Annotated in this window: 95 protein-coding genes and 1 riboswitch; of the genes, 49 read left to right on the top strand and 46 right to left on the bottom strand. The window is 59.7% G+C overall.

From position 1 onward, the window contains the following. Window positions 1-223 precede the first annotated feature (223 nt). From ACP7EE_RS20555 to ACP7EE_RS20520, 8 genes are all read left to right on the top strand, one after another. Entirely contained in the window at window positions 224-2,164 is a 1,941-nt protein-coding gene (locus ACP7EE_RS20555) for a putative nucleotidyltransferase substrate binding domain-containing protein (protein WP_426236293.1), read from the top strand. Continuing rightward, window positions 2,161-2,868 (top strand): 3'-5' exonuclease, encoded by a 708-nt coding sequence (locus ACP7EE_RS20550; protein ID WP_426236291.1) that lies wholly within the window; start codon window positions 2,161-2,163, stop codon window positions 2,866-2,868. Before ACP7EE_RS20555 ends, ACP7EE_RS20550 begins: the two co-directional genes overlap by 4 nt. Before the next feature lie 309 nt (window positions 2,869-3,177). Continuing rightward, window positions 3,178-3,696, top strand: a complete 519-nt coding sequence (locus ACP7EE_RS20545) for an RNA polymerase sigma factor (RefSeq protein WP_426236299.1) — start codon at window positions 3,178-3,180, stop codon at window positions 3,694-3,696. Then, entirely contained in the window at window positions 3,693-4,667 is a 975-nt protein-coding gene (locus tag ACP7EE_RS20540) for a FecR domain-containing protein (protein ID WP_426236289.1), read from the top strand. The genes ACP7EE_RS20545 and ACP7EE_RS20540 overlap by 4 nt, the downstream gene beginning before the upstream one ends. 265 nt (window positions 4,668-4,932) lie before the next feature. Further along, window positions 4,933-7,359 carry a TonB-dependent siderophore receptor gene (locus ACP7EE_RS20535; protein ID WP_426236287.1) on the top strand — a complete coding sequence of 809 codons (2,427 nt, stop codon included), beginning with the start codon at window positions 4,933-4,935 and terminating at the stop codon, window positions 7,357-7,359. A gap of 74 nt (window positions 7,360-7,433) precedes the next feature. Continuing rightward, the gene (locus tag ACP7EE_RS20530; protein ID WP_426236285.1) at window positions 7,434-8,564 is read left to right on the top strand and encodes a PepSY-associated TM helix domain-containing protein; all 1,131 of its coding nucleotides are present in this window, start codon (window positions 7,434-7,436) and stop codon (window positions 8,562-8,564) included. Beyond that, window positions 8,561-8,740 carry a hypothetical protein gene (locus ACP7EE_RS20525; protein WP_426236283.1) on the top strand — a complete coding sequence of 60 codons (180 nt, stop codon included), beginning with the start codon at window positions 8,561-8,563 and terminating at the stop codon, window positions 8,738-8,740. Before ACP7EE_RS20530 ends, ACP7EE_RS20525 begins: the two co-directional genes overlap by 4 nt. 209 nt (window positions 8,741-8,949) lie before the next feature. Then, window positions 8,950-9,579: a glutathione S-transferase gene (locus ACP7EE_RS20520; RefSeq protein ID WP_426236281.1), complete on the top strand. Its 630-nt coding sequence runs from the start codon at window positions 8,950-8,952 to the stop codon at window positions 9,577-9,579. 172 nt (window positions 9,580-9,751) lie between these two features. On the opposite strand, the gene creD is transcribed toward ACP7EE_RS20520, so the two are convergent. After that, window positions 9,752-11,119, bottom strand: a complete 1,368-nt coding sequence (gene creD / locus ACP7EE_RS20515) for a cell envelope integrity protein CreD (RefSeq protein WP_426236279.1) — start codon at window positions 11,117-11,119, stop codon at window positions 9,752-9,754. A gap of 166 nt (window positions 11,120-11,285) precedes the next feature. Here creD and ACP7EE_RS20510 point away from each other — a divergent pair, with 166 nt between their 5' ends. Beyond that, window positions 11,286-12,296, top strand: a complete 1,011-nt coding sequence (locus ACP7EE_RS20510) for an acyltransferase family protein (RefSeq protein WP_426236277.1) — start codon at window positions 11,286-11,288, stop codon at window positions 12,294-12,296. 6 nt (window positions 12,297-12,302) lie between these two features. Here ACP7EE_RS20510 and creC read toward each other — a convergent pair whose 3' ends face one another. The 3 genes from creC to ACP7EE_RS20495 form a co-directional block, all read right to left on the bottom strand. After that, on the bottom strand, window positions 12,303-13,721 hold the full coding sequence (gene creC / locus ACP7EE_RS20505) for a two-component system sensor histidine kinase CreC (RefSeq protein WP_426236275.1): 1,419 nt from the start codon (window positions 13,719-13,721) through the stop codon (window positions 12,303-12,305). After that, window positions 13,721-14,401: a two-component system response regulator CreB gene (gene creB / locus ACP7EE_RS20500; RefSeq protein WP_426236273.1), complete on the bottom strand. Its 681-nt coding sequence runs from the start codon at window positions 14,399-14,401 to the stop codon at window positions 13,721-13,723. The genes creC and creB overlap by 1 nt, the downstream gene beginning before the upstream one ends. A 67-nt stretch (window positions 14,402-14,468) precedes the next feature. Further along, a complete protein-coding gene (locus ACP7EE_RS20495; protein ID WP_426205681.1) occupies window positions 14,469-14,975 on the bottom strand; it encodes an ATP-dependent zinc protease in 507 nt (168 codons plus the stop codon). Between the two features lie 324 nt (window positions 14,976-15,299). Here ACP7EE_RS20495 and ACP7EE_RS20490 point away from each other — a divergent pair, with 324 nt between their 5' ends. Beyond that, window positions 15,300-16,187 (top strand): acyltransferase, encoded by an 888-nt coding sequence (locus ACP7EE_RS20490; protein WP_426236271.1) that lies wholly within the window; start codon window positions 15,300-15,302, stop codon window positions 16,185-16,187. A gap of 1 nt (window position 16,188) precedes the next feature. Here the strand turns inward: ACP7EE_RS20490 and ACP7EE_RS20485 are convergent, their stop codons facing one another. Continuing rightward, a complete protein-coding gene (locus tag ACP7EE_RS20485; protein ID WP_426236269.1) occupies window positions 16,189-16,746 on the bottom strand; it encodes a DUF2780 domain-containing protein in 558 nt (185 codons plus the stop codon). Between the two features lie 260 nt (window positions 16,747-17,006). On the opposite strand from ACP7EE_RS20485, the gene ACP7EE_RS20480 reads away from it, so the two are divergent. Continuing rightward, window positions 17,007-17,318 (top strand): hypothetical protein, encoded by a 312-nt coding sequence (locus ACP7EE_RS20480; RefSeq protein WP_426236267.1) that lies wholly within the window; start codon window positions 17,007-17,009, stop codon window positions 17,316-17,318. A gap of 56 nt (window positions 17,319-17,374) precedes the next feature. Here ACP7EE_RS20480 and fdhA read toward each other — a convergent pair whose 3' ends face one another. The 8 genes from fdhA to ACP7EE_RS20440 form a co-directional block, all read right to left on the bottom strand. Further along, the gene (gene fdhA / locus ACP7EE_RS20475) at window positions 17,375-18,574 is read right to left on the bottom strand and encodes a formaldehyde dehydrogenase, glutathione-independent (RefSeq protein ID WP_102685723.1); all 1,200 of its coding nucleotides are present in this window, start codon (window positions 18,572-18,574) and stop codon (window positions 17,375-17,377) included. 199 nt (window positions 18,575-18,773) lie between these two features. After that, window positions 18,774-19,631 (bottom strand): formyltetrahydrofolate deformylase, encoded by an 858-nt coding sequence (purU, locus tag ACP7EE_RS20470; RefSeq protein ID WP_420647266.1) that lies wholly within the window; start codon window positions 19,629-19,631, stop codon window positions 18,774-18,776. A 224-nt stretch (window positions 19,632-19,855) separates the two neighbouring features. After that, entirely contained in the window at window positions 19,856-20,488 is a 633-nt protein-coding gene (locus ACP7EE_RS20465) for a sarcosine oxidase subunit gamma (RefSeq protein ID WP_426205686.1), read from the bottom strand. Window positions 20,489-20,570: 82 nt separating this feature from the next. Beyond that, window positions 20,571-23,588, bottom strand: coding sequence for a sarcosine oxidase subunit alpha (locus ACP7EE_RS20460; RefSeq protein ID WP_426205687.1), 3,018 nt, complete (start codon window positions 23,586-23,588; stop codon window positions 20,571-20,573). Next, window positions 23,585-23,914: a sarcosine oxidase subunit delta gene (locus ACP7EE_RS20455; protein ID WP_420647269.1), complete on the bottom strand. Its 330-nt coding sequence runs from the start codon at window positions 23,912-23,914 to the stop codon at window positions 23,585-23,587. The genes ACP7EE_RS20460 and ACP7EE_RS20455 overlap by 4 nt, the downstream gene beginning before the upstream one ends. A gap of 29 nt (window positions 23,915-23,943) precedes the next feature. Continuing rightward, window positions 23,944-25,194 (bottom strand): sarcosine oxidase subunit beta, encoded by a 1,251-nt coding sequence (locus ACP7EE_RS20450; protein WP_047303829.1) that lies wholly within the window; start codon window positions 25,192-25,194, stop codon window positions 23,944-23,946. A gap of 20 nt (window positions 25,195-25,214) precedes the next feature. Beyond that, window positions 25,215-26,468: a serine hydroxymethyltransferase gene (glyA, locus tag ACP7EE_RS20445; RefSeq protein WP_420647270.1), complete on the bottom strand. Its 1,254-nt coding sequence runs from the start codon at window positions 26,466-26,468 to the stop codon at window positions 25,215-25,217. Window positions 26,469-26,735: 267 nt separating this feature from the next. Beyond that, window positions 26,736-27,443, bottom strand: a complete 708-nt coding sequence (locus ACP7EE_RS20440) for a TraX family protein (protein ID WP_426236265.1) — start codon at window positions 27,441-27,443, stop codon at window positions 26,736-26,738. Window positions 27,444-27,571: 128 nt separating this feature from the next. Here ACP7EE_RS20440 and ACP7EE_RS20435 point away from each other — a divergent pair, with 128 nt between their 5' ends. Continuing rightward, complete coding sequence (locus tag ACP7EE_RS20435) at window positions 27,572-28,612, top strand: low specificity L-threonine aldolase (protein ID WP_420647272.1); 1,041 nt, start codon at window positions 27,572-27,574, stop codon at window positions 28,610-28,612. Between the two features lie 251 nt (window positions 28,613-28,863). Next, window positions 28,864-29,688, top strand: coding sequence for an SDR family oxidoreductase (locus ACP7EE_RS20430; RefSeq protein ID WP_426236263.1), 825 nt, complete (start codon window positions 28,864-28,866; stop codon window positions 29,686-29,688). Between the two features lie 187 nt (window positions 29,689-29,875). Here the strand turns inward: ACP7EE_RS20430 and gbcB are convergent, their stop codons facing one another. Next, window positions 29,876-30,976: a glycine-betaine demethylase subunit GbcB gene (gene gbcB, locus ACP7EE_RS20425; protein WP_426205690.1), complete on the bottom strand. Its 1,101-nt coding sequence runs from the start codon at window positions 30,974-30,976 to the stop codon at window positions 29,876-29,878. 283 nt (window positions 30,977-31,259) lie between these two features. Between gbcB and gbcA the strand changes: the two genes are divergently transcribed. Beyond that, entirely contained in the window at window positions 31,260-32,552 is a 1,293-nt protein-coding gene (gbcA, locus tag ACP7EE_RS20420; RefSeq protein ID WP_426205691.1) for a glycine-betaine demethylase subunit GbcA, read from the top strand. A 66-nt stretch (window positions 32,553-32,618) separates the two neighbouring features. On the opposite strand, the gene ACP7EE_RS20415 is transcribed toward gbcA, so the two are convergent. From ACP7EE_RS20415 to ACP7EE_RS20370, 10 genes are all read right to left on the bottom strand, one after another. Next, window positions 32,619-34,274: a hypothetical protein gene (locus tag ACP7EE_RS20415; protein WP_426205692.1), complete on the bottom strand. Its 1,656-nt coding sequence runs from the start codon at window positions 34,272-34,274 to the stop codon at window positions 32,619-32,621. Between the two features lie 159 nt (window positions 34,275-34,433). Continuing rightward, complete coding sequence (locus tag ACP7EE_RS20410; RefSeq protein ID WP_426236261.1) at window positions 34,434-35,678, bottom strand: metallophosphoesterase family protein; 1,245 nt, start codon at window positions 35,676-35,678, stop codon at window positions 34,434-34,436. A 25-nt stretch (window positions 35,679-35,703) separates the two neighbouring features. After that, on the bottom strand, window positions 35,704-37,572 hold the full coding sequence (locus ACP7EE_RS20405; RefSeq protein ID WP_426236259.1) for a hypothetical protein: 1,869 nt from the start codon (window positions 37,570-37,572) through the stop codon (window positions 35,704-35,706). A gap of 151 nt (window positions 37,573-37,723) precedes the next feature. Then, window positions 37,724-41,176, bottom strand: a complete 3,453-nt coding sequence (locus ACP7EE_RS20400) for a GMC family oxidoreductase N-terminal domain-containing protein (protein WP_426236257.1) — start codon at window positions 41,174-41,176, stop codon at window positions 37,724-37,726. 1,042 nt (window positions 41,177-42,218) lie between these two features. Continuing rightward, complete coding sequence (locus ACP7EE_RS20395) at window positions 42,219-42,989, bottom strand: electron transfer flavoprotein subunit beta (RefSeq protein WP_426236255.1); 771 nt, start codon at window positions 42,987-42,989, stop codon at window positions 42,219-42,221. 9 nt (window positions 42,990-42,998) lie between these two features. Further along, complete coding sequence (locus ACP7EE_RS20390) at window positions 42,999-44,219, bottom strand: electron transfer flavoprotein subunit alpha/FixB family protein (RefSeq protein ID WP_426236253.1); 1,221 nt, start codon at window positions 44,217-44,219, stop codon at window positions 42,999-43,001. After that, the gene (gene dgcB, locus ACP7EE_RS20385; RefSeq protein ID WP_426236251.1) at window positions 44,219-46,168 is read right to left on the bottom strand and encodes a dimethylglycine demethylation protein DgcB; all 1,950 of its coding nucleotides are present in this window, start codon (window positions 46,166-46,168) and stop codon (window positions 44,219-44,221) included. The genes ACP7EE_RS20390 and dgcB overlap by 1 nt, the downstream gene beginning before the upstream one ends. Window positions 46,169-46,376: 208 nt before the next feature. Continuing rightward, a complete protein-coding gene (gene dgcA, locus ACP7EE_RS20380) occupies window positions 46,377-48,437 on the bottom strand; it encodes a dimethylglycine demethylation protein DgcA (RefSeq protein ID WP_426236249.1) in 2,061 nt (686 codons plus the stop codon). A 15-nt stretch (window positions 48,438-48,452) separates the two neighbouring features. Next, entirely contained in the window at window positions 48,453-48,983 is a 531-nt protein-coding gene (locus ACP7EE_RS20375; protein ID WP_003194877.1) for a DUF5943 domain-containing protein, read from the bottom strand. A 105-nt stretch (window positions 48,984-49,088) separates the two neighbouring features. Continuing rightward, window positions 49,089-50,066 (bottom strand): dipeptidase, encoded by a 978-nt coding sequence (locus ACP7EE_RS20370; RefSeq protein WP_426236247.1) that lies wholly within the window; start codon window positions 50,064-50,066, stop codon window positions 49,089-49,091. 234 nt (window positions 50,067-50,300) lie between these two features. Here ACP7EE_RS20370 and ACP7EE_RS20365 point away from each other — a divergent pair, with 234 nt between their 5' ends. Next, the gene (locus ACP7EE_RS20365; RefSeq protein WP_426236245.1) at window positions 50,301-50,702 is read left to right on the top strand and encodes a lysozyme inhibitor LprI family protein; all 402 of its coding nucleotides are present in this window, start codon (window positions 50,301-50,303) and stop codon (window positions 50,700-50,702) included. Window positions 50,703-50,749: 47 nt separating this feature from the next. Continuing rightward, window positions 50,750-51,166, top strand: coding sequence for a DUF3010 family protein (locus ACP7EE_RS20360; protein WP_426205701.1), 417 nt, complete (start codon window positions 50,750-50,752; stop codon window positions 51,164-51,166). A gap of 139 nt (window positions 51,167-51,305) precedes the next feature. Here the strand turns inward: ACP7EE_RS20360 and ACP7EE_RS20355 are convergent, their stop codons facing one another. Beyond that, window positions 51,306-52,250, bottom strand: coding sequence for a GlxA family transcriptional regulator (locus tag ACP7EE_RS20355; RefSeq protein WP_426236243.1), 945 nt, complete (start codon window positions 52,248-52,250; stop codon window positions 51,306-51,308). 206 nt (window positions 52,251-52,456) lie between these two features. Between ACP7EE_RS20355 and ACP7EE_RS20350 the strand changes: the two genes are divergently transcribed. From ACP7EE_RS20350 to ACP7EE_RS20330, 5 genes are all read left to right on the top strand, one after another. Further along, the gene (locus ACP7EE_RS20350; protein ID WP_420647286.1) at window positions 52,457-53,401 is read left to right on the top strand and encodes a choline ABC transporter substrate-binding protein; all 945 of its coding nucleotides are present in this window, start codon (window positions 52,457-52,459) and stop codon (window positions 53,399-53,401) included. A gap of 132 nt (window positions 53,402-53,533) precedes the next feature. Next, window positions 53,534-54,421, top strand: a complete 888-nt coding sequence (locus ACP7EE_RS20345; protein WP_426236241.1) for a 3-keto-5-aminohexanoate cleavage protein — start codon at window positions 53,534-53,536, stop codon at window positions 54,419-54,421. Window positions 54,422-54,591: 170 nt separating this feature from the next. Next, window positions 54,592-55,557: an L-carnitine dehydrogenase gene (locus tag ACP7EE_RS20340; RefSeq protein WP_426236239.1), complete on the top strand. Its 966-nt coding sequence runs from the start codon at window positions 54,592-54,594 to the stop codon at window positions 55,555-55,557. A gap of 115 nt (window positions 55,558-55,672) precedes the next feature. Further along, entirely contained in the window at window positions 55,673-56,149 is a 477-nt protein-coding gene (locus ACP7EE_RS20335; protein WP_426236237.1) for a thioesterase family protein, read from the top strand. A 257-nt stretch (window positions 56,150-56,406) separates the two neighbouring features. Then, window positions 56,407-56,670 carry a hypothetical protein gene (locus ACP7EE_RS20330; protein ID WP_426205706.1) on the top strand — a complete coding sequence of 88 codons (264 nt, stop codon included), beginning with the start codon at window positions 56,407-56,409 and terminating at the stop codon, window positions 56,668-56,670. A gap of 129 nt (window positions 56,671-56,799) precedes the next feature. Here ACP7EE_RS20330 and ACP7EE_RS20325 read toward each other — a convergent pair whose 3' ends face one another. Together ACP7EE_RS20325 and ACP7EE_RS20320 are read right to left on the bottom strand one after the other, a co-directional pair. Continuing rightward, window positions 56,800-57,903, bottom strand: coding sequence for a GlxA family transcriptional regulator (locus ACP7EE_RS20325; RefSeq protein WP_420647291.1), 1,104 nt, complete (start codon window positions 57,901-57,903; stop codon window positions 56,800-56,802). A gap of 540 nt (window positions 57,904-58,443) precedes the next feature. Continuing rightward, window positions 58,444-59,820 carry an L-serine ammonia-lyase gene (locus tag ACP7EE_RS20320; protein ID WP_426236234.1) on the bottom strand — a complete coding sequence of 459 codons (1,377 nt, stop codon included), beginning with the start codon at window positions 59,818-59,820 and terminating at the stop codon, window positions 58,444-58,446. Window positions 59,821-60,253: 433 nt separating this feature from the next. On the opposite strand from ACP7EE_RS20320, the gene ACP7EE_RS20315 reads away from it, so the two are divergent. From ACP7EE_RS20315 to choV, 3 genes are all read left to right on the top strand, one after another. Further along, window positions 60,254-61,201, top strand: coding sequence for a choline ABC transporter substrate-binding protein (locus ACP7EE_RS20315; protein WP_420647293.1), 948 nt, complete (start codon window positions 60,254-60,256; stop codon window positions 61,199-61,201). A 76-nt stretch (window positions 61,202-61,277) separates the two neighbouring features. Next, window positions 61,278-62,123 (top strand): choline ABC transporter permease subunit, encoded by an 846-nt coding sequence (gene choW, locus ACP7EE_RS20310; RefSeq protein ID WP_426236232.1) that lies wholly within the window; start codon window positions 61,278-61,280, stop codon window positions 62,121-62,123. Further along, window positions 62,120-63,298, top strand: coding sequence for a choline ABC transporter ATP-binding protein (gene choV / locus ACP7EE_RS20305; protein WP_426205709.1), 1,179 nt, complete (start codon window positions 62,120-62,122; stop codon window positions 63,296-63,298). Before choW ends, choV begins: the two co-directional genes overlap by 4 nt. A 209-nt stretch (window positions 63,299-63,507) precedes the next feature. Here choV and ACP7EE_RS20300 read toward each other — a convergent pair whose 3' ends face one another. Then, window positions 63,508-65,448, bottom strand: a complete 1,941-nt coding sequence (locus tag ACP7EE_RS20300) for a BCCT family transporter (RefSeq protein WP_426236297.1) — start codon at window positions 65,446-65,448, stop codon at window positions 63,508-63,510. 379 nt (window positions 65,449-65,827) lie between these two features. On the opposite strand from ACP7EE_RS20300, the gene betI reads away from it, so the two are divergent. The 9 genes from betI (at window position 65,828) to yccS (ending at window position 79,821) form a co-directional block, all read left to right on the top strand. After that, on the top strand, window positions 65,828-66,421 hold the full coding sequence (betI, locus tag ACP7EE_RS20295) for a transcriptional regulator BetI (protein ID WP_420647296.1): 594 nt from the start codon (window positions 65,828-65,830) through the stop codon (window positions 66,419-66,421). A 110-nt stretch (window positions 66,422-66,531) separates the two neighbouring features. After that, entirely contained in the window at window positions 66,532-68,004 is a 1,473-nt protein-coding gene (gene betB, locus ACP7EE_RS20290; protein WP_426236230.1) for a betaine-aldehyde dehydrogenase, read from the top strand. A gap of 180 nt (window positions 68,005-68,184) precedes the next feature. Beyond that, window positions 68,185-69,888 (top strand): choline dehydrogenase, encoded by a 1,704-nt coding sequence (betA, locus tag ACP7EE_RS20285; protein ID WP_426236228.1) that lies wholly within the window; start codon window positions 68,185-68,187, stop codon window positions 69,886-69,888. Between the two features lie 336 nt (window positions 69,889-70,224). Further along, window positions 70,225-71,667, top strand: coding sequence for a TldD/PmbA family protein (locus ACP7EE_RS20280; protein WP_426236226.1), 1,443 nt, complete (start codon window positions 70,225-70,227; stop codon window positions 71,665-71,667). Further along, the gene (locus ACP7EE_RS20275) at window positions 71,667-73,004 is read left to right on the top strand and encodes a TldD/PmbA family protein (protein WP_426236224.1); all 1,338 of its coding nucleotides are present in this window, start codon (window positions 71,667-71,669) and stop codon (window positions 73,002-73,004) included. Before ACP7EE_RS20280 ends, ACP7EE_RS20275 begins: the two co-directional genes overlap by 1 nt. 140 nt (window positions 73,005-73,144) lie before the next feature. After that, window positions 73,145-74,572, top strand: coding sequence for a multidrug transporter subunit MdtD (gene mdtD, locus ACP7EE_RS20270; protein ID WP_426205205.1), 1,428 nt, complete (start codon window positions 73,145-73,147; stop codon window positions 74,570-74,572). 57 nt (window positions 74,573-74,629) lie between these two features. Continuing rightward, window positions 74,630-76,015, top strand: a complete 1,386-nt coding sequence (dbpA, locus tag ACP7EE_RS20265) for an ATP-dependent RNA helicase DbpA (RefSeq protein ID WP_426236222.1) — start codon at window positions 74,630-74,632, stop codon at window positions 76,013-76,015. 180 nt (window positions 76,016-76,195) lie between these two features. Next, window positions 76,196-77,374, top strand: coding sequence for an NAD(P)/FAD-dependent oxidoreductase (locus tag ACP7EE_RS20260; protein ID WP_426236295.1), 1,179 nt, complete (start codon window positions 76,196-76,198; stop codon window positions 77,372-77,374). A 263-nt stretch (window positions 77,375-77,637) separates the two neighbouring features. Continuing rightward, the gene (yccS, locus tag ACP7EE_RS20255) at window positions 77,638-79,821 is read left to right on the top strand and encodes a YccS family putative transporter (RefSeq protein ID WP_426236220.1); all 2,184 of its coding nucleotides are present in this window, start codon (window positions 77,638-77,640) and stop codon (window positions 79,819-79,821) included. A 117-nt stretch (window positions 79,822-79,938) separates the two neighbouring features. Here yccS and ACP7EE_RS20250 read toward each other — a convergent pair whose 3' ends face one another. Then, entirely contained in the window at window positions 79,939-80,676 is a 738-nt protein-coding gene (locus tag ACP7EE_RS20250) for a substrate-binding periplasmic protein (protein WP_426236218.1), read from the bottom strand. 258 nt (window positions 80,677-80,934) lie between these two features. Here ACP7EE_RS20250 and ACP7EE_RS20245 point away from each other — a divergent pair, with 258 nt between their 5' ends. Further along, window positions 80,935-81,387: a GNAT family N-acetyltransferase gene (locus ACP7EE_RS20245; protein WP_420647306.1), complete on the top strand. Its 453-nt coding sequence runs from the start codon at window positions 80,935-80,937 to the stop codon at window positions 81,385-81,387. A 208-nt stretch (window positions 81,388-81,595) separates the two neighbouring features. Here the strand turns inward: ACP7EE_RS20245 and ACP7EE_RS20240 are convergent, their stop codons facing one another. From ACP7EE_RS20240 to ACP7EE_RS20230, 3 genes are read right to left on the bottom strand one after another with little or no spacing between them, the layout of a single operon-like run. After that, a complete protein-coding gene (locus ACP7EE_RS20240) occupies window positions 81,596-81,892 on the bottom strand; it encodes a winged helix-turn-helix domain-containing protein (protein WP_420647307.1) in 297 nt (98 codons plus the stop codon). A gap of 20 nt (window positions 81,893-81,912) precedes the next feature. Further along, complete coding sequence (locus ACP7EE_RS20235) at window positions 81,913-82,404, bottom strand: M48 family metallopeptidase (protein ID WP_426236215.1); 492 nt, start codon at window positions 82,402-82,404, stop codon at window positions 81,913-81,915. Window positions 82,405-82,450: 46 nt separating this feature from the next. After that, the gene (locus ACP7EE_RS20230) at window positions 82,451-84,574 is read right to left on the bottom strand and encodes a putative bifunctional diguanylate cyclase/phosphodiesterase (protein WP_426236213.1); all 2,124 of its coding nucleotides are present in this window, start codon (window positions 84,572-84,574) and stop codon (window positions 82,451-82,453) included. A 323-nt stretch (window positions 84,575-84,897) separates the two neighbouring features. Between ACP7EE_RS20230 and ACP7EE_RS20225 the strand changes: the two genes are divergently transcribed. Further along, window positions 84,898-85,566 (top strand): polysaccharide lyase family 7 protein, encoded by a 669-nt coding sequence (locus tag ACP7EE_RS20225; RefSeq protein ID WP_420647310.1) that lies wholly within the window; start codon window positions 84,898-84,900, stop codon window positions 85,564-85,566. A gap of 273 nt (window positions 85,567-85,839) precedes the next feature. On the opposite strand, the gene ACP7EE_RS20220 is transcribed toward ACP7EE_RS20225, so the two are convergent. Beyond that, window positions 85,840-86,073 carry a hypothetical protein gene (locus ACP7EE_RS20220; protein ID WP_426236211.1) on the bottom strand — a complete coding sequence of 78 codons (234 nt, stop codon included), beginning with the start codon at window positions 86,071-86,073 and terminating at the stop codon, window positions 85,840-85,842. A gap of 994 nt (window positions 86,074-87,067) precedes the next feature. On the opposite strand from ACP7EE_RS20220, the gene ACP7EE_RS20215 reads away from it, so the two are divergent. The 3 genes from ACP7EE_RS20215 (at window position 87,068) to ACP7EE_RS20205 (ending at window position 88,943) form a co-directional block, all read left to right on the top strand. Then, window positions 87,068-87,307 (top strand): hypothetical protein, encoded by a 240-nt coding sequence (locus ACP7EE_RS20215; protein WP_426236209.1) that lies wholly within the window; start codon window positions 87,068-87,070, stop codon window positions 87,305-87,307. 467 nt (window positions 87,308-87,774) lie between these two features. After that, window positions 87,775-88,134, top strand: a complete 360-nt coding sequence (locus tag ACP7EE_RS20210; RefSeq protein ID WP_426236207.1) for a DUF6124 family protein — start codon at window positions 87,775-87,777, stop codon at window positions 88,132-88,134. A 272-nt stretch (window positions 88,135-88,406) separates the two neighbouring features. Further along, complete coding sequence (locus ACP7EE_RS20205) at window positions 88,407-88,943, top strand: hypothetical protein (RefSeq protein WP_426236205.1); 537 nt, start codon at window positions 88,407-88,409, stop codon at window positions 88,941-88,943. 99 nt (window positions 88,944-89,042) lie between these two features. Here ACP7EE_RS20205 and fba read toward each other — a convergent pair whose 3' ends face one another. The 6 genes from fba to tkt all read right to left on the bottom strand — a co-directional run bounded on the left by fba (window position 89,043) and on the right by tkt (window position 95,439). Then, window positions 89,043-90,107, bottom strand: a complete 1,065-nt coding sequence (gene fba / locus ACP7EE_RS20200) for a class II fructose-bisphosphate aldolase (RefSeq protein ID WP_027617054.1) — start codon at window positions 90,105-90,107, stop codon at window positions 89,043-89,045. 262 nt (window positions 90,108-90,369) lie between these two features. Further along, on the bottom strand, window positions 90,370-90,702 hold the full coding sequence (locus ACP7EE_RS20195) for an MliC family protein (protein ID WP_426236202.1): 333 nt from the start codon (window positions 90,700-90,702) through the stop codon (window positions 90,370-90,372). Window positions 90,703-90,758: 56 nt separating this feature from the next. Further along, the gene (locus ACP7EE_RS20190; RefSeq protein WP_426236200.1) at window positions 90,759-90,980 is read right to left on the bottom strand and encodes a hypothetical protein; all 222 of its coding nucleotides are present in this window, start codon (window positions 90,978-90,980) and stop codon (window positions 90,759-90,761) included. Between the two features lie 34 nt (window positions 90,981-91,014). After that, entirely contained in the window at window positions 91,015-92,178 is a 1,164-nt protein-coding gene (locus ACP7EE_RS20185) for a phosphoglycerate kinase (RefSeq protein WP_426236198.1), read from the bottom strand. A gap of 27 nt (window positions 92,179-92,205) precedes the next feature. Continuing rightward, the gene (epd, locus tag ACP7EE_RS20180; RefSeq protein WP_420647318.1) at window positions 92,206-93,264 is read right to left on the bottom strand and encodes an erythrose-4-phosphate dehydrogenase; all 1,059 of its coding nucleotides are present in this window, start codon (window positions 93,262-93,264) and stop codon (window positions 92,206-92,208) included. Between the two features lie 177 nt (window positions 93,265-93,441). After that, the gene (tkt, locus tag ACP7EE_RS20175; RefSeq protein ID WP_426236195.1) at window positions 93,442-95,439 is read right to left on the bottom strand and encodes a transketolase; all 1,998 of its coding nucleotides are present in this window, start codon (window positions 95,437-95,439) and stop codon (window positions 93,442-93,444) included. A 271-nt stretch (window positions 95,440-95,710) separates the two neighbouring features. Here tkt and ACP7EE_RS20170 point away from each other — a divergent pair, with 271 nt between their 5' ends. The 4 genes from ACP7EE_RS20170 (at window position 95,711) to ACP7EE_RS20155 (ending at window position 100,286) form a co-directional block, all read left to right on the top strand. Next, a complete protein-coding gene (locus tag ACP7EE_RS20170) occupies window positions 95,711-96,706 on the top strand; it encodes an ArsR/SmtB family transcription factor (protein ID WP_426236193.1) in 996 nt (331 codons plus the stop codon). Between the two features lie 18 nt (window positions 96,707-96,724). Beyond that, window positions 96,725-97,915 carry a methionine adenosyltransferase gene (metK, locus tag ACP7EE_RS20165; RefSeq protein WP_426236191.1) on the top strand — a complete coding sequence of 397 codons (1,191 nt, stop codon included), beginning with the start codon at window positions 96,725-96,727 and terminating at the stop codon, window positions 97,913-97,915. Between the two features lie 198 nt (window positions 97,916-98,113). Beyond that, window positions 98,114-99,793, top strand: a complete 1,680-nt coding sequence (ligB, locus tag ACP7EE_RS20160; protein WP_426236189.1) for an NAD-dependent DNA ligase LigB — start codon at window positions 98,114-98,116, stop codon at window positions 99,791-99,793. A gap of 97 nt (window positions 99,794-99,890) precedes the next feature. Continuing rightward, entirely contained in the window at window positions 99,891-100,286 is a 396-nt protein-coding gene (locus ACP7EE_RS20155; RefSeq protein WP_426205224.1) for a DUF1090 domain-containing protein, read from the top strand. 129 nt (window positions 100,287-100,415) lie between these two features. Here ACP7EE_RS20155 and ACP7EE_RS20150 read toward each other — a convergent pair whose 3' ends face one another. Beyond that, window positions 100,416-100,865, bottom strand: coding sequence for a c-type cytochrome (locus tag ACP7EE_RS20150; protein ID WP_426236187.1), 450 nt, complete (start codon window positions 100,863-100,865; stop codon window positions 100,416-100,418). Window positions 100,866-100,992: 127 nt separating this feature from the next. On the opposite strand from ACP7EE_RS20150, the gene mltA reads away from it, so the two are divergent. Continuing rightward, window positions 100,993-102,165 (top strand): murein transglycosylase A, encoded by a 1,173-nt coding sequence (gene mltA, locus ACP7EE_RS20145; RefSeq protein ID WP_426236185.1) that lies wholly within the window; start codon window positions 100,993-100,995, stop codon window positions 102,163-102,165. 94 nt (window positions 102,166-102,259) lie between these two features. Here mltA and ACP7EE_RS20140 read toward each other — a convergent pair whose 3' ends face one another. Then, window positions 102,260-102,643 (bottom strand): MAPEG family protein, encoded by a 384-nt coding sequence (locus tag ACP7EE_RS20140; protein WP_426236183.1) that lies wholly within the window; start codon window positions 102,641-102,643, stop codon window positions 102,260-102,262. Window positions 102,644-102,678: 35 nt separating this feature from the next. Further along, window positions 102,679-103,512: an EamA family transporter gene (locus tag ACP7EE_RS20135; RefSeq protein ID WP_426236181.1), complete on the bottom strand. Its 834-nt coding sequence runs from the start codon at window positions 103,510-103,512 to the stop codon at window positions 102,679-102,681. Between the two features lie 228 nt (window positions 103,513-103,740). Between ACP7EE_RS20135 and ACP7EE_RS20130 the strand changes: the two genes are divergently transcribed. Further along, window positions 103,741-104,910 carry an MFS transporter gene (locus tag ACP7EE_RS20130; protein WP_426236179.1) on the top strand — a complete coding sequence of 390 codons (1,170 nt, stop codon included), beginning with the start codon at window positions 103,741-103,743 and terminating at the stop codon, window positions 104,908-104,910. Window positions 104,911-105,014: 104 nt separating this feature from the next. After that, entirely contained in the window at window positions 105,015-106,280 is a 1,266-nt protein-coding gene (locus ACP7EE_RS20125; protein ID WP_426236177.1) for a cation:proton antiporter, read from the top strand. On the opposite strand, the gene ACP7EE_RS20120 is transcribed toward ACP7EE_RS20125, so the two are convergent. Both ACP7EE_RS20120 and ACP7EE_RS20115 read right to left on the bottom strand, forming a co-directional pair. Beyond that, window positions 106,281-107,183: a formate/nitrite transporter family protein gene (locus ACP7EE_RS20120; RefSeq protein WP_426236175.1), complete on the bottom strand. Its 903-nt coding sequence runs from the start codon at window positions 107,181-107,183 to the stop codon at window positions 106,281-106,283. It abuts the gene before it with no gap. A 191-nt stretch (window positions 107,184-107,374) separates the two neighbouring features. Next, a complete protein-coding gene (locus ACP7EE_RS20115) occupies window positions 107,375-107,782 on the bottom strand; it encodes an acyl-CoA thioesterase (RefSeq protein ID WP_007913723.1) in 408 nt (135 codons plus the stop codon). A gap of 198 nt (window positions 107,783-107,980) precedes the next feature. Next, window positions 107,981-108,080, top strand: a riboswitch (S-adenosyl-L-homocysteine riboswitch). A gap of 23 nt (window positions 108,081-108,103) precedes the next feature. Between ACP7EE_RS20115 and ahcY the strand changes: the two genes are divergently transcribed. From ahcY to ACP7EE_RS20095, 4 genes are all read left to right on the top strand, one after another. Then, window positions 108,104-109,513 carry an adenosylhomocysteinase gene (gene ahcY, locus ACP7EE_RS20110; RefSeq protein WP_426236173.1) on the top strand — a complete coding sequence of 470 codons (1,410 nt, stop codon included), beginning with the start codon at window positions 108,104-108,106 and terminating at the stop codon, window positions 109,511-109,513. A gap of 190 nt (window positions 109,514-109,703) precedes the next feature. After that, window positions 109,704-110,549, top strand: coding sequence for a methylenetetrahydrofolate reductase [NAD(P)H] (gene metF / locus ACP7EE_RS20105; RefSeq protein ID WP_426205232.1), 846 nt, complete (start codon window positions 109,704-109,706; stop codon window positions 110,547-110,549). Window positions 110,550-110,709: 160 nt separating this feature from the next. Continuing rightward, entirely contained in the window at window positions 110,710-111,522 is an 813-nt protein-coding gene (locus ACP7EE_RS20100; protein WP_426205233.1) for a substrate-binding periplasmic protein, read from the top strand. A gap of 221 nt (window positions 111,523-111,743) precedes the next feature. After that, window positions 111,744-113,621 carry a DEAD/DEAH box helicase gene (locus ACP7EE_RS20095; RefSeq protein ID WP_426236171.1) on the top strand — a complete coding sequence of 626 codons (1,878 nt, stop codon included), beginning with the start codon at window positions 111,744-111,746 and terminating at the stop codon, window positions 113,619-113,621. Between the two features lie 248 nt (window positions 113,622-113,869). Here ACP7EE_RS20095 and ACP7EE_RS20090 read toward each other — a convergent pair whose 3' ends face one another. Continuing rightward, window positions 113,870-114,448: a YceI family protein gene (locus ACP7EE_RS20090; protein WP_426236169.1), complete on the bottom strand. Its 579-nt coding sequence runs from the start codon at window positions 114,446-114,448 to the stop codon at window positions 113,870-113,872. A 32-nt stretch (window positions 114,449-114,480) separates the two neighbouring features. Next, on the bottom strand, window positions 114,481-115,032 hold the full coding sequence (locus ACP7EE_RS20085; RefSeq protein WP_420647335.1) for a cytochrome b: 552 nt from the start codon (window positions 115,030-115,032) through the stop codon (window positions 114,481-114,483). Window positions 115,033-115,343: the final 311 nt, after the last annotated feature.

The raw sequence follows: 115,343 nt of genomic DNA, 5'->3' as shown, positions 1-115,343 counted from the left end.
AGCACAGTGGTCAGACATCGCTAAGCAGAGCTTCAATGTGCACTTCGTCGGATAATTTTCCAAGGGGCTGAACTGGAGAATTTCCGACTGCGCGCGTAGGGCATCTCCGAAAACTACCCGGCGGTACCCCCTACCTAGACTTACGTCCAATGGGCACCCCGCTCGATGGGGCCGACCATGGCTGCAACGATCGGACAACAATAATTCGAAAAAGACTGCGGTAATGGTTATGAGTAAAGCGGACGCCTTCACCCAGGCAGGGAAAACCGCGGTGTTGCAGAACATTCAGGGCACTTTGCAATTCCTTCAGCGCTTCCCGCCGTTCAATCAGATGGAACATGCCCACCTCGCCTATCTGGTGGAGCGATGCCAGATGCGTTTCTACGGCCAGGGCGAGAGCATCATCAAACCCGCCGACGGCCCGGTCGAGCACTTCTATATCGTCAAACAGGGCCGGGTGGTCGGTGAACGTCCGCATACCGCCAAGGGCGGAAACGAAACCACTTTCGAGATCACCACCGGCGAATGCTTTCCGCTCGCTGCGTTGCTTGGCGAACGTGCGACTCGGACTGAGCATCTGGCCGGTGAAGACACGTTCTGCCTGCAATTGAACAAACTGGCGTTCATCAAACTGTTCGCGCTGTCCAACAGCTTCCGCGACTTCGCCTTGCGCGGGGTCAGCAGCCTGCTCGATCAGGTTAATCAGCAAGTGCAGCAGAAAGCCGTGGAAACCCTCGGCACTCAATACTCGCTGAACACCCGTCTCGGCGAATTGGCCATGCGTCATCCCGTGACGTGCAGCCCGGATACGCCACTGCGTGAAGCAGTGAAGCTGATGCACGAGCAGCAGGTCGGCAGCATTGTCGCAGTGGATGAGAATAAAGCGCCGCTGGGGATATTCACTCTGCGCGATTTGCGGCATGTGGTGGCTGAAGGCGTTGGCGATTTCAACCAGCCGATTGAACGCCACATGACCCATGCGCCGTTCTACCTGACACCGGATCACAGCGCGTTCGATGCGGCGATTGCCATGACCGAACGGCACATCGCGCATGTGTGCCTGGTCAAGGATCAACGCCTGTGCGGGGTGGTCTCCGAGCGGGATCTGTTCTCGCTGCAACGGATTGACCTGGTGCATCTGGCGCGGACCATTCGCAGTGCGCAACGGGTTGAACAATTGGTGGCCCTGCGCGGTGAGATCGGCCAACTGGTCGAGCGCATGCTCGCTCACGGCGCGTCTTCGACCCAGATCACCCATATCATCACCCTGCTCAACGACCACACCGTGTGCCGCGTGATCGAACTGACCCTCGCGGAAAAAGGCGACCCCGGCGTGGCATTCAGTTGGCTGTGTTTCGGCAGCGAAGGCCGGCGCGAGCAGACGCTGCACACCGATCAGGATAACGGCATTTTGTTTGAAGCACGCGATGCGGCGCATGCCGCAGAGATTCGCGGCAAGCTGCTGCCAATCGCGCAGCAGATCAACCAGAGCCTGGCGCTGTGCGGCTTTACTCTGTGCAAGGGCAACGTCATGGCTGGCAATCCCGAGCTGTGTCTGTCGCGCGCGGAATGGGCGCGGCGTTTCGCGGCGTTTATCCGCGAGGCGACCCCGGAGAACCTGCTGGCCTCGAGCATCTATTTCGACCTGCGCGTGGTCTGGGGTGACGAGCAAGGCTGCGCGCAACTGCGCCGGGGCATTCTCGATCAGGTCGGCGACAACCGCCTGTTCCAACGGATGATGGCCGACAATGCTCTGCGCAATCGCCCGCCGGTGGGGCGTTTCCGCGAATTCGTGCTGACGCGCAAAAACGGCGACAAAGCCACCATGGACTTGAAGACCCAAGGCCTGACCCCGTTTGTCGACGGCGCACGCTTGCTGGCATTGGCCAATGGCATCGACGCCAACAACACCCTCGAACGCTTCCGCCAACTGGTGGATAAACAGGTCATCGAAAAACTCGACGGCGCGGCGTATGAAGAGGCTTACCACTTCATCCAGCAGACGCGCATGCAGCAACATCAATTGCAGACCCGGGAGAATCTGCCGTATTCAAATCGAGTCGATCCCGACAGCCTCAACCATCTCGACCGACGCATCCTGCGTGAATCCCTGCGTCAGGCCCAACGCCTGCAGAGCAGCCTGAGCCTGCGGTATCAGCTATGAGCCTGTTTTCCTGGCTGCGCCCGGCCAGCCCGACAGTGCCGCACGACTTGCAGCAACGTCTGGCGCAGTTGCCGGCGAACAGCGGCTTGAGCGAATGCAGTTTGCGCGAACAGCGCTGGGTGGTGCTCGATCTGGAAACCACCGGGCTGAATTTGAACAAGGATCGCGTGCTTTCGATTGGCGCGGTGGTGATCGAGGACGGCGCGATTGATTTCAGTCAGCAGTTTGAACGGACTTTGCAATGTCATGAGTTGAAGCTCAGCCCGAGCGTGTTGATCCACGGGTTGGGACCGAATGCGATTGCCGCCGGCAGTGAGCCGGGCGAGGCGCTGGTCGAGTTGCTGGAGTTTATTGGCGACAGCCCGGTGCTGGCGTTTCATGCACCGTTTGATCAGCACATGCTTGGGCGCGCACTGAAGGAACATCTGGGGCACAAATTGCAGCAGGTTTTTCTGGATGTGGCGGATATTGCCCCACTGGTTTGTCCGCAGGCGCAGATTCGTGAGGCAGGGCTGGATGAGTGGATTGAGTGGTTCAGGCTGGAGGTGTTCGAGCGGCATAACGCGAGTGCGGATGCGCTGGCGACGGCGGAGTTGGCTTTGATTCTGTTTAATCGGGCTCGGCAGCAGCAGATTTTCAGTCCGCTGGCGTTGCAGCAGCGGTTGAGTCAGTGGAAGCGTCGGCGTGAGGCGCCTTCGTTCTAGGTCAAAAGAAACCCTCACCCCAGCCCTCCCGAAACGTCGGACCGCCCAGAGGTAGAGGGAGCCGATTGGGGGATGCTTCAGAAATACGTCGACCTGAACGTTCTGCAGCGAATCCATAATCGACTCGGTCGTTCAGGTCGATGTATAGCGCAAGACACTTCGGTCGGCCCCCTCTCCCTCCGGGAGAGGGCTGGGGTGAGGGTCCGCCTTCGGGCACCACCCGACCAGTGGCCAATTGCTAACCATTCCCACCTCTGCCAGAATCGCGAACAATTCTCGTTGGTTAACATTTCCCAATCGGTGCGTCTGGTGTCGTCAGTCCCAAGCCCCCACAGTGAGCTCGTCGGTGCGCTTTATCGCGACCATCGCGGCTGGCTGCTGGGCTGGTTGCGGCGCAACGTGGCGTGCCCGCAACGTGCCGAAGACCTGAGCCAAGACACCTTCGTGCGCCTGCTCGGCCGCGATCAACTGCTCACTCCGCGCGAACCACGGGCCTTTCTGGTGGCGATCGCCAAAGGTCTGCTGTTCGATTACTTCCGCCGCGCCGCGCTGGAGCAGGCGTATCTGACCGAACTGATGCTGATCCCCGAAGGCGAGCAGCCGTCGGTGGAGCAACAGCAACTGATCCTCGAGGACCTCAAAGCCATCGACCGCATGCTCGGCAAACTGTCGACCAAGGCGCGTGCCGCTTTCCTTTATAACCGTCTCGACGGCCTGAACCATGCCGAGATCGCCGATAAGCTCGGCGTGTCAGTACCGCGCGTGCGCCAGTATCTGGCGCAAGGCATTCGTCAGTGCTACATCGCCCTGTACGGAGAGCCGACGTGACCCCGGCCAGCTCCAGACCAGTGCCGGCGCATGTGCTGGACGCAGCGATTGCCTGGCAGTTAACCCTCGATTCGAGCAGTCCGCTAGAGCGCGAGGAGTTTGCCAAGTGGCACGCGGCGCATGAAGAACATGCCCGCGCCTGGCGTCAGTTGGGCATGCTCGATCAACGTTTCAGCGTGGCCAACGGCCCGGCGCGCAGTGCATTGCTGCAATCGCGCGAAGGTATTCGGCGGCGGGTGCGGGCAATTGGCAGCGGTGTCGCCAGCGTGGTCGCGGTGATCGGTCTGGCGTTGTTTACCGGAGATCGTTATCTGCCGCTGGATTACTGGCTCGCCGACCAGCGCACCGCCACCGGCGAACAGCGCACCGTGCACCTGGCCGATGGCACTGTGCTCAACCTCAATACTCACAGCGCGGTCGATGTGCGCTTCGACGCCAGGCAGCGGTTGATCGTATTGCAGGACGGCGAAATCCTCGTCGAAACCGGGCATGGCGATGCGCGGCCGTTCATTGTGCAGACCGCCGAAGGCAGCATGCGCGCGCTGGGTACGCGGTTTCTGGTCAAACGCGAAGACGCCGGCACGCGCCTGAGCGTTTTGAAATCAGCAGTGGCCGCGCATCCGCAAGCCAATCCGCACGAGCAAATCCTGCGCGAAGGCCAGCAAGTGCTGATCCGCAACAACGGCCTGGAGTCGGTCATCGCACTCAATCCCGGCGCGGACGCGTGGACCCGCGGCATGCTGGTGGTGGACAACGCGCGGTTGGAGGATCTGGTGCACGAACTCAGTCGCTACCGGCGCGGGCATCTGGGAATCGACCCGGAAGTGGCCGACCTGCGCATCACCGGCAGCTTCCCGCTGCACGACACCGACAAAGCCTTGAGCGCCCTGCTCCCGACTCTGCCGGTGCAGATCGAACAGCACACGCCGTGGTGGGTGACCGTGGCCAAGGCCGATTCCAAACCTGAGTAATTGGCTGCCTGAGCTACCGCTATCGCTGGCAAGCCAGCTCCCACAAGGTTCTGCGATAAACATTAATTCTGTGAACAGCACTGAAACTGTGGGAGCTGGCTTGCCAGCGATGAGGCCGCCAGCTGTCCATAAAAACCAGGGTTGCCACAAGAACCAGCAGCCCCATTTCAAGTTAATAGAAATAATTTTCATCCAGCCCTATCACTTTTTGATTCTCGTTCGGCACACAGGCAATTGAGAAATATTTCCATTCAGGAGCCGCCGTATGTCCCGTTCGCTAGACACCTTGTTGCGCCCCAGTTTGTTGGCGGTCGCCATTGCCTTCAGCACCCCGCTGGTCAGCAGCCAACTGATCGCCGCTGAACAGGCGTCGAGCGTGCGCGCCTACAACCTGCCGGCGGCTCCGCTGTCGACCACGTTGAACCAGATCGCCAGTCAGGGCGGGCTCGCGCTGTCGCTGAACCCGGCGCTGGCCGCCGGCAAGACTTCGGCGGCGGTCAACGGCCAATACGATGCGGCCGGCGCCCTGCGCGCTGCTCTGCGTGGCACGGGTCTGCAACTGGAACAAAGCAGTGCCGGGACTTACACCCTGGTCGCCGTGCCGGACGGCGTGATGGCGCTGCCGGAAACCTCGGTGATCGGCGTAGAAAACATTGAAACCGCGTGGAGTCCGGTCGAAGGCTACACCGCGACGCGCACTGCCGCCGGCAGCAAGACTGACACCGCGCTGGTCGAAGCACCGCGTTCGATTTCGGTCGCCACCCGCCAGCAAATGGAAGACCGTGGCGTGCACAGCCTCGATGACGCCGTGCGCTACATGCCGGGCATCACCGCCAGCAGCTACGGCAGCGATGCTCGCGCCGACTGGCTGCGCGTGCGTGGCTTCGAACCGACCCAGTTTCTCGACGGTCTGCCGCTGCCCAAAGGCGTGTACGCCAACCCGAAACAGGAAACCTGGAACCTCGACCGCCTCGCCCTGCTGCGTGGCCCGGCCTCGTCGGTGTACGGCCAGACCCCGCCGGGCGGCTTGCTGGACATGGTCAGCCGCCGTCCAAGTGATGTGCAGAGCAGTGAAATCCAGCTGCAATACGGCAGCGACAACCACCGCCAGATCAACTTCGCCAGCACCGGCAAGATCGACGACGCCGGGCAGTTTCTCTACGGTATCAGCGGCGTAGTGCGTGACAGCGGCACTCAGGTCGACCACGTCGACAACAAGCGCTACAACATCGCGCCGAGCCTGACCTGGAACATCGACGAAGACACCAAATTCACCCTGCTCAGCCAGTTCACCCGCGACGATACCGGCATAACCAGCCAGTTCCTGCCGGTGCAGGGCACCAAGATCGACATGCCGTTCGGCAAGGTCTCTCACCACAAAAACCTCGGCGACCCGGATTGGGAATACTACGACCGCACTTATTACGCGCTGGGCTATGCGTTCGAACATCGTTTGAATGACACCTGGCAGTTCAAGCAGAACCTGCGTTACACCAAGTCCGATCTGTCGTTCCAGTCGCTGACGCCAGGTTCCTATCCGTTCACCCAGGTGGATGACCAAGGCAACGTCGGTCGCACCAGCACCAGCGTCGACGAAGACATCAGCCAGTTCGCGGTGGATAACCACTTCCAGGCCGATTTCGCCACTGGCGATATCCGTCACACCTTGCTGCTGGGGCTGGACCACCAGCGCAGCAACACCAACTACACCTCGATCTTCGGCGACGGCCTGACCACCAACGTAGTCAACCCGATCTACGGCCAGCCAATCGTGCGGCCGGCGCGCTCGACCGCGTTCTACGATTACAACCAGAAGACCTTCCAGACTGGCCTGTATGTGCAGGACCAGATGGCTCTCGACCAATGGCGTCTGACCCTCGGCGGGCGGGAAGACTGGGTGCACACCAGCACTCAATTCATCAACAAGGGCGATGCAACCAACACCCAGCGCGACAAGGCCTTCAGCGGCAACGCGGCGCTCAGCTACGTGTTCGACTCAGGTTTCGTGCCGTACCTGTCGTACGCCGAGTCGTTCCAGCCAACCACCGGCGCTGACGCCACTTCCACAGGCTCGCTCAAGCCAACCGAAGGCAAGCAGTGGGAATTGGGCATCAAGTACCAGCCACCTGGCAGCAAAACATTGCTGAGCGCTGCGGTGTATGACCTGACCCAGAAAAACGTCTCGGTCAGTAACTTCGTCAACGGCGTGTCGATCACCAGCCAGACCGGCGAAGTCAAAGTCAAAGGCCTCGAACTGGAAGCGGTATCCGACGTCACCGATAACCTGAAGATCATTGCCGCCTACACCCTGGCCAAGTCCGAAGTGCAGAAAGGCACCGACAAGGGCAATCGCCTGCAACTGATGCCCAATCAACAAGCCTCGCTGTGGGCCGATTACACCTGGCATAACGGCGTGCTCGACGGCTTCGGCATCGGTGCTGGCGCGCGTTATACCGGCAACACCTACGGCGACAAGGCCAACACCTGGCTGGGCAAGGCTGACGCTTACACCGTGTTCGACGCCGCCGTGCATTACGACCTCGGCCGTCTGGACAACAGCCTCAAAGGCGCGTCACTGGCACTCAATGCCACCAACCTGCTGGACAAGGAATACATTTCCACCTGCGACAGCTTCTACTGCTACTACGGCGACACGCGCAGTGTCGTCGCCAGCGCCACCTACAAGTGGTAAGCGCGTGAGTTGAAACAGGCCCTGTAACCTGGCCGTCCTCCGTGGACGGCTTTGGTGTTTTTGAAGGTCATGAAATGAAAAGTAAAACAATCCGTCGCTGGTCGTTCATCCACACCTGGACCAGCCTGATCTGCACCGTGTTTTTGCTGATGCTGGCATTGACCGGTCTGCCGCTGATCTTCCATCACGAGATCGAGCATCTGCTCGGCGATGCACCCGAACTGCGCGAGATGCCGGCCGATACGCCGCATCTGAATCTGGCGCAACTGGTCGAGGCAGCGGAAAAATATCGCCCTGGCGACGTCGTGCAGTATTTCGGCTTCGAAGACGATGAGCCGAACGCCGTCCTGACGATCATGGCGAAAACCGCCGGCACCGAACCGAACTCCTCGCACACGTTCATGCTCGACGCGCGTACCGGTGAAGCGCTGGAAATGCCTTCGGCCAATGGCGGGCTGATGCTTTTCATCCTGCGTCTGCACGTGGACATGTTCGCCGGGCTGCCGGGCAAGTTGTTGCTGGCGTTCATGGGTTTGCTGTTTGTGATCGCGATTGTGTCGGGGACAGTGTTGTACCTGCCGTTCATGCGCCGCTTGAAGTTCGCCACCGTGCGTCAGGACAAATCCACCCGTCTGCGCTGGCTCGACCTGCATAACCTGATTGGTGTCGTGACGTTGACTTGGGCATTGGTGGTTGGCGTCACAGGGGTGATTAGCGCCTGCGCCGATTTGTTGATCGCTGCATGGCGCAACGATGCGTTGAATACCTTGATTGCGCCCTACCGCGATGTACCGCCATTGACTCATCTGGCGCCGGCCACTCGTGTGTTGGAAATCGCCAGCGAAGTCGCACCCGGCATGAAGCCGGACTTTATCGCTTTCCCCGGCACACGCTTTTCCAGCGAGCACCATTACTCGGTGTTCATGAAGGGCGGCACGCATCTGACCTCGCACTTGCTGACGCCGGTGCTGATCGACGCCAGCACGCTCAAGGTCACCGCGGTGGCGGAGCGGCCGTGGTACATGGACGCCATGGGCATGTCGCAGCCGCTACATTTCGGTGACTATGGCGGCATGCCGATGAAAATCCTCTGGGCCACGCTGGATGTGTTGACCATCATCGTTTTGGGTAGCGGCGTGTATTTGTGGGTGGTGCGGCGCAAAGCGGCCAAGCCTGCTTTGGAAACGGCGGAGGCTCGTGCATGAAGCCGCGTCAGTCGAGTTTCTGGAAGGTGTTCAGCACGCCGCTGGTGATTGCGCTGCTGAGTGCGGCGGGGTTGTTTGCGGCGCTGTTGGGGGACGGGCTCTGGGATGGGTTGAGCTGGATTGGACTCGGCGTCCCGACAGCCATCGCGTTGCGCGGTTTGTTGCAGCGGCGCTGAGATTTGTATTGTCTGGATGGGCCTCATCGCGGGCAAGCCACGCTCCCACAGGTACCGGGTTGTGCACAAAGATGCTGGCCGACTCGATCCCTGTGGGAGCGTGGCTTGCCCGCGATGGCGATCTCAAAGTCATCATCAAATCCCTCGCCAGCCATGCAGCTTCTGACTAGGCTAAGCCCCAGCACTTTGATGACTGCCGAGGAATGCCGATGTCCGCCCCCAGCATGACCCTGTTTCACAACACTCTCTCGCCATTCGTGCGCAAAGTCGTGGTGATGTTGCACGAGACCGGCCAGCAGGATCGCGTTGCCCTGCAAGACTGCATGCTCAGCCCGGTCAGCCCGGATGCGGCGCTGAATCAGGACAATCCGCTGGGCAAGATCCCGGCCCTGCGCCTGGCCGACGGCAATGTCATCCATGACAGCCGGGTCATCCTCGATTACCTCGACCACCAGCATGTCGGCAATCCGCTGATTCCGCGCGAAGGCTCGGCGCGCTGGCGGCGCCTGACTCTGGCGTCGATGGCCGACGGGATCATGGACGCCTCGGTGCTGGTGCGTTATGAACAAGTCCTGCGCGCCCCGGAAAAGCACTGGGACGAATGGCTGGAAGCCCAGCGCGAGAAGATCCGCCGCGCCCTCGCCCTGCTTGAGCACGATGCGATTGCCGAACTGACCAGCCATTTCGATGTGGCGGCAATCAGCGTTGCCTGTGCGCTGGGTTACCTCGATCTGCGCTTTCCGGATTTGGGCTGGCGCGAGGCCAACCCGAATCTGGCCAACTGGTTCTTTGAAGTGAGCCAGCGGCCTTCCATGATTGCGACAATGCCCAAGGTCTAGGTCGGCTGTTCGGGCCTCATCGCTGGCAAGCCAGCTCCCACATTGGAACGCGTCTCCCTGTGGGAGCCAGCCTGCTGGCGATGGCACCAACTCGGTTGCGCTGGTAACACCGAAAACATCAGCGTCACCAACACCTCAATCTCCCGCCGATCCTCGCGCAATCCAACCCGGCTCATTGCACCGCTCCAATATCAAACTCCAATTGCTCAGCCGGTTTCTGTCCGATCCCGTACCAGTCGAGTTTGCGCGTCAGCACCATGAACACACCCAGCAACCCGAACAGCAGCAGCGAGCCCATCAACAGCGCGTAATCCTCGGCACTCAACAAGCCGTAGAGCAGACCATACAACGCCGCCAGCCCCGCGGAAAAACTCAAGCCGTGGCGCACGCTATGCAGCACGTGGCAGACATAAAACCCGATCAACAACACACAACCGCTGGCCGACAACAAATACGCCGGGCCGAAACCGATGTGCTCCGACAGCGACAATAGCAACAGATAGAAGAACGCCAGCGCAACGCCCACCAGCGCATATTGCACCGGGTGCACCGCGAGGCTTTTCAGCACCTCAAAGAGGAAGAAACCGGCGAACGTCAGGACGATGAACAGCAACGCATATTTGATCGCCCGGTCGCTCTTCAGATACTGATCCACCGGATCGATGAAGCTCACACCAAAGCTACGGCCATTGAATGCATCACAGTCTCCCGCCACGCAGCGGTTCATCGCTTCTTGCAGGTTGGTGGAGAAGAACGAGGTCTGCCAGTTGGCGCTGAAACCCTGATCGGTAATCTCACGCTTGGCCGGGAGGAAGTTGCCGACAAAACTTGGGTGCGGCCAATTGGCTTCAAGGTTCACGCTGCTGGTCTTGCCCACCGGCAGCACCTGCAATGTGCCGGTCCCTTGCAGGCGCAGATCAAAACCGAACGGCAGTTGCGTAGCTTTGCTGGTGTCCAGCGCCGGCAACATTACCCGCACACCTTCGCCGAGCCAGGCCACCTGAGTACCCGGCACGAAGTCCAGGCGCTGACTATCCACTTCGAGTTTCAGGGCGTTTTCGATCCCGCGAATGTCGCTGATGCTGACCGCGAGAAACGGCGCGTCGAACCGGTAATCGGCAAAATCTTCCTTGATGCCCAATTGCGCCGGCAGCGAGAAATGCCCGTTGATGCGGGTGTCGGCGTGGAACAGCCGCGCCTCATAAATACCCCGAGCACGCAGTTCAGTCTGTACCTTGCCGTCGAGTTCAAAGCGCTCCGGCAGGAAGTACAATCGCCCGCGTTCTTCGCCGATTTCCTGATAACGCTCGTCGCTTTTCTCTTTGGTTTTCCAGGTACGCACCACTTTGCGATACGGCACCACCATCACCGGCCCGCTGAGTTGCTGGCTGTAGCTGGAGCTGCGGGCAATGTCTTCAAGCACGCCGTCGCGCAGTTGCTGGCGATCATCGATCACGCCGTCGATCATCAGCAACGGCACCAGCAACAGCAGGATCAGCAGGGCAATTGCCCCGAGTTTTATTGTCAGATTTCGGTTCATCAGAACGCTCCCTGGTTGGAATGAGGCGAGTCTGCGAGCGCTGTATGGATTTGTTATGGAGGTTGTGTGGGCTTTGCGTGGAAATACCTGTAAAAGGCTTTCCCAGTGGCGATAGAGCAATCCGCCATCACTCTCAAGGACAGAATTGGAACCAGGGACTATCCGCTTGCGAAACAACTCATTCGACTTGATCAGGCATGTGGCCGCGCTGATGGTGCTGGTCAGCCATCACTTCGTGCTCTCGGGCTTCGAAGAGCCGGGCATTGCCGGCTACAACTCCTTGGGTGGCATCGCCGTCATCGCCTTCTTCTCGATTTCCGGCCTGCTGATCACACGCAGCTTCCTCAATGCCAGCAGCTTCACCGACTATCTGAGCAAACGCGTTGCACGGATATTCCCAGCGTTGATTGCCTGCGCCTTCATCATGACCTTCGTCGCCGGTGGACTGTTCGCAGAGGGTTACCTGACGTACTCCGCCGCGCTGGTCGACTTCCTGCGTATATCGGTATTCGGGCGAGCGGACATTGCGCAGATCACCAGCGACTTCATCTTCAGCGAATCCTTCAACGGCAGTCTCTGGACGCTGAAAATCGAGTTCGCGTTTTACTTGCTGTTGGCTGGCGCAATCGGTATTTACCGACGAGCGCTGATGCCCGGCGCATTGCTTGCGCTGTTTTGTATGGCAACCTTTGTATTGGGCAACGGTGTAACCCATCCACTCGCGCCGAAACTGGCGGTGTATGGCTGCGCGGGCATCGCGTTTTTCGCCGGATCGCTACTGGCTTTCCATAAGCAATATCTTGGCTCTGCGCGCCGGCTGCTGCTGATGCTGGCGGGATCTGTTGGCTTGATCGTGGCGGTGATGGGAACTCCGTTGGCGGCGGTGATGGTCACGCTGGGAATCTGCCTGGCCACATTGAGCCTCGGTCTGCTGTACGTCGATCACACCATCCGCGGCCGCTTCGATATCTCCTACGGCATTTACCTGTACGCATTTCCGGTGCAGCAACTGGTGATCAACAAGACCGCGCTGGCATTCTGGCCGTCGATGATCGCGTCGGCGCTGATCGTGATTGTGCTGGCCACTGCCTCTTGGCGCTGGGTCGAACGCCCGGCATTGCAATGGGCGCATCGCAAAAGGCAACGCGGAACCGAGGTGGCGACGGCGGCGGATTGAGGCGCATCAGGGCAAGCGCAAAGTGACTTGCACACCGCCCTGCACGTTTTCGATCCGCAGCGCTCCGCCATGCAACTTGACCACTTCTTCGACGAAGTTAAGCCCAAGGCCGGTGCTTTTACGCCCACTGTCGGGACGCGGCAGCGAGTAGAAGCGCTCGCTCAGACGCGGCAATGCGTACTCAGGAATCGCCGCCGCTGCATTGAACAAGCGAAACTCGACCTGTTCCCCAACCCGCTCGGCGCTGAAGCGCATCAAGCCCTGTGGCGGGGTGAAATCCAGCGCATTGTCCAGCAGATTGCCCAAGGCCTGCCGCAGCAGAAAAGGTTCGCCGATCAGCAGCAGATCACCTGCAATCTCGTGTTCGACGCGTAGCTGCTTGCCAGCAATCCGCGCCATCTGCGCCTGCAACAGCTCATCAACCAGAACGCCCAACGGCACCGCGACCCGTTCTTCCAGACCCTGACGCTGCTCGACATGCGCCAGATCCAGCAGCCGTTCGATCAATAGCTGCATCCGCACACTTTCGCTGTCGATGTTGCCGACAAAGCGCTGGCGCTGAGCGAGCGGCATTTCACTGTGCAACAGCTCTGCCGCACCGCGAATCGCCGCCAGCGGACTTTTCAACTCGTGGGTCAGCGTGTGCACGTAGCGCTCGACGTAAGCCTTGCCTTCGAGCTGCGTGCGCATCTGCTCAACCGCTGTCGCGAGCTGCTCCAGTTCCCCGCCGCGATAGTGCGGCACCTCGACCCGGCGACCCTCGCTGACGGCTTGGGCGTAACCGGTCAACCGGTGCAGCGCCCGGCTCAGCCACCATGAAAGCAACGCGCCGAACAACAAACCGAGGCCGATCAGCCCGGCGCCATACGCCAGCAAACGCCGTTCGGTGCGATCAACGTAGGGCTGCAGCGAGCTGTTGGGTTTGGCCACCGTCACCACGCCGATGATCTGGCCGTTGTCACGAATCGGCGCGCCGACGTGCATCACCGAGGAATTCGGGTCGTCGGGATCGCTGCGACTGGAACGTGCGCCGTACTCGCCACGCAAAGTCAGGTAGACGTCGTTCCACTTTGAATAATCCTGACCGACCGCAACGCCACTGGAATCCAGCACCACGCGGCCCTTGGCGTCGGTGACGTAGATGCGGTGATTGACCTGATTTTTCGGCAAGCCCCAGATCGTCGCCTGTGGCTGGCGCTCGCCATACGCGCGCAGTAACTGCGGCCAGCGGTTCTCGCTGAGGGTGCCGGCCTTGAAATCGTCACGCAGGATTTCCGCCATCAGGTTGGCGGTATCGACCAGGGTTTCTTCGGTGGACTGACGCACGCCGGGGCGGATTTCTTCCATCACCGTGTTGAGCACAAAGTAGCCGGTCAGGCCGATGAACAGCACGTACACGAGGAAGATCCGCAGCCCGAGCGACATCAGCTGTGCCCCGGACTGTAGCTGTAGCCGAGGCCGCGATGGGTCTGGATCGGCTCGGCTTCGGCGCGCACCAGCCGCAGCTTGGCGCGCAGGCTTTTGATGTGGCTGTCGATGCTGCGCTCGTAGCCGGCATCCGCCGCCACGCCCAAGGCATCGAGTAATTGTTCGCGGCTGAACACTCGTTCGGGTTGTTCGAGCAGGCATTGCAGCAGACGGAATTCATGCCGGGTCAGGGTCAATACCTGCCCGCGATAGCTGATTTGCACCCGCTCGGAGTCGATGCGAAACAGCGCTGATGACGTTTCGGCCAGCGCTCGCGGCGCCATGCGTTTGAGAATCGCGCGAACCCGCGCCGCAACTTCGCGAGGGCTGAACGGTTTGACCACATAGTCGTCAGCGCCGATCTCCAGACCGACCACGCGGTCGATCTCGGCATCCCGCGCGCTGAGAAACAGCACCGGCACTTCGCTGAAGCGCCGCAGCTGTTTGCAGGTTTCGAAACCGCTGATATCCGGCAGGCCGATGTCGAGGATGATCAGGTCGGCCGGGGTCTGGCGCTGATGCTCCAGCGCCGCCGCGCCGAGGCTCACCCACGTCGTGGTAAAGCCCTCGCCCTGCAAGGCAAAAATCAGCGTGTCGGCAATCGCCGCTTCGTCTTCGACAATCAGGATATGCGGCATGGCGTCCGAGCCCGTGGTTAAGTGCGCGAACGGTGCCCCAAGCCTGACGTTACGTCAATGAGACCACTTAGCAATCCGGTTTGTCGGCGGTATAACGGCGTGCCGGATTGACTGCGGCATCAAACTCACGCAAGGCCTTGGCACCGATCAACAATGGATAGTTGAAGTGGCTGCGGTCGGTCAGATTGACCTCAACCGTACGCTTGACGTTGCCCAGGCACAGCTCCAGATCGACCACCGGACGCTTGGCAGGATCGGCGCTGTCGCGCTCTTCATCGTCCTCGTCGGAGCGGCTCTTGATCTTGCTGATCCGCGCGACTTTGTGTTCGTAGACCTTGTTGCTCGCATCCTTGGTGGCCAGGCGGAACCGCACCCAGTCTTCGCCATCGCGGGTGAAGGTCTCGATATCCTTGGCCGACAGCGAGGCGGTCAGTGCGCCGGTGTCCATTTTCGCCTTGAGCACTTCACCGCCGATTTCCGGCAGGGCGATGTATTCGTAACGACCGTACAACGTCGGCTCGGCGGCCATGACCGGCAGGGTCACCAGGGCAAGCAGTGCAAAGAGGGATTTCACGTAAGGGGCTTCCTGAGAGAGTGGGCTCGGCGCCGAATTCTAGACCGCGAAAAAACACGATAGTTGGTTCACAGCTAACCTTTGTGGCGAGGGAGCTTGCTCCCGCTCGGCGACGCAGTCGTCGTAAAACCTGAATTCGCGTTGCACAGTTGTAGATGGATCAGGGGCCGCTGCGCAGCCCAGCGGGAGCAAGCTCCCTCGCCACAGGTGAATGGCGTTCCGCCAAGAATAGCTGTGCAAAGGTGAAACATTCGTCAGCGCCGATTTGGCCTGTCGCCTGAAGCTGCTTATCATGGCGCGCCATCCGATTTCAAAGAGTTGCTTATGCGCCGCCTGCTCACCGGCTGTGTTGTCACCTTTTTACTGCTGCTCAACACCCTGATCCTGATCGGGCCGTTGCTGGTATTCGCCCTGCTCAAACTGCTCGCCCCCGGCCGCTGGCGTGATTACGCCTCCGGCGCGGTGATGTGGATTGCCGAGACCTGGGCAGAAATCGACAAGCTGATTTTCCGCCTGTGCATCCCGACCCAATGGGACATTCGCGGCGGCGACGATCTGCGTAGTGACACCTCGTATCTGGTGATCAGCAACCATCAGTCGTGGGTCGACATCCCGGCGCTGATCCAGACCCTCAACCGGCGCACGCCGTTCTTCAAGTTCTTCCTCAAGAAAGAACTGATCTGGGTGCCGTTTCTCGGGCTGGCGTGGTGGGCGCTGGATTACCCGTTCATGAAGCGCTACAGCAAAGCGTTTCTGGCGAAACACCCGCAGCTGGCCGGCAAGGATCTGCAGATCACCAAAGCCGCTTGCGAGCTGTTCAAGCGCCAACCAGTGACGGTGGTGAATTATCTGGAAGGCACACGCTACACCGCAGCGAAAAGCGCTCAGCAACAATCACCGTTCAAGTATTTGCTCAAGCCCAAGGCCGGCGGCGTGGCATTTGTGCTGGCGGCGCTGGGCGAACAGCTGGACGCGGTTCTCGACGTGACCGTGGTCTATCCAAAGCAGCAAATTCCCGGATTCTGGGACTTGATCAGCGGCGGCGTGCCACGGGTGATCATCGACATCCAGACCCGCGAGCTGGATCCGGCGCTGTGGCAGGGCGATTACGAAAATGATCCGCAGTTTCGCGTTCAGGTCCAGAACTGGGTCAACCAGCTCTGGACACTCAAGGATCAGCGCATCGCCGAGCTACACGGCGAGCGCCTCTGAATCAACTGCCAGTGCCGGTGCCCCAGATGCTGCCGAGGCTTTGCAGCAACGAGCCGCCAACGCCCTGCTGACCGAGGTATTGCAGGATCACCGGGGCAAACTGGCCGATCATCCCGCTGTCCATGCCCAGCGCGCTGAAGGCACTGTTCAGGTCATTGGTGTCCTTGACGTTGCCCAAGGCGTTCTCCAGCCCGGCGGATTTGCCCGACGAACCGAGCAACCCGCTCAGCGCCGCAAGATTACCGCCGCCGCCCGACAGCTTGTCGATGCCCGGCACTTCTTTGGCGAGTTGCGAATAGTCGGTGCTGCTGAGCTGGTTCTTCGCCAGCCCCAACATGGCACTGGTGCCACCCACCGCTTGCTGCGGCGTAACGTCCAGCGCACTCAGCGCGCTCAACAGACCCGCAGTTTCCGACGTTGGCGCTGCGGCAGCCGCCTTGTCACCACCCTGCATGCCCGATACCGCACCGGCCACATCGTTCAGGCTGAAACCGGCGAACACCGGGCCGGCGGCGAGAGTCAGAAGCGATGCCAGGGCAAAACCGCGTGAAATCTTCATTCAGACATCCTCTTGTGACGTAAGGACCGCCCACTCAGCGATCAAACTGCCGATTGGACCGGGTATTCATCGGCATGTTCCATCCTGGGCGGTGCACTTCCTCGCGCAAGATCGTTCGCGATCCCACCTTTAGTTCGATTACTTCTGATGTAAATGGCAACTATTTCGAAAAGGACTAAAAGACTGTCATTTATGACAGTAGGAAATGTTGGCGCGACTACGGATGATTTGAGTTCAACTTACGTAACGGAGTACATACGATGATGCTGAAACTTCTCACCGGTGCCCTGGTTTGCCTGACCATGATGAGTACTGCGTACGCAGAGACCTGCCCGGAGGTATCTGTCACCACTTCAAGTGGCGCCCATGACGCCACATTTACAGCTGCTCGCATCAAAGACGGGACCACTGCGAAAGCCAAATTGGTCTGCCAGTATGATGCTGAAGGCAGCACTGGCCTTACTACCGTTTACGAACCCGAAGCTCCGATAGAAGGCGAGGGACCCGCTTGGAAAAAGGGTGATTGTGCAGTCACCGACGGTGATGCCAAAAAGTGCTCATACACACGTTGAATTTGAGCGAAAAAAAAAGAGCAACCTGACCGGTTGCTCTTTTTCATGGACGCAACTTACGCCGCACTAAACAACTTGTGCGGATCAATCACAAACTTCTTCGGCACGCCCGCATCGAACTCGCCATAGCCTTCCGGCGCCTGGTCGAGGCTGATGACCTGTACGCCCACCACTTCGGCAATGTTGATCCGGTCCCACATGATTGCCTGCATCAACTGGCGGTTGTACTTCATCACCGGCGTCTGCCCGGTGTGGAAGCTGTGGGATTTGGCCCAGCCGAGACCGAAGCGAATGCTCAGGCTGCCCATTTTCGCCGCGGCATCCACGGCGCCCGGATCTTCGGTCACGTACAGGCCCGGGATACCGATCTTGCCGGCGACACGCACCACGCCCATCAGCGAGTTGAGTACGGTGGCCGGCGCTTCGGATTTCACGCCATCGTGACCATGGCCACGCGCTTCGAAGCCAACACAGTCCACCGCGCAATCGACCTCAGGCTCGCCCAGCAACGCAGCGATCTGTTCATGCAGCGGAGTGTCTTTGGACAGGTCGACAATTTCGAAACCTTGAGCCTTGGCATGTGCCAGGCGGATGGTGTTGACGTCACCGACGATCACCACCGCAGCGCCAAGCAGTCGCGCGGAAGCTGCGGCGGCGAGACCGACCGGGCCGGCACCGGCGATATAGACGGTGCTGCCCGGACCAACGCCAGCAGTCACTGCGCCGTGGTAACCGGTAGGCAGAATGTCGGAAAGGCAGGTCAGGTCGCGGATTTTCTCCATGGCCTTGTCGCGATCCGGCAGCTTCAGCAGGTTGAAGTCGGCGTACGGCACCAGCACGTATTCGGCCTGGCCACCGGTCCAGTCGCCCATGTCGACGTAGCCATAAGCACCGCCGGCACGGGCCGGGTTGACGGTCAGGCAGACGCCGGTGTGTTGCTCTTTGCAGGAGCGGCAGCGCCCGCAAGCCACGTTAAATGGCACGGACACCAGATCACCGATTTTCAGGTTCTCGACGTCGGAGCCTTTTTCGATCACTTCGCCGGTAATTTCATGGCCCAGCACCAGACCGGTCTGCGCCGTCGTGCGGCCGCGCACCATGTGCTGGTCGGAGCCACAGATATTGGTTGAAACCACACGCAGGATGACGCCGTGCTCGATCTTCCTGCCGCGCGGATCCTGCATTTTCGGATAGTCGATTTTCTGTACTTCGACCTTGCCCGCGCCGAGATACACCACACCACGATTGCCAGACATGCTTTCACCTCGCTGTTGTTTTTATGGAACCGCGTCGCCCAGGCAGGCAGCGCGTTAAGTGCTCGGGTACAGATGCTGTTTATGTGTTGCTTGTGAGGGCCTCATCGCTGGCAAGCCAGCTCCCACAGAGATTTGTGTCGTTCACAAATTTCGAATCCCCCCCAAGTACTGTGGGAGCTGGCTTGCCAGCGATGGCGGCCTAAAGAACGACAGTGCGATTGGCGTTGAGAAACACTCTTCGTTCGATGTGATACCCAACCGCACGCGCCAAAGTCAGGCCTTCAATATCACGGCCCTTGGCAATCAAATCCTCGGGATAGTGACTGTGATCCACCGCCTCCACGCCTTGGGCAATGATCGGCCCTTCATCGAGGTCGTTGTTGATGTAATGCGCGGTGGCGCCGACCAGTTTCACGCCCTTGTTGTAGGCCTGGTGATATGGCTTGGCGCCCTTGAAACCCGGAAGCAGCGAGTGATGAATATTGATCGCCTTGCCGTCGAGCTTGCGGCACAGCTCCGGCGACAGCACCTGCATGTAGCGGGCGAGGATCACCAGCTCGGCGCCGGACTCTTCGATCACCTGCCAGACCTTGCGCTCCTGCGCGGGTTTGTCGTTCGGATCGAGCGGGAAATGGTGATACGGAATCTGGTGCCAGTCAGCCAGCGGCTTCAGGTCCGGGTGATTGGACACCACCGCTGCCACGTCCATCGACAACTGACCGATGCGCTGGCGGTAGAGCAAGTCGTTGAGACAGTGATCGGCCTTGGACACCATGATCACCACTTTCGGCCGGTAGTTCGGCGCGGTCAGCTCGAAGATCATGCCGAACGCCTGGCCGCGCTCGGCGAGGCCGGCGCGGAAGGATTGTTCGTCGAAACCATCAGGCTGACGGAACTCCACGCGGATGAAGAAACGCCCCGAGAGGCGGTCATCGAACGAGTGGTGCTCGGTGACGTAGCAACCCTGCTCGAACAGAAAACGCGTTACCGCGTCCACGGTGCCGAGGACGCTGGGGCAGTCGGCGGTCAGAATCCATGTGTCTGGGGCGCGGCTCATGGTGCGATGACTCCTGTTCTTTGTGCGGGGTGTCAGGTTTTTCCCTCACCCTAGCCCTCTCCCAGAGGGAGAGGGGACTGACCGAGGTGTTCTGTCGAGTTACGCCGACGTGAGATACCGAGTCGAACTCAGGCCCGGAAACCAGCCGAGATCAGCTCCCTTCCCCCTCGCCCCCTTGGGGGCGGTCCGACGTTTCGGGAGGGTTGGGGTGAGGGGGAAAAATCTCAAGCCTGAACACTAAGCCCAAATTCAGCCGAAGCATCCTGCAACCACAACCACCAGTAATCCGAGAAACTGCGGCGAATCAGCAATTCCCAAGTGTCTTCAGCCGTGTGGCGAATCATCAACTGCGACTTGGCGAACACCGTTCCGACAGCCTTTCCGACCGGAAAACTGTTTGGATGCACGTCATAACTGGTGGATTTCATCAGCACCTGACGCACGTTCGGCCCGCTCAGTTCGAGCAGTTGCTGGCCGCCGCTGACGTTGACGATTGCGATGTGCAGATCACCCAGCGCTTCACGCAGTTTCTGTTCAGCGGCGAATTCCTCACCGCTCGGCACGATCAGCAGCCACTCATCCGGGCCCATCCATTGCAGACTGCTTTCACCTTTGACGATCACGCTCAGCGCGCCGGGCAATTCGATGCCCAACGCCTTGTGCACGCCGGCAGCAAATGCAGCGTCATGACCATCACCACGGATGGTCAGATGGCCGAGCAGTTTCTTCTCACGCACGGTCACGCCAGCGGTCTTGCGGCCCTTGCCGACCAGGCTGGCGAGGTCGGCGTGATGCAGCGACGACTCGGCCTTGGCCCCGGTGGACGGGCGTTGTTGGTAAACGTTGGCTGTGGTCATAAAACACCTTCCTGAATTCTGTTGGTTCCTGTGGGAGCTAGCCTGCTAGCGATTGGCAGCCCACCCACAGGACTCGAGGCCATCAAATATTCTGCCGATCACCTTTCGGATCGAAGAACACCGAAGAAACGATTTCCGCCTCGATAACGCTGCCATCCGCCAACGGTGCGAACACCCGCTCGCCGATGCGCTTCAGACCACCCTTGACCACGCCCATGGCAAACGAATAACCGAGGGAGTTGTGCGCGTAGCTGGAGGTCACGTGGCCGACCATGGTCATCGGGATCGCCTGCTTGGTGTTGAACACCAACTGCGCACCTTCCGGCAGCCACTTGGTCGGATCGATCGGCTTCAGGCCCACCAACTGCTTGCGCTGCTCACGCACACAATCTTCGCGATTCATGCCGCGCTGGCCGATCCACGAGAACGGTTTGGTACGACCGACGCACCAACCCATGTTCAGGTCGTCCGGGGTCATCGAGCCGTCGGTGTCCTGGCCGACGATGATGAAACCCTTCTCGGCCCGCAGCACGTGCATGGTCTCGGTGCCGTATGGCGTCAGGTTGTACTGCTTGCCGGCTTCGACGATTTTCTCCAGCACGCCCATGGCGTAGTCGGCCTGCACGTTGACTTCGTACGACAGCTCACCGGTAAACGAGATGCGGAACACCCGCGCCGGCACGCCACCGACCAGACCTTCTTTCCAGGTCATGAACGGGAATGCTTCGTTGCTCAGATCAATGTCGGTGACGGCGCTGAGAAGCTTGCGGCTGTTCGGCCCGGACAGGGTCATGGTCGCCCAGTGGTCGGTAACGGAGGTGAAGTACACCTTCATGTCCGGCCATTCGGTCTGGTGGTACAGCTCCAGCCATTGCAGCACGCGCGCTGCGCCGCCAGTGGTGGTGGTCATCACGAAGTGGTTGTCGGCCAGACACGCCGTCACACCGTCGTCGAAGACCATGCCGTCTTCTTTGCACATCAAACCGTAGCGCGCCTTGCCCACATCGAGCTTGGTCCAGGCGTTGGTGTAGACGCGGTTGAGAAACTCGCGAGCGTCCGGGCCTTGAATATCGATCTTGCCCAGGGTCGAAGCGTCGAGCAGGCCAACACTGTCGCGCACGGCCTGGCATTCGCGTTTGACGGCGGCATGCAGATCTTCACCGTTTTTCGGGAAGTACCACGGACGTTTCCACTGGCCGACGTCTTCGAACTCGGCGCCGTTTTTCAGGTGCCATTGATGCAGCGCGGTGTAGCGCACCGGCTCGAAAATGTGCCCGCAATGCCGGCCAGCGATCGCGCCGAAAGTCACCGGCGTGTAGTTCGGACGGAACATCGTGGTGCCCATCTGCGGGATGGTTACGTTCAGCGAACGGGCGGCGATGGCCAGACCGTTGACGTTGCCAAGCTTGCCCTGATCGGTGCCGAAGCCCAGCGCGGTGTAGCGTTTGACGTGCTCGACCGACTCGAAACCTTCGCGGGTCGCCAGTTCGATGCCAGCGGCCGTGACGTCGTTCTGCAGATCGACGAATTGCTTCGGTCCGCGTGTCGTGCCTTTTTCATGCGGCACCTGGAACAGTGCCAGCGTCGGTTCTTCGTGACGGCTCAACGCTTTAGGCAAGGTGCCCTCGACGACGCTGAAGCCGGCTTCGCTGGCCGCGCGAGCGCCGCCTTCAAAACCATCGGCCAGCGAATCGCCGAGGCCGTAAACGCCGTTGATGCCACCGACACACACGCGTTTCTGCGGTGCTTCGCCCGGTACAAAACCGAGGATGTCTTCGCGCCAGGTCGGCTTGCCGCCCAAGTGCGAAGCCAGGTGAACTATCGGGCTGTAACCGCCAGAGCTGGCGACCAGATCGCAGTCGAGCCATTCACCGGGGCTGGTGACTTTGTGTGCTTTGACATCAATCGCCGCGATGCGCGCAGCGGTGACACGTTTGGTGCCACGGGCCTCGATCACAGCGCTGCCGGTGAGAATGCGAATGCCTTTGGCGCGTGCTTCTTCCACCAGTGCACCACGCGGATTGCTGCGGGCATCGGCAATCGCCACCACTTGCAGGCTGGCGTCGAGCCAATCCAGAGCGACGCGGTAGGCGTGGTCGTTGTTGGTGCTCAAGACAAGCTTTTTGCCCGGTGCCACGCCGTAGCGGCGCACGTAAGTCGAGACTGCGCCGGCGAGCATGTTGCCCGGCACGTCGTTGTTGCCGTAGACCAGCGGACGCTCGCAAGCACCGGTCGCGAGAACCACGCGCTTGGCGCGAACCCGGTGGATGCGCTGCCGCACCTGGCCGATTGGCGCACGGTCACCGAGGTGATCGGTGAGACGCTCGTGAATGGTCAGGAAGTTGTGGTCGTGGTAACCGTTGACCGTGGCGCGCGGCAACAGCAGCACGTCCGGGGTGTCCTTCAATTCGGCGATGACGCTGGCGACCCATTCCACCGCAGGCTTGCCGTCGAGGCTTTCGCGGGAATCAAGCAGGCTGCCGCCGAACTCTTCCTGCTCATCGGCGAGGATCACGCGAGCACCGCTGCGCGCAGCCGCCAGAGCAGCCGCCAGACCCGCCGGGCCACCGCCTACGATCAGCACGTCGCAGTGCTGGTTCATGTAGTCGTAGGTGTCCGGATCGTTCTCGGTCGGCGAACGGCCTAAACCTGCGGCCTTGCGGATGTACTTCTCGTAAGTCATCCAGAACGATTGCGGGTACATGAAGGTTTTGTAGTAGAAACCCGGCGGCATCAGCTTGCCGCCGACCTTGCCGAGAATGCCCATCATGTCGTTATTGACGCTCGGCCAGCCGTTGGTGCTGGTGGCGACCAAACCTTGATACAGCGCCTGTTGCGTGGCGCGCACGTTGGGAATCTGCGTGGCTTCGGTGGCGCCGATCTGCAGCACCGCGTTCGGCTCTTCGGCACCGGCGGCGAAGATCCCGCGTGGACGCGAATACTTGAAGCTGCGGCCAATAATGTCGACGCCGTTGGCCAACAATGCAGCGGCCAGCGAATCGCCTTCGAAGCCTTTGTAGGTCTGGCCGTTGAAGGTAAAGCTCAGCACTTTATTGCGGTCGATCCGTCCACCGTTGGACAGGCGATTGGTCTGGCTCATACCTTCTCTCCCAGCGCCGTCGTGGCTGTTTTCGCAGCGTCAGCCTTGTCGGTGAATTGCGGCTTGCTGCCGATCTTGTAGGTTTCGAGAATCTCGTAGGTCACGGTGTCGCGGGTGACGTTGAAATACTGACGGCAACCGGCGACGTGGTCCCACAGCTCGTGGTGCAGACCGCGCGGGTTATCGCGGAAAAACATGTAGTCGCCCCACTCTTCATCAGAGCAGGCGTTCGGATCCAGTGGACGCGGAATGTGCGCCTGGCCGGATGCATGGAATTCCTCTTCGGAGCGCAGTTCGCCGCAGTGAGGACAGAAGATATGCAACATGGGGTTTCTCCTCTTTATCAGGTCGACGGTTAGTGGGCGACGGCCGCAGCGCCGTGTTCGTCGATCAACGCACCGTTGTGGAAACGGTCGATGGAGAAAGGTGCGGCCAACGGGTGCATTTCACCCTTGGCCAGGCTTGCGGCAAATACGTTGCCCGAGCCGGGAGTAGCCTTGAAGCCACCGGTGCCCCAACCGCAATTGAAGAACATGTTCGGTACCGGGGTCTTGGAGATGATCGGGCAGGCGTCCGGGGTGGTGTCGACGATGCCTCCCCACTGGCGGTTCATGCGCACCCGCGACAGCACCGGGAACATCTCGACGATTGCCTGAATCGTGTGTTCGATCACCGGGTACGAACCACGCTGGCCATAGCCGTTGTAGCCGTCGATACCGGCGCCGATCACCAGGTCGCCCTTGTCCGACTGGCTGATGTAACCGTGCACGGCGTTGGACATGATCACGCTGTCGATAATCGGTTTGATCGGCTCGGACACCAGCGCTTGCAGCGGGTGGGATTCGATCGGCAGACGGAAACCGGCGAGTTTGGCCATGTGTCCGGAGTTACCCGCCGTCACTACGCCGACGCGCTTGGCGCCGATGAAGCCCTTGTTGGTTTCCACACCGATGCACACACCGTTTTCCTTGCGGAAACCGATCACTTCGGTCTGCTGGATCAAGTCCACACCCAAGGCGTCGGCGGCACGCGCGAAGCCCCAGGCCACGGCATCGTGACGAGCCACGCCGCCGCGCCGCTGTACGGTCGCACCGAGTACCGGGTAGCGAGTGTTTTTCGAGCAGTCGAGGTACGGAATTTCGTTGGCCACTTGCTCAGTGTTGAGCAGTTCGCCATCGACACCGTTGAGGCGGTTGGCGCTGACCCGACGCTCGGAATCACGAATGTCCTGCAAGGTGTGGCACAGGTTATAGACGCCACGCTGGGAGAACATCACGTTGTAGTTCAGGTCCTGCGACAGGCCTTCCCAGAGTTTCATCGCGTGTTCGTACAGATGCGCCGACTCGTCCCACAGATAGTTGGAGCGCACGATGGTGGTATTGCGCGCGGTGTTACCGCCGCCCAACCAGCCTTTCTCGACCACCGCCACGTTGGTGATGCCGTGTTCTTTCGCCAGGTAGTAAGCCGTGGCGAGACCGTGCCCGCCGCCGCCGACGATGACCACGTCGTAGACCTTTTTCGGGGTCGGCGTGCGCCACATTTTCTGCCAGTTCTCGTGATGGCTGAGCGAATGTTTGAAGAGGCCGAAGCCTGAATAGCGTTGCATAGTCATGTACTCCAGAACGCTCAGCGATAAACCGGGAAGTCAGCGCACAGGGCCGAAACCTGCTGGGCAACATTCGCTTCGACGTCGGCATCACCGAGGTTGTCGAGGATGTCGCAGATCCAGCCGGCCAGCGTCACGCACTGGGTCACCTTGAAGCCACGCGTGGTCACCGCCGGGGTGCCGATACGCAGGCCGGAGGTCACGAACGGCGACTGCGGATCGTTCGGTACGGCGTTCTTGTTCACGGTGATGTGCGCACGACCGAGGGCGGCATCGGCGTCTTTGCCGGTCAGGCCCTGACGGATCAGGCTGACCAGGAACAGGTGGTTATCGGTGCCGCCGGACACTACATCGTAGCCACGTTTGATAAACACGCTCGCCATCGCCTGAGCGTTGTCGATCACTTGTTGCTGATACGCCTTGAAGCCCGGCTCCAGCGCTTCCTTGAAGCACACGGCTTTACCGGCGATCACATGCATCAGCGGACCGCCCTGGGCGCCGGGGAACACGGCGGAGTTGAGTTTCTTTTCAATCTCTTCGTTGGACTTGGCCAGGATCAAACCACCACGCGGGCCGCGCAGGGTTTTGTGCGTAGTGGTAGTAACCACGTCGGCGTACGGCAGCGGATTCGGATACAGACCCGCGGCGACCAGACCGGCGACATGGGCCATGTCGACGAACAGCAGCGCCCCGACCTTGTCAGCGATCTGGCGGAAGCGCGGGAAATCCAGAGTCTTGGAATAAGCCGAGAAACCGGCGACGATCATTTTCGGCTGGCACTCGACGGCGAGACGCTCGACTTCGTCGTAATCGATCAGCCCGGTTTTGGTGTCGATGCCGTACTGCACGGCGTTGTAGAGCTTGCCCGAGGACGACACTTTGGCGCCGTGGGTCAGGTGACCGCCGTGAGCCAGGCTCATGCCCAGAATGGTGTCGCCCGGCTGGATCAGCGCCAGGTACACGGCACTGTTGGCGGAAGAACCGGAGTGCGGCTGGACGTTGGCGTAATCGGCGCCGAACAGTTGCTTGGCGCGTTCGATGGCCAGCGCTTCAACCTTGTCGACGTGCTCGCAGCCGCCGTAGTAGCGCTTGCCCGGATAGCCTTCGGCGTATTTGTTGGTCAGGCCGCTGCCTTGCGCTTGCATCACGCGTTTGCTGGTGTAGTTCTCCGACGCGATCAGCTCGATGTGGTCTTCCTGACGTTGCTCCTCGGCATTCATCGCCGCCAGCAGTGCATCGTCGTAACCCTGGATCTGGTCTTGCTTGCTGAACATCGCGTCTCTCCCGGCGGCGGCGGTGCGCCATTCGTATCAGTGAGGCCCTCGCCTTGCGGCAGTGCCCTTTGATGCGATGGTATGACCGGCGCCGGGAGTTCAAATGCCTACGGACGCCACGCAAAGGTGCGTTTACGACATGGCGCGAAATGGCTGAGCGCCCACACTCCCCAAATCCACAAAGATCCCCTGTAGGAGCTGCCGCAGGCTGCGATCTTTTGATCTTGCTTTTTAACATCCAGATCAAAAGATCCCCTGCGGCAGCTCCTACAGGGTTGAGCGCACGGCCAGGAGGATCAGGAAATGCGCGGGATACAGCGCGTACGCCCAGCGGCGCATGGCTGGCGGGCGCACGGATGTGGCATGTCGCAACAGGAACATTCCGAGCAGTGGCGCGAACAGACAAGTGGCCAAGCCGATAATGGCAACGACATTGCCGAATCGCGCCGATTCGAACAGCACCTGCCATTGATTTGCCGCCAGACAGATCGCACCCGGCAGCAGGCTGAAATACCAGGGTTTGCGAATCACCAGCAGCATCGCCAACGGCAACAACACCCCGAAAAACCCGAACATCAGTCGCTCCGGGAACAGCGCCGCCAACAGCAATGCGCCCACCGCCAGCAGGCGTGCTACCAGCGACGGATCCTGCCAACCGCGCGCCACGAGCAAGCCCAGCGCCAGCGTCGGCATGACGTTCAACGTGTCGGGATCAGGAATGTACAACCGGTAAGGAATCTCGCTGAGCGCACTGAACACCAGTAACCAGCCCAGATACCGCCATTCAGTTTTCCGCGCGCCGGCCCGGGCCAGATTCGCCGCCATCGCCAGACAAAACCACGGGAACGCCAGACGTCCCGGCACAAACAGCCAATCGGCGCTGATCCCGACATATCGCAGGTGATCGAGCAGCATGCTCAACAGCGCCAGCCACTTGAGCAGATCGAGCGCGCCGTCGCGTTGGCTCAGGTGCATAATCGCCTCGCGTCCCTGTAATGTTCTGTCAGCGACATCCCGTGTGCTCCCCGGATGATCTTCGGTAAAGTGCGCACCATCATTGACCAAACGAAGCGCCACAAGCGCCTCGATCACGGAAGCCGGCCATGACCGACAAGAGCCAACAATTCGCCAGCGACAACTATTCGGGTATCTGCCCGGAAGCCTGGGCCGCCATGGAACAGGCCAACCACGGCCACCAACGCGCTTATGGCGACGATGAATGGACCGCACGCGCCTCGGATGATTTCCGCAAACTGTTCGATACCGACTGCGAAGTGTTCTTCGCCTTCAACGGCACCGCCGCCAACTCGCTGGCCCTGTCGTCGCTGTGCCAGAGTTACCACAGCGTGATCTGCTCGGAAACCGCCCACGTCGAAACCGACGAATGCGGCGCGCCGGAATTCTTCTCCAACGGCTCCAAACTGCTGATCGCCGGCACTGAAAACGGCAAGATCACCCCGGCCTCGATCCGCGAAGTCGCGCTCAAGCGCCAGGACATTCACTACCCGAAACCGCGCGTGGTGACCCTGACCCAGGCCACCGAAGTCGGCAGCGTCTACACCCCTGAAGAAATCCGCGCCATCAGCGCCACCTGCAAAGAGCTGGGCCTGAACCTGCACATGGACGGCGCACGCTTCTCCAACGCCTGCGCCTTCCTCGGCTGCTCGCCTGCCGATCTGACGTGGAAGGCCGGTGTCGACGTGCTGTGCTTCGGCGGCACGAAAAACGGCATGGCGGTCGGTGAGGCGATTCTGTTCTTCAACCATAAACTGGCGGAAGACTTCGATTACCGCTGCAAACAGGCCGGGCAACTGGCGTCGAAGATGCGCTTTCTGTCGGCACCGTGGGTTGGCATCCTCGAAAACGACGCCTGGCTCAAATACGCGCGCCACGCCAACCACTGCGCGCAATTGCTGGCCGAACTGGTCAGCGACATTCCGGGCGTCGAACTGATGTTCCCGGTACAGGCCAACGGCGTGTTCCTGCAACTCTCGGAACCGGCCATCGCCGCCCTGACCGCACGCGGCTGGCGCTTCTACACCTTCATCGGCAAGGGCGGCGCGCGCTTCATGTGCTCGTGGGACACCGAAGAAGAACGCGTACGCGAACTGGCGCGTGATATCCGCGAAGTCATGTCCGCCTAACGCTGATCCCCTGTGGCGAGGGGATTTATCCCCGTTCGGCGGCGAAGCCGTCGTAAAACCAGAGAACGCGGTATTTCCTGACAAAACCGCGTTCTCTGGATTTGGGGCCGCTTCGCAGCCCAACGGGGATAAATCCCCTCGCCACAAAATCCCCTCGCCACAAAAACACAGCCATTCCTGCCGCGTCAGCCTCTTGGTCTACATTGTCTGTCGAGCCCTCCGCTCACAGAACAATAAGCAGGAGCATCGGCATGTCGCTAAAAGGCAAAACCCTGTTCATCACCGGCGCCAGCCGTGGCATCGGCCGTGAGATTGCGCTGCGTGCCGCCAGGGACGGCGCGAATATCGTGATAGCGGCCAAAAGTGCCGAGCCGCACCCCAAGTTGCCCGGCACCATTCACAGCGTGGCTGCAGAAGTCGAAGTCGCTGGCGGCAAAGCCCTGGCGCTGCAACTCGATGTACGCGATGAAGACGCAGTGCGAAAGGCGCTGGCGCAAGCCAATGAACATTTCGGCGCGATCGATGCACTGGTGAACAATGCCGGGGCGATCAAACTGACGGGTGTGCAGCACATCGAACTCAAGCGCTTCGACCTGATGCACCAGATCAACACCCGCGCGGTGTTGCTGTGCAGTCAAGCCGCCCTGCCCTATTTGAAGAAATCCGCCGGGCACATTCTCAACCTGTCGCCACCGCTAAATCTGGCGAGCAAATGGTTTGCGCAGTACAGCCCTTACACGGTCACCAAGTACGGCATGAGCATGCTCACGCTGGGGATGAGTGAGGAATTTGCCAATTACGGGATCAGCGTCAATTCGCTGTGGCCGCAGACGATGATTGCCACGGCGGCGATCGAATTTCAGTTGGGGAATAGAGAGTCGTTCAAACACGCGCGCACGCCGCAGATTATGGCGGATGCGGCTTATGTGGTTTTGAATAGCACCGGGCGTGGGATTACCGGGCGGTTGTTGATTGATGAAGAAATCCTGCGGGAAGACGGTGCGACCGAGTTCGATCATTACCGCTTTGAACGGGAAAGCGAGGCGGCACTAATGCCGGATCTGTTCATCGACTGAAAAAACCCCTCACCCTAACCCTCTCCCAGAGGGAGAGGGAACTGACCGAGGTGTTTATTTGAGGTACCCCGACGTGAAATACCGAGTCGAACTCAGGATCTGAAAAGCATACAGATCGGCTCCCTCTCCCTCGGGAGAGGGCTGGGGTGAGGGGTGAGCCTGGCGCAGGAGTTAGCCTCACCTCCGGTCAGAAATCGATCCGCACATCCCCTTTAGGCACACTGCAGCAAGAAAGAATGTACCCCTCAGCCTCATCATCCTCAGTAATCCCGCCGTTATGCTCCATCTCCACCTCGCCCCCAAGCTTGAGCACCTTGCACGTCCCGCAAATCCCCATCCCGCAAGCCTTGGGAATCATTAACCCAACTTTCGCAGCCGCCGCATGCACCGTCTCACCCGGTGCCACCCGAATGCTCTTGTCTGAAGAGGTGAACTCGACCAAGTGCAGATCCGCCGTCGGTACTTCGGGTGCGTCAGCAGCCTGCTCCGCCTGCTCCACCGCATCGGCACGCGCCTCTGGCGGTGTCGCGCCGAAGGATTCCTCGTGATAACGCTTCATGTCATAGCCGGCGTTTTCCAGCAGACGCTTGACCGCTGTCATGTAAGGCGTCGGCCCGCAGCAGAACACTTCACGCTCAAGGAAGTCCGGCACCATCAGTTCGAGCATCTTGTGATTCAGATAACCGCGATAACCAGCCCAAGGCTCGCCCAGACCGTGCTTCTCGCAGATCAGGTGCAGGCTGAAGTTGTCGATCCGCGACGCCATGTGCTCCAGCTCGCGGTGGTAAATGATGTCTTTCGGTGAGCGCGCGCTGTGGACAAAGGTCATGTCGACGTTCGCGTTGGTGTCGTAGAACCAGCGCGCCATCGACATGCACGGGGTGATGCCCACGCCGCCGCTCAGGTAGAGGACTTTCGGACTGGGGAAGTCCATCGCGTTGAACAGCCCGACCGGCCCGTGCACTGCCAGCTCCTGGCCTTCATGCAGCGTGTCGTGCAGCCAGTTGGACACCTTGCCGCCCGGCACCCGCTTGATGGTCACCGAAAAGCTGTACGGCACCGACGGTGAACTGGAAATAGTGTAGGAACGCATGATCGGCTGGCCTTCGATTTCCAGCTCGAGGGTGACGAACTGCCCCGGCTTGAAGAAGAACAGAATCGGCTGATCGGCCATGAAACAGAAGGTGCGCACGTCCCAGGTTTCCTGGATGACTTTGACGCAACGGACGATGTGTCGGCCATTGGCCCAGGTCTGTGTGGTGACCGGATTCAGGAAGCTGTTGGACATGCTGTTCTCCACGGCCGACTGTCGGCCTTCATGTGGCGATTCTGCGTATAGCGCAGACGGCCCGTTTACCTATCCGCGACATTGACATACTTATCGCGACCAGCCCCCAGCCACCGGGGGTTGCGCGTCGGGAACAGATTGCATCATGTCGCCCATGGATAAGGTTCGCGCCCGCGCCGGCCCCACACTCGGCTCCAGACAAAACAGATTCTTTACACCTTGCGTTGCAGCTCTGATCAGCCACTTTCGCCGGCCACACAGAATGGCCTTGAGGATCACATCGATGGACACCGCAAAAATCAGCCTGGGCGATCCGCTGGAACCCGCACGCAAGGCCACCGCACAGATGCTGCAAGAGCGTGAGCGCACCTTTTCGCTGCCGCAGCCGTTCTACAGTGACGAGCGCCTGTTCGATATCGACATGCAGGAGATCTTCCAGAAAGAATGGCTGATCGCCGGCATGACCTGCGAGATCCCGGCCAAAGGCAACTACCTGACGCTGCAGATCGGCAAGAATCCGATCATCGTGATTCGCGGCGCCGAGGGCGTGGTGCATGCGTTCCACAACGTCTGCCGGCACCGTGGCTCGCGCCTGTGCACCAGCGAGAAAGGCAAGGTCGCCAAACTGGTCTGCCATTACCACCAGTGGACGTATGAGCTGGACGGTCGCCTGCTGTTCGCCGGCACCGAAATGGGCGCCGACTTTGACATGAAGCAATACGGCCTGAAACCGGTGAACGTGAAGACCGCCGGCGGCTACATCTTCATCAGCCTGGCCGAGAATCCACCGGCCATCGATGACTTCCTGTCGACGCTGAACCACTACATGGAACCGTACGACATGGAGAACACCAAGGTGGCGATCACCACCACCTTGATGGAAAAGGCCAACTGGAAACTGGTGCTGGAAAACAACCGCGAGTGCTACCACTGCAACGCGTCGCACCCGGAATTGCTCAAGACCCTGCTCGAATGGGACGACGTCACCGACCCGCGCGCTGATCAGGCGTTCAAGGATCACGTCGCCGCCTCTGCCGCTTCCTGGGAAGCCGAGAAGATCCCTTACGCCCACGCCAGTTTCGGCCTGCGCAACCGCATCGTGCGCATGCCGCTGCTCAAGGGCACCGTGTCGATGACCCTCGACGGCAAACAGGGTTGCGCCAAACTGATGGGGCGGATCAAGAACCCGGACCTCGGTTCGATGCGCATCCTGCATCTGCCGCACTCGTGGAACCACTGCATGGGCGATCACATCATCGTCTTCACCGTGTGGCCGATCAGTGCGCAGGAAACCATGGTCACCACCAAATGGATCGTGCACAAGGACGCGGTCGAAGGTGTGGATTACGACGTCGAACGCATGCGCCAGGTGTGGGACGCCACCAACGATCAGGACCGCCGTCTGGCCGAAGAAAACCAGCGCGGCATCAACTCCACCGCCTACCAGCCGGGGCCGTACTCGAAGACCTATGAATTTGGCGTGGTGAATTTCGTCGACTGGTACAGCGAGCGGTTGCTGAGCAATCTTGGGGCAGAGCCTGCGCCCTACCTGAAAGGCGTTCCTGTTCAGGGCTGAACCGACCCACAGGGCAAAAAAACCCGCAGACGTCATTTGACGCTGCGGGTTTTGCATTTCCATGCCTTACGGCGCCATGACTCGCATGCTGGAAACCTTGCCATCCAACTGGCTGCTCGGGCCACCACGAATGATGCGGTAAGCACCACCGTTGTGGTTGCGTTCGAAGCTGGCCACTATCACAGGGGTGGTGATGTCACTTAAAACGTCTATCCGGGCATAACCCTGGTTTTCATTCACATTCTTATTGCCGTACACCATAAAACTGGTGCCGGCCTTGGCCTTTACGATTTTCGCGGAGCGCGCGTCATCATTTTTACAGCTGCCGCCAAAATTGAACGTGTGAGTATTAGCCAGCGTCACGGTGCAAATAATATTCTGGGTGGCCGAATTACCTTCATAAAGCACAACACTCGCATCGCGAAAGTCTCCCGGCGCTGGTGTTTTCCCCACCGAGATACGCGAAACCTTTCCATCCAGACCGTTATTGTGAATATGTGTGACCTTGATATCGGCATTTTCAAAGTTGGCCTCGAAGCTGCCAAGTTTTACTGACTCGTTAATACCAATGTCGCGTTTTACATCAACAAAAGTGTAGTCATCACTGGCGCTGCCACCGGGCGAGTCGTACAGGCTGAGGCGCGTACCCTTGGCAACTCCACGCAGTTGCAGAGAACGCGACTCATCTCTTTCACAGCCCCGCCCCGGCAAGCTGAAGTCAAGATCCTGGCCCGCCGGAACCACGCAGACAGTGTCACCTGTCTGGTCCACATGGCTTTTTTCATAGAAGTAGAAGCCACCCTGAGTCAGGGCAGCAGCGTAGGGAAAGGCGTCCCCCGTCTGATTGAAATCAATCGTCATAAAGCTTGGTGCAGTGCGTTTGCCTAATGCGCTCGCACAGTGGTTGTCCACTCGCCGTTCCAGCCACGTCAGATTGTTATCCGTAGTACCCGCGTGCGCTGCGGTTGCCCCCCATGCGTGAAATTGATTCATCACAAACAGTCGCGGCCAATTTTTGAATCCGACTGCATCTACAGTCGGATAGTAATTCGTCCAGCGCGACGGGCAGCTCCATTCATGCTTGAGCGAAGTAATGCCCAAATCCCAGTAGTTCTGGCTTTCCCATTTGTTATCGAGCAGTACATTGACGCTCTTGCCATTGACCGGATACACGCCGTCGTGCCTGTCGGTAAGGATCACCAGGCGCTTGCCACTGCCGATGATTTGTTCCAGCGTCGGCCAGGACGCCGAATTGCTATAGGCCGCCGGGTCGAATACCCAGTCAGCTAACCCAGGCACCTGGCTGATCGCGCGAGTCATGCTGGCCTTCTCCACGCGAGTCTCCAGCAACAGTGTCACCACGGCGTTGGGATTACTGCGCAGGAACGGCAGAAACACATTGTTCAACGCATCGGCAAACTTGGTATTAGTACCGATATTGCAAGCACCCGGGTCTTTAGGGGTATGGCACAGATAAGCATCCGCCTCGCCGCCCGAAGTGCCGGGGTGCAAGTCCAGCATGAAACCACGAACGCCCCGGTTGAGCTGAGTACGCATGTCATCCAGATAACCGTTGTGCGCCGTCACCCACGAGTATTCGTTAAACGGTTTTTTGAAGTTATTGATGCCCGGAGCTGTTTCAGCCGCGGACAACGACAAAGAAGTAAGCTGAGCACTCAACAGCCCCAGCGCTAATGCAGTATTTTTGATCGCGTACATCATTCAATCTTCCATGATACAAGTTCCAGCAATCGAATTACCGCTGGCAACTTATTAACCGAAAAATTAAACAAGACGTATATCGAAAATACACTTCAGAATATTGTTATCAATTTGAACAATAAAAAGTGCGCCTTGATCGGCGCACTTGGGTTAAACACATTAGTTAGATCGCCAACGAACTTCTCCGTTCTCGGCGATAAACTCCTCAATGATATTTTCTCCGACCAGCCGAACTTTCACATACCCATTCAACACCCGATCCGGATACGCCGGGTCCTGCGCACTTTGCGTCTCCGACCACAACACCCGCAAATGCCCGTCCAGTTCACTGGCGTTGCCGTAGGGAATCGCCCCATGCCCGGCACAGCGTGCCTGCAGTCCGCCCTGCTGCGCGTAAACAATGCCGTTATGCAAATGCCCCCAATACCAATAATCCGGCTCACGCCCCAGCGCATCGCACACCGGTTGGTACAGCGCAGTCTTGTTGTGCCCGGAAATGTCGAAGCCCTGATGGTGGCTGAGCACCATGATTTTTTTGCGCTTCGGCAACCCCTTCATCCACTCGATCTGCGGTTCGTTCAGCGTGCCATCCATGTACAGATTCAAGGCGTCAGAGGCATAGGCCGAATCCAGTCCGACCACCAGCCAGTCATCGTTGTACAACGCAAAGTAACTGGTGCCCTGTTGCCCCGGAAAACGCTTGGCCAATTCCTTGAAATAGCCGTGGGCGCCGCTGTACATCTCGTGGTTGGAATTGAGGGTGAACGAGCCATGGGTGCCCATCGGCCAACCGGCCATGTCGACATCTTCCTGGGAATGGCTACCGGCGTAATACACATCCCCCAGATGCACGGTGAAATCGGCTTGGGCCAGTTGCATCTGATTGGCCACCGAGACCGCTGGCGCATGGCTGTCGAACGGGCCGGTGCCCCAATCTCCGGCGATGGCCAGCGTCACTTCGCGATCCATTTTCACCAGCACCGGATCGGTGCCGAAAGTCGCGTGGTGACGCAGGTTTTCGATCCACTTCAGCAGCGCTTCGCTCCACAGCAGATCAAGCAACTCCCACTTGCGACAACCGAGCAGACTGCCGTCCTTGAGCACGCGGGTTTGCAACTCGGCGGTAGATTGCGGCAACGGCGTGGCATTGCCGATGCGCAGGATCGACAAGCCGTGGGCCAGTTCCCACGGCACGCTTGGCTCGTCGTCGGGCAACTCGCCATGTTTGAGCACGTAGTGAGCCTGATCGTGACCGCGCTGCAGCAAACTGATGATCGCCTTGAACTCCTCCGGTTCGAGTTCGCTGATGAGCTTCATCCAGGCCATTTCCATGCGCGTGAACAAGCCGTGCAGCCGCAGTTTGACCTTGTCGTATTCGTGTTCCCAATGACTGACCAGTGACATGGCGTATTCCTCTATCCGTAAGGGTTCACAGGGTTTTCATGAATTCGATCAGTGCGCGCTTGTCGACGTCCGACAATTGCGTGCCGTACAGGTGACCGCTGTTGTGGTTGCCCTCTTGGCGCGTGTCGTAGTTGAAGTCGGCCGAGGCTTTCGCCTGGGCGCCGCTGCTGACGAAACCGACGTTGACCGGGTCGTAGATGTCCGAACCGGTGATGAACGCCTGCGGGCGTTTGTCCGGTGTTTGCAGCAAGTCCCACAGGGTCGGCACCGAGCCGTTGTGCAGGTACGGCGCGCGCAGCCAGATACCGTCGGTGGGTGTGTTGCTGTAGCTCTGGGTTTTGCGATACGCGCCGAAGTCGAACGGTGGCTTCTTGAAGCTGTGGAACGCGGCGACCAGCCCGGTAGTGAATGAGTTGAGCCGATGCGGATCGGTGCCCAACTGATCGATGTTAGTGGTCACTTGTCCGGTGTCGGCACGGCCGAAGTCGTGACAACCGGCGCAGTTGCTTTCCCAGATCGGTTTGCCCTGCGCGACTTTGGCTTGATCCAGCGCCCACGGCCACGCCGGCGGTTTGCGCCCAAGCAGCCAGTTGGTCACACGGTTGAAGCTCGGCGGCAGCACTGATTCCGACGTTGCACCGACGGCCATCGCGGCGGCGTAATTGCGTTCGTGGATCTTGTTGTTATTGCCGTCCCAGTGCAGGTACATCGATTCGCGGGGTTTCTGGTTCCACACTTGCGGCAGATCGACGGTGCCGATGGTCGAGTCATCCGGGAAGCCGAACACCACCATTTTCGTCGGGTTGAAGGTGTCGGTACGCCCCGGGCCCTGTTGTGGGCGCAGCTTCTGCCAGGCGTAGGCTTGCTTCTGTTTGAGCAGCGCACTTTTCGCCATCGGCATGATCAGGTAGCGGTTGTAGAGGCGCTCGAAAAAGCCCAACTGGAATTTGGCATTGATCGCGGTCATGAGTGCGTCAGTGGTGAATTTCGGATCGCTGGCGCAATCGTAGGCGAACCACTGGAAGGCTTGCAGTTGCAGGGTGTTGGCCGGTGCACTGGCGACATTCACCGCGACGTCGCTGGCATTCGCACGATAGGAACCGGTGTGGCACAACGCGCAGTTCGGCTCGACCGAGGGGTAACCGATCTGTCGCTTGGCCATGCCGATTGGCAGGTCCTTGCCATTCTCGAACAGGAAGCCGAAGACTTCCCAGCCACCGGGTTTGGGCATTTTTTCCGGGCACATCTGCGGCAGCACAGCGAACAGGTAATACGGGATTCGCGCCTCGATACCGAGACCGATGGCGGCGTATTTGTAGTGGTCTTCGTCGGAGGCGTATTGCTGTTCCGGCACCACGCGCAGCATCTGATACCAGGTCTGGTAGCCGATGAAGCCCAGCAACAGAACCACGACCAGAGTGCCAACCTTGAACGCATGGCTCTGCCAGCGCCGCGCCCAACCGGCGCGCCATTCACGCCAGCCGTCACACAGCAGCGCCACGGGCCGATTGGCCGGTGTGTTGCCCAGGTACAGGAGGATGCCGAGGATCAGGAAAAAGCTCAGATCACCCATCAACATCGGCACGAATACCGAGCCCTGATTGCTGGTGTTGATCAGATAGATCCAGAACGCCACGGCGATCAACCGCGTCAGCACACACAGCCAGGAATGCACCACATAGCGCGGCGCGTTTAAGCCTGACGGCATGTACAACACGCTGATGCCTACCAGCAGCATCCCGGCGTTTTCCAGCCACGGATCGGAGAGTTGCGGCGGCAGGCCGACCACCGATGTGAGCAACCCCGGCGCGAACAGCGCAGGGATCGCGAACACCATGTTCATGGCGATGCCGATCCAGATGAAGCGTTGAAACCAGCGGATGTAGCTGTCCATATTGTCCTTGTCCTTAGAGATGCAGCGCCTGAAAGATTGCTATCGCTGGCAAGCCAGCTCCCACAGGTCTAGAGGTGTTCACAGGATTTGTGCCTGGCACCATCCAATGTGGGAGCTGGCTTGCCAGCGATGCAGTCGACTCGGTCCGAGATCAGCCGAGGGCCGTTTTCTCCAGGTGTTCAAGGATGATCGGATACACGTCGACCACTGCGTTCTTGCCGAACATGCAGTCGATATGCCCGTAGCCCGGCACCACGTGCCGGCTGTAGCGCTCCGGTCCATGGACATCGCAGACGCGCTGGTAAGTCTTCAGCGTGCTTTCCGGCAGATAGCACTGGTTATCGGCGCCGCTGATAAAGCAGATCGGCATGCTCAACCGCTCGAAGTGCGGCATGTACACATCCTGCCCTTTGAAATCCACCAAATGGCCTTTGCGCACGATCAGCGCCAGGTGCTCGAAAGTCTGAATGTTCGACTCGCCGAACAACTCGTGCAGGTTGTCGTGCAGGGTTTCATTCAGGGTGTCGTGGCGGTACAGCGAGGCGTACATGAAGGTGATGCGGTGGCACACCGGGTTGGTGCAATAGCCCTGCGCCTCGATTCGAGCGTAGCCGTTGAGGGCCTTGTCGTAGAGCTTGTTGAACCAGTTTTCCTTGCTATCGGCGTAAGCGGTCATCGACTTCACGCCAATCGCATCGAGCATGCCCGGCAGGTGCAAACCGGCCTTCAGGCCCGTGGCAGTTGCCACCACCGTGTCAGCGGCAATCTGCGAACACACCACCGAACGCACACCTTGCAGGCCGGCCAGCAGCGACATGAAAAACGTCGTCGCGCCGTAGCAATGCACCACGCACTGCACGTCTTTGGCCTGCGTCTGTTGCTGAATCTGCGCGATCGCAGCCTTGAAGTCGTACTGGGCGATCTGGTCGCCATTGCATTCCTTTTTGCTCGCCGGCAACAGAATGCTCACGCGGAAGTCCAGCAGCCACACGTCATAGTCGTGCTTGCACAGGTATTCCAGCAGATTGGTCTGGATGGTGTCGGTGGAGAAGATATTCGAACCCACGCCCAGCCCATGCACCAGCATCACCGGGCCTTTGCTGCCGGCCTGATAGCGCGTCAGCCGCAGCTCGACGCCGTCCTCGGTGGGGAAGAAATGCACGTGCGGCGTCGGCGCATCCAGCGGCCGTTTCAGACGTGGCGGTGCGTCGGGGTTGAAGTAGATATCCCCGGCAAACACCCCGCCGTAACTCTCCCAGAGAATCCCGGCAAAGAACTTGCCGAACCGCGCCAGCCCTTCGATACGCTCACGCTCATTGCGCGCGTTGAGCACTTTCATGGTGGTCATCTGTTTGGCGAAATCGGTCGGTTTGATGTGCATCACCCCCGAGCCGATAACTTCGCCGGACTTGTCCGGCCCGCGATACAGCGTCACATAAAGGGTGCTGGTGTCGTGCCAGATATTCAGCACGCCGTTGTCTTCCGGCACGGTTTTGAACGCGCTGAAAAAGTAGTCGCTGCCATCCTCGGCGGTCAGTTTCATGTCGTATTTCATGTGACGCGTATCGACCTGCTGCTCGAATTGTTCGAACAGATTGAACACGCCGTTGCTGGCGGTCAGCGGCTCTGGCGACAACGCTGGAGCGATGACCGTGCCGACGATGGTTGCGGCGTGTTCCGGCTCCTTGATCATGCGGTTCAGGTCGTTGGCGGTGATGGTCAGGGTGAAATCGATCGGCGAATTGTCCGCCTCACCGCGTTTGGCAGCGGCTTCATAGACTTTAAGATCGGTGCTCTGCGCGCCAGTGAATGCCTCGGAGAAATAGCCTTTCATGGTCTCGGTGAACTGCACGCCGAGGGTCGGTGGCACTGCCGGTTTGCGCGGCGCCGACGGCAAGGTGTAATCGATTTCCCAGCCTCGATCAGCGGCGAGCAAAGCCATGTTGCGCTCGCTCACGGCAGAGATGGTCAGCAACGGATTGACCGCCAGCGACGTCGGGATCACCGCGCCGTCGGTCACGTAAAGATTGGCGTACACATCGGTGCCGCTGGCGCCGCTGAACACCTGGCCTTTGTGGTTGACCACGCCTTGCACCGCGTCCGCGCCCATCACGCAACCGCCGAGCGGATGCACCGAGACGATGCTGTGCTTGAGCAACTTGGTCCAGATCGGGTTTTCCACCCAGATCCCGCCCAACGCTTCGGTGCTCTGGTGCAAACGCTGGTTGCCGAGCTTGACGTTTTCCTGCTCGCCGACGCCCGGCCAATCGATGCGCAATTGATCCTTGCTGTCGAGCAGCATCCGCCCGTTGCCACTGTCGTGGCTCATGATCAGATAGGTCTGCAGGTTGTGCAGCGCACCGTAATACGGACCGCGCAAAAAGCTCTCGGCTTCGCGCGCCTTGTACTTCACTTTGGCGCTGAAACTAGTGTCGGTCGGCTCGCCGATCATCTCGGCAAAACCGGCCATCGCCGGCACCATTGGCCGACCAAGCGCGCCGGGGATCGAGCCTTCTTCAATCACCATGCGACTGCGCCAGTCGCCTTCGGTGCGCATGTCGATCACCGAGGTGATGCACGGGCCGACCGGGTGCAGTTCCTTGGCCGGGTGTGCGCCGAAACCGATGCCGTTGATGGTCTGTTCGCAGTTGTGGCCGAAGCCGAGGATGTCACCGTTGCCGCTCATGTTCTCGCCGAGCTGAGCGGACATCGCCAAGCCTTTGTCCCGCGAGCGCAGGAGAATTTCCGTGGAGCCGAGGGTGCCGGCCGACACCACAACAATGTCGGCTTTGACGAACAACGTCGGCGCATCGAATTTCTCGCGGCCGCTGTCCAGATACTGAAAGTGCACGATCCAGCCGTTACCGTCGCGCTCCAGATGGCGCACCTGGGCCTGACAGAAAATCTCCGCGCCATGGTTGCTGGCGTCCGGCAGGTAATTCATTAGCGTGGTGTTCTTGGCCTTGTTGTTACAGCCCGAAACGCAGTCGCCGCACTGGTTGCACGGCAGTTGCTCGACGCCGACGTGGTTGAGGTTGTTCGGCAGTTTGTCGAAGGTCACGTTGATCGGCGGCTTGTAGAAATGCGCGCCTTGCTTGAGGAAGTCCGCGGATTTTTTGTTGGCATCGAGTTTCGGCAGATTTGGCGCAGTGCTCGGGTATGGATTGGGTTTGAGCATTTCCCGGGCGCGGGCGTAGCCGTCCTTGAGCAGCGTGTCGCGGTGTTCGCGCACCTCCAGCGGCCAGCGCGGATCGTCGAACACGCCCGGCTCCGGTTCCAGCGCGACGTTGGCATTGATCAGCGACGTGCCGCCCAGACCGCAACCGACCACCACGTTTTGCTGCGCGTTGACGTGCAGGTCGAACAATCCGGTGCGTGAACCGATATGCCCGTCCGGGTCGTGCACCTGCAGTTCTTCAGTGGCCGCGATCATGGTGTTGGGGTATTCGCCGGGCTGAATTTCCCGGCCACGTTCCAGCAGGCAGACCTTTTTCCCCGCTCGGGACAGGCGCGACGCGGCAATGCCGCCGCCATAGCCGGAGCCGATAACGATCACGTCGTAATGTTCTTTGATGGCGCTGATGGGCGTAGCGATCCGGGTCATGAGGTAGTTCCTCTATCAGGCAGATGAGGGCAACTCTGCGGTTGCCTGCAATCAATGGGCGAACGAGCACCTGGCCACCGGCAATGCGCGGCGGCAGAACAGCAATGTGAAAGTGATCGGGCAGCTAGAGGCGGGCGCGTTGATTGGCGGCGCGACGCAACGTGCGCTGACGGGAAATCGGGGGCGGGCTGTGTGGCGGGCTATCCATCACGCGTTCTCCGTGAACCAGATGTGGATAAGTGACGGCTGTCCTTGTGCCATTGCAGTGAAGACAGCGGTCCGATCTAAGTCAAGGCAGGGGTTTAGAACTGTATGAAATGTGATCAATAGCGGTTTGGACTATATACAGCGGGGCTTGCAGGGTTTGGTGTACAAGTTATCCACATAGATACCCTCAGGTAATGGGGACAACTGTGGGTAACGTGCAAATCAATCGGTGGATATGTGTAGAAAAAGCGTGACTTATTCAGAAGCAGGGTTTGCCGAGTGGATTGATTGTTTTTTGATCGAAGCTCTGGGAGCACCGTTCTACTTGGCTTATAGAGGATAGCGAACACGTTATCCACAGAAGCACCAACAGAGATCGGGGGTAACTTTTGGTGGGCTGTGGAAAAGTGCTGAAGGCTTTGAGATTTAAGAGCTTTGGCGCGTTTTACAGGGCTGATCGAGTGGATTGCTCATTTTTCAACCAGCACACTGAAAGCCACGTTATATATGGCTCTCAGACAATAGCGAACATCTTATCCACAGAAGCGCCAACAAAGATTGTGGGTACTTTTAGCTTTGTGGATGGTTTGATATCTGCTTGCCCTCACCCCAGCCCTCCCGAAACGTCGGACCGCCCAGAGGTAGAGGGGGCCTACGGTGGTGAACTTGCGAGGTACATCGACCTGAGCGTTCGCCGCGACCTTAAACTGGCTAAAGCAAGGCAATTGAAGCCTGGCAACCCAAGGCCACCGCGAAGTCGCAGGTCGATGTACCCGACCAATCCACCTCGGTCAGTCCCCTCTCCCTCCGGGAGAGGGCTAGGGTGAGGGGCTCTTCAGCGGACAACGCCTTCTTCGATCAGCAATTTGAGAATGGCTTCGGCGCCTGCCTGCGCAGTCACACCCTTAAGCACCTGACCACCGCCGCCACTGGCTTTAGCGGTAGCGGCTTTCATCCGGTCCGCCCCGCTCTTGGCTTTGATCACTTTCAGACGCTTCGGCCGAGGCTTGGCCGGTTGCAGCGTGGCCACCGCCAGCAACTCGTCATCCATCACCTCTACATCATCAGCCTGCAGAACCCCACGCCGCGCCGGTCCGTAAGCACTCTGCCGAGGCTTGGGCGCTGCGTTATCCACAGTAGCCAGAAACGGCAGCTTCACCTTCAACCGCCGTCGCTGCCCGCGCGGCAACGCTTGCAGTACCAGCGCCGAACCCTCACTGATCGACTCAACCTGCGCCAATCCCACCACCAACGGCCAGCCCAACCCTTCGGCGAGCAGAAACGGCAGCATCCCCGAGCCCTCGCCGGTTTCTGCCTGGCTACCGGTCAGCACCACCTGAGCACCAGCCTCGCGCAGATAAGCCGTCAACGCCGGCAACGCATCCGCGCCCGCCGGCTGTTCCAGCACATGCATTTGCTCAAGGCCCATGCCCAGATAGGCGCGCAACGCCGGTTCCGCAACATCACCGGCATGCAGCACCTGCAAGTTATCCCCAGCCAGTTGCAAGCCCAGCTCCACGGCGCGCGCATCCTGTTCGGCACGGCGTGGGCGGCCGGAGGTCGGGTGTGCCCCAATTGAAACCAGACTGATGATCTTCGTGTTCATAAGCGTTCCTTAAGCCGCATCGCGCTTGGCTTCGTTGCGGTAAGCCTCTACTGCCGCGATCAAGGCCTGAAGAATCTCCGCGCTCTCGCCGATGACCGAGAGGTCAGCACGTTTGATCATGTCGCAGCCCGGATCAAGGTTGATCGCCACGACTTTGTCGCAGGCGCCGATACCTTGCAGATGCTGGATCGCCCCGGAAATCCCCACCGCCACGTAAACCCGCGCAGTGACCCAGGTGCCGGACGCGCCGACTTGCCGGTCGCGGGCCATGAAGCCGTCGTCCACTGCCACGCGCGAAGCGCCTTCGGTAGCGCCCAACGCTACGGCAGTCCTGTGGAAAAGCTCCCAGTCACGAACACCATTGCCCCCGGAGAAAATGAACTCGGCTTCGGCCATGGGAATCGCCGCCGGGTCCACTGCTACGGCGCCGAGATCTTCAATGCGCGACAGACTGCGCGCGACGCTTGTGGATAACTCTACCGGCAGCGCTTCATGCCGCGTTTCACTGACCGGCTCGGCACATTCGGCGGATGCGAGAATCAGTCGTGCGACCGGACGCGCCAAGTCTTGTAAACCGGCGCCCGCGCGGCCGATACACTCTTGATCCTTGACCTGCCATACACGCGTTGCCGGGCGTTCGCCGAGTGCCGCAGCAAATCGCCGACCGAGTTCGCCGCCACCGCTGCGACTGTCTGGCAGCAGCCAGTGACGCGGACTGAACTGGTTATCCACAGCCCGCAGCCCCTGCACACGTTGCTCCGGTGCATAACCGCTGAATTCTTCGCCTTCGAGTACCAGCAAGCGATCAACGCCTGCGGTGGCGAACGCATTTTCTTTATGTTCACCAAACACCACGGCCAGCACCGCACCATCGCTGCCGGCCAATTGATGCGCCAGACCCAACAAGTCACGGTCATGACTGCTCAAGCGACCGCCAACCATGTCCGGCACCACGCTGATGTAAAACGCTGGCGCTGGCACCTGATGCAGCGGCAATTGCACTTCCACAGCGGCAGAACGTTTAGTCGCCCCGCCCTGTTGCGCGCCGCTGCGATCAATCCGCTTGATGCCGTTCGGCCCGATAAAACCGACGCCGTGCAGATTCTTGCGGATCACGCCGTTCGGCCCCATCCAGCTGTGTTGCGCCGGTTGCATCGCCGCATGCAGCGGATGCAGACGGTTGCGTGCGATCCATTCAGCGCGCGGGTCGCGGCGGATAATGTCGCTCATCAGTGGGCCTCCGCAGGTTCACGTTTGGCGGGGGTGGCAGGTTTGTTCGGGGCGGCATCTTCGAGCAGCGCGTCGGCCACCAGCTCAGCAATGTCCTTGATCAACGGACGCGGTTCGACCACGCCTTCGAGCATCGCCGTGCACTGTGGACAACCCACGGCCACCAGTTCAGCGCCGGTCTCGCGGATGTCGTCCATGCGCATGTCGGGAATCCGCTGCTTGCCCGGAATGTCGGTGATCGGCGCCCCGCCACCGCCACCGCAGCAGCGCGAACGGAAGCCGGAACGTTGCATCTCTTTCACTTCGATGCCGAGGGCGCGCAGCACTTCGCGCGGCGCCTCGTATTCGCCGTTGTAGCGGCCGAGGTAGCACGGATCGTGATAGGTCACGCTGCTGCCTTTGTGCTGACCGAGGTTCAGCGCGCCTGCACCGATGATTTCCGCCATGTAGGTGCTGTGGTGCTGCACCAGGTAGTTGCCGTCGAACGCGCCGTACTCGTTTTTCAGTACGTGGAAACTGTGAGGATCGCAGGTGACAATGCGGTTGAAGCTGTACTTGGCCAGGGTCTGAATATTGCGCTTGGCCAGCAACTGGAAGGTCGCTTCATCGCCCAGACGCCGGGCCACATCACCGCTGTCACGTTCTTCAAGACCGAGCACCGCGAAGTCGACTTTGGCCGCTTTCAGGACTTTGACGAACGCGCGCAAGGTGCGCTGGTTGCGCATGTCGAACGCGCCGTCGCCGACCCAGAACAACACGTCGGTGGCTTTCTTTTCGCTGAGTAAAGTGAGGCTCAGATCTGCTGCCCAGTTCATCCGCCCACCCGGTGCGAAACCGCCGGGGTTGTCGGTGGCGATCAGGTTTTCGAGGACTTCGGCGCCCTTGTTCGGCGTCGCGCCTTTTTCCAATGTGAGGTGGCGGCGCATGTCGACGATGGCATCGACGTGCTCGATCATCATCGGGCATTCCTCAACACAGGCGCGGCAGGTGGTGCATGACCACAGGGTTTCGGCGTCGACCAGACCGTTGACGATCGGTTGATGCGGATGGCCGCTGTGCTCGCCCACGGGTTTGCCTGGGTAAGGGCTGCCGGCGAACTTGGCATCAGTGCCGCCAGCGAGGCCGACGACCATGTCCTGGATAAGCTTTTTCGGGTTCAGTGGCTGGCCGGCGGCAAACGCCGGGCATGCAGCTTCACACTTGCCGCATTGCACGCAGGCGTCGAATCCGAGCAACTGATTCCAGGTGAAATCCTTGGGTTTCTCAACGCCCAGCGGTGCGGTTGGATCGTTGAGATCCAGCGGTTTCAAACCGGTGGAACGGCCGCCGCCAAAGCGCTCGGCGCGACGGTGCCAGGCTAGATGCAACGCACCGGCGAAGGCATGTTTCATCGGCCCGCCCCAGGTCATGCCGAACAGCAATTCCGACACGCCCCACAGCACGCCCACCCCGAGAATCGCCGCCAGCAACCAGCCGCCGAAGTTCTCCGGCAGAATCCCGGCCACTGGCAAGGTCACCAGAAAGAACGACGCCGAGAAGGCCAGCAGGCTTTTCGGCAGGCGCATCCACGGGCCTTTCGACAGCCGCGAAGGCGGGTTGCGCCGACGCAGATAAACGAAGATCGCCCCGACGAACATCACCGCCGACATCAGCAGCAATGCGTAGCCGAGGATGCGGTTATGCAGGCCAAAACCGTGCACCAGAATCGCCATCACCAGCGACGCGACCGCGCCGCCGGCCGTGGCGACGTGGGTGTTAGCAATGTATTTGTCCCGCGCGACCACGTGGTGCAAATCGACCATGTAGCGCTTGGGCATGGCCAGCAGGCCGCCAAGCAGATCGACCTTCGAGGCCCGACCGCGACGCCACATGGCCACCCGCCGTAGCGCGCCAAGGACGGCGAGGCCCAGGGCGGCGAACAACAGGATTGGAAGAAGGGTGTTCAACATAGGTGTTGCTCCCAAAGACTTCGGGGTCATGTACAAGCCGCTAAGGGCGAGCACCTACTTGTGGCGAGGGAGCTTGCTCCCGCTGGAGTGCGAAGCACTCCCAAAACAGTCTCCAGTGCTTATCTGATGCACCTCGACTTGAGTTTTTTGGGGCTGCTGCGCAGCCCAGCGGGAGCAAGCTCCCTCGCCACAGGTGATGGTTGTGCCTTTAGAAATCCTTGCACAGGCGCAGGGCGTCGTAGATCGCGGCGTGGGTGTTGCGCTGCGCCACGCAGTCGCCGATGCGGAACAGCAAGTAACCGTCGCCCGTAGTGCTCAGCGATGGCTGCGGCTTGATCGCGAACAGCGCGTCGATGTCGATCTGGCCTTTGTTGCGCGATCCGTCCTTGAGCCCGTAATACAGCTCTTCGTCCGGACGCACGCCGTTTTCCACCACGACTTGATCGACCACACGTTCTTCTTTGGCGCCGGTGTATTCGTTCTCCAGCACCGCGATCAGTTTGTCGCCTTCGCGGTAGACCTTCTCGAGCATCATGTCGCCGGTCATGATCACTTCTTTCGGGTACATGCTGCGGTAGTAGGTCGGGAACGACGTACCGCCGATAGCCACGCCCGGTTTGATGTCGTCGGTGACGATCTCGACCTGGCTGCCCTTGTCCGCAAGGTAGTCGGCAACCGACATCCCGGTGAACTCGCAAATCGTGTCATAGACCAGCACGTTCTTGCCCGGCGCGACCTTGCCGTCGAGCACGTCCCAGCTGCTGACCACTAGCCCTTCGGCGGCGCCCCAGTGTTCGTTCTGCTCAAGGAATGGATGGCCGCCAACCGCCAGCACCACCACGTCCGGACGCAAGTCCATGATCGTCGCGACATCGGCAGCCGTGCCCAGACGCAGATCGACTTTCAGCCGCGCCAGTTCCAGTTGGAACCAGCGCGTGATGCCAGCAATCTGGTCACGTTGCGGCGCTTTCGAGGCGGTAGTGATCTGCCCGCCAATAAATTCTTTTTTCTCGAACAGCGTCACGTCGTGGCCGCGTTCGGCGGACACGCGCGCCGCTTCCATCCCGGCCGGACCGGCACCGACCACCACCACTTTGCGTTTGACGCCGGTGGATTTCTCGATGATGTGCGGCACGCCCATGTATTCGCGGGAAGTCGCGGCGTTCTGGATGCACAACACATCCAGCCCCTGGTACTGACGGTCGATGCAGTAGTTGGCGCCGACGCACTGCTTGATCTGGTCGATCTGGCCCATTTTGATCTTGGCGATCAGGTGCGGGTCAGCGATGTGCGCACGGGTCATGCCGACCATGTCGACGTAACCGCCCTCGAGAATCCGTGTGGCCTGATTCGGATCCTTGATGTTCTGCGCGTGCAGAACCGGAGCTTTCACGACCTCTTTGATCCCCGCAGCCAGATGCAGAAACGGCTCCGGTGGATAACTCATGTTCGGAATAACGTTGGCGAGGGTGTTGTGGGTGTCGCAGCCCGAACCGACCACGCCGATGAAGTCGAGCATGCCGGTGTCGTCGTAATACTTGGCGATCTGTTTCATGTCCTCGTGGGACAAGCCGTCCGGGTGGAATTCGTCACCGCACAGACGGATCCCGACGCAGAAATCGTCGCCGACTTCCTTGCGCACAGCCTTGAGCACTTCGAGGCCGAAACGCATGCGGTTCTCGAAGCTGCCGCCCCATTCGTCGGTACGCTTGTTGACGCGCGGGCTCCAGAATTGGTCGATCATGTGCTGGTGCACGGCGGACAGCTCGACGCCATCCAGACCACCGGCCTTGGCGCGGCCAGCGGCAGTCGCGTAATTGCCGATCACCCGCCAGATTTCTTCCGGCTCGATGGTTTTGCAGGTCGCGCGGTGTACCGGTTCACGGATGCCCGACGGCGACAGCAGAGTTGGCCAGTGCTCACCGTCCCAACGCGAACGGCGGCCCATGTGGGTAATCTGAATCATGATCTTGGCGCCATGCTTGTGCATGGCGTCGGCCAGATTCTGGAAGTGCGGGATGATCCGGTCGTCCGCGAGGTTGACTGATTTCCACCAGCCTTGCGGACTGTCGATGGCCACACTGGACGAACCGCCGCAAATCGCCAGGCCGATCCCGCCCTTGGCTTTCTCTTCGTAATACTTGACGTACCGGTCGGTGGTCATGCCGCCGTCGGTCGCGTAGACCTCGGCGTGCGCGGTGCTGAGCACGCGGTTGCGGATGGTCAGTTTGCCGATCTGGATCGGCTGGAACATTGCTTCGAAAGCCATGGCGGGTTCCTCGACTTACAACGGCTTGACGGTGAACAGGCCGTCGTCGTGGCCTTCTTCGGAGCCACCGTAGACTTGCTCGGCAACCGTGCGGATGTTGCTGCCGCGCGCCTGAAGAATCTGATCCATGGCACCGGCAAACCAGCCGGTGAACATGTAGTCGACCTTGCGCCCGACCTTGCCGTACACGTAGACGAACGCCGAGTGTTCGAGCTTGACGCTGGCGGTGCCTTTGTCGAGGTCGATGTCCTGGATTTTGAACAGACCCCAGCCGCGCTGCGACAGGCGCTTCATGTAGTGTTCGAACACTGCGACGCCTTCCAGACCGTGGCATTCAGCTTCTTTTTCACACCAGTGCCAGGCGGATTTGTAGCCGGCCTTGTAGAGGATCTCGGCATAGGCGTCGGCACCGAGAACCTCTTCGATGCCCATGTGGTTGTTGACGAAGAAATGCCGTGGCACGTAGAGCATTGGCAGGGCGTCGGAGGTCCAGACACCGGTTTCGCTGTCGACTTCGATTGGCAATTGCGGGGCGATCTTGGCCATGGAAACTTGACTCCAGAAAAATGATGGTTCAGTGGTGGCCGCGGCCCTCACCCCAGCCCTCTCCCGCAGGAGAGGGGGCAGTTCGGCGGCGGTCTGTCGAAAGCGTTACTCGCCCCAGACGTCCTTGAGGACGTTGACCCAGTTTTCGCCCATGATCTTGCGCACAACGCGCTCGGAGTGGCCGCGCTTGAGCAAGGTTTCGGTCAGGTTGGGGAATTCGCCGACGGTGCGGATGCCCAGCGGGTTGATGATCTTGCCGAAGCTGGTCAGACGCCGGGCGTAGCCTTTGTCGTGGGTCAGGTATTCGAAGAAGTCCTGGCCATGCCCCTGGGTGAAGTCGGTGCCGATACCAATGGCGTCTTCGCCAACGATGTTCATCACATATTCGATGGCTTCGGCGTAGTCGTCGATGGTCGAATCGATGCCCTTGGCGAGGAATGGCGCGAACATGGTCACGCCGACAAAACCGCCGTGGTCGGCAATGAATTTCAGCTCTTCATCAGACTTGTTGCGCGGGTGCTCCTTGAGTCCCGACGGCAGGCAGTGGGAATAGCACACCGGTTTTTTCGATTCGAGGATGACTTCCTCGGAGGTCTTGGAACCGACGTGGGACAAGTCGCACATGACGCCGACGCGGTTCATCTCGGCAACGATCTCGCGACCGAAGCCCGACAGGCCGCCGTCACGTTCGTAACAACCGGTGCCCACCAGATTCTGCGTGTTGTAGCACATCTGCACGATGCCGACGCCAAGCTGCTTGAACACCTCGACATAGCCGATCTGGTCTTCAAACGCATGGGCATTCTGGAAGCCGAAGAGGATGCCGGTCTTGCCCTGCTCCTTGGCCTTGCGGATGTCGGCGACGGTGCGGACGGGGATCACCAAGTCGCTGTTTTCGCGGATCAGCTTCTGGCTGGCGGCGATGTTGTTGACCGTCGCCTGAAAGCCTTCCCATACCGACACCGTGCAGTTGGCCGCCGTCAGGCCACCCTTGCGCATGTCTTCGAACAGCTCGCGGTTCCATTTGGCAATGATCAGACCGTCGATAACGATGCTGTCGGCGTGTAATTCGGCTGGGCTCATCAGGCGTCCCCTTATTGGCAATCCATGCGCCGAATCGTCTGCCGGCGCTTTGGGGCCAGCATATGCCTCGGTGCAGCAGCAGCCGGGTGCAAAAACGACAGGGGAATTGCCGAAAGCGTCAATCCGCGACAAAGGGTCGCCAGCCGGCCCGACCGGCCACCTGTTCAAGCCCGCTTCCTTGGGCCAGAATCTCCCGCATCTTGGATACATCACCGGATTAGAGCGGCGACCTCAATGAAATCGATCTTCCTGGCCCTGACACTGATTGCGACCGGCGTACACGCTGCCGAAGAGTCCGACAACAACCCGTGTGACGCGGTCGAAAACGACGTGCAAACCCTGGAATGCTCGACCTACAGCCGCACCTCCGCCGAAGACCTGCTCAAGGAAAACTACACAAGCCTGGCCGAGCGCATGCAGACCGCCTACGGCAAAAACCCGACGCAACTGGCCGACATCACAGCCAAAATCAAAACCGCCCAGCAACAATGGCTGAAAACCCGCGACGCCGATTGCGCCGTCGAAGCCTTCCCGGCGACGGACGGCAGCAAGGCATTCAAGATTGCGCAGAATGACTGCGTGGCCAGGATGAGTGATGAGCGGTCGGAGTTTTTGGAGTCGATTGGGCAGGAGTGAGTGCTTGAGCTGTAAGCTGCACCTCTTCACCCAAAAAAGGGATTCTCATGAACATCTGCGGCATTGAAATCAAAGGCAGTGAAGCGATCATCGCCGTGGCCTCGCTCGACGGTTCGACCTTGAGCCATGTCGCCTTGAGCACCAAGAAAATCGCCCTCGACGATGATGACGAAGCGGCCAACGTCAAACGCTTCGCGGCGCAGGTGGCGTCGTTCGTGCGCGAGAACTCGATTGATCGGATTGCGATCAAGAAGCGCAGCAAGAAGGGTGAGTTTGCCGGCGGGCCGACGACGTTCAAGATTGAGGGTGTGTTTCAGTTGCTCGATGGTTGTGAGGTGACGTTGCTGTCGCCGCAGACGATCAATGCGCAGGCCAAGAAGCACAATTTCGACCTGCCGGGGACGTTGAACAAGTATCAGCATGAGGCTTACAAGGCTGCTTGCTCGGCGTTGGTGAAGAAGTAAACCGAATCACGACGTCACATTAAAACCTGTGGGAGCGGGCTTGCCCGCGATGGCGGTGTGTCAGTCGGTATCAATGTTGGATGTGCCGGCCTCATCGCGGGCAAGCCCGTTCCCACAGGTTCTTGTGGTGACGTCGAAATCAGGCCTGCGCGATTCGTCGGTCTTCGCGTGGGCAGCGGGCAAATTTCGCCCGATAGCTGCGGGTGAAGTAGGACGGTGATTCAAACCCGCAGGCGATGCTCACTTCCAGTACGCTCATATCGGTCTGACGCAACAATTGCCGGGCCTTCTCCAGGCGTAAGCGCAGGTAGAAGTTGCTCGGCGTGTCGTTCAGATGCAGGCGAAACAAGCGCTCCAGTTGCCGCCGCGTGACCTTGATCGATTCCGCCAGTTGCAGGGTGCTCAGCGGCGGCTCGCTGTGTTGCTCCATCTCGCCAATCACTTGCACCAGTTTCTTGTTGCTGATGCCGTAGCGCGTGGCGACTTCCATGCGCTGGTGGTCTTTGCGTGGTCGGATGCGCCCGAGCACGAACTGTTCGCTGACCTCGATGGCCAATTGCGGACCGTGGGCCTGGGCGATCAGATCCAGCATTAAATCGATGGAAGCAGTGCCGCCGGCCGAGGTGATGCGTCGGCGATCGATTTCGAACAATTCCTGGGTGACGCTGAGCTGTGGATAAGACTCCTTGAAGGCGTCGATGGCTTCCCAATGGAGGGTCAGGCGATGGCCGTCGAGCAAACCGGCTTCAGCGAGGACGAAGCTGCCGGTGTCGATGGCGCCAAGAATCACGCCTTCGTTATCCAGTCGCCGCAGCCAATGCTCCAGCGCCGGAGTGGCGAATTTCAGCGGTTCGAAACCGGCGACCACCAACAACGTTGCACCTTTCTTCAACGGCTCCAGCGCCGCGTCGGCGTTGACCGACATCCCATTGCTCGCCAACACCGCCCCGCCGTCGGCACTCAGTACATGCCAGCGATACAACTCGCCACGAAAACGGTTGGCTACTCGCAGCGGCTCGATGGCGGAGATGAAGCCGATGGCGGAAAACCCTGGCAGCAACAGAAAGTAGAAATCCTGGGACATGGCGCGCACTCGATTCGCGGGTAACGAGAGGGAGGGTAGCGTGCAACGTTGATACGCCAGTTGCGAGCGGCATTCAAGGGTGCAGGTCGCTACAGTGCAATTGCCGGTCGCCGTAGTGCGTTTGCACGACGCACTGGCTGCGTAACTTTGCATCACCGGCACGCAGATGCCGGAACTCACAATAACGACCTGCCGAGGAACCCGACATGAAACGACTGATCAGCAGCTGTGTTCTTGCACTCAGTGGTACCGCGTTTTTTAGCGCCAGCGTTATCGCCGCCGAACCCGCCTCGTGCAAAAACGTACGCATGGGCGTGGTCAACTGGACCGACGTGATCGCCACCAGCGCCATGACCCAGGTTCTGCTCGACGGCCTCGGCTACAACACCAAACAAACCAGCGCGTCCCAGCAAATCATCTTCGCCGGAATTCGCGATCAGCGGCTCGATCTGTTTCTTGGCTACTGGAACCCGCTGATGACTCAAACCATCACCCCGTTCGTCGACGCCAACCAGGTCAAAGTCCTCGAAGCGCCAAGCCTGAAAGACGCGCGCGCCACTCTCGCTGTGCCGACTTATCTGGCCGACAAGGGCCTGAAGACTTTTGCCGATATCGCCAAGTTTGAAAAAGAACTCGGCGGCAAGATTTACGGCATCGAGCCAGGCTCGGGCGCTAACACCCAGATCAAGGCGATGATCGCCAAGAACCAGTTCGGCCTCGGCAAATTCCAACTGGTCGAATCCAGCGAAGCCGGCATGCTCGCAGCGGTTGATCGCGCGGTACGCCGCAAGGAGGCTGTGGTGTTCTTCGGCTGGGCGCCGCACCCGATGAACGTCAACGTGCAGATGACGTATCTCACCGGCAGCGAAGACGCCCTCGGCCCGAACGAAGGCATGGCCACGGTGTGGACGGTCACCTCGCCGAAGTACGCCGAGCAATGCCCGAATATCGGACGCCTGCTGACCAACCTGACCTACACCGCCGAAGACGAGAGCCGGATGATGCAGCCGCTGCTCGATCACAAGGACGCCTTTGAGTCGGCCAGACAATGGCTCAAGGATCACCCGCAGGACAAGCAGCGCTGGCTCGAAGGCGTGACCACTTTCGACGGCAAACCAGCGGCGGAAAACCTGCAACTGACCACCAAGTAACCCTCGATTTAAGAGCCCCTCACCCTAACCCTCCCGATACGTCGGACCGCCCGGAGGGAGAGGGGACTGACGACGCTTCGCAGACCCAGCCGGGCTGCGGACAGACCCAACACGCCTGAAGGAAACCGCCTCATGAACCACGACGTCATCATCACCTGCGCACTCACCGGTGCTGGCGACACGACCGGCCGCAGCCCGCACGTGCCGGTCACCCCGAAACAGATCGCCGCCGCAGCGGTGGAAGCGGCCAAGGCTGGCGCCACGGTTGTGCATTGCCATGTACGCGATCTGCAGACCGGCAAGTTCAGCCGCGACGTGGCGCTGTACCGCGAAGTCATGGAGCGCATTCGCGAGGCTGACGTCGACATCATCGTCAACCTGACTGCCGGCATGGGCGGCGACCTGGAAATCGGCGCCGGCGAGAACCCGATGGAGTTCGGCCCGAACACCGATCTGGTCGGCCCGCTGACCCGCCTCGCACATGTCGAAGAACTGCTGCCGGAAATCTGCACGCTGGATTGCGGCACGCTGAACTTCGGCGATGGCGACACCATTTACGTCTCCACTCCCGCGCAACTGCGCGCTGGCGCCAAACGCATCACCGAGCTGGGCGTGAAAGCCGAGCTGGAAATTTTCGACACCGGTCATCTGTGGTTTGCCAAGCAGATGATCAAGGAAGGCTTGCTCGACAACCCGCTGTTCCAGCTGTGCCTGGGCATCCCTTGGGGCGCGCCGGCCGACACCACCACCATGAAAGCCATGGTCGACAACCTGCCGGCAGACGCGGTGTGGGCGGGTTTCGGTATTGGCCGGATGCAGATGCCGATGGCGGCGCAAGCGGTGCTGCTCGACGGCAACGTGCGGGTCGGGCTGGAGGACAACCTGTGGCTGGACAAGGGTGTGCTGGCGACCAATGGGCAATTGGTCGAACGCGCCACAGAAATCCTCAGCCGCCTCGGCGCCCGCGTACTCACCCCGGCTGAAGGTCGCAAGAAAATGGGCCTGACCCAGCGCGGCTGAACCTCATAACTGTGCCCCTTTTGAACCGGATTTGTGGCGAGGGGATTTATCCCCGTTGGGGCGCGCAGCGGCCCTGAAATTTTACGACTGCTGCGCAGCCGAACGGGGATAAATCCCCTCGCCACAGAGACTGTGTTCCACCAGAAATCAGCGATTTACAGGAAGTGACCATGAGCTTTATCACCGAAATCAAAACCTTCGCCGCACTCGGCAGCGGTGTCATCGGCAGCGGCTGGGTTGCCCGCGCCCTCGCCCATGGCCTCGATGTGGTGGCCTGGGACCCGGCGCCGGGCGCTGAAGCGGCGCTGCGCAAACGCGTGGCCAATGCCTGGGGCGCGCTGGAGAAAAATGGCCTGGCGTCGGGTGCGTCGCAAGATCGCCTGCGCTTTGTCGCGACCATTGAAGAGTGCGTGCGTGATGCGGATTTCATCCAGGAAAGCGCCCCAGAACGTCTCGAGCTGAAACTGGATCTGCACAGCAAAATCAGCGCAGCAGCCAAACCCAATGCTTTGATCGGCTCGAGTACTTCAGGCCTGTTGCCGAGCGAGTTCTACGAGAGTTCTACTCACCCGGAACGCTGTGTGGTCGGTCATCCATTCAACCCGGTTTATCTGTTGCCGCTGGTCGAAGTGGTCGGCGGCAAGAACACCGCGCCCGAGGCCGTCCAGGCTGCGATGCAAGTCTACGAATCCCTCGGCATGCGCCCGCTGCATGTGCGTAAGGAAGTGCCGGGATTTATCGCCGACCGTTTGCTCGAAGCGCTGTGGCGTGAGGCGCTGCATCTGGTCAATGACGGCGTGGCGACCACCGGTGAGATTGACGATGCGATCCGCTTTGGCGCCGGTTTGCGCTGGTCGTTCATGGGTACGTTTTTGACCTATACGCTGGCGGGCGGCGATGCGGGGATGCGGCACTTCATGTCGCAGTTCGGGCCGGCATTACAGTTGCCGTGGACGTATCTGCCGGCGCCGGAGCTGACGGACAAGTTGATTGATGATGTGGTGGACGGGACCAGTGAGCAGTTGGGTGAGCGCAGCATTTCGGCGTTGGAGCGCTATCGTGATGATTGCCTGCTCGCAGTGCTTGAGGCGGTGAAGACCACCAAGCAAAAGCACGGCATGGCATTCAGCGAGTAATCGACCTGCAGGACCGGCTCCCACACTGGATGGCTGAACCACACAACTCCAATGTGGGAGCTAGCCTGCTAGCGATGGCGGCAGCCCAATCACAATCAGTTCTGGATCAGCCGATATGCCCAAGTTAACCACCTACCAAACCAAAATCATCCCCGACTGGGTCGACTACAACGGCCACCTGCGCGACGCCTTTTACCTGCTGATTTTCAGCTACGCCACCGACGCCCTGATGGATCGCCTCGGCATGGACAGCAGCAACCGCGAAGCCAGCGGCAACTCGCTGTTCACCCTCGAACTGCACCTCAACTACCTGCACGAAGTAAAACTCGACGCCGAGGTCGAAGTGCGCACGCAAATCATCGGCCACGACCAGAAACGCCTGCACCTCTACCACAGCCTGCATCTGGCGGGTGACGACAAAGAGCTGGCCGGCAACGAACAAATGCTCCTGCATGTCGACCTCGCCGGGCCGCGCTCGGCGCCCTTCAGTCCAGAAACCCTGAGCCGACTGCAAGCCATCGTCGCCGAGCAATCCGACCTGCCTGCCCCGGCTTACATCGGCCGGGTTATCGCCCTGCCGCCATCGCGATAAACGCAGACAAAAAAAGCCCCGAGACCAGCCGTGACTGGATCGGGGCGAACATACTGTTGAGGAGCTGGCGCGGCGAGGGTGACCAAACCTTCGTGAAGCGAGCTGGGTCCAGTGTGCCGATTCCCCTCCCCGGCGAGTTAGCCGAAAACGACCTGTTCATAGCCGTCGCAGCCACTGCGACAAAACGCCCTTGCCGTCACCACGTACGACTACCAGAATCGAGCCACGACCTCCGATGCCGAAGAAGGATTTGCGTGATGATGTACGCCGATTTGATTGACCAGGAAGATCTGTTGGGCCAGCTCAAGTCGCTGGGTTTCGAAGTGCCGTCCGGCGCCACGGCCGAGCAGGCCTGCGAGTATGCGGTGCGCGGTCTGGATGATGTGCGGGCGAATACCCTGCGCACGATGGTCAAGCAGATGTACACCAGCAGCGCGACGATTTTGCCGGCGGTGCGTGAGGCGTTCGATAAACAGTTGTTGCCGGCGTTGGCGCAGTACCAACAGACCCGTAGCGCCTGACAGTCCGTCATCGCTGGCAAGTCGAGTCGTCGAACCGCAGCTCCCACAGTGACTAGTGTCGTTCACAGAATTTGTGTTCAACACAGAAACCTGTGGGAGCTGGCTTGCCAGCGATAAAGCCAGCTCGGTCTAGAGCCTTACACTGGCAAAAGTCGACTCATTGCGCGCCTGACTCAGCGCCGACATCGGCCCCGACAGCGGCGCCAGCACCAACGCTTGCGGCAGCGGCAACATCGCCACTTGCTGGGTAGTGTTGGAGCCAACGCGTTCGTCACGCGGCGGAATGCCGAAGTATTCGCGGTAGCACTTGGAGAAGTGCGGTGTCGAGACGAAGCCACACACCGAGGCCACTTCGATGATCGACATCGGCGTTTGCTTGAGCAACTGCCGCGCACGAATCAGCCGCAGTTTGAGGTAATAACGCGACGGCGAGCAGTGCAGGTATTTCTGGAACAGCCGCTCGAGTTGACGACGCGACACGGCGACGTAAACCGCCAGTTCGTCCAGATCGATCGGCTCTTCGAGGTTGGCTTCCATCAGCGCAACGATTTCCTGCAACTTCGGCTGATTGGTACCGAGCATGTGCTTGAGCGGCACACGCTGGTGATCCTGCTCGTTACGGATGCGTTCATAGACGAACATCTCCGAGATCGCGGCGGACAGTTCACGCCCGTGATCGCGGCTGATCAGGTGCAGCATCATGTCCAGTGGCGCGGTACCGCCGGAGCTGGTGAAGCGGTTGCGATCGAGGGTGAACAAACGCGTGCTCATCGCCACCCGCGGAAAAGCTTCCTGCATCGCCGCCAGGCATTCCCAGTGCACGCTGCAATCAAAACCGTCGAGCAGACCGGCGCAAGCCAAAGCCCAGCTGCCAGTGCACACGGCACCGAGACGCTTGGATTGACGCGCCTGGCTTTGCAGCCACGAGACGTGTTCACGAGTAACGGTGCGCTGAATGCCGATACCGCCGCAGACGATGATGGTGTCCAGCGCCGGGGCTTTGTGCATGGAGGCGTCGGGGGTGATCTGCAGGCCGTCACTGGCCCAGACCTGGCCGCCATCGACGGTGAGGGTGCTCCAGCGATACAGCTCGCGACCGGACAGCTGATTGGCCATGCGCAGGGGTTCGACTGCGGAAGCCAGGGAAATCAGCGTGAAATTGTCCAGCAGCAGAAAGCCGATGGATTGAGGCGCACGGTTCTGGGGTTGGGCCCCGGAGTTGAACGTCGTCATCGCGGTATCTCCTCACACAAAGCGGGTGATGGCCTCAGGCGGAGGCTCTTGTTATTGCCATCGTTCTCGCGTGGGAGACGGGCTTTGTTATGACAGAGCAATTGCCATGCCTGAAATTGAATGGCCGTTCAATAACTCCTGAAAACGACGTCGCGAGGCGTCTATACAAGATGCCGGACGAGGGGTATTTCGAAGTGCCATCAACCGCAGCGGGCGCCCTGTCCCAAAGCCTGTGAGCATATCGGTAGCACTTTTGGGAACAGGCTTGGTGCGATTGTCGGACAGTGTCACCAGAGGCACAGGGGACGGGCGGTAGCGGCGTGCAGCAGGCGCTGGTGGTGAGAAAGAGGCTTATCTGATTGCGACGCGCCAAAACGTGGCGCGTTTTGATTCGGGTGTGCACTTACCGCGCAGTTTTGACTGGTCTGGCCCAATCGCTGGCAAGCCAGCTCCCACAAGGATCTTCAGTGGTTTGAAGAAATCAGCAACACCGCAGAACCTGTGGGAGCTGGCTTGCCAGCGATTGGGGCCAACCCGGTCTCAGCACTCAACAGCACTGACCGCCAAGCCACCCCGCGAAGTCTCTTTATACTTGTCATGCATATCAGCGCCGGTATCGCGCATGGTGCGGATCACCCGGTCCAGCGAAATAAAGTGCTGACCATCCCCACGCAAGGCCATCTGCGCCGCGTTGATCGCTTTCACCGCCGCAATCGCGTTGCGCTCAATGCACGGCACTTGCACCAGACCGCCAACCGGATCGCAGGTCAGCCCGAGGTTATGTTCCAGGCCGATTTCCGCTGCGTTGCACAACTGCTCCGGCGTCGCACCAAGAATCTCCGCCAACCCCGCCGCCGCCATCGCGCACGCCGAGCCGACTTCGCCCTGACAACCCACTTCAGCGCCGGAGATCGAAGCGTTTTTCTTGCATAAAATCCCTACCGCTGCGGCGCCGAGCAGATAGTCGACCACGTTGGCGTCAGTCACCGCTTCGCTGAATTTCATGAAGTAGTGCAACACCGCCGGAATGATCCCCGCCGCGCCATTGGTCGGCGCCGTGACCATGCGCCCACCGGCAGCGTTCTCTTCGTTGACGGCAAGGGCGAACAGATTTACCCACTCCATGGCGCTGAGGGTCGAGCCGATCACATTGGGCTTACCCAACTCCTGGAGGCTGCGATGCAACTTGGCCGCACGCCTGCGCACATTCAGGCCACCGGGCAGGATGCCTTCGTGCTTGAGGCCCTGCTCCACACAATCCTGCATCGCTCGCCAGAGCTTCATCAGCCCGGCGCGGATTTCTTCCTCGCTGCGCCAGACCTTTTCGTTGGCCATCATCAGTTCGGCGACACGCAGATTGTTGTATTTGCACAGCTCCAACAGCTCGACCGCGCTGGAAAAGTCGTAAGGCAATTCAGTGCGATCCAGATCCACCACGCCGCTGGAAGCCTGCGCCTCATCCACGACAAATCCGCCACCGACCGAGTAGTAAGTGTCGCTATGCAGCTCACCGTGATCACCCTCGGCAATCAGGCGCATGGCGTTGGGGTGGAACGGCAGGTTTTCATCGATCAGGCGCATGTCGCGCGCCCAGACGAAAGGCACCGACAAACGACCGTCCAATAAGAGTGTGTGAGTTTCGCGTAAGGCCTGAATGCGCGGGCCGATCTGCGACGGATCAATCGCGTCCGGCCACTCGCCCATCAGGCCCATGATCACCGCGTTGTCGCTGCCGTGACCGATACCGGTAGCCGACAACGAACCGAACAGTTGCACCTCGACCCTGCGCACCTGTTCCAGTTGATGCCGGTCGCGCAGCGCTTCGACGAACAGCGCGGCGGCGCGCATCGGGCCGACGGTGTGCGAGCTGGATGGCCCGATGCCGATTTTGAACAGGTCGAACACGCTGATAGCCATTACTGCAGGACTCCTGAAGATGCCGGTTCGGGGCGGGGAGCGCCCGCTGGCGGAGCTGCTACGCTCAAGCTGCGATCCGCCAGGATGGCCGCATCATCAGGCTTTTGGTCACTCGCCCGGCGTCTGACACCGACGCACTCATGTCCACCAGCGCCGCGCCGTTTTTACCGAAGTTTTTCGCCGTTTTATGCGGTGCAGTCGGGCAAATCGAGCGAAAAAAAGCTGTAAACGACGTCACCGACACTGGATGCGACCATCCCTGTACTGGATACGACGCACCCTGTAGGCGTCAGATTTTCACTGGTACATGATCGTATCGACTCGATTGCAAGGCGCTGCGGTAGAGCTGTCTCCAGAACGCCATCCAACCGCAACCCATAAGTGCGGTGGTCCAGTCGGAACACTGCCAAAAAAAACACCAAGGAGTCCATCCATGAAAGGTTCCCCGTCGTTGTTGTTGGCCGCCATGCTGAGTCTGCCGTTGCTGGCTCAAGCCGCAGAGCCGGCGCAGTGCAGTACCGTTAACTTCTCCGATGTCGGCTGGACCGACATCACCGCCACCACCGCCACCACTTCCGTGGTGCTCAACGCCCTCGGCTACAAGACCAAGACCACCATGATCTCCGTGCCGGTGACCTACAAGTCGCTGGCCGACGGCAAGAACATGGACGTGTTCCTCGGCAACTGGATGCCGACCATGGAAAACGACATCAAGGCCTACCGCGAGGCCGGCACCGTGGAAACCGTGCGCACCAACCTCAAGGGCGCCAAGTACACCCTCGCCGTCCCGCAAGCGCTGTACGACAAAGGTCTGCATGACTTCGCCGACATCGCCAAATTCAAGAAAGAACTCGACGGCAAGATCTACGGGATCGAGCCGGGCAACGACGGCAACCGTCTGATCCAGAGCATGATCGACAAGGACGCCTTCGGCCTGAAAACCGCCGGTTTCAAAGTCGTCGAATCCAGCGAAGCCGGCATGCTGTCGCAGGTTGACCGCGCCTCGCGCCGTGGCACCGAAGTGGTGTTCCTCGGCTGGGCGCCGCACCCGATGAACAAGCGCTTCAAGATCCAGTACCTGACCGGCGGCGACGAGTTCTTCGGCCCGGATTTCGGCGCAGCCACCGTAGCGACCAACACCCGCAAGGGCTACGCCGAGGAATGCAGCAACGTTGGCCAATTGCTGAAAAACCTTGAGTTCACGGTCGACATGGAAAGCGAACTGATGGGCAACATCCTCGACGACAAAATGAAGCCTGACGCGGCCGCCAAGGCCTGGCTGAAAAACAATCCACAGGTACTCGAAACCTGGCTCGCCGGCGTGACCACCATTGACGGTAAACCTGGCCTGGAAGCCGTGAAAGCCAAGCTGGCGCCTTGAATTCAGGAGCATCGCTTATGCCGGACGGCTTCGGCTGTCCGGGCTGTTTTTTCCTCGCATGCGGACGTTCAATACCATGCTGATTGATCAGAAAATCCCTTTAGGCCAGTACATCGCGGGCTTCGTTGAATGGTTGACGCAGCACGGCGCCAACACCTTCGACGCAATCGCCGTGACACTGGAAACGATGATCCACGGCGTGACGTTTGCGCTCACCTGGTTCAACCCTTTTGTCTTGATCGGCCTCATCGCCCTGCTCGCTCACATGATCCAGCGCAAGTGGGGACTGACGGTATTCGTCATCGCCTCCTTTCTGCTGATCCTCAATCTGGGGTATTGGCAGGAGACCATGGAAACTCTCGCCCAGGTGCTGTTCGCCACCTTCGTGTGCGTGCTGATCGGCGTGCCGTTAGGCATCGTCGCCGCGCACAAACCGATGTTCTACACCATGATGCGGCCGGTACTCGATCTGATGCAGACCGTACCGACCTTCGTTTACCTCATTCCTACCCTGACCCTCTTCGGGCTGGGTGTGGTGCCGGGCCTGATCTCCACGGTGGTGTTCGCCATCGCCGCGCCGATCCGCCTGACCTACCTGGGCATCCGCGATGTCCCGCAAGAACTGATGGACGCCGGCAAGGCCTTCGGCTGCTCGCGTCGCCAACTGCTCTCACGGATCGAACTGCCACACGCCATGCCGAGCATCGCAGCCGGCATCACCCAGTGCATCATGCTGTCGCTGTCGATGGTGGTGATCGCGGCACTGGTGGGCGCCGACGGACTCGGCAAACCGGTGGTCAACGCACTGAACACTGCTGATATCGCCCTGGGCTTCGAAGCGGGCCTGGCGATCGTACTGCTGGCGATCATGCTCGACCGTATCTGCAAACAACCCGACGCTAAAGCAGGGGGTGACGCATGAGCATTATTCGCTTCGAAGACGTCGACGTGATCTTCACCAAAGATCCGCGCGAAGCACTGAAACTTCTCGATCAAGGCTTGACCCGCAGTGAGATCCTGAAAAAGACCGGGCAGATTGTCGGCGTGGAAAAGGCCAGCCTCGATATCAACAAAGGCGAGATCTGCGTGCTGATGGGCCTGTCCGGCTCCGGCAAGTCGAGCCTGCTGCGCTGCATCAACGGCCTCAACACCGTGAGCCGCGGCAAGCTGTTCGTCGAGCACGAAGGCAAGCAGATCGACATCGCGTCCTGCACCCCGGCCGAGCTGAAAATGATGCGCACCAAACGCATCGCCATGGTCTTTCAGAAGTTCGCGCTGATGCCGTGGCTGACGGTGCGCGAGAACATCAGTTTCGGTCTGGAAATGCAGGGTCGCCCGGAAAAAGAACGGCGCAAACTGGTCGACGAAAAACTCGAACTGGTCGGCCTGACCCAATGGCGCAACAAGAAACCCGACGAACTCTCTGGCGGCATGCAGCAACGTGTGGGCCTGGCCCGTGCGCTGGCGATGGACGCCGATATTCTGCTGATGGACGAACCGTTTTCGGCACTTGATCCGCTGATCCGCCAAGGCCTGCAGGACGAACTGCTGGAACTGCAACGCAAGCTGAACAAGACCATTGTGTTTGTGAGTCACGACCTCGACGAAGCACTCAAACTGGGCAGCCGCATCGCGATCATGAAAGATGGCCGGATCATCCAGTACAGCGTGCCGGAAGAGATCGTTCTCAACCCTGCGGACGATTATGTGCGGACCTTCGTCGCGCACACCAATCCACTCAACGTGCTGTGCGGGCGCAGCCTGATGCGCACGCTGGACAACTGCAAACGCATCAACGGTTCAGTGTGCCTCGATCCGGGCGGTGATTCGTGGCTGGACCTGGCGGAAGGCAACACCATCAAAGGCGCACGGCAGAACGGCGTGGCGCTGGACTTGCAGAACTGGGCACCGGGCCAGGCGGTTGAAGGCCTGGAGCGCAGGCCAACGTTGGTGGACTCCAATATCGGCATGCGCGATGCGTTGCAGATTCGTTATCAGACCGGCAACAAACTGGTGCTGCATGACAACAATCATGTGGTGGGGATCTTGGGCGACAGCGAGTTGTATCACGCGCTTCTTGGCAAGAACCTGGGTTAAGGCGGGATAAAAAAAGGGATCGCGGTGAGCGATCCCTTTTTTATTGGGTCAGGGAAAAGAGCCCCTCACCCTAACCCTCTCCCGGAGGGAGAGGGGACTGACCGACCTGAATTATCGAGTCGAACTCAGGCCTTGAAGATCACGACGATCTGCTCCCTCTCCTCCCTCTCCCTTAGGGAGAGGGCTGGGGTGAGGGGTAGCCCTTGATCTTAGCTGTACACCCGGCCAAGGAGCTGCCGATGGCTTTCAAACTGATCGAGCACATCCCGTGTGATCTGATCCTGGGTGAAGCCCATCAGGTCGTAGTCCTGACTGCCGTTGTGCAGATACACCTCGGCGCGGTAGTAGCGCTGGCGCTCCTCATCGGACTGCGCCGACTCGGTCGGAGTCGCCAGATAGCCATCGAGGCTGACTTCGTAAACGAAAGGGTTGCCCTCTTCCATCTCGACGCGCACGCCCATGCAGCGCTTGGATTTGCCCAACAGCGTCTGCACTTCCAGACCCTGTGCACGCATCTGCGCGGTCGCATCTTCCAGCGCCGGGCTGACGTGCTTGTCCATGAAGCGCTGTACCACCGATTGGCTCGGTTGCAGATCCAGTTGCGTCAGACGCTCACTGAAACCACGACGACCACGTTCAGCCAGTTGCGCCTGTTCCTGCTCGACTTGCACGTCCAGACGCATCTGCTTGTGCAGGCCGAACATGAAGAACACCAGCACCACCGAGAACGGCAGACCGGCCAGCACCACCATGGTTTGCATGGCTTCGAAGTTACCGGCGAACAGCAGTCCGATAGTCACCAGCGTGATCACCGCCGACCAGAAAATCCGCAGCCAGTGCGGCGCATCTTCGTCAACGTTGCCTCCCTTGCACGAAAGGTTAGCCATCATCACCGCGCCAGAGTCGGCCGGGGTCAGGAACAGCACGAAACCAACAAAGATCGACACACCGATGACAATCTTCGACGCCGGGTAATGCTCAAGCAGTTGGTAGATCGCCATCGACGGTTGTTCCAGCGCCGTCTTGCCGAGCTCCACCGCCCCATGGTTCATCACCAGGTCCAGCGCCGAGTTACCGAAGATCGACAGCCAGGCCAAGGTGAAGCCCAGCGGAATCAGGAGCACGCCGGCCACCAGTTCACGCACGGTACGACCACGGGAAATCCGCGCGATGAACATGCCGACGAATGGGGCCCAGGAAATCCACCAGGCCCAGTAGAACAGCGTCCACAGACCCATCCAGCGTTCAGACTTCTCGCCGCTGCCTTCGTACACATACAGGTCGAAGGTTTTCAGCACGATGCCGTTCAGGTAGTCACCGATGTTCTGCACGAAGCCGTTGAGCAGGTGCAGGGTCGGGCCGAACAGCAGGACAAAAATCAGCAGGCCGCTGAACAGCACGATGTTCAGGTTGGACAGACGACGGATGCCGTTTTCCACGCCGGACACGGCAGCGATGGTCGCCACGGTGCTCATCACGATGATCACGATCAGCAGGTTGGTGTTGCTGTGTTCCATGCCGAACAGGTTTTCCAGCCCCGACGACACTTGCAGCGACCCAATCCCCAGATTGGTCACCAGCCCCAGCAGGGTCACGAACATGCCGAAGCCGTCCACCGCGTGCCCGGCCGCGCCTTTGACCCAGCGCTCGCCGACCAGTGGATACAGCGCCGAACGCAAGGCCAGCGGCTGGTTATGACGGTAAGCAAAATACGCCACGGCCAGACCGACCAGTGCGTAGATCGCCCAGCCGTGCAGGCCCCAGTGCAGGAACGTCAGCTGCACCGCCTGACGCGCCGCGAGGTTGCTGCCGGCCACGCCTTCCGGCGGATTGAAGTAGTGATCCAGTGGCTCGGATGCGCCGAAGTACAGCAGCGAAATACCGATACCCGACGAGAACAGCATCCCCGCCCAGGCGCCGTAACTGAAATCCGGGGTGTCGTCCTTGCTGCCCAGTTTGAGTTTGCCGTACGAGGAAAACGCCAGACCCACGACGAATACCAGATAGGCGGCAATCACCACCATGTAGTACCAGCCGAAGCTGCGCGACAACCAGGCCTGAGCCACTCCCAGCATTCTGCCGGCCTCTTGCGGGGCGATGATCAGAATGGCGGTCAACAACAGAATCAGCGCGGTAGAGGTGTAGAACACCCAACCGTTGACCGTCACCTTCTCGGGCGGGGTCTTTATAAGAGAGGCAGAACTCATGGCACAAATGCTCCAGGCAGTGCGAGAGAAGAACACAAGGCAACACGGGCACCCGACCAATCGGTTACTTGGCAGCCGACCAGCGGGTGATATAAAGACACCGCGAAAAACCCGAAGCCCCAGAAACGCCGTGGCGTATAGGTTTCGAGCCGATTTAGATGTCGGATACTCGCCATTTACACGTAGGAAAAACCTGTAGGTAGCGACGATTTGTCGCAGATCTTATTCTTTGTTGATTGAACGTTCAATCAAAACAAAATAGACTGGCCGTCAATCCGATGAGCGTTGATCGCCCCTCGGAAGGCCTAAGGAGATGTGCAAGATGCCCAAGGTCGGTATGCAACCCATCCGCCGCCAACAGTTGATCGAAGCCACATTGCTGGCGGTTGATCAGGTCGGCATGGGGGACGCCAGCATTGCGCTGATCGCCCGTTTGGCCGGTGTCTCGAACGGCATCATCAGTCACTATTTTCAGGACAAGAATGGCCTGATCGCCGCCACGATGCGGTATCTGATGAACGTTCTCAGCGAGAACGTCACCGCGCGTCGTCAGGCGCTGACAGATGACAGCCCACGGGCGCATCTGCAGGTGATCATCGAAGGCAACTTCGACGCCAGCCAGGTCAATGGACCGGCAATGAAAACCTGGCTGGCCTTCTGGGCCACCAGCATGCATCAGCCGTCATTGCACAGGTTGCAGCGGATCAACGATCACCGTCTGTATTCCAACCTGTGCTGCGAGTTCCGCCGGGTGTTGCCGCTCGAAGATGCGCGCAGCGCAGCCCGAGGACTGGCAGCTCTGATCGACGGTTTGTGGTTGCGCGGCGCGCTGTCGGGAGACGCTTTCGACACCGAGCAGGCGCAACAGATCGCGTACGAATACATGGATTTCCAATTGGCCAAGCAGGTGAGCTAGAGCACAGAGAAAACGCTCGGCCCCTGAACTGTCACCGACCAGCGATGCCACAGCTGTATATGGCTCACCCGGTGACCAACGCCAACCACTTATGCTCTTGCGAGGACACTATGGCCCGTTTCGAACTGCAAAAACTCTACATTGATGGCGCGTACTCCGATGCCAGCAGCGACGCCACCTTCGAAGCCATCAACCCGGCTAACGGTGAAGTCCTCGCACAAGTACAACGTGCGACCAAGGAAGACGTCGAGCGCGCTGTGGTCAGCGCCGAAAAGGGCCAGAAAATCTGGGCTGCGATGACCGCCATGGAGCGTTCGCGCATCCTGCGTCGTGCCGTCGACATCCTGCGCGAGCGCAACGATGAACTGGCTGCTCTGGAAACTCTGGACACCGGTAAAGCGTTCTCCGAAACCAAGTACGTCGACATCGTTACCGGCGCCGACGTGCTGGAATACTACGCAGGCCTGGTGCCAGCCATCGAAGGCGAGCAGATACCGCTGCGTGACACTGCATTCGTCTACACCCGTCGCGAGCCGCTGGGCGTGGTTGCCGGTATCGGCGCGTGGAACTACCCGATCCAGATCGCTCTGTGGAAATCCGCTCCAGCGCTGGCCGCCGGTAACGCGATGATCTTCAAGCCAAGCGAAGTCACCTCGTTGACCACGCTGAAACTGGCTGAAATCTACACCGAAGCTGGCGTTCCGGCTGGCGTGTTCAACGTTCTGACCGGCAGCGGCCGTGAAGTCGGCACCTGGCTGACCGAGCACCCGCGCATCGAGAAGATCTCCTTCACCGGCGGCACCGACACCGGCAAGAAAGTCATGGCCAGCGCTTCGGCATCCTCGCTGAAAGACGTGACCATGGAACTCGGTGGCAAGTCGCCGCTGATCATCTTCGACGACGCCGATCTGGATCGCGCCGCCGACACCGCGATGATGGCCAACTTCTACAGCTCCGGTCAGGTCTGCACCAACGGCACTCGCGTGTTCGTACCGAGCCACCTGAAAGCCGCTTTCGAAGCCAAGATCGCTGAGCGCGTTGCGCGCATTCGCATCGGCAACCCGGAAGACGAGAACACCAACTTCGGCCCGCTGGTCAGCTTCGCCCACATGGAAAGCGTGCTGGGTTACATCGCCAAAGGTAAAGAACAAGGTGCCCGCGTCCTGTGCGGCGGCGAGCGTCTGACCGAAGGCGAATTCGCCAAAGGCGCATTCGTGGCTCCGACCGTGTTCACTGACTGCACCGACGACATGACCATCGTCCGCGAAGAAATCTTTGGCCCGGTCATGGCGATCCTGTCGTACGAAACCGAAGAAGAAGTGATCCGCCGCGCCAACGACACTGACTTCGGCCTGGCCGCCGGTATCGTGACCAAGGATCTGAACCGCGCTCACCGCGTGATTCATCAACTGGAAGCCGGTATCTGCTGGATCAACGCCTGGGGCGAGTCCGACGCAAAAATGCCGGTTGGCGGTTACAAGCAGTCGGGCGTTGGCCGTGAGAACGGCATCAGCTCGCTGAACAACTTCACCCGCATCAAATCGGTACAGGTCGAACTGGGCGATTACGTCTCGGTGTTCTAAGAGCCGAGATTTGCGTTGCCCGCGAAGGCCTCTTCGCGGGCAAGCCCGCTCCCACAGGTTTGGAGTCGCCCGTCAAATCTGTGGCAGCCCCCAATCCTTGTGGGAGCTGGCTTGCCAGCGATTCGAGTGCGCAGCACTCGCCGAGGTCTGACCTGACCACTATCAAAGAGGGTGCATCCAATGTCCCAAGAATTCGATTACATCATCATCGGTGCCGGTTCGGCCGGTAACACCCTGGCGACCCGTCTGACTGAAGACGAAGGCGTCACCGTTCTGCTGCTCGAAGCCGGCGGCCCGGATTATCGTCTCGACTTCCGCACGCAAATGCCTGCTGCACTGGCATTCCCGCTGCAGGGTCGTCGCTACAACTGGGCTTACGAAACCGATCCAGAGCCACACATGGACGGTCGCCGGATGGAATGCGGTCGCGGCAAAGGCCTCGGCGGTTCCTCGCTGATCAACGGCATGTGCTACATCCGTGGCAACGCGATGGATTACGACGGCTGGTCGAAACTGCCAGGTCTGGAAGACTGGAGCTACCTCGACTGCCTGCCGTACTTCCGCAAAGCGGAAACCCGTGACATCGGCCCGAACGATTACCACGGTGGCGAAGGCCCGGTCAGCGTGACCACGCCGAAGGCTGGCAACAACCCGCTGTTCCACGCCATGGTTGAAGCCGGCGTGCAGGCTGGTTACCCGCGCACCGAAGACTTGAACGGCTACCAGCAAGAAGGCTTCGGCCCGATGGACCGCACCGTTACGCCGAATGGCCGACGTGCTTCCACCGCGCGTGGTTACCTCGACACCGCGAAAAAGCGTTCGACCCTGACCATCGTCACCCACGCCCTGACCGACAAGATTCTGTTCGAAGGCAAGCGGGCGACCGGCGTGCGCTACCTGATCGGCGCCGCTGAAGAGCGCGTTGAAGCCCGCGCCCGCAAAGAAGTGCTGCTGTGCTCCGGCGCCATCGCTTCGCCGCAGATTCTGCAACGTTCCGGTGTCGGCCCTGCCGCACTGCTGAACCAGCTCGACATTTCGGTGGTTCACGATCTGCCGGGCGTGGGTGAAAACCTGCAGGATCACCTTGAGCTGTACCTGCAATACGCGTGCACTCAGCCCGTTTCACTGTACCCGTCGCTGCTCTGGTACAACCAGCCGGCCATTGGTGCCGAGTGGCTGTTCAACGGCACCGGTATTGGCGCCAGCAACCAGTTCGAGGCCGGCGGTTTCATCCGTTCGCGTCCGGAATTCGAATGGCCGAACATCCAGTACCACTTCCTGCCGGTAGCGATTAACTACAACGGCAGTAATGGTGTGAAAGAGCACGGTTTCCAGGCGCACATGGGTTCCATGCGTTCGCCAAGCCGTGGTCGCATCCAGGCCAAGTCGAAAGACCCGCGCGAGTACCCGAGCATCCTGTTCAACTACATGGCCACCGAGCAGGACTGGCAGGAATTCCGCGACGGCATCCGCCTGACCCGTGAAATCATGCAGCAGCCGGCACTGGACCAATTCCGTGGCCGCGAAATCAGCCCGGGCATCGACGTGCAAACCGATGAGCAACTGGACAAGTTCATCCGTGAACACGCCGAAACCGCGTTCCACCCGTCCTGCTCGTGCAAGATGGGCACCGACGAGATGGCGGTCGTGGACGGCGAAGGTCGCGTGCATGGCATGCAGGGTCTGCGTGTAGTCGATGCTTCGATCATGCCGATCATCACCACCGGCAACCTGAACGCGCCGACGATCATGATTGCCGAGAAAATCGCCGACAAGATCCGTGGCCGTCAGCCGCTGCCGCGCAGCACCGCGCCGTACTACGTCGCGGGCGATGCGCCGGTAAAAGGCAAGCCGATGCGTGATATCACGCCTGTTGCTCAGTAAGATCGTTACACCGCATCAAGGCTAATCGCTGGCAAGCCAGCTCCCACAGGGTTTTGTGTCGTTCACAAATCTTGTGGGAGATGGCTTACCTGCTCCAACAGTGATTTGTGTTGTTCACAGATGTTGTGATCACCAAAAAAACCAGTGGGAGCTGGCTTGCCAGCGATGAGGCCCTCACATTCTGCGAAAATCCCCCAGCTCCACAGTAAAACCTCCTACACCCCCTCTTCACTTGATCCTACCCCCACGCAGGCCTACTCTAGACCTCGCGCAATCGTTTCACCCCTTCCCCGCCGAATCGCGTCGCCGCTACTCCCATTACACGGAGGTTCCTGAATGTTCGATTTCCACCCCCAGCTCAAGCAGCGCTTTGCTGCCTTGCGCACGGGCGCTGAATTTTTTTCCCTGCGATACGTACGCGAGTCCGGCCAGTTCCTGTCGGTACGCAAGAATGTCGCCGAGCCGCCGAGTCTGAGCCGCGACGAAGGTGCGATGCTCACCGTGCGCGTCAACGGCGTCGAAGCCTACGCCGCGACCAATGACCTGTCGCAGCAAGGCCTGCAAGCCGCCCTTGAACGCGCCGAGCAACAGGCCCGCCGGCTCAAACCGCACGCCTTGCTCGACCTGCGCGAGCAGCCGGTTTCAAGCGATCGCGCTGATTACTTTTCACCCAATTTCGAACAAGCCTTCCCATCCCTGAGCGATTGCTACGATCTGCTCGGCAAAGAATCCGCCTCGGTGCCAAAGGATGAGCGCCTGGTGAATTGGGAAGTCAGCGTCGGTATCACCAATGTCGAGCAGATCTATCTGAGCAGCGCCGGGGCAGAACTGCGCCGAGCCCAGCGCTTCGTCTATCCAAGCCTCGACGTCACGGCATATGACGGCAACGACAGCCAGACCCGCAGCCTCGGCCGCGAGAACTTTGGCCAGCAGGGCGGCGCAGACGTGATCAGCCGTTGCGGTCTGGTCGGCGCTGGCCCGCAAGTCGCCGATCAGGCGCTGCAGTTGCTGCTCGCGCCGAATACCCCGCAAGGCCCGCGCGACCTTTTGTTGATGCCGGATCAGATGATGCTGCAGATCCACGAATCCATCGGTCACCCGCTGGAACTCGACCGGATTCTCGGCGATGAACGCAATTACGCCGGCACCAGTTTCGTCAAGGCGTCCGATTTCGGCAGCCTGCAATATGGCTCGAAATTGCTCAACGTGACCTTCGATCCGGACATTCCGGAAGAACTCGCCAGCTACGGGCATGACGACGACGGCACCGCCGCGAGCAAGCAATTCCTGATTCGCGAAGGTCTGCTGTTGCGTCCATTGGGCGGTGCGCTGTCGCAGTTCCGCGCCGGTCTCGATGGCGTGGCCAACAGCCGCGCCTGTGGCTGGAACCGTCCACCGATCGACCGCATGGCCAACCTCAACATCGAGCCGGGCGACCAGTCGCTGGAGCAATTGATCGGCGGCATCGAGCACGGCATTCTGATGAGCACCAACCGCTCGTGGTCGATTGACGATGCGCGCAACAAATTCCAGTTCGGCTGCGAATGGGGCCAGTTGATCGAGAACGGCGAACTCAAAGGCGTGGTGAAAAACCCGAATTACCGGGCGATTTCCGCGCACTTCTGGAAGAGCCTGCGCGCGGTCGGCGACGCCAACACCGTCAAGGTGCTCGGCACGCCGAACTGCGGCAAGGGCGAACCGAATCAGGTGATCCGCGTCGGCCACGCTTCGCCGGCCTGCGTGTTCAGCAACGTTGATGTGTTTGGGGGAGACGCCTGATGAGTACGGTAAAGAATCAGGCTGAGGCCTTTAAGGTTCTGGTGAACTGGCTGCGCGATGCGGTGCGCGAGCCGGAACAATTCACTGTCAGCTACGCCGCCGAGTCCTCGGCGTTCGTGCGCTTCAATCACGCCAAGGTGCGTCAGGCCGGGCAAGTGCAGCAGGCCGATATCGGTCTGAAACTCGTCGATGACGGTCGCCACGCTGATCTGCAAATCACCCTCTCCGGTGATCAGGATGCCGATCTGCAACGCCTCGCCGAAGGCCTGCAACAGTTGCGCGAAACCCTGCCGTTGCTGCCGCAGGATCCGTACCTGCTGCTCAATCACAACGGCTGGCAGAGCAACAATGTGCAGGACATTCCGCTGCCGGACACCGAGCAGGTTGTGGCGGAAATCGCCCAGGCCGCTGAAGGTCTGGACCTGGTCGGTTTCTATGCCGCCGGGCCGATCAGCCGTGGCTTTGCCAGTTCGTCGGGCGCGTTTGGCTGGCATCAGGCCAATAGCTTCAACTTCGACTTCAGCCTTTTCCATGAGAATGGCGAAGCAGTGAAAGCCAGTTACGCCGGACATGACTGGAGCAGCGAGGGATTCGCCCAGCGCTTCCAGCAGGCGCGCGAGCAACTGGAGTTTCTCGGGCGGCCGTTGCGCACCCTGGCGCCCGGGCAATACCGCGCTTATCTGGCACCTGCCGCGCTGGAAGAAATCATGGGCATGTTGTGCTGGGGTGGTTTCTCGGCGCAGTCGATTGCCAGCAAGAGCAGTCCGCTGCAAAAGTTGTATGTCGGCGATCAGTCGTTCAGTCCGCTGGTGTCGCTGGATGAGAAAGTCAGCGACTCGCTAAGCCCGGCATTCTCCGGCGAAGGTTATCCGCGCAGCGATCTGCGGCTGATCATCGAAGGCAAGGCCGGCGAGCAACTGGTCGGTTCGCGCAGCGCTGCCGAGTATGGCCTGACGGCCAACGGCGCCGGCGGCGGTGAAGCGCCGAGTGCGCTGAACATGGCCGCCGGTGATCTGCCGCAAGCGGAGATCCTCAAGCAATTGGGCACCGGACTGTACATCAGCAACCTGTGGTACCTGAACTTCTCCGATCAGCCGGCGGCGCGTTTGACCGGGATGACCCGGTTTGCGACGTTCTGGGTCGAGAACGGCGAGATTCAAGCGCCGGTCAGCACCATGCGTTTTGATGACAGCGCTTACAGCCTGCTCGGTTCGCAGCTTGAGGCGTTGACGGCGGAGCGCGAGTTGTTGCTCTCGGCGAGCACGTATAGCCAGCGCAATACCTCCTCGGCGCTGTTGCCGGGAGCGCTGGTCAGCCGACTCACTTTGACCTTGTAACACCGCAAAACCTGTGGGAGCTGGCTTGCCAGCGATGAGGGCATCAGACTCAACATCATCGCTGTCTGAAAGTCCGCGATCGCTGGCAAGCCAGCTCCCACAGGGTCGTGTTCCGTCTGATTCACTTTCTCAGAGGTTCCATGCCCAACCGCCTGCCTCTCGACGCCATCACCGCCCGCTGGTTGCCGTGGGTCGTCGCCATTGCGTTCTTCATGCAGTCCCTCGACGGGACCATTCTCAACACCGCCCTGCCGGCCATGGCCCGTGATCTCGCTGAAGATCCGCTGCGCATGCAGGGCGTGATCATCGCGTACATGCTCACGGTCGCACTACTGATCCCGGCCTCAGGCTGGATCGCTGATCGCTTCGGCACCAAGAAAATCTTTTTCGGCGCGATTCTGCTGTTCAGCATCGGCTCGCTGCTTTGCGCGCTTTCCAGCAGCCTGAGCATGCTGATCGGCGCCCGTGTCATTCAAGGTTTGGGCGGCGCACTGATGCTGCCGGTCGGGCGTTTGGTGGTGCTGCGCGCCTACCCGCGCTCGGAACTGGTGCGGATCATGGGGTTCATCACCATCCCCGGCCTGCTCGGCCCGCTGATCGGCCCGACCATGGGCGGCTGGATGGTCGAGTACCTGACGTGGCACTGGATATTCCTGATCAACCTGCCGGTCGGCGCGATCGGTTGCTACGCGGTGTGGAAATTCATTCCCGACCTGCGCGGCACCGAGCGCACGCGCTTCGATAGTTTGGGTTTCCTGCTGTTCGGCGCGGCGATGGTGCTGATCACCATCGCCATGGAAGGCCTCGGCGAACTGCATCTGCCGCACCTGCGGGTGATGTTGCTGCTGTTCGGCGGCATGGCTTGTCTGGCGGCGTATTGGTTGCGTGCCGGGCACATTGAAAATCCGCTGTTCGCGCCTTCTTTGTTCAAAACCCGCACGTTTGCCGTCGGCATTCTCGGCAACCTGTTCGCCCGTTTGGGCAGCGGCGCCCTGCCGTTTCTGGTGCCGTTGCTGCTGCAAGTGGCACTGGGCTATTCGCCGTCGCAAGCGGGGATGAGCATGTTGCCGCTGGCCGCTGCGGCGATGTTCGCCAAATCCGTGGCGCGGCCGCTGATCGAGCGTTTCGGATACCGCACCATCCTCACCGTCAACACGTTGCTGCTGGGGATCATGCTGGCGAGCATGGGCCTGGTCAGCGAGCAGACGCCTTACTGGCTGCTGCTGTGCCTGCTGGCAGTTCTCGGCGCGATCAATTCGCTGCAATTCACCGCAATGAACACCGTGACCCTGATCGACCTCGACGACGCCAGCGCCAGCAGCGGCAACAGCTTGTTATCGGTGGTCGCGCAACTGTCGTTGAGCCTCGGCGTCGCCTGCGCCGGCGCATTGCTCGGCGGCTTCACCGCCGAGGTCGGCAACGACGGCGTTGACACCGTGTTGGGCGCCTTTCAGCTCACGTTCGTCACCGTTGGCATCATGGCGATGCTCGCCGCCACGATCTTCTCGCAGCTGTCGAAGAATGACGGACGGCGGGTCAAACGTCCGGAAGAACACATCGAGCCTTAGGGCGAATGGCCACCGGGCTGGTATACTGCGCGACATTTTGTTTTGCAGGCCAGTCCCGTGACCACCATCGCCACCGCTTTTAATACTCTGCCGCTGTCCGCCGCCATGCTGGCTAACCTCGAATCTCTCGGTTATGCCCAGATGACGCCAATCCAGGCGCAGAGCTTGCCGGTGATCCTCAAAGGGATGGACCTGATCGCCCAGGCCAAGACCGGCAGCGGCAAGACCGCTGCGTTCGGTATCGGTCTGCTGAACCCGATCAATCCGCGCTACTTCGGTTGCCAGGCACTGGTGATCTGCCCGACGCGCGAACTGGCAGACCAGGTCGCCAAGGAAATCCGTCGTCTTGCCCGTGCCGAAGACAACATCAAGATTCTGACCCTGTGCGGCGGCGTGTCTTTCGGCCCGCAGATCGCTTCGCTGGAGCACGGCGCGCACATCATCGTCGGCACCCCAGGGCGTATCCAGCAACACTTGCGCAAGGGTTCGCTGGTGCTTGACGGCCTGAACACGCTGATCCTTGACGAAGCCGACCGCATGCTCGACATGGGTTTCTACGACGCCATCGAAGACATCATCGAGAAGACGCCTTCGCGCCGTCAGACGTTGCTGTTCTCCGCGACCTACCCGGTGGGCATCAAGCAACTTGCCTCGAAGTTCATGCGTGACCCGCAAACGGTTAAAGCCGAAGCGTTCCACGATGACACGCAGATCGAGCAGCGTTTCTACGAGATCACCCCGGAAGAGCGCATGAGCGTGGTGACCAAAGTTCTGCACCACTTCCGTCCGGCGTCTTGCGTGGCGTTCTGCTTCACCAAGCAGCAAGTGCAGGAAACCGTTGATCACCTGACCTCCAAAGGCATTTCCGCCGTCGGCCTGCACGGCGATCTGGAGCAGCGTGACCGCGACCAGGTGCTGGCGATGTTCGCCAACCGCAGTACTTCGGTACTGGTCGCCACCGACGTCGCCGCGCGTGGTCTGGACATCGATTCGCTGGACATGGTGCTCAACGTCGAACTGGCCCGCGACTCGGAAATCCACATTCACCGCGTTGGCCGTACCGGTCGTGCGGGCGAAAAAGGCATCGCGATCAGCCTGGTCGCGCCGTCGGAAGCGCACCGCGCGCAAGCCATCGAACAACTGCAGAAATCCCCGCTGAACTGGGATCAGGTCGATAACCTGAAATCACAGGGCGGCGCCCCGCTGCAGCCGCCGATGAGCACGCTGTGCATTGGTGGCGGCCGTAAAGACAAAGTGCGTCCGGGCGACATTCTCGGTGCTCTGACTGGCGACGCCGGGATTCCGGGCGCACAGGTTGGCAAGATCGCGATCTTCGACTTCCAGGCCTATGTGGCGGTTGAACGCACCGTTGCGATGCAGGCGTTGCAGCGCCTGAACGACGGCAAGATCAAAGGCCGCTCGCTGCGCGTCCGCATCCTCTGACTGTATTCGGTTGAACCTGTGGCGAGGGAGCTTGCTCCCGCTGGGCTGCGAAGCGGCCCCCTCAATCTGCCAGTCACTCCGTGATTCCAGGTTTACGACTGCTGCGCAGCCGAGCGGGAGCAAGCTCCCTCGCCACAAAAGCCTTCCCTGGTCTGTTTAGTGAAATTTGAGGACACCGTTTTGCGCTCTACCGAAGTCGTGATCATTGGCGCTGGCGCCGCAGGTTTGATGTGTGCATTGACCGCCGCCGGGCGTGGGCGTCAGGTGTTGCTGCTCGATCATGCGAACAAGGCCGGCAAGAAAATCCTGATGTCCGGCGGTGGGCGCTGCAATTTCACCAACATGTACACCGAGCCGAGCAATTTCCTCTCGCACAACACGCATTTCTGCAAATCCGCGCTGGCGCGTTACACCCAGTGGGATTTCATCGGCATGGTCGCCAAACACGGCGTGCCCTACCACGAGAAAAAACTCGGCCAGTTGTTCTGCGATAACAAATCCAGCGACATCCTCGAAATGCTCCTCACCGAGTGCGATCAGGTCGGCGTCAGCCTGCACCTCGACACCTCGATTCAGACCATCGAGAAAGTCGAGGGTGGTTACCTGCTCGACACCACCCTCGGGCAGATCCAGTGCCAGTCGCTGGTGATCGCCACCGGCGGACTGTCGATCCCGACGCTGGGCGCTACTGGCTTCGGTTATCAGGTCGCCAAACAGTTCGGCCATGAATTGCTGCCGACCCGCGCCGGGCTGGTGCCGTTCACCATCACCGACCAGTTGAAAGAGCTGTGCACCGAATTATCCGGCACCTCGGTGGATTGTCTGGTCAGCTGCAACGATCAGAGTTTTCGCGAGAACATCCTGTTCACGCATCGTGGTCTCAGCGGCCCGGCGATTTTGCAGATTTCCTCGTTCTGGGAATCTGGCGACACGGTCGAGATCAACTTGCTGCCCGATCACGATGCCGCGAGCTGGCTGCAACAGCAAACCGCCGAGCGCCCGAACAGCGAACTGAAAACCCTGCTCGGCGAGATTTTCACCAAGAAGATGGCCAACCTGCTGGCGGACAACTGGTTCGTGTCCAAGCCGATGAAACAGTACACCCACGCTGAACTGGCGGAGATCGCCGAGAAGCTGGGGAGCTGGAAAGTCGTCCCGGCCGGCACCGAAGGTTATCGCACGGCCGAGGTCACGCTGGGCGGCGTGGACACGCGTGAAGTGTCGTCGAAAACCATGGAATCGCTGAAAAGCCCGGGCCTGTATTTTGTCGGCGAAGTGCTCGACGTCACCGGGCATCTGGGCGGCTTCAACTTCCAGTGGGCTTGGGCCTCCGGTTACGCAGCGGCGCAGTACGTCTGACACCATTCTCAAAATGTGAAATGCAATCCCTGTGGGAGCTGGCTTGCCAGCGATGGCGGTCTGACAGTCAGCAACGATGTTGGATGTGCCGGCCTCATCGCTGGCAAGCCAGCTCCCACAGTGTTCTTTGTTGATTTCAGGAATTGAGTTAGGCACAGAAGCTGGAAGGAACATTTTTTGCTGTCAGATGTGATCGGCGCCATTGCGTCGGCGTCATTACTGGCTCAATTTAGCGGCATCGCCTCGGAAGGCCTTCGCACTTCATGTCCTCGACCTCGTTTCGTCAGTCTTTGCGGCGCCTGTGGGCGCTGGATAAATTCAGCTATAGCGTGCGGGTGTTCATCGCCCTGACCGGCAGCATGGCGCTGTGTTGGTATCAGGACGAAATGGGGCTGCTGATCCCGCTGTTCCTCGGGATTATCGCCAGCGCCCTGGCCGAAACCGACGACAGTTGGCAGGGCCGCCTCAACGCCTTGGCCGTAACGCTGGTGTGTTTCAGCGTCGCCGCATTGTCGGTGGAATTGCTTTTCCCCTACCCCATCGTTTTCGCCATTGCGCTGGCGCTGGCAAGCTTCGGCCTGACCATGCTCGGTGCACTCGGCGAGCGTTATGGTGCGATCGCTTCGGCAACCTTGATTCTGTCTGTCTACACGATGATCGGCGTGGATCAGCGCGGCGGTGCGGTCACCGATTTCTGGCACGAACCGATGCTGCTGGTGGCCGGCGCCGCGTGGTACGGCTTGCTTTCGGTGCTGTGGCAGGCGATGTTTTCCAATCAGCCGGTGCAGCAGAGTCTGGCGCGGTTGTTCCGTGAATTGGGTTTTTACCTGAAGTTGAAATCCGCACTGTTCGAACCGATCCGGCAGATGGACGTCGAAGCCCGGCGACTCGAGTTGGCGCAGCAAAACGGCCGCGTCGTGGCGGCGCTGAACAGCGCCAAGGAAATCATTCTGCACCGGGTCGGCAATGGTCGTCCCGGCTCGAAAGTCAGTCGCTACCTGAAGCTGTACTTCCTCGCGCAGGACATTCACGAGCGCGCCAGTTCCTCGCACTATCCTTACAACGCGCTGGCCGATGCGTTTTTCCACAGCGACGTGTTGTTCCGCTGCCAGCGCCTGCTGCGCCAGCAAGGCAAGGCCTGCCGGGCGCTGGCCGAATCGATCCAGATGCGCCAGCCATTCATCTACGACGCCAGTTTTGCCGAAGCCCTCAACGACCTGCACGCCTCCCTCGAACACTTGCGCATCCAGAGCAACCCGGCATGGCGCGGCTTACTGCGCTCGCTGCGCGCACTGGCGGCCAACCTCGGCACCCTCGACCGTTTGCTCAGCGACGCGAGCAATCCCGATGCACTCGCGGACGCTACCGACAGCAGCCTGCTCGACCGCTCGCCGCGCAATTTCAAAGACGTGTGGATTCGTCTGCGCACACAACTGACACCGACTTCGCTGCTGTTCCGCCATGCCCTGCGCCTGCCGCTGGCGTTGAGTATCGGCTACGGCATGGTGCATCTGATTCACCCGTCGCAGGGTTACTGGATCATTCTCACCACGCTGTTTGTCTGCCAGCCGAACTATGGCGCGACGCGGCGCAAGCTCGGTCAGCGGATTTTCGGCACCGCTATCGGCCTGACCGTGGCGTGGGCACTGTTCGATCTGTTCCCGAGTCCGCTGGTGCAGTCATGTTTCGCCATCGCCGCCGGAGTGGTGTTCTTTACCAACCGCACCACGCGCTACACGCTGGCGACGGCCGCGATCACGATCATGGTGTTGTTCTGCTTCAACCAGGTCGGCGACGGTTATGGACTGTTCCTGCCACGGTTGTTCGATACCTTGCTCGGCAGTTTGATCGCCGGCCTTGCGGTATTTCTGTTTCTGCCGGACTGGCAGGGTCGACGCCTGAACAAAGTGCTGGCCAACACCCTGACCTGCAACAGCATCTATCTGCGGCAGATCATGCAGCAATACGCTGCCGGCAAGAGCGATGACCTCGCCTATCGTCTGGCCCGCCGCAACGCGCACAACGCCGATGCGGCGCTTTCGACTACGCTGGCCAACATGCTCATGGAGCCGGGGCATTTCCGCAAAGAAGCCGATGTGGGTTTCCGCTTTCTGGTGCTGTCGCACACGTTGCTCAGCTATCTCTCGGGCCTCGGTGCGCACCGCGACACTCCGCTACCGCCGGATGTACGCGAGCATCTGATCGATGGCGCGGGCGTGAGTCTGGCGGCGAGCATTGATGAGATCGCGCAGGGGCTGGCGAGCAAGCAGCCGATTGCGATTCAGAGTGATGAAGAGGAAGCGCTGGCCAATGAGCTGGAGCAAATGCCCGATGAGATCGATGAAGGCCAGCGGCTGGTGCAAACCCAACTGGCGCTGATCTGCCGCCAGCTCGGGCCGTTGCGCACCCTGGCGGCGCATCTGATCAAGGACACCAGCGAGACTTGAGTCGGCCGGACTGGCCCAATCGCTGCTCCCACAGGATTTATGTACACCGCGAAACCTGTGGGAGCTGGCTTGCCAGCGATTGGGCCATCAGCCCCACCGAAAATATTGGATCAACCCTTACATCCCATGCTGCCTGAGTAACTTGTCATAACTGCCATCAGCCTTCATTGCCGCAATCGCCCGATCAAACCCGGCGACGATCTGCGCATGCTGCGGGTTCTTCAGGCTGACGAGAATATGCAGGCTGTTCTCGCTCAGCGGCTTGGGCAGAAACTCCACGGAATTGCGCACTTTCGATGATTCGCGCGCCAGGTAATAGCGCGCGACGAACTCGTCTTCCAGCGTCAGCTTGACCCGATCCGCCGCGAGCATGCGCACTGCCATGGCGAAGTTATGCACCGGGACTTTCTGCAATGCGCTGTCGGCATCGAACGGCGGCGAATAGGCGTAACCGCGCACTACCGCAATCGGATAAGTGTGCAGCTCTTGAAGATTGTTGTATTCGATAGGCGCGTCTTTGCGCTTGATGAAACGAATGCGGTTGAGCAGATACTCACCGGAAAACTGCCCGAGCTTTTTGCGGTCGTCGTTGTACCACGCGTTGACCAGCACGTCATAACGCCCCTCACCAACACCGAGCAACGCCCGCGCCCACGGCACTTGTTCGTAACCGCTGGCATAGCCGGCACGCGCCAGTGCAGTGCTGACGATATCGGTGGCCACGCCGCCATTGACCAGCGTGTCATCGGTAAACGGTGGCCAGACGTCGAACACCAGCCGCAGTTTCTCTGCTGCAGCGCTTTGACCCAGCAACAGCAACCCGACCAAAGCAAAGGCTTGATGCAATCGCGGCATGCTTGAAAATCCTTAGCGGGCGGGCAGCCCGGCGTGCTTTCCAGTCAAAACCCCAAGACCCCTTTTCCGGCAAATCCCAGGCCCTAACGTTAGCTCATTGAAGCCATCGCACAGCGCTTCCCAGCAGATTACACAAAGATGTCAGCGGCGCGGAAAAGGAATGATGGCATTTTGGCCTTCGTCACAGATTAATGCGCCATACAGACAGAATTCGTCGCGGCGCTTAGTATCGGGCGACACAGTTCAAGGAATCAGAAGATGACAATCGAGTGGGTTTGCAAACATCACAGCGATCTGGGCAAGGAGCAGCTATATGCACTGTTGAAGCTGCGGTCGGAAGTGTTTGTCGTCGAACAGAAATGCGCTTACCCGGACCTCGACGGCCAGGACCTGGACGGCGATACCTATCACCTGATGGGTTGGGAGGATGACCAGTTGATGGCTTACCTGCGCCTGCTCGATCCGGAATCCCAGGGAGGCGACGTGGTGATCGGGCGGGTGCTGACGGCGCCTGCCGGGCGTGGCAAAGGTTTGGGACATGAAATGATGGAACAGGCGCTGAAGCAGGCGGATAAGCATTGGCCGCAGGTGCCGATCTATCTTTCAGCGCAGGCGCATTTGCAGGGGTATTACGGGCGGTACGGGTTTGTTGTCGCGGGTGAGGAATACCTTGAGGATGATATTCCGCATATAGGTATGCGGCGTTCCTGAAAAGCCCCTCACCCTAGCCCTCTCCCGGAGGGAGAGGGGACTGACCGAGGTGTCTTGCGCTAAACATCGACCTGAAAAAGCTTGGCGATTATGGATTCACCAGCGCCGGTGCACGTCGGCATCTCTCCCCAATATCCCCCAATAGGCCCCCTCTACCTCTGGGAGAGGGCTGGGGTGAGGGCAAACAATCTCAAGGCGAACACGCAACTCAGGGATACCCCAATACCGCCTTCACCTGCCGCAGATTGCGCTCGATCCAGCCCCGATCAATCGCGCCCCACTCACGAATTCGATAACCTCCGGCATGGTTACGCCCGCCCTCTTCCTGCTCGAACTCGCAAACAATATCCAGATCCGCCAGCGCCGCAATCGTGTCCTGCGCCGTACGCCGGGGCATGCCTGTGACTTCGGTCAGCGCCGGCACGCTGCAGGCCAGACCGCTGTCGATCAGATACGCCACATACAGGCGCCGGTAAAAGCTGCTCTTGGTCTTGCTCACGTCCATGCATGAATCCTCTTGATCGTTCACTGCATATCCCGCCACGTCAGGTACACGCGCAGATCAAACTCGATCTGGTGATACCCCGGCAGCATGTGTTCACACAATTTGTAGAACGCCTTGTTGTGATCCGACTCTTTGAAGTGCGCCAGCTCATGCACCACGATCATTTTCAGAAACTGTGGCGCGGCCTCCTTGAACAGCGAGGCGATGCGGATCTCTTTCTTGGCCTTGAGCTTGCCGCCCTGCACTCGCGACACCGTGGTGTGCAAGCCGAGCGCGCGGTGGGTCAGGTCGAGGCGGTTGTCGAACAGCACCTTGTCGATGGACGGCGCATTGCGCAGGTATTCCTGCTTCAAGTCCAGCGCGTAGCCATACAACGCCTTGTCGCTCTGCACGTCGTGGCGATCCGGATAGCATTGGCTCAGGTAATCACCGAGGCGTTCTTCGGCAATCAATTGGCGCACCTGATCCTGCAAATTCGCGGGATAGGCCTGGAGGTATTTCAACGCAGTCATCGGGCGGGCAGACACGGCTCAGGAAAAGGTCGCCAGTGTAGCGAATTCAATCGGCCAACGCGCTCCACTCGAACGGCTGGGCAAAGCGCACGGCGTCCTCGGCGATCAGCGGTCGAGCCACCAGGAAGCCCTGAACATATTCGCAGCCGTGGGCCTGCAGCCACTGAAGTTGCTCGACGGTTTCCACGCCTTCAGCAATCACCAGCAAACCGTATTCCTTGCACAGTTCAAGCACGCTGCGCACCAGCGAAGCGTCGCGGGTCGAGTCGGGTAACTTGGCGATCAAGTGTCGATCCAGCTTCAGCGTGTCCAGCTCCAGATCGCGTAAATGCGCCAGTGAACAGGCGCCCGAGCCGAAATCGTCCAGCGCCACCCGCACCCCGAGATTGCGCAAAAGCCGCAATTGCTTGCGCGTTTCGTCCGCATTGATCGTCAGCGCTTCCTCGGTCACTTCGACTTCCATCTGATGCGGCTGCAAGCCATGCCGCTCCAGCACCTGACGTAGTTCGGTAACCAGATTCGGCATGCCGAACTGGGTGTTGCTCAGGCTCACGCCGAGCACCAGATCATCCGCGAACTGCCCTTCCCACGCCTTGCGCTGGCCGGCGCTGCGATGATAAATCCAGCTGCCGAGCCGACTGATCAGCGTCGCCTCCTCCAGCAACGGCAAGAACAACCCCGGCGGTACATCACCAACGCTCGGATGCTGCCAGCGCAACAACGCCTCGAAACCACGGATCCGCCCATCGGCGATGGCCACCTGCGGCTGATAAACCAGATTGAAATCACGATTCTCGATGGCGTTGCGCACACTCTCTTCGAGCATCAAGCGCGAGCGCGCCCGGCCGTTCATTTCGTGATCGTAGAAGCGATATTGCTGACGCCCGGCGCGCTTGGCCTCGTACATGGCGATGTCAGATGCGCGCATCAGCCCGTCGAGGTTATTGCCGCAATCCGGGTAAGTGGCGATGCCGATACTGGCGCCAAGGGCGATGTCCATGCCTTCGATCTGCTGACAGATCGACACCCGTTCGATGAGCTTTTCGGCAATCTTCGCCGCCTGCTCGGGAAACTCCAGATCCAGCAGCGCAGTAAATTCATCACCGCCCATGCGCGCGAGAATGTCGAACGGTCGCAGGCACGCCTTCAACTGCTCGGACACCCAGCGCAGCACCCGGTCGCCGGCATCGTGGCCGAGGGAATCGTTGACCCGTTTGAAGCCGTCGAGGTCGAGGTACATCAGCACCCAACTGCTGTCCGCGCGCTCGCCGCGCAGCAGCAAATTCTCGACAGTCTGATAAAAACCGCGCCGATTGAGCAGCCCGGTCAGCGGATCAGTCACTGCTTGAAACTCAAGTTGCTGATGCAGATGGCGCACCACCGACATGTCGAGCACCGTCACCACCATCGCCTGTTGCTCGGCCGGCAGCGCTGCGCAAGACAGCGCCACCGGCACTTGCTGGCCGGGGGCGGTTCGCAGCAGCGCATCGTGCAGACGCAAGGTCTGGCCGGATTGGTAAGTGGCGTAAAACTCGGAATCAGCCCACTCGGCGATGTGCGGCTTCTGTAAGTAATCGAGAAATTCCTTACCTTCCAGCTCCTTCACCGGCGCATTCAACAGCCGCGAAATAGCCGGATTGGCGAAGCGGATCAAACCGTCCTCGCCGAGCACCAGAATGCCTTCGGCCGCGTTATTCAGCACCGAGGCATTAAACGCGCGGGCGATTTCCAGGTCATGACTCAAACGCTGCAACGCACGGCGATTGCGCTGGTGTTCCAGCAACGCCTGCACCTTGGGCTTGAGGATCTGCGGGTCGAAGGGTTTGAACAGGTAATCCACCGCGCCACTGGCGTAGCCCTTGATTACGGCGTCCTGGGATTGCTCGTTGGCGGTGAGGAAGATGATTGGCGTGAGTCGCGTGCGCTGGCTGCCGCGCATCAACCGCGCGACTTCGTAACCGTCCATGCCCGGCATTTGCACGTCCAGCAGCACCAGATCGACTTCATGTTCAAGCAACAGACTCAGCGCCTCGAAACCCGAGGCAGCCGTCAACACCTGCCAGTCCTGGCGCTGCAACAACGCGCGCATGCTGGTCAGATTTTCGGGGTAATCATCAACGATCAAAAGGACAGAGCTGCCTTCAACTGGCGGGTTTTGCGCGCATTCCATGCTGCTTCTCTTGTCGGGACTTCAGGCGGTTTCGCGGTTAAAAACCGTACACGTACTGAGCGTCCACTCTAGTCCGGGATCGCTCAAAGCAATAGCTGTCATCAAGCCATCATTTGCCCCCAGCCACGGTTAGCCGACTAACGGTCACCGCCACAGCCCCCGTAAACCGGGACAGATGGCATTTCGACAGGAGTTTGGCGCCAATCATCTGCCGGACGGGCGTTAACAAAAAAATCTTCTACGTTTATAAAGGCCGCCCCCAAAACCCGCGTGCTAGAGCTTCTGGTACGCGCGTGCAGTGAAAACAGAATGGAACACACGACATGATCGATCTCGCAACCTGGAACCTCAGCGTTCCCGTTGGCAGCCCGCCCTACACCGTCGAAACCTCCAAACTGGTCAAAGGCTTCAAGAATCAATACTTCCATTCAGACACCGGCACCTTGTTTTTCTGGTCCCCGGTGACAGGCTCGAAAACCGAAAACGCCATCTACCCCCGCACCGAACTGCGCGAAACCTACAGCAACGGCACCTTGCGCAACTGGCTCTATCCGGACGCCGATAACTCGCTGCGCGCGACCCTGACGGTCAACAAAGTCCCCAGCTCAGGCAAGATCGTCATCGGCCAGATTCATGCGTATGAAAGCCAGAAACCGATGGTCAAGCTTGAGTACCAGTACAAAACCAAGACCGAAACCGGCAACCTCGTCATCAAAGTGCGTATGCACCCGGACGACGATGAAAGTCGCGTCATCACCCTGGCGACCGGGATCAAAATGGACCGCGAGTTCAACTACCTGATTCACCTGAGCCCGGGTGGCGCACTAGGCATCAGCGCGGCGGGGTATCAGTGGGATTCGCAGATCAGCGCGACGTGGAGGAATAAACCGTTGTACTTCAAGGCTGGCGTTTATGTGCAGGACAACACCGGATACACGAGTGAGGGTGGGCAGGTGACCTTCAGCAAGCTCGACATCGACCACGACAAATAAATCGTCAGGTCACCGAACCCTGTGGCGAGGGAGCTTGCTCCCGCTGAACTGCGCAGCAGGCCCATCTTTCAGGGCCGCTTCGCGCCCCAGCGGGAGCAAGCTCCCTCGCCACAGGTTCATGATTACCAGCCCAATCCCGTCGCTGTTTAGCCAGTTGTTTAAAGACACGCGGCGTTACGTCCTCCAGCCTACAACGCCTTGCGCCATTACCTACCACTAAGCCAGAGTCCGCCGGCTTGTGCGCCTGGAGGGCCATCGGTAACTTGATTCGGGTCACTGATTCGCAGTCATCGGGTTTAGTAAAGAAAGCGAAGGATAAAAGGATGAATGTAGTGATTCCCACCGCTTCTCATGTTCATTGCAATAACAAAAAGCGGCGGCATCAAAGTCTGTCGAAATCAATGTACCACTTCCAGCGCCTCCATTCTTGAGCATGGAATCTAACTTATCTCCCTTTTCAATCATCGTTTCAACGTTATAAATCAATATGGATTGCATGCGTCTCATCTTAAATTTCCACGTCATACACGAGAATGCGCAGGACTTAACTATTCAAATATGCGCAAAAGCCAGAGCAACTGCACCTGTAACATTTGACAGTTCTATATATCAACTTCAAATATCACAAGCGCAATTCATCGAAACGTGTTGTCACGCATCCCGTCGTAGATTTCGGATGTATCTCCTCTCTCCTCTCTCGTATCTCCTACTTCCTTCCCCCAAGAGCCAAGAACCAAGAACCCCTTCAATCCACGAATCGCAGATACACGACATTTAATATTCATAATTGATATAAACAACTATCATTTCTGACAGTTGGAAACTGTGCTCCGGAGCTTCAACCTGTACCTCGGATGCATACCGTTCCTCGTACAGTAAAAAAGCACACAAATCAGGAGTTAAACTATGCAAAACTTGAAATTAGCGATGGCTTTAGGCACTGGAATACTCTCAGCGTGCGCTTATCCTGCTCTCGCCAGTACTGTAATTTACAGCCAGCATTCGTTTGAAATTTTTACCGTACCTCAGGGAGTTACTGGAATAAAGTTCACGCTCGTTGGTGCAGGAGGTGGTGGAGGCGGTGGTGGTGGCGCCCATGATGGACTTGCATTGAATTCGCGTGGCGCGGGGGGTGGGGGCGGCGGCGGCGGCTCTAGTGTTAGTTGTGCTATAGGCGTCAATGAAGGTGACGAGCTTCAAGTTAGCGTGGGAGCTGGAGGAATTCCGGGACATGGTGGTGCTCTAGACGGCGACGGAGCAGGAGGTCAAGAAGGAGAGCGAACCGGTGTTGAAACAACACGCGGAAATCGGGGTGGAGTTTTTATTCCCACCAGATACTCCGCAAACGGGGGAAAGGGAGGAGGGGGCGGGGGCAAAGGTCGATCCCCGACTGGCAACACCGCAGGAGTTGGTGGTGACGGCGGCGCCCCTTACGCCTCCGGATGCACTTTAAACTGGGGCGGGAAAGGTCAAAATAGCGGCAATAACGGATCCGGTGGCAGTGAAATACCTGGACCTGGAGGCGCACCTGCTGATACCGCGTGTGGCGGAGGCCACGGTGGCCGCGGCGGTGAAGGTGGCATTATCAATTCAAGTTCACAAACAGGCCAAAAAGGCCAAAATGCCAGCGCAGGGTCTGACGGTTGTGTCGTCATCGAGTATTGAATTCAGTATGCCCAGCTGTGTTGCAGCAGAGAACATTGGGGGCCAGAACATTAACATTGGGGACAGATTTATTTAATGGCGGCCAGTCCCAAAAATAAATCTGTCACGTTGTTGCGCCCTTGTTTGCGCCAAACCTGTGGCTAGGGGATTTATCCCCTAGCCACAGGCTCATCATTAGGCCAATCCCGTCGCTGTTTACCCTGCTGTTTAAAGACACTCAGCGTTACGTCATTCAGCCTACAACGCCTTGCGCCATTACCTACCACTACGCCAGAATCCGCCGGCTTGTGCGCCTGGAGGGCCATCGGTAACTTGATTCGGGTCACTGATTCGCAGTGATCGGGTTTAGTAGCCCGTGGTTTCAAGCTTGATGCACAAGCATCTGTCAGTCAGGAATTTCGATTCCTGCACTCGATGGCGACTGTGCGCAGGGCACCTTCGGGTGCGCCGGCTTGCTCGAAACCCCGGTCTACTAACCTGCGTACAGTTGCCTCCACTTTGATTAGTAGCCAAAGGGGGGCACTCCAATCAGGTTTCGAGCAAATGACTAAATCAACGCCACACCCGCCGGCAACAGACCCGGCCTCCCCCTACGAATCTCTCGATTCAAAAAAACTCAACCAAGCCGCCGACCGCGCCCTCGATCACTACCTATGCCCCGGCGCGCGCATCATGGCCACGGTCAACGAACCCGAAACCATGTACCTCGCCAACCCCGCCTACAACACCGAATCCCTGCTGGCCAACGCCAGCGAAACCCTCGGATCCGCCAGCGAAATGCTCAACAACTTCGCCGCCGTGCTTGATCCCGCTCACCGTAAAACCGCGTTGGGGATTGCTCAACTGGTGATGCTTGGAGAATTGGCGGTGAATCAGGCACTGGATAAAGTTGAGTTGAAGTAACAGGTCAATTCGTGATCTTTGAATATATTCGCGTCATCCAAACAGAAAAATCCGCCGGTGCTTTTCCGGCCACCTGATAATTCGATATAGCCTCAGTAACAAATCGACATAAAAACCTGTCAGATCTGACAGTTGTATCAACGACGAAAAGCGCTAAAAATCAGAACTTGCAAATATCCAGAAAGGCGAATCTTTTATAACGTTCGTCATTGCTATCTTGAACAAACAACTGCTACGAGCAGACCTACCAACCACCTTCGAGCGTGATTATCATGGCCCAAGTATTTTCCCAATGCAGAGATTTCCTTGTATTAGGCGTAGGAGATTTTGCAGATTTAACGGTAAATGGAACCTTGTATGACAATGCCGAAATACTGAAAATAGAAGCACCACACCTCACAATCAAAACCCCCAAGGGCTCGATCGAAACCATTCATCAAAAAGACGTAAATCTCAAACTCAAAGAGGGCCCTACCGATTCTACTGAAGCAAGCGTGTGGGGCCAAAGAACCTATGCACTATTCAAGCTTGAAGATCCGAATATCAAATTGCGTCAATATCAAGGCCGAGTGTGCGCGTATTCACGAAAAAAACCTACTACATCAATTTCAGTGACTACAAGTGGCGCAGCAATTGTTGAAACAACGATTTATGACGACAATTCAATAGAAGTCAGCGTCTCACCGCAGAATGAGCAGCACTCGTCTTTTCCACCAATCTATATATCCAATTCGGCTCCCGATAAATTTGAGCAACTAGCAGCGCTGACACAACCTCAAAACTATGGTCGAGAGGTTATCTTTTATTAGCACTAGAAATATCATGCAGACTTAAACTGGGATTACGTTAAACAACACAAAAAACCCGCCTCTCGGCGGGTTTCTTTCAAATCAGCTAAACACCCAGTCTCAATTGACCTTGGCGTTCAACTCACCCTTCAGATAACGCTGATACATCGCTTCCAGCGAGATCGGTTTGATCTTCGAAGCATTACCCGCAGTACCGAAAGCTTCGTAGCGAGCGATACACACATCACGCATCGCGGTCACGGTCGCGCCGAAGAATTTACGCGGGTCGAATTCGCTTGGGTTGGTGGCCATCAGGCGACGCATGGCGCCGGTGGATGCCAGGCGCAGGTCGGTGTCGATGTTGACCTTGCGTACGCCGTGCTTGATGCCTTCGACGATTTCTTCAACCGGTACGCCGTAGGTTTCTTTGATGTCGCCGCCGTACTGGTTGATGATTGCCAGCCACTCTTGTGGCACCGACGAGGAACCGTGCATCACCAAGTGGGTGTTCGGGATGCGTTTGTGAATTTCCTTGATGCGGTCGATGGCCAGCACGTCGCCGGTAGGTGGCTTGGTGAATTTGTAGGCGCCGTGGCTGGTGCCGATGGCGATGGCCAGGGCGTCGACCTGGGTGCGTTTGACGAAGTCAGCGGCTTCTTCCGGGTCGGTGAGCATTTGGCTGTGATCGAGAACGCCTTCTGCGCCGATGCCGTCTTCTTCACCGGCCATACCGGTTTCCAGCGAACCCAGGCAGCCCAGCTCGCCTTCTACCGAAACGCCGCAGGCGTGAGCCAGGGCTACGGTTTGTTGGGTAACGCGGACGTTGTAGTCGTAGTCGGTCGGGGTCTTGCCGTCTTCGCCCAGCGAGCCGTCCATCATCACCGAGCTGAAGCCCAGTTGGATCGAGCGTTGGCAGACGTCAGGGCTGGTGCCGTGGTCCTGGTGCATGCACACCGGGATGTGCGGGAATTCTTCGATCGCCGCGAGGATCAGGTGACGCAGGAATGGCGCGCCGGCGTATTTGCGGGCGCCGGCCGAAGCCTGGACGATCACCGGGGAGTCAGTCTTGTCAGCGGCTTCCATGATGGCGCGCATCTGCTCAAGGTTGTTGACGTTGAAGGCTGGAACGCCGTAGCCGAACTCGGCTGCGTGGTCCAGCATCTGGCGCATGCTGATAAGTGCCATTGTGTGTGTCTCTCCCGGTTTGGGTCGTTAATCGTGCCAGCCTGCCGGAGCGGCGGCGGCTATTCAAGTGATTGCGGATCGGGGGTCGAGGCCCGGCCCGGTGATTCGATAAAGCAAAATCTTGTATGTGACTCAACCTGTGGCGAGCGAGCTTGCTCGCGCTCGGCTGCGAAGCAGTCGTTAAAAGCTTGGGACCGCTTCGCACTCCAGCGGGAGCAAGCTCCCTCGCCACAAAAAGGCATCATCCGTAAATCTGTTGGAGCTACTCGGCTTTGCAGCCACGGCCGATCAGATCATTGGTGGCGACCCAGTACGCCAGGCCTTCTTCACCTTTGATGTGAAACGCCAGCATGTCGTCGCTGTACAGCGTACCCGAGGCGCCCGGCTGTTCTTTCAGGCGATAGACCTGATCGGCGCCGCCGAGCCGCACGTCGACTTCCTTGCGCCCGGCATCCGTGAAGCGCCAGAGCACTTTGGCCTGGCTGTCGCAGGTCCAGGTGGTCCAGTTATCCGCAGGTGCGGAGGACAGGAACGGGTTCCACTGCGCGCAGCCACCCAACATTGCCAACGCCGCTACGGCGATCAAGCCTTTCATCGGTGTTCCTCGACCGGCAGCGCACGCCGCCGGCCTTGAGTAAAGAGTCAGACCGGTCAAGGACAACCATGTTCCTTGGCCGGGGTTTGCGTCTCGTATTTTTCCAGACCGTCCGGCCCCGAGCGCTTGTTCAGCACCGGGTTGGTTTCGGCCTGCCAGTCGGCCTGGTAGCAGCCTTTATCCGGTTTGCCGGGTGCCGCGGTCGGCTCGGCCTTGGGATTGCTCCCGCAGGCCGCCAGCGTTCCGGTCAGCAACAACAGCGCTAACGACTTGACCATGTAAACACTCCTTTGCCTGGCCAAACGGGCGGCCTCAGGCCTTGGCCCGGCTTTCCAGGACTTCAACGGCCGGCAGCACTTTGCCTTCGACGAATTCGAGGAATGCGCCACCGCCGGTGGAAATGTAGGAGATCTTTTCTGCAACGCCATATTTATCGATGGCCGCCAGGGTGTCGCCACCGCCAGCAATCGAGAACGCATCGCTCTCGGCGATGGCTTCGGCCAGCACTTTGGTGCCGTTGCCGAACTGATCGAATTCGAACACGCCGACCGGGCCATTCCACAGGATGGTTTTCGACGACTTCAGCAGTTCGGCGAAGTTGGCAGCGGTCTGCGGGCCGATGTCCAGAATCATGTCGTCGGCAGCGACGTCGGCGATCAGCTTGACCGTGGCTTCGGCGCTCTCAGCGAATTCCTTGGCGACAACCACGTCGACTGGCAGCGGCACGCTGACTTTGGCGGCGATGGCGCGAGCGGTGTCGAGCAGGTCCGGCTCGTACAGCGACTTGCCGACCGGGTGACCGGCAGCAGCGAGGAAGGTGTTGGCGATGCCGCCGCCGACGATCAGTTGATTGCAGATCTGGCTCAGGCTGTTTAGTACGTCGAGTTTGGTCGAAACCTTGGAACCGGCAACGATGGCAGCCATCGGTTGCGCCGGAGCGCCCAATGCCTTACCCAATGCGTCCAGCTCAGCAGCCAGCAGCGGGCCGGCGGCAGCGACTTTGGCGAACTTGGCCACGCCATGCGTCGAACCTTCAGCGCGATGCGCGGTGCCGAAAGCATCCATCACGAACACGTCGCACAGGGCAGCGTATTGCTGGGCCAGTTCGTCAGCGTTCTTTTTCTCGCCCTTGTTGAAGCGCACGTTTTCGAACAGCACGATGTCGCCGGCCTTGACGTCAACGCCGCCGAGGTAATCAGCCACCAGCGGCACTTCGCGACCCAGCGCCTTGCTCAGGTAGTCAGCGACTGGCTTGAGGCTGTTCTCGGCAGAGAATTCGCCTTCGGTCGGACGGCCAAGGTGCGAGCAGACCATCACCGCCGCGCCTTTTTCCAGGGCCAGCTTGATGGTCGGCAGCGAAGCCAGGATGCGCGCGTCGCTGGTGACAACACCGTCCTTGACTGGGACGTTGAGGTCTTCGCGGATCAATACGCGCTTACCTTGCAGATCGAGGTCGGACATCTTCAACACGGTCATGGGTCGCACTTCCTGAAATAGCTGTTCTTAGAGAGCAGGTTTTTTTGAAATCGCTGTTTGCAGATAGTGATCTGCAACGTCCAGCATTCGGTTGGCAAAACCCCATTCGTTGTCGAACCAGGCCAGTATGTTCACCAGCCGAGGGCCGGAAACGCGGGTCTGACTGGCATCGACGATGGCCGAATGTGGGTCATGATTGAAATCGCAGCTTGCATGGGGAAGCTCGGTGTAAGCCAGCAGCCCCTTGAGCGGGCCGCTGGTGGCGGCATCGCGCAGGATCCGGTTGACCTCGCTGGCGTCGGTGTCGCTCGCGGTCTGCATCGTGATGTCGAGGCAGGACACGTTGACCGTCGGCACGCGCACGGCTTTGGCCTGAATTCGCCCGGCAAGTTCCGGCAGCAGGCGTTCGATGCCGCGCGCCAGACCAGTGGACACTGGGATCACCGACTGGAACGCCGAACGCGTGCGGCGCAGGTCTTCGTGGTGATAAGCATCGATCACCGGCTGATCGTTCATCGCCGAGTGAATCGTGGTGATCGACACGTAATCCAGACCGATCGCCTGATCGAGCAAGCGCAACAGCGGCACGCCGCAGTTAGTGGTGCAGGAAGCATTGGAAACCAGCAGCTCGTCGCCAGTCAGGCAATCCTGATTGACGCCGTAGACGATGGTGGCGTCGACATCCGCCTCGCTGGCCATCGGCTGCGAGAACAACACCCGCGGCGCGCCGGCGTCGAGGAAACGCTGGCCGTCTTCACGAGTGTTATAGGCACCGGAACACTCGAGCACCAGATCGACGCCCAGTGACGCCCAATCGATGCCTTCGGGGGTGGCACTGCGCAGGACCTTCACGCAGTCGCCATTAATATGCAGACAATCACCGTCGATCCGCACTTCGCCGGGAAACCGGCCATGGGTGGAGTCGAAGCGTGTCAGGTATTCAATGCTGGCCATGTCGGCCAGATCATTGATTGCGACAATTTCAAACCCGGCACTCGCCCCTCGCTCGAACAACGCACGCAAGACGCAACGACCAATCCGGCCGTAGCCGTTGAGTGCAACTTTGTAGGGACGCGGTTGAGGCATGGGGTTCTCGATAGTACGCAGGCAGACGCAATGTTTGTTGCAACACAACCCTTGTGGGAGCTGGCTTGCCAGCGATAGCGTCCGTTCAGGCAACATTTATGTTGAAGCTGATGGCCCTATCGCTGGCAAGCCAGCTCCCACAGGGGATTGCGGTGACCCTTAGGTCACCGCGTTGCCTTAGTCTTCCAGCAGTTCTTCAGCCTGACCGAGGATGTTTTCCAGGGTGAAGCCGAATTCTTCGAACAACGCCGAAGCCGGAGCCGATTCGCCGTAGGTGGTCATGCCGATCACGCGACCTTCCAGACCCACGTACTTGAACCAGAAGTCGGCGTGCGCCGCTTCGATCGCGATACGTGCGCTGACCTGCAATGGCAGAACGGCTTGCTTGTAGCCAGCGTCCTGAGCATCGAACGCGCTGGTGCAAGGCATGGAAACCACACGCACCTTGCGGCCCTGCTCGGTCAGTTTGTCGAAGGCTTGAACCGCCAGGCCGACTTCCGAACCGGTAGCGATCAGGATCAGCTCAGGCTCGCCTGCGCAATCCTTCAACACGTAACCGCCACGCTCGATGTCGGCGATCTGCCCGGCATCACGGGTTTGGTGCTGCAGGTTCTGACGCGAGAAGATCAGCGCCGACGGGCCGTCCTTGCGCTCCAGGGCGTGTTTCCAGGCCACTGCCGATTCAACCGCATCGGCTGGACGCCAGGTGTCGAGGTTTGGCGTGGTGCGCAGGCTGGTCAGTTGCTCGATTGGCTGGTGCGTCGGGCCGTCTTCGCCCAGACCGATCGAGTCGTGGGTGTAGACGTGGATCACACGCTGCTTCATCAGCGCCGACATACGCACAGCGTTGCGCGCGTATTCCATGAACATCAGGAAGGTTGCGCCGTAAGGCACCAGACCGCCGTGCAGAGCCACGCCGTTCATGATTGCGGTCATGCCGAATTCGCGCACGCCGTAGTACATGTAGTTGCCGCTGGCATCTTCAGCGTTGACGCCTTTGCAACCTTTCCATAGGGTCAGGTTGGAACCGGCGAGGTCAGCCGAACCGCCGAGCATTTCCGGCAGCAGCGGGCCGAACGCGTTCAGGGCGTTCTGGCTGGCTTTACGGCTGGCGATGGTTTCGCCTTTGGCAGCGACATCAGCGATGTAAGCCGCGGCTTTTTCGGAGAAGTCGGCCGGCAACTCACCGCTCAGACGACGGATCAGTTCGTTGGCTTCGGTCGGGAACGCGGCGGAGTAAGCGGCGAAACGCTGATCCCACTCGGCTTCTACAGCGCGACCGCTTTCCTTGGCATCCCACTCGGCATAGATGTCGGCCGGGATTTCGAACGGGCCGTGGTTCCAGTTCAGCGCCTGACGGGTCAGAGCGATTTCCGCGTCACCCAGCGGGGCGCCGTGGCAGTCTTCTTTACCCTGCTTGTTCGGCGAACCGAAACCGATGGTGGTCTTGCAGCAGATCAGGGTCGGCTGTGCGCTCTTGCGCGCGGTCTCGATGGCGGTCTTGATCTCTTCCGGGTCGTGACCGTCAACGTTGCGGATCACTTGCCAGTTGTAGGCTTCGAAGCGCTTCGGGGTGTCATCGGTGAACCAGCCTTCGACTTCGCCGTCGATGGAGATGCCGTTGTCATCGTAGAAAGCGATCAGCTTGCCCAGACCCAGAGTACCGGCCAGGGAAGCGACTTCGTGGGAAATGCCTTCCATCATGCAGCCATCACCCAGGAACACATAGGTGTGGTGGTCGACGATGTTGTGGCCAGGACGGTTGAACTGCGCGCCCATGACTTTTTCTGCCAGAGCGAAGCCCACGGCATTGGCCAGACCCTGACCCAACGGGCCGGTGGTGGTTTCAACACCCGGGGTGTAACCGAGTTCCGGGTGGCCCGGCGTGCGGCTGTGCAGTTGACGGAACCGCTTGAGGTCGTCAATCGACAGGTCGTAACCGGTCAGGTGCAGCAGCGAATAGATCAACATCGAGCCGTGGCCGTTGGACAGCACGAAGCGGTCACGGTCAGCGAACGATGGATTGCTCGGGTTGTGCTTGAGGTAGTCGCGCCAAAGTACTTCGGCGATATCCGCCATACCCATCGGGGCACCGGGATGGCCGCTGTTGGCTTTTTGCACGGCATCCATGCTGAGGGCACGAATGGCGTTGGCACGCTCACGACGGCTAGGCATCGCTGATCTCCTGGGGGCTTGAATAAAACGAATCGGAAAAAAGGCGAGCATTTTCCCTCACCGGGACGCCTTGGGGCAATGACAGATAGTCATCCAAAGGCGTTTTTCCCATGGATAGCGGCGGTTTCGGCTGGTGAAACCTTTCCGCTACAGGTTTGTAGAGTTAACCGATCAGTGAGAAGTGCAAAAAAACGCCACCCATCGAGCAATATCAAAACTTTTTGATATTGGCCTTGCGGTGTTTTCCGGCCGTCTCTAGACTGCTGGCCCTATGAACTTACGTGTGCCTTCCATTCGCCATGACGACTGCGACGAGCTGGCGGCCTTGTGCAAGGCTGGCGGTGATCCGCTGCGGCTGAATGTATTGCGCGCGCTGGCCAACGATTCGTTCGGTGTACTGGAGCTGGCGCAGATTTTTGGTATTGGTCAGTCCGGCATGAGCCATCACCTCAAGGTGTTGGCGCAAGCCGATCTGGTGGCGACGCGCCGCGAAGGCAATGCGATCTTTTATCGCCGCGCCCTCCCGCATACCGAACTGCTGGGCGGCAAGCTGCACGCCGCACTGCTTGAAGAAGTCGACAACCTGATCCTGCCCGACGATGTACAGGCGCGGATCGCACAGGTTCACGGGCAACGGGCGGCCAATAGTCAGGACTTTTTCGCACGGGTGGCGGAGAAGTTTCGCGCCCAGCAAGATTTGATTGCCGGCCTGCCGCAATACCGTGAAAGCGTGCTGGCCCTGCTCGACAAGCTGAACTTCAAGGACGCTGCCACCGCCATTGAAGTCGGCCCCGGTGACGGTGCTTTTCTGCCGGAACTGGCGCGCCGCTTCAGTGCCGTGACTGCGCTGGACAACAGCCCGGCGATGCTCGAACTGGCGCGTCAGGTCTGCGTTCGTGAACAACTGGCTAACGTCAGCCTGCGATTGGCCGATGCATTGAATGGCGTGAGCCTGCAAGCCGATTGCGTGGTGTTGAACATGGTGTTGCACCATTTCGCCGCGCCGGCCGATGCGCTCAAGCACATGGCCAGTCTGCTGCAACCGGGCGGTAGCCTGCTCGTGACAGAGTTATGTAGCCACAACCAGAGTTGGGCCAGGGAGGCCTGCGGTGATCTGTGGTTGGGGTTTGAACAGGACGATTTGGCCCGTTGGGCCACCGCTGCGGGACTCGTTCCCGGGGAAAGCCTCTATGTAGGCTTACGTAATGGTTTCCAGATCCAGGTCCGCCATTTTCAGCGACCGGCTGGCGACACTCACCATCGGTAAATTCAGGAAAAAATCGAGATGAGCGAATACTCCCTCTTCACCTCCGAGTCCGTGTCCGAAGGGCACCCGGACAAAATCGCCGACCAGATTTCCGATGCGGTGCTGGACGCCATCATCGCCCAGGACAAACACGCACGCGTTGCGGTGGAAACCCTGGTCAAGACTGGCGTGGCCATCGTTGCCGGTGAAGTGACCACCAGCGCCTGGGTCGATCTGGAAGAGATCGTGCGTACCGTGATTCTCGACATCGGCTACGACAGCTCCGACGTTGGCTTCGACGGCGCGACCTGCGGCGTGATGAACATCATCGGCAAGCAGTCCCCTGACATCAACCAGGGTGTCGACCGTGCCAAACCTGAAGATCAGGGCGCGGGCGACCAGGGCCTGATGTTCGGCTACGCGAGCAACGAAACCGACGTGCTGATGCCAGCACCGATCACCTTCTCGCACCAGCTGGTGCAGCGCCAGGCCGAAGCCCGCAAATCCGGTCTGCTGCCGTGGCTGCGCCCGGACGCCAAGTCGCAAGTGACTTGCCGTTACGAAGGCGGCAAGGTTGTCGGGATCGACGCGGTGGTTCTGTCGACCCAGCACAACCCGGAAGTGTCGTACAAAGACCTGCGCGAAGGCGTGATGGAGCTGATCGTCAAGCACGTACTGCCTGCCGAACTGCTGAGCAAAGACACTCAGTTCCACATCAACCCGACTGGCCAGTTCATCATTGGCGGCCCGGTAGGTGACTGCGGTCTGACCGGTCGCAAAATCATCGTCGACAGCTACGGTGGCATGGCCCGTCACGGCGGCGGTGCATTCTCCGGTAAAGATCCTTCGAAGGTTGACCGTTCGGCTGCTTACGCCGGTCGTTACGTGGCGAAAAACATCGTGGCTGCCGGCCTGGCCGAGCGTTGCGAGATTCAGGTTTCCTACGCAATCGGTGTGGCCCAGCCTACGTCGATCTCGCTGAACACCTTCGGCACCGGCAAGATCAGCGACGACAAAATCGTCAAACTGGTGCGTGAAGTGTTCGACCTGCGTCCATACGCAATCACCACCATGCTCGACCTGCTGCACCCGATGTACCAGGAAACTGCAGCCTACGGCCACTTCGGCCGCACCTCGCAGACCAAGACTGTTGGCGAAGACACCTTCACCACCTTCACTTGGGAAAAAACCGACCGCGCCGACGCCCTGCGTTCTGCTGCCGGTCTGTAATTTTCTGGCTGTATGAAAGCCCCGCACGGTTTGCGCCGTGCGGGGTTTTTTTATGCTCGAAGATCCTTCACTGTAGGAGCTGCCGAAGGCTGCGATCTTTTGATTTTGGCTTTGGAAACAACCCGCAAAACACCTGCTCTCCCCACCTCAATTTGTCGCCTAGGCTTCGAGCATTCTCCTTGAGCAAGGACGCTCACGATGCTTGTCACACTGCGCCTGATTTTCGCTCTACTGCTGAGCCTCGCTTCCCTGACCACCCAAGCGGCTGACTGCCCCAACTGGCCAATCGCCCGAGCCGAGACCGAAACCACCGCCCTGCAAACGCAGATCAACCAATGGGACGACGCCTACCATCGCGAAGGCCGCGCCTTGATCGCCGATGAACTCTATGACCAATCCCGCTCGCGACTGAGTGCATGGCGACAGTGTTTCAAACTCCCTGCAGCACCTGATCCAGTTCGCACCGCGTCTGGCACGGTCGCACACCCCATCGCCCACACCGGCCTGGAAAAACGCCACGATGCGACGGCCATTGAAGCCTGGCTGCGCGATCGCAAAGATGTCTGGATACAACCCAAAATCGACGGCGTGGCAGTCACACTGGTTTATCGCGGCTGCCAGTTGCAGCAGGCAATCAGCCGTGGCGACGGGGTTCGCGGGCAGGACTGGACTGTGTCGGCACAGAAGATCGCCGCGATCCCTCAGAGGTTGAAACAGTCACGAGATCTGCTGGTTCAGGGCGAACTTTACTGGCGACTCGACGAGCATGTGCAGGCCCGCTCCGGCAGCCTGAACGCGCGCGCCACTGTCGCCGGACTGATGGGGCGCAAGACATTGAGCGCGGAGCAAGCGTCGGGAATAGGCTTGTTTGTCTGGGACTGGCCGCAAGGACCGGCTGATCTGCCCGAGCGAAATTCGACTCTGGAGCAATTGGGCTTCGCTTCGACATCGATTTACAGCCAATCAATCAACAGCCTCGCGCAAGCGCACAAGTGGCGCGATCACTGGTATCGCTCGCCGCTGCCCTTCGCCACCGACGGCGTGGTTCTGCGCCACAGTGAGCGTCCACCCGCCGAACGCTGGCAAGCGCGCCCACCCTACTGGGCCGTCGCCTGGAAATACCCGTTCGCTCAGGCGTTGGCCGACGTACGCAGGGTCAACTTCAATATCGGTCGTACCGGGCGCATCACGCCGGTGCTGGATCTGGAACCGGTGATGCTCGATGACCGGCAGATCAAACGCGTCAGCGTCAGTTCACTCAAGCGCTGGCAGGAATTGGACATTCGTCCCGGCGATCAGGTGGCGATCAGTCTGGCCGGGCTGACAATTCCGCGCCTCGACAGCGTCGTGCTGCGCGCCACCGAGCGTACGGACATGCACATTCCTCTCGCCAGTGACTTTCACCCACTAAGCTGCTGGCAACCGACGCCGGGGTGCGAAAGTCAGTTCCTCGCACGCTTGACTTGGCTCAGCGGCAGAAAGGGGCTGGCGCTGCCGCACGTCGGCCCTGGTACTTGGGAGAAACTTCTCGAAACAGGCCGCCTCGCCAGCCTGCTGGATTGGTTGACCCTCGACGGGCCAGAGCTTGCTAACATTGCCGGCCTTGGCGAACGCAGTAGCGCGCGCCTGCTGGAGAGTTTTCACAGCGCCCGCCAGCGACCGTTCGCACAATGGCTCAAAGCCCTCGGGCTGCCGCCGACCGGTCAGGCACAATTGGCTGATTCATGGCAGGCGCTGGCACAACGCGACACCGCACAATGGCAGGCTGAACCCGGAATCGGCCCCGGTCGCGCGGCGCAATTGAGCGCATTTTTCCGCGACCCGCAGGTGCTGGCCCTGAGAGACACCTTGCAAGCCGCCGGCATCGACGGCTTTTGAATTCGTAATCCCCGGTACATCGGGAACCCAAAGTCGCCGAGGCGCTCCAACAGCGCAGTGCCCCACCGACCTGTATGTCTTTGCACATGGAGCTTTTATGAAATTTTATGCACCGCTCGCCCTGCTGACACTTTGCGGCGTAATGGCTGCACCTCTGATGGCCGCCGAAGATGCGCCCGGCCTGACCGGTTGCGCTGCCAAGAAGCAGGGCATCATCAACCAGATCGAACAGGCCAAATCACGCGGCAACGCCGATCAGCAGGCAGGGCTGGAAACCGCACTGCGCGAAGTGACTGAACACTGCACCGATGCCGGTTTGAAGAAAGAACGCGAAAACAAGGTGCTCGACGCCAAGCACGAAGTCAGCCAGCGCCAGGCAGATCTGGACAAGGCCATGAAGAAAGGCGATCCGGAAAAGATCGACAAACGCAAAAACAAACTCGCCGAGTCGCGCAAAGAACTGCAGGACGCGCTGGACGAACTGGATAAGTAATCGAAGATCCCTGTGGCGAGGGAGCTTGCTCCCGCTGGAGGCCGAAGGACTCCCGATTCGTCCGGGCGCCGATATTGGGGCCGCTGCGCAGCCCAGCGGGAGCAAGCTCCCTCGCCACAGTTACTCAGATCAATGATCACGAAACTCTTTATGGCAAGCGCTGCAGGCATCTTCAACCTTCTGCACCGCAGGCCCCAGGTTACTGGCCTTGTACGGCTGAACCTTGCTGGCGATCACCAATTCACCGGTGGCCGCTTCAAGGGTGCGGGCCATTCCCTGAAAGCGTGCCTGTTTCTGCCAGACATCGTCCTTGGCGCTGGTGTGATCTTCTTCGCGCACCTGCGGGAAATGTTTCCACGGCTCGTGGGACAAGGCATCCAGCTTGACCGCGCCGTCGGCGAATTTCGGCCCGTCGAACGGAATGCGTCCGCGCAGCATGCCACCGAGGTCCTCACCGGTCTTGAGCATCTGTTTGAAGATGGCCTTGCGCTGGCCCAGCGGAGAGTTTGGATCTACACCGCCACAGGCGGACAAGGTCAGACAGGCCAGCAATACAACAGAAAGTCTTTTAAGAGTCATGGTGGCTTCAGGTCACGGAAATCGGCGGCCAGTATCCCCGCGCGACAGGCAAACACCAATAGCCCCATTAATAATAGGGTTGCATCAGCGCATGGAGCACTTCTGCAACCGACACAGGAAAATCTCCATGAACAGCCGTTTCAAGGCCTGGCGTCATCCGCTCTTCGCAACCATCCCGCTGCTGGCAATCCTCGCCGGCTGCACTGGCGGCGACACCGCCAAGCCCAAAACCCACGCGTTGGCGACTTACTCCAGCGCCACGTGGGAAGCGCTGCCCGCGGTTTCCGACTCTGATCTGGTGGCCGGTTTCGGTTCATGGCGCAGCGCTTGCACCCGACTCAAGGCTGACGCGGTATGGGGCGCGACCTGCGCGGCAGCGGCCAATGTGCCGCAGAACGCTGACGACATCCGCGCGTTCCTCAAGCAGAACCTCGCGGTCTACGGGCTACGCGCCGCCAATGACAACCCCAACGGTTTGATCACCGGTTACTACGAACCGGTGTACCCCGGCAGCCTGACCCAGACCGAAACCGCGAACGTGCCGGTGTACGGTGTGCCCGAAGACATGATCATCGTCTCGCTCGACAGCATTTATCCAGAGCTGAAAGGCAAACGTCTGCGCGGGCGTCTTGAAGGTCGCGTGCTCAAGCCTTACGACGACGCAGCGACCATCGAGAGCCAAGGCGTCAAAGCCCCGGTGGTGGCGTGGCTGACTGACCCGATGAACCTGCAGTTTTTGCAGATTCAGGGCTCCGGGCGGATTCAGACCGAAGACGGTCGCCAATTGCGCATCGCCTACGCCGACCAGAACGGTCACCCATATCGACCAATTGGCCGCTGGCTGGTCGAGCAGGGTGAGCTGAAAAAGGAAGACGTGACCATGGGCGCGATCAGCAATTGGGCCAAGGCCAATCCGGCGCGCATTCCCGAACTGTTGGGGAGCAACCCGAGTTACGTGTTCTTCACCCGCAACCCGGACAGCAACGAAGGCCCGCGTGGGTCGTTGAATGTGCCGCTGACTGCCGGTTACAGCGCAGCGGTGGATCGCAAGGTGATTCCGTTGGGCAGTTTGTTGTGGCTGTCGACCACGCGCCCGGACGGCACGGCGCTGGTACGGCCAGTGGCGGCGCAGGATACCGGCGGCGCGATTGCCGGCGAAGTGCGTGCAGATCTGTTCTGGGGCACCGGCGAGGCAGCCGGGCAACTGGCGGGAGACATGAAACAGCAGGGGCAGATCTGGATGCTCTGGCCAAAAGGCGCGGCATTGCCGCAAGTGCCTCAGGTCGCAGACAAACCATAAAAGGCAAAAGCTCGCAGCGTGCCGCAGCTCCTACAAGGTGTAAATCGATCCCATGTAGGAGCTGCGGCACGCTGCGATCTTTTGATCTTGCCTGTCACATCGACACAAAAAAGAAACTGGCAATCAACCCCATCCCGACAAACCACACTACCGACCGCAGCGCCGCCCAGTCCGCCAGATAGCAAATGATGTACAGCAGGCGACTGGTGATAAACAACACCGCCAGCACATTCACCGTCACCAACTGCGCAGTGCCCACCAGATGCGCGACCAGCACCGCCGCGGCGAACGCCGGGGTCACTTCAAAGCTGTTCAACTGCGCCGCATGCGCCCGCCGGGCCACGCCGTTCAGGCTTTCGAGAAAATCCCGTGGATCGTAGTTATCCCTGAGCCTGAAGCCGCCAGAGGCCTTGGCGACCACCGTGCACACATACGGCAGAAAGATCGCGATCAACACACACCACAAAGCCACCGTCATAACGCAGTCCTTTTTCAGAATTTGATTTCAGGCCGTCAGAACTTCATCACCAGCATGCCGATCAGTACCAGCCCACAGGCTAAGAGCCGTGGCCGGCCGAAAGGTTCTTTCAGGTAACGCATGCCGAACAACACCACCAGAATCACGCTGATCTCGCGCAACGCCGCCGCTTCGGCAATCGAGCCCAATTGCATCGCCCATAGCACCAGAGCGTAGCTGAACAACACGCAGAACCCGACCGTCAGCCCCAACTTCCACTGCTCGCGCCAGAACTGCAAAAACGCCGGACGCTTGGCTACCCACGCCAGCAGCGGAAACGGCCAGGCGCTGAGCAGCGTGACCCAGACCAGGTAATCCAGCGGATGCGACCAGCGCCGCAAGGCCTGGCCATCGATGAAGGTGTAGCAGCCGATGCACAAGCCGATCAGCGCCACCATCGGCAGCATCGACCACGGCAAGCGCGCCCCGCCACCGCCCTGCCACAGCAGGCAGAGCATGCCGAGCGGGATCAGCAGAATGCCGAAGATCTGCTGTGTGCTCAGCACCTCGCCAGCGAAGATCAGAGTCAGCGCAAGCACCACCAGTGGCGATAATCCGCGCATCAGCGGATAGACCAGGCCCAGATCGCCGACTCGATAAGCCTGAATCAGCAGATAGCGGTAGAGCAGTTCGAATGCCGCCGAGGCGAGAATCCACGGCCAGATTTCCAGCGGCGGCAGACTCACGAAGGGCAATGCCACGGCGACAAACAACAGCGCCACCGTGTCCATGCACGCCACCACCAGCAACCGCTCGGCGCTGAATTTGATCAGGGTATTCCACGCCGCGTGCAGCAGCGCCGCCACTAACACCAAAGCCGTTGCCAGCACAGCCAACTCCTTTTTTTGCCAACGCCCGGTAGAGGCCGCCGGGCAATTAGTCAGATTATTGATTCGCGATGTGTCAGCTGCTGTTTATACTGCAAGCGACCACGCCGCACTCAGTTGCGCACAGACTAATTCCAATAATTGCTGCCTGCACCGCTCTCTTCCGAGATCGGTCGTCGGCCTGCGTATGCCTGATCAAAGCGTCAAGACTACCGACAAGAGACCTTGCGCATGCCCCTCGCCTTGCTTGCACTGGCCGTCGCCGCTTTCGGCATCGGCACCACCGAATTTGTCATCATGGGCCTGCTGCCCGATGTCGCCCGCGACCTATCCGTAAGCATTCCCGATGCCGGTCTGTTAATCACTGGCTACGCGCTGGGCGTGGTATTCGGCGCGCCAATCCTCGCGATCGCCACCGCGAACATGCCCCGCAAAGCTACGCTGCTAGGCATGACGCTGATGTTCATTCTCGGCAACATCCTCTGCGCGCTGGCGCCAAATTACGCGACGCTGATGGCCGCGCGAGTGGTCACCGCGTTGTGTCATGGCGCGTTCTTCGGCATCGGTTCGATAGTTGCCGCCGGCCTCGTCGCGCCGAACAAACGCGCTCAGGCAATTGCCATGATGTTTACCGGCCTGACCCTGGCCAACGTCCTCGGCGTGCCGCTGGGCACAGCACTCGGCCAGTACGCGGGCTGGCGCTCAACCTTCTGGGCCGTTTCGGTGATCGGTGTGATCGCCGCACTCGCGCAATGGCTGTGGCTGCCGAAACACATCGCCATGAACAAGGCCAATCTGGCCAGCGAATTCAAAGTGCTGGGCAAGGCCAACGTTTTGTTGGCGCTGGCCATGAGCGTGTTGGCGTCGACCAGCCTGTTCAGTGTGTTCACCTACATCGCGCCGATCTTGCAGGACATCACCGGGGTCAGCCCGCATGGCGTTACCGTGATGCTGCTGCTGTTCGGCGTTGGCTTGACCGGTGGCAGCATGCTCGGCGGACGCTTGGCCGATAGCCGACTGCTGCCTTCTCTGGTGGGCGTGGCACTGGCGGTGGTAGTGATTCTGGCGGCATTCAGCCAGACCAGCCGTTCGCTAATTCCGGCGGCGATCACGCTGGTGCTGTGGGGGATTTTTGCCTTTGCGCTGTGCCCGATTCTGCAACTGCTGATCATTGATCAGGCGCACGAGGCGCCGAATCTCGGTTCGACCCTGAATCAGAGCGCGTTCAATCTCGGCAACGCTGCCGGCGCGTGGATTGGCGGGTTGGTGGTGGCCAGTGGGGCGGATCTGGCGGATTTGCCTTGGACTGGGGCGCTGGTTGGCGTGTTGACTGTCCTCACGGCGCTGTTCTTTATTTATCTGCAACGGCGCAATGCTACTGCGGTCCATGTGGCCGGCTGACTGCCTGGGGACACAATTGTGTCCCCGCTCCGCAACTGCCCATCCAACCCATGCGCCGAAGAATCACGGCGCTGTCTTTCCACCCCTCATCCAAAGGACCCCGGATGCTTGAACTTGTAGCCGCTTTCATCTGCCTCACCACCCTCCTCACCTACGTCAACTTCCGCTTCATCGGTCTGCCACCGACCATCGGCGTTATGGTCACGGCGCTGATGTTTTCCCTGCTGTTGCAAGGCCTGAGTCTGCTCGGCTATCCCGGTCTTGAAGAACGCGTGCAGCAACTGATCGGCCAGATCGACTTCGGCGATCTGCTGATGAACTGGATGCTGTCGTTCCTGCTGTTCGCCGGCGCACTGCACGTCAATCTGAATGACCTGCGCAGCTACCGCTGGCCAATCGGCCTGTTGGCGACCTTCGGCGTATTGATCGCCACCGCCGTGATCGGCAGCCTGGCCTATTACATCTTCGCCCTGTTCGGCTGGCACGTGAGTTTCCTCTACTGCCTGCTGTTCGGCGCACTGATTTCGCCGACCGACCCGATTGCGGTGCTCGGCGTGTTGCGGACCGCCAATGCCTCGAAGCCATTGAAGACCACCATCGTCGGCGAGTCGCTGTTCAACGACGGCACGGCGGTGGTGGTGTTCACCGTGCTGCTGGGTATCGCGCAATTGGGCGAGACGCCGACGGTTGGCGCCACCGCGATGCTGTTCGTGCATGAAGCGATTGGCGGCGTGCTGTTTGGCGGCCTGATCGGCTATCTGGTGTACCTGATGATCAAGAGCATCGAGCAGCATCAGATCGAAGTCATGCTGACCCTCGCGCTGGTGATCGGCGGTTCGGCGATGGCCACCGAGCTGCACGTCTCGGCGCCGATTGCGATGGTGGTGGCCGGTCTGATCATCGGTAACCTGGGGCGCAATCTGGCGATGAACGACATGACCCGTAAATACCTCGACGGCTTCTGGGAATTGCTCGATGACATGCTCAACGCGTTGCTGTTCGCGCTGATCGGTATGGAGCTGTTGCTGCTGCCGTTCAACTGGTCGCACGTGGCGGCGGCGAGCATGCTCGCGGTGGCGATTCTGGCGTCGCGCCTGCTCACCGTGGCGCCGGCGATTGTCCTGCTGCGTCGCTGGCGCAGCGTGCCGCGCGGCACCATCCGCATCCTGACCTGGGGCGGCTTGCGCGGCGGTGTATCGGTGGCATTGGCACTGGCATTGCCGCTGGGCCCGGAGCGTGATCTGTTGCTCAGCATCACTTACATCGTGGTGCTGTCGTCGATCCTGCTCCAAGGCCTGACCATCGGCAAACTGGTCAAGCATGCGACTCGCGATGAGCCTGCCAATGTCAGCGAGCCAGCGCACCATTGATCACTTCTTGACCTGCTGCGGATCAGGTTTTCCGGCCAGATCCGCAGCTTTCTTCGCCGCGGGCTCTTTCGGCGCACCGCTCTCGCTGCGAATCTGCGCATGGCTGATCAGCGCAAAGATGAAACTCCCGCCGATGATATTGCCCGCCAGCGTCGGCCCGGCAAATACTATCCAGAAATCACTCCACGGCAACTCGCCGGCAAATACCAGATACGACACCTCCGCCGATCCGACCACGATGTGCGTGAAGTCACCGAGCGCCATCAAGTAGGTGATGAGGATGATGATCCACATCTTCGCGCTCTCCATCGACGGAATCATCCAGACCATGGTGGCGATCATCCAGCCGGAAACAATGCCCTTGGCAAACATCTGGCCAGCGTCGTTTTCCATGATCTTGTGCCCGATTTCGAGGAAAGCCAGATCGGTCTTGCTGTCGAAAATCGGCAGTTCGAGCATCACGTAGGCCACCAGAATCGTGCCGCACAGGTTGCCGACCAGTACCACTGTCCAGAGCCGGATTAGCCGACCGAAATTCGCCAGGGTGGGTTTGGTCATCACCGGCAGCACGGCAGTCAATGTGTTTTCGGTGAAGAGTTGCTGGCGCGCGAGAATCACCGCAAGAAAGCCGGCGCAGTAACCGAAGCTGGCGATCACCTTGAACTCTTCGCCGTCGGGCAACCGCGAGTTGAGCAGACCCATGCCCATCAGCGACAGGCCCATAGTCAGGCCAGCCGCCAGTGCAGACCACCAGAGCGCGGCGATGCTGCGCTCAAGTTCCTGATCGCCCTGAGTGCGAATGATTTCATGCAGAACCGCCGCGCGGGGCGGCTGGTTTTTCTCGACTTCGTGTTGTTCCTGGGCCGAGAGATCGGGGGTCTTGCCGTCTGTTGGAGTCGTCATGGCGTGTGAACCGTGGGGGTGTCGTTTAGCTACGACCCCTGCGGCCTGGAATACGTTCTGTGGGCGCTGCGCAAATCCTTATATGTACGCCGGACATGTAGGAGCTGCCGCAGGCTGCGATCTTTTGATCTTGTTTTTAAATAGCCAAAGTCAAAAGATCGCAGCCTGCGGCAGCTCCTACAGGGCTCGCATTACTCGCTGACTAGTTCATCTTCCTGAAACTGGTCTTTGACGTACTTGATTTCAGTGCGCCCGTGCGGTGCTGGCAGCCCATCTTCACCGAGGTTCACGAAGACCATTTTCTCGACGGTCAGAATGCTCTTGCGGGTGATCTTGTTGCGTACTTCGCAGGTGAGGGTGATCGAGGTACGGCCGAATTCGGTGGCGGTGATGCCCAGCTCGATGATGTCGCCCTGGCGCGAGGCGCTGACAAAGTTGATTTCGGAAATGTACTTGGTCACCACGCGCTGATTGCCCAACTGGACGATGGCGTAGATCGCCGCCTCTTCGTCGATCCAGCGCAGCAGACTGCCACCGAACAGCGTGCCGTTGGGGTTGAGGTCTTCGGGTTTTACCCATTTGCGGGTGTGGAAATTCATGTTCACTCCTGAGCGTCTGGCCGAATGATGGGCGCCATCATGGCAGACCGGACAGTCACGCTCCATGACCGATCCGCTATGGTCATGATTGGCAATCTTCATTTGTCCGACAGAAACCCTTTGGAAGATCAGCCCGGACAGCTATAATCGCGGCCGTTTCAAAACGGTAATGTTCACTTGCTACCGTTTTCCCGCCACCTGTCCGAGGGGCGCTGCAGCAGGTACAACCTGTCAGGCTCGGATGGGGCGTTGACCGGCCTTGTGCCGGACACTAAACGCACAACGGCGCCCATTCGCATACATTACGAATGGAGGCTCTTCATGAGCGCTGTTATCACGCCTGCAGATTTTACCGATTACAAAGTTGCCGACATGTCCCTGGCTGCCTGGGGCCGTCGCGAAACCATCATCGCCGAATCGGAAATGCCGGCTCTGATGGGTCTGCGTCGCAAGTACTCCGGCGAACAGCCGTTGAAAGGCGCCAAGATCCTCGGCTGCATCCACATGACCATTCAGACTGCCGTGCTGATCGAAACCCTGGTTGCCCTGGGTGCCGAAGTGCGCTGGTCGTCCTGCAACATTTTCTCGACTCAGGATCAGGCTGCTGCCGCTATCGCTGCTGCCGGCATCCCGGTTTTCGCCTGGAAAGGCGAGACTGAAGAAGAGTACGAGTGGTGCCTGGAGCAAACCATCCTGAAAGATGGCGCGCCATGGGATGCCAACATGATCCTCGACGACGGCGGCGACCTGACTCAGCTGCTGCACGACAAGTACCCACAAGTGCTGGATCGCGTTCACGGCGTGACCGAAGAAACCACCACCGGCGTACACCGTCTGCTGGACATGCTGGCCAAGGGCGAACTGCGCATCCCGGCCATCAACGTCAACGACTCGGTGACCAAGTCCAAGAACGACAACAAGTACGGCTGCCGTCACAGCCTGAACGATGCGATCAAGCGCGGTACTGACCACCTGCTGTCCGGCAAGCAAGCGCTGGTCATCGGTTACGGTGATGTGGGCAAGGGTTCGGCTCAGTCCCTGCGCCAGGAAGGCATGATCGTCAAGGTCTCCGAAGTCGACCCGATCTGCGCCATGCAAGCCTGCATGGACGGTTTCGAACTGGTTTCGCCGTTCATCGACGGTATCAACACCGGTACTGAAGCAAGCATCGACAAAGCACTGCTGGGCAAGATCGACCTGATCGTGACCACCACCGGCAACGTGAATGTTTGCGACTCGAACATGCTCAAAGCCCTGAAGAAGCGCGCTGTTGTCTGCAACATCGGCCACTTCGACAACGAAATCGACACCGCTTTCATGCGCAAGAACTGGGCATGGGAAGAAGTGAAGCCACAGGTACACAAGATTCACCGTACCGGCGCTGGCGCGTTCGACGCACAGAACGACGACTACCTGATCCTGCTGGCCGAAGGCCGTCTGGTGAACCTGGGCAACGCCACCGGTCACCCGAGCCGCATCATGGACGGTTCGTTCGCCAACCAGGTTCTGGCGCAGATCTTCCTGTTCGGCCAGAAGTACGCCGACCTGTCGCCAGCCCAGAAAGCCGAGCGTCTGACCGTTGAAGTACTGCCGAAGAAACTCGACGAAGAAGTGGCCCTGGAAATGGTTCGCGGCTTCGGCGGCGTGGTCACGCAACTGACCAAGCAACAGGCTGACTACATCGGCGTAACCGTCGAAGGCCCGTTCAAGCCGCACGCTTACCGCTACTAAGTAACCGGCTGCTTTATTTGTTGGATTGGCTTGTTGTGGCGAGGGAGCTTGCTCCCGCTGGGCTGCGAAGCGGCCCCAGGATATTTGGGAGCGCTGCGCGCTCCAGCGGGAGCAAGCTCCCTCGCCACATACAAGCTTGATCCCACAGATGAAACATACCGCAGGCTTTCGTGTTTCCAAAGGTATGACCATGTCCCAAGACCGTCGCTACAGCTTCGAGTTCTTCCCGACCAAGACCGATGCTGGGCATGAAAAGCTGCTCAACGTTGCCCGTCAGTTGGCAACGTACAATCCCGATTTCTTCTCCTGCACCTATGGCGCTGGCGGTTCGACCCGAGATCGCACGCTGAACACCGTGTTGCAGCTGGAAAGCGAAGTCAAAATACCCGCCGCCCCGCACATGTCGTGCGTTGGCGACAGCAAGGACGACCTGCGCGGCCTGCTGAACGAGTACAAGGCTGCCGGCATCAAGCGCATCGTTGCCCTGCGTGGTGACCTGCCATCCGGCATGGGCATGACCAGCGGCGAGCTGCGTCACGCCAATGAGCTGGTTGAATTCATTCGTGAAGAAACCGGCGATCATTTCCACATCGAAGTTGCCGCTTACCCGGAGATGCATCCGCAAGCGCGCAATTACGAAGACGATCTCGCCCATTTCGTGCGCAAGGCCCAGGCCGGCGCCGACAGCGCGATCACCCAGTACTTCTTCAACGCCGACAGCTACTTCTACTTTGTCGACCGTTTGCAGGCGCTGGGCGTGGATATTCCGGTGGTACCGGGGATCATGCCGATCACCAACTACAGCAAACTCGCGCGCTTCTCCGATGCCTGCGGTGCGGAAATTCCGCGCTGGATCCGCAAGCAACTGGAAGCCTATGGCGATGACACTCAGAGCATTCAGCGCTTTGGTGAGCAAGTCGTCAGCGAGATGTGCGAACGCCTGTTGCAGGGCGGCGCACCGGGGCTGCACTTCTATTCCATGAACCAGGCTGAGCCTAGCCTGGCGATCTGGAATAACCTGAAGTTGCCGCGCTAAACATTAGAGCAAGATCAAAAGATCGTCCGATCGCGGCCCGAGCCTTCGGCAGCTCCTACATGGGGTTGTCGGGGCTGCGATCTTTTGCTTTTAATCCCCGATTTAGAGCTTGTGCCGGCAGTTTCTGGCTCTTTGCCGTTTCTCGTCGTAATCTCAAGCCATGCCTTTGATCGCGCAGTTATTCACCGTGCTGGTTTTCGCTTGCCTGAGCTTTGCCGCTCGGGGCGAGAAGCTGCGCATTGTCACCGAACCGTGGGCGCCGTACGTCTACGAAGAAGGCGGCAAGAACCTCGGCCTCGATTACGAAACCACGGCGATTGTGTTCCAGCGGCTGGGGATTGAAGTCGACTGGCAATTCCTGCCGTGGAAGCGTTGCCTGTCGATGCTTGAAACCGGCCAGGCCGACGGCGCACTGGATATATTCCACAGCGCCGAGCGCGACGCGACCCTGCTCTACCCCAGCGAACCGCTGTCGGACGTGGAGTTCGTGATGTTCTACGCCAATGAGCGTCCGCATCCATTTCGCACGCTGGATGAATTGAAAGGCCTGACCATCGGCACTTCGCCCGGCTATCTCTATAGTCCCGACTTCAGCGAGTCGACCCTGTTCACCCGCGAACCCGCACCGACCCACGAAGCCAACTTCGGCAAGCTGGAACGCGGGCGCATCGACCTGTTGATCACCGACCGCCGCGTCGGTCAGCATTTGCTCGATGAACTGGGAATCCGGGACAAAATCAGCGAGAACCCGACCGTTATCAGCCGTCAGAGCCAGTTTCTGGCCGTTCGGCGCAATGCCGGGATGGATTTGCTGGTGCAGCGTTTCGGCGCAGAACTCAAGCGTTTCAAGCGGGAACCGGCGTATGCCGAGCTGAGTGCGCGCTACGGCGCAGCCCCGGCACTCGCCGCACCGCTGGGCAGCGCCACCGCCAACAGTAAAACCGTTGAGCAGCAGGAAAGCGGCGCGCAGTGATTGCTCTGTTATACTCCGGCGTTCCCGCCAGGCTCACGCCCGGACGCCCGGAACCGTAACAGGCTTCTCGACCCGCTACAGCGCAGCTTTCAGCCCGCGCGAGCGCTCCAGACGTGCCTTCGGAACCGCAGCTGGACCGGACGGGATTGCGTCCTCTTAAACGCGATTCGCGCCAGGCAAGATTCCCATTGGGCCAAGCCCTAACTAGAACAGGATTACTCATGTCCTTTGCTTCCCTCGGTCTCTCCGAGGCTTTAGTCCGCGCCATCAATGATGCGGGCTATACCGAGCCTACTCCGGTGCAACAGCGGGCCATTCCCGCCGTGTTGCAAGGTCGCGACCTGATGGTTGCGGCACAGACAGGTACTGGTAAAACCGGCGGTTTCGCCCTCCCTATTCTGGAGCGGCTGTTCCCCAATGGTCACCCGGACAAATCCCAGCGTCATGGCCCGCGCCAACCGCGCGTACTGGTCCTGACCCCGACCCGCGAACTCGCGGCCCAGGTGCACGAGAGCTTCAAGATCTACGCCCGTGACCTGAAATTCGTCAGCGCCTGCATCTTCGGCGGCGTCGGCACCAACCCGCAGGTTCAGGCCATGTCCCGTGGCGTTGACGTGCTGGTGGCATGCCCGGGTCGTTTGCTCGATCTGTGCGGCCAGGGCAGCGTCGATCTGTCCCACGTGGAAATCCTCGTGCTTGACGAAGCCGACCGCATGCTCGACATGGGCTTCGTGCACGACGTGAAGAAAGTCCTCGCGCGTCTGCCGTCCAAGCGTCAGAACCTGTTGTTCTCGGCGACGTTCTCCAAAGACATCACCGACCTCGCCGGCAAGCTGCTGCACAACCCGGAACGCATCGAAGTGACGCCGCCGAACACCACGGTCGAGCGCATCGAGCAACGCGTATTCCGTCTGCCGGCCAGCCACAAGCGTGCGCTGCTGGCACACCTGATCACCGCCGGTGCGTGGGAACAGGTTCTCGTGTTCACCCGCACCAAGCACGGCGCCAACCGTCTGGCCGAGTACCTCGACAAGCACGGTCTGCCGGCTGTCGCGATCCACGGTAACAAGAGCCAGAACGCGCGCACCAAAGCGCTGGCCGATTTCAAGGCTGGCGAAGTGCGCATTCTGGTTGCCACCGACATTGCCGCACGTGGCCTGGACATCGACCAGTTGCCGCACGTGGTCAACTTCGAACTGCCGAACGTCGATGAAGATTACGTTCACCGTATCGGCCGTACTGGCCGCGCCGGTCGTTCGGGCGAAGCGATTTCGCTGGTCGCACCGGACGAAGAAAAACTGCTGAAAAGCATCGAGCGCATGACCAAGCAGAAAATCGCCGACGGCAACCTGATGGGCTTCGACTCGAGCACCATTGAAGCCGAGAAGCCGGAAGTGCGTGAGCGTCCGGATGTGCGTAACCCGCGCAACCCCCGTGGCCCACGCGGCGACGGTCCGAATGGCGGCGGCGGTGGCGGCGGTCGCAAGGACAAAGGCAAAGAGAAGAGCAAGGAAAAGCCGGCCGGCGAACGCGGTGAGCGTCCAGCTCGTTCGCAGAAGCCACGCGAAGGCACCCCGGCTCGCGAGCAGCGTCAGCCGAGCCAGACTCCGCGCGCAGCTTCCGACCGTGCTCCCGACGTGTTCCTTGATGACGATGTGGATAACTTCGGCAACCGCGTCGACTACGTGCCAAAGCCATCGCCTGCCGGCGGCCGCGGTCGTCGCCCCAACGCTCCAGCGCAAGGCGCAGGTACTGGTTCGGGCGCACCACGCAGCGGTCAGCCGCAAGGTGGCCGTCAGAACAACCCGCGTAACAACAACGGTTCGAGCACCGGCACTCCACCCGCCAAACGCATCGGCCCACGCAGTGGTGCTCCGCGTGACGGTCAGGGCCGTCGCGACGAGTCCTCACGCAACCGCCGTCCGGCTCGCGATGATCAGCCAAGCGCCGAGCCAGCCGTGCAAAACACGCGCAGCACTGGCCCGAAGATCATGCACAAGGAATCGAAAGCCGATCGCTTCCCGACTCCAGAGCAACTTGATCAACTGCCTAGCCGCCCGCGCGGCGAAAAACCGGCATTGCTGACCCGCAATCGCTGATTTTTCCCGGCAATAAAAAATGCCCCGACTCGCAAGAGCCGGGGCATTTCTATGAACAGCGCAAAATCCTGTGGGAGCGGGCTTGCCCGCGATGAGGCCGGTACATTCAAAGTTGATGCTGTTTGAACTGACGCCATCGCGGGCAAGCCCGCTCCCACAGGTTATGTGCGAATACCCGATTAAGTGTTCGGCAATAAAAAACGCCCCCGGTCGCGAGACCGGGGGCGTTTTTGTGTGGCCGGCGAAAGTTATTTCGCTTTCACACCTTCAAACGAAACGTACAGCTCGACCGCATCGGATTTCGGGCCCAGGTCTTTCTGCTTGCCGAAATCGGAACGCTTGATGGTCGTGGTGCCTTCGAAGCCGGCACGGTAGCCGCCCCATGGATCTTTGCCTTCACCCAGGAAAGTGGCTTTGACCACAACTGGCTTGGTCACGCCCAGGAGAGTCAGGTCGCCGGTCACGTCAGCAGTGTTGGCACCGGTGGACTTGACGCTGGTGGACACGAAAGTGGCTTTGCCGAACTTGCTCGCATTGAGGAAGTCAGCGCTGGCGATGTGCTTGTCGCGCTCGGCGTGGTTGGTGAACACGCTGGCGGTGTTCACGTTGAACTCGATCTTGCTGTCTTCAGGCTTGGCGGCGTCAAAGCTGAACTTGCCGTCGATGTCTTTGAAGGTACCGGTGATGAAGCTGTAGCCCAGGTGGCTGATCTTGAAGTCGACGAAGGCGTGCTGGCCTTCTTTGTCGACGACGTAGTCCGCAGCCATTACGTTGGAGGACAGAACGGCAGCGCCGATTGCCAGAGCGGCCAGAGTCTTTTTCAACATGCTTTGTTTTCCTTTGGAGTCGAGGTTGAACATCAGGCTTTGCGTCCCAGCATTCGTGTCAGGGTCGCATCACGATCGATAAAGTGGTGCTTCATTGCTGCCAACGCATGAAGGCCGGAAAAAATTACCAGCGCCCATGCCAGGTAGAAATGAATCACCCCAGCGGTATCTGCCTGATCCGGTAGTCCGGAAACCAGTGCAGGAACTTCAAACAGGCCAAACACCGGGATCCCGACACCGTCTGCGGTGGAAATCAGGTAACCGGCAAGCATCACAGCAAACAGCGCGACATATAGAAACCCGTGGCCGAACTTCGCGCCAATGCGAGTCATGCGGCTGTAGCTTTGCAGCGTTGGCGGCGGTGGGCTGATAAAACGCCACAACACCCGCAGGACCATCACACCCAACAACACCAGACCGATGCTTTTGTGCAGATCCGGCGCGTCTTTGCGCCAGGTGCTGTAGTAATCCAGCCCGACCATCCACAGGCCCAGTGCGAACAGTCCGAAGACCACCAGCGCCACGCCCCAGTGCATGAAGATGCTGACCCAACCGTAGCGCGAAGAAGTGTTACGTAGCTGCATTGCCCAAATCCTGTGGAGAACTGCGAACCAAGACTAGCGAGTTATCTATCGAATTAAAGCGGAAAATTTCGCTTTGAAATATCGAGAAATACGATCAAGAGTCTTGAACAGGGGAGTTAAGGAAAGATTAAAGGCCAAAGTGTGAGGGGATGTTAGTCGGCAAGATAGGAAATCTGTGCTGACTTCACCGACACCTGTGGGAGATTCTATGGTTGAGGGGAAGCCCTCAACCGACTTTCGGTTGGTATTCGTCCTCCCCCTTCAGCAGTGCAAATACCACTCGGGCAAGCTTGCGGGCCAGGATCACCAGG

It is taken from the genome of Pseudomonas sp. TWP3-2 (genome assembly GCF_049897765.1).
GTDB lineage: Bacteria > Pseudomonadota > Gammaproteobacteria > Pseudomonadales > Pseudomonadaceae > Aquipseudomonas.
Note: the sequence above shows the minus strand (reverse complement) of the source record. Positions and strands in the feature narration are given on the sequence as shown.

What these genes read in the sequence shown, in the direction of transcription:
- ACP7EE_RS20115 (WP_007913723.1), bottom strand. Translation starts at nt 107,782, where the DNA reads ATGAATTTCCACACCCGCAAATGGGTAAAACCCGAAGACCTCAACCCC.
- ACP7EE_RS20235 (WP_426236215.1), bottom strand. Translation starts at nt 82,404, where the DNA reads ATGACTGCGTTGAAATACCTCCAGGCCTATCCCGCGAATTTGCAGGAT.
- choV (WP_426205709.1), top strand. Translation starts at nt 62,120, where the DNA reads ATGAGCATTATTCGCTTCGAAGACGTCGACGTGATCTTCACCAAAGAT.
- ACP7EE_RS20460 (WP_426205687.1), bottom strand. Translation starts at nt 23,588, where the DNA reads ATGAGCCAGACCAATCGCCTGTCCAACGGTGGACGGATCGACCGCAAT.
- ACP7EE_RS20220 (WP_426236211.1), bottom strand. Translation starts at nt 86,073, where the DNA reads ATGAGACGCATGCAATCCATATTGATTTATAACGTTGAAACGATGATT.
- ACP7EE_RS20535 (WP_426236287.1), top strand. Translation starts at nt 4,933, where the DNA reads ATGTCCCGTTCGCTAGACACCTTGTTGCGCCCCAGTTTGTTGGCGGTC.
- betB (WP_426236230.1), top strand. Translation starts at nt 66,532, where the DNA reads ATGGCCCGTTTCGAACTGCAAAAACTCTACATTGATGGCGCGTACTCC.
- ACP7EE_RS20140 (WP_426236183.1), bottom strand. Translation starts at nt 102,643, where the DNA reads ATGACGGTGGCTTTGTGGTGTGTGTTGATCGCGATCTTTCTGCCGTAT.
- ACP7EE_RS20530 (WP_426236285.1), top strand. Translation starts at nt 7,434, where the DNA reads ATGAAAAGTAAAACAATCCGTCGCTGGTCGTTCATCCACACCTGGACC.
- ACP7EE_RS20155 (WP_426205224.1), top strand. Translation starts at nt 99,891, where the DNA reads ATGAAATTTTATGCACCGCTCGCCCTGCTGACACTTTGCGGCGTAATG.
- ACP7EE_RS20130 (WP_426236179.1), top strand. Translation starts at nt 103,741, where the DNA reads ATGCCCCTCGCCTTGCTTGCACTGGCCGTCGCCGCTTTCGGCATCGGC.
- ACP7EE_RS20320 (WP_426236234.1), bottom strand. Translation starts at nt 59,820, where the DNA reads ATGGCTATCAGCGTGTTCGACCTGTTCAAAATCGGCATCGGGCCATCC.
- ACP7EE_RS20240 (WP_420647307.1), bottom strand. Translation starts at nt 81,892, where the DNA reads ATGGACGTGAGCAAGACCAAGAGCAGCTTTTACCGGCGCCTGTATGTG.
- ACP7EE_RS20335 (WP_426236237.1), top strand. Translation starts at nt 55,673, where the DNA reads ATGCCCAAGTTAACCACCTACCAAACCAAAATCATCCCCGACTGGGTC.
- ACP7EE_RS20225 (WP_420647310.1), top strand. Translation starts at nt 84,898, where the DNA reads ATGATCGATCTCGCAACCTGGAACCTCAGCGTTCCCGTTGGCAGCCCG.
- metK (WP_426236191.1), top strand. Translation starts at nt 96,725, where the DNA reads ATGAGCGAATACTCCCTCTTCACCTCCGAGTCCGTGTCCGAAGGGCAC.
- ACP7EE_RS20325 (WP_420647291.1), bottom strand. Translation starts at nt 57,903, where the DNA reads ATGACGACGTTCAACTCCGGGGCCCAACCCCAGAACCGTGCGCCTCAA.
- ACP7EE_RS20275 (WP_426236224.1), top strand. Translation starts at nt 71,667, where the DNA reads ATGAGTACGGTAAAGAATCAGGCTGAGGCCTTTAAGGTTCTGGTGAAC.
- dgcB (WP_426236251.1), bottom strand. Translation starts at nt 46,168, where the DNA reads ATGTTGAACACCCTTCTTCCAATCCTGTTGTTCGCCGCCCTGGGCCTC.
- ACP7EE_RS20085 (WP_420647335.1), bottom strand. Translation starts at nt 115,032, where the DNA reads ATGCAGCTACGTAACACTTCTTCGCGCTACGGTTGGGTCAGCATCTTC.
- ACP7EE_RS20205 (WP_426236205.1), top strand. Translation starts at nt 88,407, where the DNA reads ATGGCCCAAGTATTTTCCCAATGCAGAGATTTCCTTGTATTAGGCGTA.
- betA (WP_426236228.1), top strand. Translation starts at nt 68,185, where the DNA reads ATGTCCCAAGAATTCGATTACATCATCATCGGTGCCGGTTCGGCCGGT.
- ACP7EE_RS20345 (WP_426236241.1), top strand. Translation starts at nt 53,534, where the DNA reads ATGAACCACGACGTCATCATCACCTGCGCACTCACCGGTGCTGGCGAC.
- ACP7EE_RS20435 (WP_420647272.1), top strand. Translation starts at nt 27,572, where the DNA reads ATGACCGACAAGAGCCAACAATTCGCCAGCGACAACTATTCGGGTATC.
- ACP7EE_RS20230 (WP_426236213.1), bottom strand. Translation starts at nt 84,574, where the DNA reads ATGGAATGCGCGCAAAACCCGCCAGTTGAAGGCAGCTCTGTCCTTTTG.
- ACP7EE_RS20360 (WP_426205701.1), top strand. Translation starts at nt 50,750, where the DNA reads ATGAACATCTGCGGCATTGAAATCAAAGGCAGTGAAGCGATCATCGCC.
- betI (WP_420647296.1), top strand. Translation starts at nt 65,828, where the DNA reads ATGCCCAAGGTCGGTATGCAACCCATCCGCCGCCAACAGTTGATCGAA.
- ACP7EE_RS20375 (WP_003194877.1), bottom strand. Translation starts at nt 48,983, where the DNA reads ATGGCCAAGATCGCCCCGCAATTGCCAATCGAAGTCGACAGCGAAACC.
- ACP7EE_RS20250 (WP_426236218.1), bottom strand. Translation starts at nt 80,676, where the DNA reads ATGCCGCGATTGCATCAAGCCTTTGCTTTGGTCGGGTTGCTGTTGCTG.
- ACP7EE_RS20330 (WP_426205706.1), top strand. Translation starts at nt 56,407, where the DNA reads ATGATGTACGCCGATTTGATTGACCAGGAAGATCTGTTGGGCCAGCTC.
- ACP7EE_RS20490 (WP_426236271.1), top strand. Translation starts at nt 15,300, where the DNA reads ATGCGCCGCCTGCTCACCGGCTGTGTTGTCACCTTTTTACTGCTGCTC.
- ACP7EE_RS20405 (WP_426236259.1), bottom strand. Translation starts at nt 37,572, where the DNA reads ATGGACAGCTACATCCGCTGGTTTCAACGCTTCATCTGGATCGGCATC.
- fdhA (WP_102685723.1), bottom strand. Translation starts at nt 18,574, where the DNA reads ATGTCTGGCAATCGTGGTGTGGTGTATCTCGGCGCGGGCAAGGTCGAA.
- yccS (WP_426236220.1), top strand. Translation starts at nt 77,638, where the DNA reads ATGTCCTCGACCTCGTTTCGTCAGTCTTTGCGGCGCCTGTGGGCGCTG.
- ACP7EE_RS20370 (WP_426236247.1), bottom strand. Translation starts at nt 50,066, where the DNA reads ATGAGCCCAGCCGAATTACACGCCGACAGCATCGTTATCGACGGTCTG.
- dgcA (WP_426236249.1), bottom strand. Translation starts at nt 48,437, where the DNA reads ATGGCTTTCGAAGCAATGTTCCAGCCGATCCAGATCGGCAAACTGACC.
- ACP7EE_RS20245 (WP_420647306.1), top strand. Translation starts at nt 80,935, where the DNA reads ATGACAATCGAGTGGGTTTGCAAACATCACAGCGATCTGGGCAAGGAG.
- purU (WP_420647266.1), bottom strand. Translation starts at nt 19,631, where the DNA reads ATGAGCCGCGCCCCAGACACATGGATTCTGACCGCCGACTGCCCCAGC.
- ACP7EE_RS20525 (WP_426236283.1), top strand. Translation starts at nt 8,561, where the DNA reads ATGAAGCCGCGTCAGTCGAGTTTCTGGAAGGTGTTCAGCACGCCGCTG.
- ACP7EE_RS20150 (WP_426236187.1), bottom strand. Translation starts at nt 100,865, where the DNA reads ATGACTCTTAAAAGACTTTCTGTTGTATTGCTGGCCTGTCTGACCTTG.
- ACP7EE_RS20555 (WP_426236293.1), top strand. Translation starts at nt 224, where the DNA reads ATGGTTATGAGTAAAGCGGACGCCTTCACCCAGGCAGGGAAAACCGCG.
- ACP7EE_RS20485 (WP_426236269.1), bottom strand. Translation starts at nt 16,746, where the DNA reads ATGAAGATTTCACGCGGTTTTGCCCTGGCATCGCTTCTGACTCTCGCC.
- ACP7EE_RS20400 (WP_426236257.1), bottom strand. Translation starts at nt 41,176, where the DNA reads ATGACCCGGATCGCTACGCCCATCAGCGCCATCAAAGAACATTACGAC.
- ACP7EE_RS20395 (WP_426236255.1), bottom strand. Translation starts at nt 42,989, where the DNA reads ATGAACACGAAGATCATCAGTCTGGTTTCAATTGGGGCACACCCGACC.
- creB (WP_426236273.1), bottom strand. Translation starts at nt 14,401, where the DNA reads ATGCCGCATATCCTGATTGTCGAAGACGAAGCGGCGATTGCCGACACG.
- metF (WP_426205232.1), top strand. Translation starts at nt 109,704, where the DNA reads ATGTCCCAAGACCGTCGCTACAGCTTCGAGTTCTTCCCGACCAAGACC.
- ACP7EE_RS20440 (WP_426236265.1), bottom strand. Translation starts at nt 27,443, where the DNA reads ATGCACCTGAGCCAACGCGACGGCGCGCTCGATCTGCTCAAGTGGCTG.
- epd (WP_420647318.1), bottom strand. Translation starts at nt 93,264, where the DNA reads ATGCCTCAACCGCGTCCCTACAAAGTTGCACTCAACGGCTACGGCCGG.
- ACP7EE_RS20455 (WP_420647269.1), bottom strand. Translation starts at nt 23,914, where the DNA reads ATGTTGCATATCTTCTGTCCTCACTGCGGCGAACTGCGCTCCGAAGAG.
- ACP7EE_RS20190 (WP_426236200.1), bottom strand. Translation starts at nt 90,980, where the DNA reads ATGGTCAAGTCGTTAGCGCTGTTGTTGCTGACCGGAACGCTGGCGGCC.
- ACP7EE_RS20125 (WP_426236177.1), top strand. Translation starts at nt 105,015, where the DNA reads ATGCTTGAACTTGTAGCCGCTTTCATCTGCCTCACCACCCTCCTCACC.
- creC (WP_426236275.1), bottom strand. Translation starts at nt 13,721, where the DNA reads ATGTCGCTCGGGCTGCGGATCTTCCTCGTGTACGTGCTGTTCATCGGC.
- ACP7EE_RS20480 (WP_426236267.1), top strand. Translation starts at nt 17,007, where the DNA reads ATGATGCTGAAACTTCTCACCGGTGCCCTGGTTTGCCTGACCATGATG.
- ACP7EE_RS20430 (WP_426236263.1), top strand. Translation starts at nt 28,864, where the DNA reads ATGTCGCTAAAAGGCAAAACCCTGTTCATCACCGGCGCCAGCCGTGGC.
- ACP7EE_RS20100 (WP_426205233.1), top strand. Translation starts at nt 110,710, where the DNA reads ATGCCTTTGATCGCGCAGTTATTCACCGTGCTGGTTTTCGCTTGCCTG.
- ACP7EE_RS20170 (WP_426236193.1), top strand. Translation starts at nt 95,711, where the DNA reads ATGAACTTACGTGTGCCTTCCATTCGCCATGACGACTGCGACGAGCTG.
- creD (WP_426236279.1), bottom strand. Translation starts at nt 11,119, where the DNA reads ATGAACCGAAATCTGACAATAAAACTCGGGGCAATTGCCCTGCTGATC.
- ACP7EE_RS20465 (WP_426205686.1), bottom strand. Translation starts at nt 20,488, where the DNA reads ATGACCACAGCCAACGTTTACCAACAACGCCCGTCCACCGGGGCCAAG.
- mdtD (WP_426205205.1), top strand. Translation starts at nt 73,145, where the DNA reads ATGCCCAACCGCCTGCCTCTCGACGCCATCACCGCCCGCTGGTTGCCG.
- ACP7EE_RS20365 (WP_426236245.1), top strand. Translation starts at nt 50,301, where the DNA reads ATGAAATCGATCTTCCTGGCCCTGACACTGATTGCGACCGGCGTACAC.
- fba (WP_027617054.1), bottom strand. Translation starts at nt 90,107, where the DNA reads ATGGCACTTATCAGCATGCGCCAGATGCTGGACCACGCAGCCGAGTTC.
- ACP7EE_RS20415 (WP_426205692.1), bottom strand. Translation starts at nt 34,274, where the DNA reads ATGATGTACGCGATCAAAAATACTGCATTAGCGCTGGGGCTGTTGAGT.
- ahcY (WP_426236173.1), top strand. Translation starts at nt 108,104, where the DNA reads ATGAGCGCTGTTATCACGCCTGCAGATTTTACCGATTACAAAGTTGCC.
- choW (WP_426236232.1), top strand. Translation starts at nt 61,278, where the DNA reads ATGCTGATTGATCAGAAAATCCCTTTAGGCCAGTACATCGCGGGCTTC.
- ACP7EE_RS20340 (WP_426236239.1), top strand. Translation starts at nt 54,592, where the DNA reads ATGAGCTTTATCACCGAAATCAAAACCTTCGCCGCACTCGGCAGCGGT.
- ACP7EE_RS20355 (WP_426236243.1), bottom strand. Translation starts at nt 52,250, where the DNA reads ATGTCCCAGGATTTCTACTTTCTGTTGCTGCCAGGGTTTTCCGCCATC.
- ACP7EE_RS20280 (WP_426236226.1), top strand. Translation starts at nt 70,225, where the DNA reads ATGTTCGATTTCCACCCCCAGCTCAAGCAGCGCTTTGCTGCCTTGCGC.
- ACP7EE_RS20520 (WP_426236281.1), top strand. Translation starts at nt 8,950, where the DNA reads ATGTCCGCCCCCAGCATGACCCTGTTTCACAACACTCTCTCGCCATTC.
- ACP7EE_RS20095 (WP_426236171.1), top strand. Translation starts at nt 111,744, where the DNA reads ATGTCCTTTGCTTCCCTCGGTCTCTCCGAGGCTTTAGTCCGCGCCATC.
- ligB (WP_426236189.1), top strand. Translation starts at nt 98,114, where the DNA reads ATGCTTGTCACACTGCGCCTGATTTTCGCTCTACTGCTGAGCCTCGCT.
- gbcA (WP_426205691.1), top strand. Translation starts at nt 31,260, where the DNA reads ATGGACACCGCAAAAATCAGCCTGGGCGATCCGCTGGAACCCGCACGC.
- ACP7EE_RS20185 (WP_426236198.1), bottom strand. Translation starts at nt 92,178, where the DNA reads ATGACCGTGTTGAAGATGTCCGACCTCGATCTGCAAGGTAAGCGCGTA.
- ACP7EE_RS20210 (WP_426236207.1), top strand. Translation starts at nt 87,775, where the DNA reads ATGACTAAATCAACGCCACACCCGCCGGCAACAGACCCGGCCTCCCCC.
- mltA (WP_426236185.1), top strand. Translation starts at nt 100,993, where the DNA reads ATGAACAGCCGTTTCAAGGCCTGGCGTCATCCGCTCTTCGCAACCATC.
- ACP7EE_RS20410 (WP_426236261.1), bottom strand. Translation starts at nt 35,678, where the DNA reads ATGTCACTGGTCAGTCATTGGGAACACGAATACGACAAGGTCAAACTG.
- ACP7EE_RS20390 (WP_426236253.1), bottom strand. Translation starts at nt 44,219, where the DNA reads ATGAGCGACATTATCCGCCGCGACCCGCGCGCTGAATGGATCGCACGC.
- ACP7EE_RS20120 (WP_426236175.1), bottom strand. Translation starts at nt 107,183, where the DNA reads ATGACGACTCCAACAGACGGCAAGACCCCCGATCTCTCGGCCCAGGAA.
- gbcB (WP_426205690.1), bottom strand. Translation starts at nt 30,976, where the DNA reads ATGTCCAACAGCTTCCTGAATCCGGTCACCACACAGACCTGGGCCAAT.
- ACP7EE_RS20315 (WP_420647293.1), top strand. Translation starts at nt 60,254, where the DNA reads ATGAAAGGTTCCCCGTCGTTGTTGTTGGCCGCCATGCTGAGTCTGCCG.
- tkt (WP_426236195.1), bottom strand. Translation starts at nt 95,439, where the DNA reads ATGCCTAGCCGTCGTGAGCGTGCCAACGCCATTCGTGCCCTCAGCATG.
- ACP7EE_RS20450 (WP_047303829.1), bottom strand. Translation starts at nt 25,194, where the DNA reads ATGCAACGCTATTCAGGCTTCGGCCTCTTCAAACATTCGCTCAGCCAT.
- ACP7EE_RS20550 (WP_426236291.1), top strand. Translation starts at nt 2,161, where the DNA reads ATGAGCCTGTTTTCCTGGCTGCGCCCGGCCAGCCCGACAGTGCCGCAC.
- ACP7EE_RS20350 (WP_420647286.1), top strand. Translation starts at nt 52,457, where the DNA reads ATGAAACGACTGATCAGCAGCTGTGTTCTTGCACTCAGTGGTACCGCG.
- ACP7EE_RS20090 (WP_426236169.1), bottom strand. Translation starts at nt 114,448, where the DNA reads ATGTTGAAAAAGACTCTGGCCGCTCTGGCAATCGGCGCTGCCGTTCTG.
- glyA (WP_420647270.1), bottom strand. Translation starts at nt 26,468, where the DNA reads ATGTTCAGCAAGCAAGACCAGATCCAGGGTTACGACGATGCACTGCTG.
- ACP7EE_RS20195 (WP_426236202.1), bottom strand. Translation starts at nt 90,702, where the DNA reads ATGAAAGGCTTGATCGCCGTAGCGGCGTTGGCAATGTTGGGTGGCTGC.